We start from the raw sequence: 115343 nt of genomic DNA on the forward strand, positions 1-115343 counted from the left end.
CTTAAGCCCGCTCTCAAGTTCATTTATCCTGAACCTGTGCGTTATCAGCTTAGATGGCATGATGCTGCCACTGCCGATACTCTTAAGGACATAATGCCAGTCATCATCATCGTCACCCGTAAATGATGAATTCCATGTTCCGGTAACATGAAGCTGATTGCGCAGTATCTTCCAATAGGTCTGCTTATCAAAATTCATATCTGAATACGGATTGCCGACAAAACATATACTTCCCCCACAGGCTGCTGAATTAACCGCCCAATTAACTGTCTCATTCTTACCGACACACTCAAAAAAGACGTCAACTCCGCTGCCATCTGTCTTTTCCATCAGCCACTCAGCTGCATCACATCCACTTGAAATTCCTTCCCGTATATCATAAAAATTATCTTCCGGAATATCAAGATTTGCTGTCATAGCCTTCTGTGATGACTTATTCCCGATTACAAATATATTGTCATATCCGCGGCTTTTCAAAAGCATGACAATAAGCATGCCAATAGTTCCAAGTCCGCAGACGGCAATACTTACATCATCAGCTGCTTCCACATTACCGGAAAGCACACGCCTTATTGCATGACATGCAACTGCAGACGGTTCAAGCATTGCTGCGTCCTGATAAGAAACATTATCCGGAAGCTCTATAAGATTAGCTGCCGGAACTGCCGCGTACTCAGCAAAACCGCCATTACATCTTGAGCCAAGATAACTGTAATTGCGGCACATCTCATACATTCCTTTTCTGCATGCCACACACTGCCTGCATGGAATAAGAGGGAATATTCCTACTCTTTTATTAAGCCACGTGCCATCATCTCCCGCAGAATTACAATAATCAGAATTACTGCCATTATCCACAGCAATAACGCGTCCGGCAAATTCATGTCCCGGAATAAGCGGCATACTATGTGCACCGGTCTTATATATACGTGGAATATCCGAACCGCATATTCCCGCTGCCATAACTTTAACAAGCACCTCTCCGTCTCTTAGCCGTGGCATATCCACATCCTCATATCTTATGTCATCTGTATCATGAAGCACCCATGCTTTCATACTAATCTCCGTTCTTACCCGCATTAATTGCTGTTATAAATCTTTCAAGATCTGCATTAGTTGTAATCTTATAGTTGTTCTCATCTCCCGGAATCACTGCTATATTCATTCCGGCAATAACAGCCGGCTCCGTGGAACCATTTATCGAATATATTCTGTCAGGCAGCAGTGCTTTATTGGCTTCATAATATCTGCCTAATCTGAACAGTTCCGGTGCCTGCCCCGCAAAAAGTGTACTTCTGTCAAGCAGTGAATCTACATGCATTCCATCATTACTCATGTATATGGTATCCTTCATTGGCAGAACCGGAAGCACTCCGTCATATTCCGCTGCTTCATTATTATTGCCGCCTGTAAGTCTGCTCACACAGCTTTCTATCAGTTCACCACTCAGGCACGGTCTTGCTGCATCGTGAATAAATACAACATCCGAGTCATCTGCATACTTTCGTATGCTTTCAAGTCCATTGAATATTGAAAGCTGACGTGTCTGTCCCGGTTCTGTGAATCCTCTGAACTTATGACTGTCATCATAATAATCAATGTCTTTTCTTATCCTGTCATGCCACATATCATCTGCAACAATCTGAACAGCATCTATATAACTGCTTTCTGCAATCGTTTCTATGCAGTATGAAATAATTGTACGTCCGCCAGCCTCTATATACTGCTTTGGTATATCTGCACCAAGCCGCAGACCACGTCCGCCCGATAATATAAGTGCAATATTCATAACTGTCCCCTGAATCTTAGATTGCGTATATCTTCTATTATATCTTTGTATGGCCTGTCCTTTCCAAACAGCAGCGTGGTTCCGAGCACAAAACCTTTCATGCCTTTTGGTGCAAACTCCGTAATTCTCTGTGCGCTGCATGCTCCATCCCAGTACATCTCAAAATCCATGTCTTCTTTTAAGGAAAGGAGTTTGTCTATCTTATGCCCTACATACGGCAGATACATCTGACCTGCATTCCCCGGATTGACGGACATAACAAGTACCTTTTTTACAATACGCAGCATCTCAAACACCGTCTCAACTGATGTTCCTGGATTAATTGCTATTCCCGGAATCATTCCTGCATCGATAATTGTCTGCAACGTCGTTGAAGGATGATATTCTGCTTCAGGATGGATGTACACCGTATCTCCCCTGCGCAGATTCTTAAGAAACAGCCCTATGTGTGTATTAGGATGTTCAATCATAAGGTGCACATCCAAAGGCTTGTCCGTTGCCCCCGCTATGTATCTCATATCATTAAGTGACATTGCAAAATTAGGCACATATCGTCCATCCATAATATCTATATGAAATGAGTCTATGCCGCCCATCTCCAGTTCTCTTATTTCTCTTTCCAGATGCCCGTAATCAGCGCACATCATGGATGCTGTTAATTCAAATTGCATATGGTTATCTCGATTCTGTTTATTATAGTGGTATTATAGCATGTGATTTTATGAATATACATAGTAATTACTCTCTTCTTCCTCAAGCTTATCAATAATTGCAAAATATTCAGCTATATCTTTTATTTTATATTTTTCAACTATTATTGTGTTCCCTGTCCTATCATGTATATCACTCATATCCTGCAGGCATGCTATGTATACCGGATTATCAAAATGCCTATACTGAATATAATGCCTTCCGGTTCCATGTGCCGTCTGCCCTGCATCTAATGGCCACCTGTATATGTCACCATACTCCATCTTAAGAAATTCTTCCGGCTTAGAAGGCGCTGCAAAATCATGTCCTTCAAAAGATATTCCTGTTACAGGCAATACAGCATCTGCCCTGCAGAAACCGCTGCACGCACTGACAACAAAAAATGTCTCTATTCCGTATCCTATTCTTCCTGTAGGTACTTCTGATACAAATCCTCCGTCATGCGCTATCCTGTCATTATATTCTATTCTTTCCTTAAAGCTCATCATGCTTTTCCTGCAATATACAGAACACTCATTAACGTATTTTCTAAGATCATCATACGTACAGCTTTCATTATAATAATCCAATGGGAAAATGTCGACAATATACGGATAACTGCTGCCATTACTGCTCTTTACATACGCTGCGAGAAAACTGCCGTTAAGTGTGAATAATATTTCTTTATTTTCATCATACATTTTCCGGACAGTTTCCCTGTAATTATCATTCTGATTCATCTCTAATGAAGATGATACATACAGCATGCCATTTAGATTACAATAATCTATAAGCCTTTTATAATCATCCCGCATCAGCAGTAAATCCATGTCGTCATCCCATGGTACAAATCCTCCATTGCGCACTGCCCCAATAAGGTTGCCCTCGCCCAGCATAAGATGTATACCGATTGATTCAGCCAGATTCTTTACCTTTAATGTTGCATCCAGTAATTCCGTCTGTCTTATTCTAAGTCTTCCTCCAGCAGGCTTAACTCCTCTGACATCTGCCGTGCGCATGAAAAATTCTATTCTTTCCTCTGAACATTTATGTAAATTATCTGCATAAAGATACATAAGCCTGTATATTCCCGCATCAGTCTGAAATTCATCCATAAAATCCTTAGATGTCTTATTCCCCTCCGGTGCAAGATGCTCTCTTAAATATCTGTATACTACGTATTTTTCAATTTCCATACTCTTTAGCTGGTATTCCATCTGGGTACATATCGAATAACCGGCAGCAAGCACAATTATTGCATTATCTGCATAACCATTAAGCCTCGAAGGTGCAATAACCTCTATGTCTCTTATGAAGCTTCCCTGTATATTTACGTTGTTATCTGCAAAAAAGGCAACATTATCACTTCCGAAATAATCCAGTGCCTCCAATCCATATTTGCCCGTACCGAAAAGTATTATTTTTCTCATTAAATCTCCTGTGTGCCAATCAATCTTTCATATAATCCAGCAGCATAATTCCTCCTGAAGTAAACTATTTTTTTCTTTACTCCCTTACTTATAAGCTGCTCTTCTATTTTCTTACATATATCGTTATTAAGGACTGCAATAAATACAATGTCAAATTCATTCTGCATATCAGCAAGCTGTTCTATTGATATTACATGTACAGCAGTACTGGATTTATATTTTTCATAATTACTGTCCGCCACACATACGATTGATTCTTTATATCTGCCGTAAAGCGCCATTCCAAATCCGCCCGCCCCATACAAAGCAATCTTTTTTTTAAAAATTCCTGTATGATCCATTATTTCTTCCGGGCATTTGAGAAGCGTTACAAAACTTATATAATCAATAAGCTGGTTATGCATTATATCCCCAATTGAAGCATTATCAAATGCATCAATAAGGTCTGAATAAAGGCACTTTATACTTTGAATACTCATATTGCCGCTGACCATTGTATTTTCATGCTTAATGTAATGATATGGTGCATAATCCAAGAACTGTATTGACTCGGCTTTTGCTATGTACCGGTAACATGCATCAGCATCTTCTCCGAACCTTACAACATCATTCACCTTAACATCTGCCCGCTTTATCAGCTCCGATTTTATGAATTTACATACAAGATTTGGAAGAATTCCAAATTCAAAAAAATTTTCCATACACAGCATGTATGGAAATACGTCTTTTTGCATCTCCTCATAATCATAATATTTTTCAGGAAATTTATTCTTTTTAATTACGGGCTCATTATCTTCTTCTATAAGATTATAGGCAATAACATCCGGCATTCTAATATCTGTCTTTTTTATAATGTTTGCATATGTTTCCACATCTATATAATCATCTGCATCTAAAAATGTTATATAATCTCCACAAGCTCTCTTAATCCCATACGTACGTGCTGACGCCTGTCCACCATTCTGCTTATGCAAAAGCTTAATTCTTTTATCACATGCTGCATACCTTTTGCATATATCAAGGCTGTTATCGTCTGACCCATCATCAACCACTATTATATCAAGTTTTTCATATGTCTGGTTCAACACACTTTCCAATGCTCTTGCAATGTATTCTTCTGCATTATAGACAGGAATAATTACACTGATTAAAATATCATTCATAATCTGCTTGTCCATATATTCTTTTTAAAATATTATTATATTCCCCTACAGTCTTTTTTCGTTCTTCTTTTCTTTTATCATCAAGCCACCCTCCATTAAAATGGTGTATTGAAAATGTATTTTCCGTAATGACATTTTCACCACTCATATAATCATAAGGATGAAAATATTCTGATGAAAACACCGTCATTTCGTTGATTCTCTGACATGTATTATCTGCAGACATTCCCATTGCAATAAATGGAGCTGTCTCATATACTCCGCACGTATCCGGATTCAGTGAGCCATCTTCATATCTGAACACTGCTTCTTCACGATACTTAAGCAGCTTCTTAATCATTCGATGGTGTGGGATTGCACCGCTGCATCCTCCCATATTAACATTGCCCCATTTTTCTACACCGCAGAACGCGCCCTGCCTTCTTAACGGTTCTAATGGCTTAAGCAATTCTACATCTGTATCAATATAAAATCCGCCATAATTATAAAGTATATCAAGCCTCGCATAGTCCGGCACAAATCCCCACCTGCCTTCTTCATATGCCTGTCTCATATATTCATTCTTATTGACATCATAATTACTCTCATCCCAGCGCTTTATCTCATAATCAGGGCATATCCTGCTCCAGCTGTCAATGCATCTTTTGAGATAATCAGGCATCTTTCTGCCCGAAAACCAGCAGTAATTAATAACTTTTGGAATAAGCTCATCAGTGTAATCTCTTATTACATCTGTTCCGCCCCCAGCTGCCGCCCTGTCTTTAACTCCCTCTGCCATTATAACAGGCACTATCACAGCTTTGATTCCATCAAGTGACTCCATTGCATCAAGTGTGTGAAGCACCGGGCTGTAATTACTGTTCGTAATAAGAATAATTGTATCGTGTCCGATATTATTAAGCACCTCAGGAGCACAGATATTGTATTGGCGCAATCCAACAATAACTTTCTGCTTTTGCTTTCTTGTATCCGCGTCCACATAGAACAACAGGTTTTCATCCAATCCATGTCTCATCAGATAGTCCGGCATTATTGTCCGGCCTATCATGCCGGCTCCGTATATGGCTATTTTGTAATTATTGCCAATTATGTAATCTTTCAAAAGCTCAAACTTAATATCACAAAGATTTAACATTATCATTCTGCTCCAATAATCATATGCTCTTTATATACAAGCAAATACTGATGTGTGCTCAGGTTTTCTCCAAATAACTTTATCCGTGTCCACGTTATATTTTGTACATATATCCTGCTTTATGCTTTTTGCAAGATTTTCTCCCTCCACGCCTATAACTATATAATCATATTTGTAATTAATTATCTTATCTGCAGATTCTATACTATGAAGGCATTCCATGTCTTTTCCCTCAGGCTCCCTGTCCAGCCACGCAACCACCTTACAGTTACATGTTTCTGTAAGGAATCTGTAGAGCGGCACACCTGCTCCACCTGCTCCATACAATATTACATCCTTACATGCAAGTTCAGGATATTCAAACTTCCATGAGCCCATTGACTGCGTATTAATTCCATATAATATACGCAATGTATGGCTTTCAACATCCATTATATATCTGCGAAGCTGACGTAACAGCACATATGTCAGATCACCATATCCTGTAAACGCCTTTTTCAAGCCATTATATAAATGATATGTATTACTAAGAAGTCTCTCATCCCTGCTCCTGCACATTGAATTATTTTTTATTACATAATGGTAAAAAGACTTTCTTAATATATATACACTTGATATCTGCATCATATATGAATATAGAGTCAGGCAGTCCTCACCATAAAAGACTCTTGTATCAATATTTTTATAAATATCTAGCAGTATCGATTTTTTATATATTTTATTTACAAGAGTACAATACACCCCATAATCTGAACATTCATCATTCCATAGCATGCTTGGATAAATCTGTTCCCGTATATTGCAATAAAGTCCTTCTGAATAATTGTCAACATACTCCTCTGTATATCTGTCATCTTCAAATTCACGAAAAATTCCTGATGATACAAGCTGACAGTTATATTTATTATATATATGGATTAACTCCTGATACATATTGCTGTCAATCCAATCATCACTGTCAACAAATCCTATAACATTTCCGCATGAATTCTCTACACCTGACTTGCGTGCAGAAATCAGTCCCATATTCACCTGTGATATCACTTTTACCCTTGAATCTCTTCTTTCATATTCTGCGCATATTACAGGTGTATTATCTGTTGACCCGTCATTAACAATAATAAGTTCAAAATCCGTAAACTTCTGATTAAGTATACTGTCAATACATCTTCTAATCGTATTCTCCGAATTATATGCTGCAACTACTATACTTAATATTACTTTATCTCTATTCATAATCAGTCTCTTTCTGCAAAGTCTTCAAGCTCCGGTGTAGTTCCGCATCTTCCCCATTCAATGTCATTACTTACACAGTGTCCACACAAAGGCACTGTCTCGCTGATTATCTCTAATATTCTTTCTCCATCAAGTTCATTCAAATCATATATTCCAATATCAGGAAGTCTTGTCCCAAATACTTTATTAAAGCGCTCTATATACATCAATGTAGGGCATCTTGCGATTTTACCATTCCATATATTAACGCAGCCATTGGATATACATTTTTTTTCATACTTACTATCTGCTGCTAAAGATAGTGGTTTATTAAACACCATCTTAGAATCAAAAGAACGTATTATATATCTTATGCTATTTTCTTCAAGTTTCCTGATTATCTGGTTAATAATCTTATGTGTTGGCAAATATTCTGAAATACTAACCACGATGTCATTGTCATGTAATGTCTTCAAAATTCCTGCATCAAGCTTAGGAATCAGCAATCCGTTTGTAACTATCTGTATCATTGTATCCGGAAGAAGTCTGCGTGTCTCTGTTATATATGTATTAATATCCGGATTAAGAAATGGCTCTCCACCAAGCAGAAAAAACTTTACAATATGAGAGAATTTACTCTTCAATATCTCAATATCTTTTAGTCTGCCTGCAGTATCCGGTAATACTTTTTCAAAAATAGGCGAAAAATGCGTACATCCTCTGCAATTCAGATTGCAGTAATCCACAACATGTATCTCTGCCTGCGGTAAAATCAAACTTCCCCATCCGCTACAATCCACGCAATAATCATCTAAAAAATTTCCTGTTTCTTTATTTCTTACACCTGTAAACCAATATATATATTCATATCCAATGTTTCTTGCTTTTGACAGTATATCAGTTATTAACTGCGAATTATCAACTGTTATAACTAATTTGTGAGCTGTGCAGCTATCGCAGCTTACAATACCGTATCCTTTGAAAGCTCCGGTTCTATGATTATCTATATAACCATATATACCTTCATCCTTTGAGTGACAAGCTTCAAATACATCTGCTGCCAAAGCGCCCTGACTGCCTGCACCCCAAAAGACATATCCTATATCCATATTTATTTCTACTCCATAATAAAATATTTTTCAACAATACTTTTATAGCCTTAGTATTGCTTATTTATGTCTTTATATAAATACTTTTTCACATTATATTTTTCAAGCTGTTTTATAGCACTATATATTTTATCTGTGCTCAATGCTATTACTATATCAAATTTGCTTTGTATTTCTGATATTTTATCCGGCAGGATAACTTCCACACCATTAATTTTTTTGCCGTATAATAAGGGATTTTGATCTGCATAATACAAAACACTGTCTTTATATAATGCATAAGCTTTTTTCCCTATATTTCCTGCCCCATATATAACAATCTGTTCTGACGGCACACCTTCACATATCGCATTTACCTCTGGCACTGCTTTTATAAGTTTATTTCTTGATACATTGTCCAAACATTCTTCCAGCATAAAATCACAATATATACTGCATAATATATATTTTTCATTATTGCACATATTAATTATATTATCCAAATATTGCTTTCTCATTTTCATAAGCTGCATACTAATCTGCAATTTTCTCTGTTTTGTCAAACTCTGCTCATGTATTCTGTACTTATAGATATTTTTATCTATAAAATCTATTTTTCCATAATTAAAAAATATTCTTAGCCAATAGTCATAATCTTCTACCAAGAACTTATCATTGTCATAATCGCCTATTTTTTTCATCACCTCATACCTATACATGAAACATGCTCCAACGCAATTAGTGTAAAGCATTTTTTCATCACTATAGTCAGTCATTGTATATAAATACACGCCATCAGCATCAATAACATCCATAGCAGTGCACACCATAGGACATTCCTGATTACTGTCCAGATAATCTGCCATAGTCTTAAGTGCCTGCGGTTTGTACATATTATCGTCTGATGTCCATGTAAGATATTCCCCACAGGCCTGTCTGAAACCGAGGTTCAGGGACTCCGGGAGCTTCTGATTCTGTTCATTTGTAATTATCTTTATTCGGTCATCCTCAGACGCATATTCTGATATTATTGATGCTGTTGTATCTTTAGAACAGTCATTAACAATAATCAGCTCCCAATCTGTCAGCGTCTGGCTCAATATACTTTCTATAGATTCTTTTATATACTTTTCTCCGTTGTATGTAGGAAGCACAATTGATACTTTAGGCATTATCAGTCTCCAAACCTTTCGGTTAATATTCTTACTATTCTTTCAGAAGCATGACCGTCTCCATACGGATTAACAGCATTACTCATCTTATCATATTCGGATTTATCATCAAGTAACTTATGCACTGCATTTTTTATTGATTTTTCTTTTGTACCGACTATCTTAAGTGTTCCAGCTTCAACTCCTTCAGGACGCTCTGTGGCATCACGCATGACAAGCACCGGTATTCCTAATGATGGTGCTTCTTCCTGTATTCCTCCGCTGTCTGTCAATATAAGATAGCTGTGCTTCATATAATTATGAAAATCAATAACATCAAGCGGTTCAATAATTCTGATTCGTTCACAGCCGCCTAATACATCATCTGCAATTTTACGGACTTCCGGATTTTTATGCACAGGATATATCACTTTAACATCTTTGTACTCATCAACTATCTTGCGGACCGCACCAAACATCCTCACCATCGGTTCACCGATATTCTCGCGTCTGTGTGCTGTCATAAGAAGCATCCTGCTGCCTGACGCCCACTCAAGGTCTTCATTGCTGTAACTTTCTTTTATCGTCATCCCCAGTGCATCAATTGCCGTATTGCCTGTTACAAATATCTTCTGCTCGTCAACATTTTCTGCCAGAAGATTCTTCTTTGCCAGTTCAGTCGGTGCAAAATAGATTTCAGCAATAAGGTCTATGCTTCTTCGGTTAAACTCCTCTGGAAATGGTGACTGCATATTATATGTTCTCAGTCCTGCCTCAACATGTCCTACAGGTATATGAAGATAAAATGCGCATAGTGCAGCTATATATGAGCTTGTAGTATCTCCATGCACAAGCACAATATCCGGTCTTTCTGTATTATACACACGTGTGAGCTTTTCCATTATTTTCCCAGAAACCAGTGCAAGTGTCTGCCCCTGTGTCATAACATGCAGATTATAATCAGCATTAATATGAAAACTTTCCATAACCTGATTAAGCATCTCTTCATGCTGTCCTGTGAGACACACCTTGCAGCTGATATTCGGTTGTCTTTTCAATTCCCGGATTACCGGACACATCTTAATTGCTTCAGGTCTGGTTCCAAACACTGTCATCACTTTCATTATCGTACGATTCCTATCCAGGCTGAAAACAAGTCAGGACAATTCATATTTTCATAAACAAGTCCATGTTTAACCTCTACATTGTAACAGTATTGCTCCATGACAGACTTTAAATATGACTCATCAGGCCACTGCTCCCAGTCTCCTATTTCTAACGCTCCGTAGCTTGCTTTGTTTTTATCAATCACTATAACATATCCTTCAGGTCTGGTTACACGTGACATTTCCTTTATTGCACTTTCAATGTCAATTGCATGTTCCAATGCTTCACATGTATATGTAACATCAAATGCTGCATCATTATATGGAATAGAAGTTAAAGTTCCTTCACGGCATTCAACATTACTTCCATCAAGCCATTTCATTACATTTTTAGATATATCTGCTCCTGAATATCTGTTAAAAGGCATATCCTGTAAAAGATTTCTGATATATCTTCCCTTGCCACATCCCACATCAAGTATCCTGCTTCCTTTGCCTGCCTTTGCAACAGCATCCCTGACAAATGTATATCTTTCATCATTCTTTGAAATTTTGTCCATAAACTCTGATGCACACCCATTAAATTCCGCAGCATTTTTATAATACAATGCATCCAGAAAATATTTATTTGCCCAGCTTATCTCCTCACCTGGAAAATAATCATTCTGCTCATCGCAGTTATCTTCTGACAGATAGCTGCCAAACCATCCACCTGACGCATTCTGCAGCCGGCATGCATAATTAAAGGCTTTTAATCCGTGTTCCATATCCCCCAGTCTGAACCATACAAGTGCAAACTGGAATAATCCGGTAGAACATACCCAGTCAACATTGTTATATGCCGGTACAGCTCCAGACTTTTTCTGAATCTTCGCAATCCTGTCCATTGCCGCTCTTGCCATGTCACTCTCACCCATATCAATAAGAGCCTCCATTACATATGCATAGAAATGCGACAGCAGGCTGAAATTCATTATCCTGTCATAATAATTATTCTTATAATATTCAAGGATCTGCTTAGCTTTATCAGTATAATCTGTTCTGTTAAAGATTCTTCCGGCATCTGCTATAGGACTCAGGCAATACATATGAATCAGTTCTGAACATGTGCTGCTGTCATCCCCCCAGCATGTCATATCGGGAGTTATCAGTCTCCCCTCTTCTGTCATACAGCTTAGTATCCAATCTATACCCATTACTATCGCTGAATCGATCTTATTTTTATCATTATATATCTCTCTTATAGCTATCAGACCTTTAAGTATCTGTGCCGTATCAAATATATACGGTGATACATTATCAGTATCATACCATGAACCATCCGGCTTCTGGATACTGATAAGCCAGTCTGCATATCCGGTGGCAATGTCTCTGTATCCCCACCTTATGAGTGTCGGTATATAATATCCCGTAACCTCAGGATAACCCTTTCTCTTGCCTGTATTACAGATAATAGCCTGTCCATCTACAGAATTATTCTTAATCCAGCCTATCGCTTTTTTATAAACAGATATGTTATCAAACCGGCCTTCTATTTTCTTTCTTGTCTGCTCTGACTGTATCCTTCCAACCGTTAAAAAATTCTTGAATCCATCTTTTTTCAGCTGCTCTTCTATCTGCGGACAATACCTGTCGGATACTGAAATCACAATTGTATAATGACCACATTGGCTTTTCTTTTCACAATATGGATATACAGCGATTCCCTCAACAGAACTTCCGGCTTTATCCCGGTTATTATCCATAATAAATTCTATATTCTCTTTACCGAGCAGGCTTATTGCAACCGTCGCATAATAGCCCGCTCCAAATAGTATGTATTTCTTCATCTCCATCACCAAATTATAATTTAAATAACCTGTAACAAATCACTTACGTTATCTTTAAAATATGGATAATTACTTTTTCCATAACACCTTAATATTACATTCTTTCTCGATTCAATAAAATCAGACAATTTATAATTTTCTATCACTTCATTCAGCCTGTCTGGATTACTTATTACAGGTGCAGCCATTGATATTTCTGGATAATACCACTCATTTATGTTCTCCCTCACGCTTAAAAAAGCAGCCGGAGTCTGCTGATTCAAATATAAAGATTCTAATGTTGCACCTGATTTTGCGTCTGATAGTATGAAATCAGCCAAAGCAGTTGCTTTTTCGAAATCATAATTTCCATCCAAAACCATATCTGCTATTTCATATGCCATTTTTCTCGCCGGATTACTGAAATCTCTCGATAAAACGTGATGCAGCTTTATTATTATGAAATACTGATTCTTTAGTTTTGCTATCTGTTTTCCGAATTTTATGATTCCGCAATCCTCATCCCATGTTGGAAAATATACAAGTATTTTCTTTTCTGTATTTATACCTAATTCATTTTTCATCTCATCCTGATCCGGAATTTTATAGTAGTAGTGCTTTGGATATCCTCCTATCATTATTTTAGTGTCTGCCTTCAACTGCCCCAGTTTTTCTTTCTGATATTCTCCATGCACTATACAAGCGTCAAATCCTTCAAGTGTTCTTTCAGACAATGAATAATGGTTCTTTATAAATCCTACGCCATAATTCAGATGTACTTTATAAGTATTGTCGGCATATTTGCTTAATACTTTGGCATCCTGTGTAGTCATGGCTATTTGTGCATTACGATTACAAATATTTTTATATCTGTATCCACATCTATTCAATATCTTTACTGCTTCTTTATAATCAAACCATTCTCCACTTGTGTTATACTCACACTTTTCTGCGACAAAAACCGCATTAACACCTCTCTTTCTAAACTCTTCATAATATGGAGCGAAATGATATATTTCAAATGCATCAACCAGATAAAATTCAACATTAATATAATTATCTTCAATATACTCATCCCAATAATCATGCGGATTTTCTCCCACATCATCCGGATATGCGTTATAGTCTCTATATTCATATTCCAGAAACTTTTCCATGTTATTAGGTGTCCAAAATTCTTTATCCTCGAATCTTCTCTTTGTTAACGGAAATATTATATTGCTATTCATCCAATCATCATTAAAATTTTTATCAAAAACTTCAAAATTATCCAGTCCAAAATAGACCTTTGACGATTTAACTGCCGTATAATCCTTCTCGTGTATACAACTGCGAATATACTTATACTTTTGTAATATACTTTTATCTGAAAGTGTGTTTAAATTTTTCTGTATTTCCATTGCGTAAGCCATAAATTGGTCAAATTCCAACTCATCATCATAATAATCGTACGCAAAGAAATCAGCCATCACCCTGTCTAATGCAGATGTTCCTTTAGAGATCTGAATAACATCGTTATATATAAACAATATATATTCTCCTGCATATTTCTTTGTACAATCATCTACCCATTTCTGTATATTTATTTCAGAATCTTCACATATACAAACATGATAATGGGTCTTTGCATATTGAAAAAGCTTTTCGTATTCGTCCCTCAATAAGCCAAAATCAAAATCATCATCCCATGGTATAAATCCATTATATCTGAATGTTCCAAGCAAATTACCTGTTACAAGAAATGGATGAATACCTAGCGTACCGCTTATCTCTTCGATAAATTCATATGCAAATTCAAGCAATAATTTCTGTCTAATCCTCATATAGCCATCCGCAGGTCTAAATAACTTAACATCTGTATGACTGCAAAGATACTCGATTCTTCTATCACTTTGCATGCATTTGCACTTGTAATATTCGGATTTTATGTATCCGACTTTTGAAGCATCAGATAACACATTATTAATATTATATTTTTTACCATAGTTTATGACAGCAAATTTCCACATATCAAATGATAAAAAATTATATATTCCGGCATTACACAGCTGAAGTTCAACCTGATTATAATTTGTCTGGTTCAAAGCACATACAATCAGATAATCCTTATAAATAACTTTCAACTCTGTGAAGCTTATTATTCTTTTCCCGAAGTAATTACTTCCAACTTTCGAATTCGAATTATCACAAAAGCAGTACACGTTCTTCTTTTTAAGTTCTCTAAGTGCTCTTTCACCTATAGTTCCACATCCAAATACAATATATTGCATTTAATTACCTCTTTATATCAAATCATATCCATTTAAGTATCATAATGTTATTGGAAATTGCTTGTCCAATCCGGATCACATGTATGACATAATTTGTAAGGATGTGTACTGCATCTTATGTTTTTAATATCATAGATACTGCCTCTGTCCGCACAAACCTCCGAGTCAAGGCAACATGATTTAAATCTTCCATCCCATGCCATAAGAATAATGTTGCTATTAACATAATAGCAATTTTTAAACCTGTTATTCACTTCAATATCGGAATATTCATGTCTTCTTGCTGAAACATTACCTGCAAACGAATGCGATGTAATGAATCTTATATATTTATTATCACAGGGATTACTTATTCCACAATTCCTAAGCCATCTAAGTGCTTCATCTTTATTATGTTCAAGGACCTGCCCAAATAACTCTATCCTGTTCTCCTTGTGTTCAGTCATCCAATCAACACACTTTATCCAATTTTTTACAGATTTTTCTGAATGAAATGATATATAGAACCGACTTTTTGATGTCTTATTAAGAGTATTCATAATACTATCAATATTAGTATCATCAAGCAACAATCCATTAGTGCTTAATATCACTGGTCTTTTAATTGATGTAACTCTGTCAAGATACTCGAATATTTTAGGATGTAATAATGGCTCTCCCAATCCATGCATCGAAAAATAAGAATCCTGATCTGGTGATATATACTTAAACGCTTCATTAAAAACTGCATCCCCCATATACCCTTTTTCTCTTTTACAAGTTGGAGTAGGGCAGTTTTTGCACCTCAGATTACAATTATTAGTAAGCTCAATTCCACCTAATTCAGGTGCTAATATATTATTTCTTTTATACTCTAAATATTCACATGCATGATTATAAGCCACTATGTCACCATTTCTTTTAAATGTATCTTTTATAAGTTCATATCTTTTTATACGTTCTGACTCAATTGCATTTATATCGACAGAATACTCTGGTAAATTATCCAACTCAATCTTATCAAGGCTACCATCTGCATATCTATATACTTTATCATCATTCTTGCAGACGTCCTTTAAGAAATACAAAGCCGTATCACTCTTAGGCGTCACAATTATCTCGCAATCATTACATTCTATTATCTTCAACAGCTCATCAAGTGTAATTATTTCTACATCATCAATTACTTTCTTTCCCCATTTTCTCCTATCATTATCATAACACACAATACTACTGCTGTAATTGTTCTTTATATATTCTTTTGCTACTTCACCTGCACCAAATACTATTTTCATACAAATTTCTCCCTCTGACGCTATTTCCACAAGCTATGTTTTTTACAAATATTTTAAATAGTCTTCTAAGCTAACCAGTTCATCTTCGTTTTTATATATGTTCTTGTCATTAACAATATATTTTTTTATTATTTCATAGTCCTCATCCGATGTAATAAGTTTATGTGTTATTTCATCCGACGTTAAGAAATTGCATACTAAACTGCAATTATACCTATTAAAATAATAACTTACATTATTATTTTTTTTAAGTTTACCATAGCAATACCAGTAGTATCTGCAGGAATATCCTTTTCTCCTACTGTCATAGATTACATCTTTTATTGTTCCGCTAATACAGTTAAATCTATATATTTTTTCACTGTAAGCCATATCCACTATTATCTCATCTGATATTCTTCCAATAAGTCTTCCATATTGGTTGAACATCTTATAAACTTTTATAATTTCACCACTGCGCGGGTCAATTTTTGCAATTGTATATTCTTTACTACCCATTACATATATGTATCCATCATAATATTCAATTGAGGCATATATATCATGTGTATTTTGTATACTTATTTTCGAGACTTCACCATTATTAGAATCTATAATACATATTGTATTTATAGGCGTAATAATAACCGCATATCTCCCATTTTCCATGTAGCAGTTGTCATTTATAGAAATTCCCAAGTAACTATCATAATCATTATTAACAATTACTTCTTCCACAACTTTTTCAGACTCTAGATCAAATTTTAATATCGGATTACATGCTGCCATTGGCTGCAGATAAACATATCTTCCTTTTCCAAATGTATCAAGGATTTTAAACTCTTTCTCCATAACACTTCTATATGTATTTGATTTAATATCATAGCATACCATTGCACTTGCATTGTATGGAACTAAGTATATTTTCTCTTTCCACTTTACCATTGATGAATACAACGATTTCTCACATGATGCATCATATTCAATGGTATTAAGATAAGATATTGTGCCATCTTCTAAATCCACTTTAAATAATGCATTAATTAATCCATGAAATATATATGCATAATTATCAATTATACAAAAGTCATATCCCCACACCTGTAAAATCTCATTTTCTGTCATCGATTCGCCTCTTAATCTGAATTTCTCAACTCTCTCATTTTTCAGTTCATCATTCTAAATAACATAATACCGTCAATTTATATCACTCAACAATTTTATTATGCAAATTTTCCATCACTTTCTATAGGAATCTGCATTCTTACATAAATATTCGTATACTCCCTGTGGTACTATATTCTTTATCTGCTCCATATTACCTTCTTTTAAATAATCTCTGACCATTGAGGCACTCACTATTTTTCCATCCTGTTGTAACCTTGGAATTTCAGTTACAGAAACTCCGTACATTGGCAACATATTTTTCATTGCTTCATTATATTGTCTGGTTACCATGTCTATAGGTTCTTCCCCCACAAACCGCATTGTAATTCCTAATTCAGGTGCAATATAATTACCAAACAGTCTGAGGTCATTGGATGCATCCAATAGTGCCTGTCTTTTTTCCTGCTTGTGAAAATAGAGCGGCATCGTCATAAATGAAAGTACATACTTACCAGACGGAACAACAGCGACATTTTCCATTTGAGATGTTTCATTCTTCACCAATGTCAACCGATCACGAAATTTAAAATCTGATTTATCTTCTTCTACAATGAATATATATAATAAATCCACCATTTTTCTCGCTGCGTCTATCAGATAAAGATGTCCATTAGTCATTGGATTACAATTCATAACAATAGAACCAATTTTCATCCCATCTTTCGCAATTTTGCTCCGTATCTGCTCTATATATGCATTCAGGGTTTGTTCCGCATCTTTTTCCAGTTTCAGCTGCCCTGCCTGTAGATATTGCGGTTTTTTCTTTGGATTTTTTATCATCTGTGCCAGATAGTCTCTACAAACAGACCTGCTTATTTCTCTATTTCCAACATAATTAGTATGTAACGGCATATCATAAAACCAATCACACTTTCTTTGTGCCAGAATATCATCAATCAATACATCTTTTGTAACATTTTGTTTATTCCAAGAATTCAATCTGTCTATTAAAATGATAATATCATTTTCTGTTACTGTTAAAGATTTTAGAATTTTCTCATATTCTGCAAAAGAATATAATCCGCACGTTCTTCCCTCAACTGCATATTCATCCGACAGCCTTCTAATCTCACCATTCAGGCAATCTCCCAACGATTCGTCCAGAGAAGCTGCCGTAGCACCCTGCACAATACATGGTCCAATCATATATACCTTATTTTTTGCTGTGCCAAAACAGATTTTACTTTCTATATCATATACATATCTAGCATCTTTATTTCTTTCAGTTGCAAGTTTTTTCCATTCTGTTTCATCTATCTTTCTGCCATATACACTTTCTATCTGCTCTTTTACATGTGCTCCGTTCCACTTAGGCATGTCTATACATATACGTTTTTCCCTATACAATTCTTCTATAGTATTATATCCCCCAGCTCTATGAGGAAAATAAGCAGTCAGGCACTTAATCCCTTTTTTCTCAAATTTTTTTCTATATATCTCCGTAAGCTTATTGTGCTTTCTCTGCCCTATCTCCGAAATGAAAATCCATTGATTTCTAACATCACTCGATTCGCTTAATCCTGTCCTGCTTACGCCGTCTGCATAAATTTTAAACACATTACTATTAGGAATGTTCTGGTATTTTTCACACATTTTTGGAAATAATACTCCCCATGCCTCGCCATGTACTTCAACTGGAATTTTTCTAATTTTTAAAATATTGTAAAACCTGAATGCATACTCATTTAAATCCTGCATTCTCACCATTGCTGCCCCTTCAAATACCCCCTCATCAAAAATTTCTTCTTCACTTTTATTATTTTCCAGCTCCTTCATAACAAGCTCAATATCATAGTACGCTGATGTATCATCATCATATGCGAAATACAATATCTGTCCGTCTTTATCCATAAGTGTTATCAATGAATCTTCCGCATTCTTAAACATCTCTTTTAAATTTGCAAACAAATTGTAATCATCCTGCTCGCAAATATATTTTCTTTTTTCAATAATATCATCTACACTTTCACTTGATGTATTCAGTAGCTTTTTATAACTGATTACGCCTTCATATAATCCATCTGAATATACCACCATGAGATCCTTAATATGACCATTCAAAAAAAATGTAAATAGTTTTCCTCTTGTAATATCCGTTTTATCAGCTGAAAAAACATCACAATCGATTAATCTAATCATAACTCTATTCTCCTATATGTAAGTTCAGCATTTTTAAATTACTTATAATATAATCTGTCATTCAAATCATTAAAATATATAATAAAAAATCATGTGCGCAATCACACAGGATTTCAATTTACCTTTGTTAAAATAATTATCGACTTCCATGTCCGCATATCTGATTTTTCATATTCTCCATAAACTCTTTCAGATTTTCTTTTGGTGTTGTTGTCGGTCTTCCAAGATCCTTTCTGGACCCTATTGCGGTCTTTACCTCTATAAATGTAAGCTGGTTTGATTTTGCTGCTTCCATAAGACAGTTTCTTAATTCTTTTTCCGTCTCTGCAGTATACGCCTCTTTGTAACCACATCCCATTGCTATCTGGCAAAGATTCATTGTAGATGCTGCTGTTGGCATTCCGCCTACCGACTCGTGTGCTGAATTGTTAATCACTATATGCACAAAGTTTTGCGGACATACATTCCCTATAACTGCCATGGAACCCATATGCATTATTACTGCGCCATCTCCGTCAATACACCACACTTTTCTTTCAGGTCTGTTAACAGCAATTCCAAGTGCTATTGAGCTGCTGTGCCCCATTGAGCCGACCGTAAGAAAATCTTTTTGGTGTCCCTGACCATTATGCTCCCTTATTTCAAACAGCTCCCTGCTTGCTTTTCCTGTTGTTGAAACTATTACATCTTCGTCTGAAGCTTCCGTAACTAACTTAATGACAGATTCCCTTGTTATTGTGCTGTTGTTATGGTACTCTGTCTTATTCTCATATGAAAGCGCTCCTTTGCTCACGATAAAAGCTACGCTCTTCCCTTTTTCAAGCAGTGTACGGAAAGCGGACATCTGCATGCAAAGTTCATCGTATGATGTATCTTTTTTTAAATGATATGCTGCTATATCCATATCTTCCAGAAGCCTGTCCGTGACTTTTCCCTGATATAAATGCTGCGGTTCATCCTTAATTCCCGGCTCACCTCTCCATCCTACAATAAAAATGCATGGAATAGCATAAACATCGCTGCTAAGAAGGGATGCAACCGGATTTATCGTATTACCGATTCCGCTGTTCTGCATATAGACAACTGCCGCTTTGCCTGTCGCCATGTAATATCCCGCCGCAATTGCCACGGCATTTCCCTCATTAGCTGCTATTATATGCTTTCCTGATGTGCCATATGTATCAATAAGGTAATCACAGACCGGTCTGAGCAGCGAATCCGGGACACCTGTGTAGAACTCTGAACCTATTATGTTTAAAAATTCCTTTACATCCATACTTACTGCTCTCTTATCTTCTTCTTAATCATTGATGACGAAACACCCTTTGTATATTCGGGTTCAACTATCTTACCGCCCCATTCTGCCATTACATCTATTGCCTTTGCCCTTACATCAGCAAGCGGTCCCTCACGCCAGTCTGTTCCGTGTACCATATAATCAGGCTTATACTTACGCAGGTTCGGCTCATAGTCTCTGGTGGACTGTGGCACAACACAGCTCACTCCCTTTACATTCTCAATGACTGTCTTGCGCATCTCATAATCCATATATGGAGGATTCTTATATGATGCAATTGCTTCATCAGTAAAAAGCCCTACCATAACTTCCCCAAGCTCTGATGCCTTCTTTATTATGTTGATATGTCCGGGATGTACTATATCTACTGCCATAGGTACATAAACAAGCTTTGCTTTTTTCTCCATTTTTATCATTCTCCTTTTACCGGTATGAAGCTTATAACCTTCTTTATAGGCATACATGCATCATCAACACACTGCGAGCATCCGTTTTTAAGTATCTCTACAGCGGTCTTTTCCATGGCCGGAAATGCACTTCTTATCAGGTGGTTTGCATGTATGATTACATTTATTCCGTGTTCTGCAAGCTCTCTTTCAGGTATATTGTTATATGTTGTCGGGACAACAACTATCGGTACATCCGGAAATTCCTTTCTGAATCTTTCACAGAATTCATATACTTCATCCGGTGTTTTCTCCTTCGAATGGATCATTATCCCATCGGCTCCCCCTCTGACATAACATCTTGCCCTTTCAACAGCATCATCCACACCTTTTTTCAGTATAAGACTCTCTATTCTTGCTATTATCATGAAGTCACCGGTACGCAGTACTTTTTTTGCTGCCCTTATCTTATCTGCGAAATGCTCCGGTTCATCCTGAGTCTGTTTTACATCTGTTCCAAACAGTGAATTTCTCTTCGTTCCGGTCTTGTCTTCTATTATAACTGCCGATACGCCTATCCTTTCCAGCGTCTGAACAACATATATAAAATGTTCTGTCTGCCCACCTGTATCACCATCAACTATAATCGGCTTTGTCGTCACCTCCATTATCTCATTGATTCTCGCTATACGGTCTGACCAGTCAATAAGTTCTATATCCGGTTTGCCTCTTGATGTTGAATCACACAGACTTGATTCCCACATTGCATCATATTCCACACGGCCATGTTCCGATTCATATGCTGCATTTTCAACAATAAGTCCTGTTATTCCATCATGTGCCTCCATCACACGTATGTATGGCTTTAGTCTCATCAGACGTTTAAGCATGCCACGCCTTATCTCCGGCATTGACAGTCTTCCGGTAAACACATCCTCTACCAGGTTGACGCTGTTTTCAACATTATATGGAAATTCAACAAGCTCTCCTCCATATTCTTTCAACAGTTCTATCAGTTCAGTTCTCACTGACGCTTTTGGACCAGTCTTCCAGTCATCCCCATGTACGATTATATCAGGATGATACTCTTCTAATATCTTTCTATAACTCAGTTCATCCTTTTTTATGACCCGTGTAACAAAACCGAAATCTTCAAAAAGCTTGCATCTGTTTTCAAATGATACCAGCGGTGGTTTTTTGTAACAGGCTATTACATCATCACTCAGTACACCTATTATTAGCTCACCCATTGCGGCTGCTTTCTTCATTAATTCAATATGACCGTAATGAAGAAAATCCGAGCTGAAACTCATGTATACTTTTTTCATCGCTATCTCCTCTTCCGCTCTGTGTTCCTAATCTATGTATCCTGCCTTCTTAAGTCTCTCCCTTACCAGTCTGTCAGAAAATATATCCGGATTATCTGTTGCAAGTTCAGGTGTCAGAGGTTTTGCTTCACTGAATCTGTGGTGTACGCATCCGTCACAGAGTGTTCCTTCAAGTTTGTCATCAATAAATGCCTGACGTATCTTCTTCATTTTTTCGCCATACCATCCGTCCTTAAGTGATACTTTATTAAGATCAGCTACTACAAGCATATTTTCAAAATCTGCATTCTCAACTGACAGGTAGCCTTCGCATGTGACTGATATCGCATCAAAAGGAAGATTACATCTTCTGTATTCCTCATTGTCATATGTACATCTTAGGAGCGTATCTATTTCAGGCATATATCCGCCCTGATTGTATACGTTTTTGAATACTATCTCGTCCGCCAGTCCCTTAAATACATCAAAATACATATCTTTCATGTTTTCTGTATATCTTGTAAGGATTCCGGTTACAAAAATCTTATAATTTCTGCCGGATTCTTTTCTGTATTGATTAAGATACTTCAGGTGCTCTAAAACAGTGTCAAAATCATCTTTACCATGTATAAATGCATACATTTTTCTCTCAGGTGCATTAATTGAAAACTTTATGCTGTCAAGTCCGGCATCAATGACTGCCCGTATTCTCTCCGGAGTAGCAAGTGCCCCGTTGGATGTGAGATAAACATATGTGTAGCCTATCTCCTTTGCCTTTCTTATATAATCAGGGAGCTCAGGTACCAGAAATGGCTCTCCGGTTGCATAGAATCCGACTTCTCTTGTACCCAGGTCATACGCCTGCTTAAGTATGTCAAATACAAACTCCGTGTTAATCTTTCCTATCTTACGCTTCATCTTCTGATGAGCACAGAATATGCATGCATGGTTACATGCATTGGATGTCTCTATAAGGAAATTAGTTGTCGGGAATGGAGGCTCAAGACAATAAAGCTCATCCCTGTTGGCTTTTTTCAAAAGAACTCTTTCCTGTAAATTCATAATTGTTAATCTCCTTTGCAAATAAACTAAATTTATTTGGAATATGTATTATATCGGAACAATATGCGCATTATTATACCCATGACATATAAATTTATTATACTTCATCCCCATTAATCATTCAAGACATCCGCACAGCTCTGTACAATGTAGGCCACACATGCTGTTAATTATCCCCAGTTGGATCTCCCCAATACTCCATATTTTCTTTAGTAATATGGTTACCATAACTAAAAACAGGGTAAATCAAACCGATTTACATCGAATTTGATTTACCCTGTAAATGCTCATTTCAAACAACTTTATAGTTCAAAATCACTTATCTATTAGAACTTACCAGCCTTAGCAGCTTCCTCAATGGAAACAGCTACTGCAACTGTAGCACCAACCATAGGGTTGTTACCCATTCCGATAAGACCCATCATCTCAACGTGAGCCGGAACTGATGATGAACCTGCGAACTGTGCATCTGAGTGCATACGTCCCATTGTATCTGTCATACCGTATGAAGCAGGACCTGCTGCCATGTTATCCGGATGAAGTGTACGGCCTGTACCACCTCCTGAAGCAACTGAGAAGTACTTCTTGCCTGCCTCAAGTCTCTCCTTCTTGTATGTACCTGCAACAGGATGCTGGAATCTTGTAGGGTTTGTTGAGTTACCTGTGATAGAGATATCAACATTCTCCTTCCACATGATTGCAACACCTTCTGTTACGTCATTAGCGCCGTAGCAGTTAACCTTAGCACGAAGTCCGTCTGAGTATGCCTTACGGAATACTTCCTTAACCTCGCCTGTTGAATAATCCATCTCTGTCTCAACATATGTAAATCCGTTGATTCTTGAGATAATCTGTGCAGCATCCTTACCAAGTCCGTTAAGGATAACTCTAAGAGGCTTCTGACGAACCTTGTTAGCCTTCTCAGCGATACCGATAGCGCCCTCTGCTGCTGCAAATGACTCATGTCCTGCAAGGAATGCAAAACACTCTGTCTCTTCCTCAAGAAGCATCTTACCGAGGTTACCATGTCCAAGACCAACCTTACGCTGATCTGCTACAGAACCCGGAATACAGAATGCCTGAAGACCTTCACCGATAGCTGCTGCTGCCTCTGAAGCCTTCTTGCATCCCTTCTTGATTGCGATTGCGGCACCTACTGTGTAAGCCCAGCATGCATTCTCGAAACAGATTGGCTGAATACCCTTAACCATTGCATATACGTCAAGGCCGGCATCCTTAGTAATCTTCTCAGCTTCTTCGATTGAAGCGATGCCATAGCTATTTAATACAGAATTAATCTTGTCAATTCTTCTCTCATATGATTCAAATAATGCCATCTTCTAGTCCTCCTATTATTCCTGTCTTGGATCGATAATCTTAACTGCATCAGCAACACGGCCATACTGACCCTTTGCCTTCTCCCATGCTGTGTTAGGATCGTCACCCTTCTTAATGAAGTCTGTCATCTTTCCAAGGCTAACGAACTGGTAACCGATGATCTCATCATCTGCATCAAGAGCGATACCTGTTACATAACCCTCTGCCATCTCAAGGTAACGTGGTCCCTTCTGAAGAGTACCATACATTGTACCAACCTGTGAACGAAGACCCTTACCAAGATCCTCAAGACCTGCACCAACAGGAAGACCTTCCTCAGAGAATGCACTCTGTGTTCTTCCGTATACAATCTGTAAGAACAGCTCTCTCATAGCTGTATTGATAGCGTCACAAACGAGGTCTGTATTTAAAGCTTCCATTACTGTAAGACCTGGAAGAATCTCTGATGCCATAGCTGCTGAATGTGTCATACCTGAACATCCGATTGTCTCAACGAGAGCTTCCTGAATGATGCCCTCCTTAACATTAAGTGTAAGCTTGCAGGCACCCTGCTGTGGTGCACACCAGCCAACGCCATGTGTAAGACCTGAAATATCCTTTACGTCCTTATTCTTTACCCACTTGCCTTCTGTAGGTACTGGGGCTGCGCCATGATGAACGCCCTGTGCTACTGGACACATGTTTTCAACTTCTTGTGAAATAATCATTAATATGACTCCTTTCGTTGCTTTAATGATAACTTTATCTTGATAATTTTCGCACAAAGTCGTGCGATAGTCAAATAAAAATACAAAAATTTATCATTTTTTTGTAACTATGTCATCCTGCTTCTTGAAAATGCTGTCTGCCGGCACTACTCCGCGCACGCTTGACAGCGGATATACGTTGCTATGTCTTCCTATGACTGTTCCCGGATTAAGAACACTTCCGCAGCCGACCTCAACATTATCACCCAGAAATGCGCCAACCTTCTTGCGTCCTGTCTCAACCGCCCCGTCTGCCGACTTAATAACAACCGGCTTCTTGTCAGACTTTACATTGGAGGTAATTGAACCCGCCCCCATATGTGCCTTGAAGCCAAGAATTGAATCGCCTACATAATTGTAATGCGGAACCTGAACCTTATTAAACAGAATTACATTCTTAAGCTCTGTAGAGTTACCTACAACTGCGCCTTCTCCAACAATGGCATTGCCCCTGATAAATGCGCAGTGTCTTACTTCCGCTTCTTTTCCGATTATACACGGTCCGTTAATAAATGCCGTAGGTGCCACTGATGCACTCTTTGCAATCCATATGTTCTCACCTTTTTTTTCGTACTCATTCTCATCGAGTGAATTACCAAGCTTTATTATATAATCTCCGATGTCCGCAAGTACTTCCCACGGATACGTCTTATTCTCAAATATCCCGGCCGCTATCGTCTGGTCAAGATCGTACAAATCATTAATCGTATACATAACCATCCATCCTGTTCATACTTATTCAACCACTTATTCAACCGTAACTGACTTAGCAAGGTTACGTGGCTTATCAACATCGCAGCCCTTAAGCACTGCCGTATAATAAGCGATAAGCTGCAGTGGAACCGCTGCCACCATTGGCATGAGAACCTCATCAGCCTCAGGAAGTCTTATTATGATATCAGCCACATTATCCTCAACCTCAATATCTTTGCCACAGACAAGAATAACCATCGCTCCTCTTGCCTTAACTTCCTTAATATTGCTTATTGTCTTTTCCACAATGCTCTTCTGTGTCGCAACTGCAATAACAGGCATTCCCTCTGTTATAAGGGAGATTGTACCATGCTTCAGCTCACCGGCCGCATATGACTCAGAATGGATATATGATATCTCCTTAAGCTTGAGTGAGCCTTCCATGCTGAGCGCATAGTCAAGTCCTCTTCCAATATAGAGAAGGCTCTCAGCATTAAGAAGCTTGGATGCTGCGAATTGGCATCTGTCCTTAAGTCCGATGGCTTCTTCAATAACCGCCGGTATATTCTTAAGCTTCTCTGTAAATTCTGCACACTGTGCATCAGTAATATGTCCCGTCTCCCTGCTTAATGCAAATGCAATGAGATACATTACAGCTACCTGGACCATATATGCCTTAGTTGAAGCAACAGATATCTCAGGACCGGCATGTGTATATATTACATGGTCTGCCTCTCTTGCTATTGACGAGCCCTTAACATTGACAACCGCAAGTGTCGCTGCTTTCATCTCCTTAGCAAGCTTAAGTACTGCAAGTGTATCAGCAGTCTCTCCTGACTGTGATATTACAATAACAAGATCCTTATCCGTTATAAGCGGGTCACGGTACCTGAATTCCGACGCAATATCAACAGTCACGGAAACCCTTGCCATCTTCTCTATGACATACTTGCCGACCATACCTGCATGCATTGCAGTTCCACATGCTACAATAAATATCTGTCTGTATGATGAAAGCTTATTAATATCAATTCCGTCAGATGCAAAATCAGGCATTCCATTAACAATTCTTGGTGTAATTGTAGTCCTGACCGCTGTAGGCTGCTCATGAATCTCTTTGAGCATAAAATGCTCATAGCCGCCCTTCTCAGCTGCATCTTCGTCCCAGTCTGCGGTCTGGAGTTCCTTATTAATCTCCATACCATGAATGTCACATATCTTTATTGAATCTTCCTTAACTATCGCAATCTCATTCTGCTCAAGCAGATAATAATTACGTGTATACTGAAGTATTGCCGGCACATCAGATGCAATAAAATTCTCACCCTCGCCCACTCCTGCTATAAGAGGACATTCCTTCCTGACTGCAAATATCGCATCAGGATAATCACGGAACATAATTCCAAGGGCATATGAGCCCTTTATCTCTGCAATAACCCTGGCAATAGTCTCTATAGGATTGCCATTATAATAATAATCAAGAAGCTTAGCAACAGTCTCCGTATCTGTCTCACTTACAAAGCTGTATCCTTCCTTAATAAGGAAATCTTTTATCTGCTTATAATTCTCTATAATTCCGTTATGTACTATAGTTACTCTCTTATTGCCATGTGGATGGGAGTTAATATCTGATGGCTCACCATGTGTTGCCCACCTTGTATGCCCAATTCCCACATGTCCCTGCGGTTTTCCGTCAATCTTCATCTTATCTACAAGATTCTGAAGACGTCCCTTTGACTTTTCTACACGTATTGCATTATTCTCAAAAACGGCAATTCCTGCCGAATCATAACCTCTGTATTCCAGCTTGGTAAGGGCATTGATAAGCACATCCGCACAGTCTCTTCTGCCAACGTATCCAACTATACCGCACATATTATTCCTCCATTCCTGCACATCCACCTGCGCATTCCAGTTTGCGTGTGAGCACAAAAAATACCTTTTATGCACTTTATGTATCATACCACATTATAATACATGTGTCATTTGTAATTTTTTGATACTTCATTAAAATAAGTAACAAGTGCTGCCTGATTATTTAAATTAATAACCCTGTTGGTTCTTCTCGAAACAAAATCCTCAAGCTTGGCCATATACTCATCTGAAGTAATTGTGCCCTCTGCGACGTATGTAAGCCCCTTTTCCCAGCTTGCAGTAAGTTCTGCATTCAGAAGCGGCGGTATTGAAGCATTTACAACTTCATATATTATCTCGCCAAGCTTTGCAGGAGTTATCACCTGCGTCTTATTATTAATACAGATGTAATTATTCTTATCGAGCTTTTTAAGAATCTCTGCCCTCGTTGCACTCGTTCCTATTCCTGAGCCCTTTATCTGTGCTCTAAGTTCTTCATCCTCTATAAGCTGTCCCGCATTCTCCATTGCAAGAATCATTGAACCCGACGTGTATCTCTTCGGAGGCGTTGTCTCCCCCTCCTTGATAGTCAGTGAATTAATCGGCAGTTGTGAGCCTTTGCGTAGTTTCTTCAGTTCCTCAAAAAATGCCGCGTCACATTTTTCATTCTCTGTACTGTCATCACCGGAAGCACCATTGCCGCTCTCAGCTTTCTTCTTTATAAATGAATATGGTGTTACTTTGAGATAGCCCTCATCAACAAGCACTTTGAATGATGCAAAAAAGGATTCATTCTGTGTTGTCGTAACAATACTTATCTTCTGATACTGTGCAGCAGGATAAAAAATACTTAAGAATCTTCTCACAATAACTTCATACACCTTTGATGCCGTCTGGCTTACTGACCCCAACGCCCCAAAGCCCTGTCCTGTAGGTATAATGGCATAATGATCTGTAATCTTTTTATCATCACAATATCTCGTCTTTGCCACACCTGTATACATTTTCTTCTCAAGTATCTCCGATGCAAAATCTCTTGCAAGTGCGTAATTGCGCAATCCGCCTATATTCTTATGAATCTCCTTGCATACTGCTGTTGACAGAACTCTTGCATCAGTTCTCGGATAAGTAACTAGCTTCTTCTCATAAAGCTCCTGAACTATCTGAAGTGTCTGGTCAGGACTTATTTTGAAAAGTTTTGAACAGTCATTCTGCAATTCGGCAAGGTTATACAGAAGCGGTGGATTTTTGGTCTCTTTTTTCTTCTCGACACTGTCTATAACTGATATTATTCCACAGTTATCCACACCTGCATTACCTTCAGCCACTTCTTTTCCACTTATATTCCTGATAAGTTCTGCAGCTTTTTCTCTCTTCTTAAATCCATTCTCCTTATACAGGTCAGGTGTATTATAATACCTGCTCTTTTCAGTAACACGCCACTCAGCAGGAAAGCTCCGTCCGGCTGCGGCATCTTCCCCATTCTGCCCGCCGCATGTGATATCAGCTATAACACGGTAAAACGGTGTCTTCTCAAAGCTTCTTATCTCACGCTCCCTGCGGACAACCATCCCGAGCACACATGTCATAACTCTTCCGACAGATACAACCGTGCGGTCTGTCCTGAGGTAACCGGATATATTTCTTCCATACTTAAGTGTAAGTGCCCTCGAAAAATTAATTCCCATAAGATAATCTTCCTTGGCGCGCAGGAATGCGGAAGCACTCAGATTATCATACTCAGACCAGTCCTTTGCCTGCTTTATTCCTTTGAGCACTTCTTCCTCAGTCTGTGAATCTATCCATACTCTCAGACGCTTTTTATCCTTAACGCCGGCCATCATATCAACAAGCCTGTAGATATATTCTCCTTCACGTCCCGAGTCAGTACATATATATATAGTACTCACGTCCGCCCTGTTAAGAAGTCCCTTAACTGTCTCAAACTGTTTCTGCGCAGACGGTATAACTTCATATCGGTATTTCTCCGGTAAAAACGGAAGTGTGTCAAGGCTCCATCTTTTAAGCTTTTCATCATATTTTTCCGGATAGCTCATGCTTACAAGATGCCCATAGCACCATGTAACAATATACTGTTCCGATTCAAGGAAACCGTCTTTTCTTGAAAACTGTGCATGCAGTGCCTTTGCAAATTCCTGCGCTACGGACGGCTTCTCTGCTATAAATACGGATTTACCCATTATATCCTCCAATTAATTAGTACTCTCATCAAGCGTTGCCTCATATGCCGGGAGAAAATTATCCATAAAATAATCTGCTTCGGGAATATGCATATCGGTAACTGCCTTGCGTGTCTCCTTTTCAGCAGATACAAAATCCATATTTCCGGTTCGCTTTTCTTCTATGCATTTTATCAGGGCTGACAGCTTATCGGCAGCCTTGACATATCTCCATAGCTCTTCCTCTTCCTTCGTCTCCATGAGCACGCTGTCATAAACCGGCCTCATATTATCCGGAAGGTCCTGAAGCAGTTCATTCTTGGCAACCGTCTCCACTTCCCTGTAAGCATCCCTTATAAGTGGATTATAGTACTTAACCGGAGTTGGCATGTCTCCCGTTATAATCTCAGTAACATCATGGTACATGCCAAGAATCGCCATTCTCTGAGCATCCAGACATCCTCCGAACTGCTCATTATTAATGATACCGAGCGCATGTGCAATAAATGCGACCTCAAGACTATGTTCACATATATTCTCACTCTGCGTATTACGCATAAGTCCCCACCTGTTTATATACTTCATTCTAGATAACATTGCATAAAAATGTCTGTCCCTCATAACGCTCTCCATTCCTCCGGGCTGCCATCCCGCACATACAAAAACTCGGTGTCCAAGCTTGGCCTTGCGGCTCAAAAAATGAACACCGAGTGGTTTATTATCTGCGCTAATAATCCCTGTCAATGCCGACCATATTAAAACTTAATCTGCATCTAATATTACCGCAAATATATTCTATTATCAAGATTTTTTTACTTTGCTGTGATGTAGCCCTGTGCCTTAAGAAGCTCTGCAATAAGAACAGCTCCGCCTGCTGCGCCTCTTAATGTATTATGTGAAAGACCTACGAACTTATAGTCAAATACTGAATCCTCACGGAGACGTCCAAGTGAGATTCCCATACCATTCTCATAATTCACATCAAGCTTAACCTGTGGGCGGTTATCATCCTCAAGATACTGGATGAACTGCTTAGGTGCACTCGGAAGGTTAAGTTCCTGAGGAAGTCCCTTAAACTCTCTCCATGCCTTGATTATCTGCTCTTTAGTAGGCTTCTTCTCGAAGTTTACAAATACTGCTGCTGTGTGTCCGTCAAGTACAGGAACTCTGATGCACTGACATGTGATTACAGGCTCGCTTGCCTTAACAATCTGTCCGTCCTCAACCTTGCCCCAGAGTCTTAACGGCTCCTGCTCACTCTTCTCTTCCTCACCGCTGATGAACGGAATGATATTGCCTTCCATCTCAGGCCACTCTTTGAATGTCTTGCCTGCACCTGATATTGCCTGATATGTTGTAGCAACAACAAGCTTAGGTCCGAACTCCTTAAGTGCATGAAGTGCCGGTGTGTAGCTCTGGATTGAGCAGTTAGGCTTAACACAAATAAATCCTCTTGTTGTTCCGAGTCTCTTCTTCTGTGACTCAATTACAGCAAGATGCTCAGGATTAATCTCAGGCACTACCATAGGCACATCAGGTGTCCAGCGGTTAGCACTGTTATTTGATACTACAGGCACCTCTGCCTTGGCATACTTCTCTTCTATAGCACGGATTTCATCCTTAGGCATATTAACCGCACAGAATACAAAATCAACCTGCTCTGCAACCTTCTCCACTTCATTTATATCATATACAATCATATCCTTAACTGACTCAGGCATTGGTGTCTGCATCTTCCAGCGTCCGTCAACAGCATCCTCATAACGCTTTCCTGCTGAACGTCCGCTCGCTGCGATAAGAACAACCTCGAACCAAGGATGATTCTCAAGCAGTGTTATAAATCTCTGTCCTACCATACCTGTACCGCCAAGGATACCTACTCTTAACTTGTCACTCATTACATTTTCTCCTTAACCCTTTTTTCTAAAGACTTTGTTACGCTCTCCTCTTACGTTTTCAGTGTCTTTCTATGGCGCACATTTGTCTTTACCTTATGGAATCTTACCACATGTGATTTTAAAATGCAACCCATTTTGACAACATTTTCATAAAATCATTGCATTTTGACCATTTCCTTCTTAAGGCGCCTGATAATTTTTTTCTCAAGCCTTGATATATATGACTGTGATATTCCAAGATAATCCGCCACTTCTTTCTGTGTCATCTCTCTTTCATCAGGAGATGTAAGTCCATATCTGAGATTAACAATAAGACGTTCCCTGTCGGAGAGTTTTTCCATTGCCTTGCCAAGCATGAGACGCTCTGCCTGATTCTCAATATCTTTATAAATAACATCCTCATCCGTTCCAAGTATATCAGACAGCAGCAGTTCATTGCCATCCCAGTCCACATTAAGCGGCTCATCTATTGATACCTCAGCTTTTGTCTTACTGTTACGCCGCAGATACATCAGTATCTCATTTTCGATACATCTTGACGCATATGTTGCCAGCTTTATGCTTTTATCCGGATTGTACGAATGTATTGCTTTTATGAGACCTATCGTGCCTATTGATATGAGATCCTCTACTCCTATCCCTGTATTGTCAAATCTCTTTGCTATGTACACGACAAGTCTCAGATTATGTTCTATAAGCACAGATCTTGCCTGTTCGGCATATTCTCCCTGCATATCAGCTATTACCATAGCCTCTTCTTCCGGCTCAAGCGGTGGAGGAAGAACATCTGAGCCTCCTATATAGTGCACATCTCCCTGCCGGAAGAACATCAGATTCTTTATTGTGGGCACTACCTTGAACTGAAAACATTTTGGAACCGAAACCTTTATTACCATTGTCCTTTACTCTCCCCTGATTATATTATGCATCACATCACATTCTTCATCTCTGCATTGAGCAGTATCTTATATACCCCATCTTTTGAAAGCGGTGTATTACTTAATCCTATCGGAACATTCTGCAGGACAACACTCTTACCGTCCATTTTTACAGTCAGCGTATCCGCCATAATCACAGGCATGCAGCCGTGTTCCTTTCCAACCGAGCAAAATATCACATAATGTAATCCAAGACCACAATTATTTTTTTGCCGCCCTGACGTCATATAATCTCCTTTGCCGCAGCAGTAATCCGTAATATCCATATTCACGCATCTGTCAGCACAGGATTTATCCATAACATGCACAGGTCTGCCGGTGATATTGTCAACAAGCACATTGCCGGTATCTATTATTCCTTTTACGTTAACAATAAATTTTCCAAAATCAGCTTCTACATCACATATGCTGCCATCATATGCCCTTTGTATAAGATAATGTTTCAGGAGCACTGCCATTACCGACATTGCCGCAAGCAGACATATAAACAGCCCCTCGCTTTCAAGAGCCATTGCTCTCAGCATATGTCCGGCAGCCGTACTATTATATATAAGCCCCATAATCCCGCCAAATACCGATGCCGTTACTATATATGCTGCCGACGTTTTCACTATTTTTCTGCAGTATTCTGCAATTTCCCAGCCGTGCTGTCTCTTTGTACATATGAATGCCATAATTAAGCTTATTATCACATATGTAAATATGTCTCTTATGACCGCATTTGTTATAACCCCGGTCTGTGACACGCATGACCACACAGCCCCGATAAATGCAGCCATGGCTGCCCTCCTGTACCCCGCATTATTTTTCAGGAAGCCATCAGCAATTGTAAGGAGTATAAAATCCATTGCGTAATTAACAATGAATACCATATCAATATATACTACAATCTAACCGCACCTCCCAACACATTCAGGTACACTATGTTGCCTGTCATATGCTGATATTATAACCTGCAGAGACGGAATATTTTGTCATGTCATGTAACACATTACTTTTGCTTTTCGACATCTTAGTGTATAATATTTTCAATAATATAGCAGAAAGAAGGTATTAACCATGAACTATTCAGAGTGTATTGAGAATGCAAGGAAGCGCATTGGCAATTATTGCAAAGCATGTCCTGAATGTAATGGCAGAGCATGCCGTAACCAGATTCCCGGTCCCGGCGCCAAAGGAGCCGGTGATACTGCCATCCGCAATTACGACAAATGGAAAGAGATACGCCTTAACATGGATACCATTGTATCTAACCGTCCCGTTGACACATCAATATCTTTGTTCGGAAAAGAATTCAAGTATCCGTTTTTTGCAGGTCCTGTTGGTGCGGTTAATCTTCATTACGGTGATTCACTTGATGATGTTGCTTACAATGATATTCTTGTTTCTGCATGTGCGGATGCTGGGATTGCAGCATTTACCGGTGACGGTACCAATCCGGGTGTAATGGAGGCTGCAACCGACGCAATAAAGAATGCCAAAGGACGCGGAATACCTACGGTAAAGCCATGGAATATTGATACAATACGCGATAAGATGGAGCTTGTGCGTAATTCCGGTGCATTTGCCGTTGCAATGGATATCGATGCTGCCGGTCTGCCTTTTCTCAAGAATATGACGCCCCCTGCCGGAAGCAAATCTGTTGAGGAACTTAGTGAGATTGTAAAAGCAGCCAACGCACCTTTTATCGTAAAGGGTATTATGACCGTAAAGGGTGCTCTCAAAGCAAAAGAAGCCGGTGCCTCTGCTATTGTTGTATCCAACCACGGAGGAAGAGTGCTTGACCAGTGTCCTGCAACCGCAGAAGTTCTTGAGGAGATTGTAAAGGCTGTTGACGGATCAATGAAGATATTTGTCGACGGCGGCATACGCTCAGGTGCTGACGTCCTCAAAGCAATTGCCCTCGGCGCCGATGCAGTTATAATTGCGCGGCCTTTCGTAACTGCCGTCTATGGTGGGGAACATGAAGGCGTTCTTGCATATATCGACAAGATTGGCAGTGAGTTAAAAGATGCCATGGCAATGTGCGGTGCTGCTTCAATATCTGAGATAACACGTGACTGCATAAGATAACTGCATGATACAAAAATATCCCCGGTATATCATATAGCCGATATACCGGGGATATTTCTGTATTGACACTGTAACAATTAATTATCTGTTCTTTCTAAGGAATGTAGGTATCGTAAGTGAATCCGTGCTTACTGATGAAGTAATAGGTCTTGGATCCTGCATACCTGTCCCTGATGTACGTTCTGCCGGCTGCTGTGCTGATGGCTGTGCATATGTTGTTGCGGCAGGCTTCTTAACTGATGACTTGAGATTAGCCATAACATTATTCACATCTACACCGCTCTTTTCTTCAATGCCGGTAGCAATTACAGTAATGCTGCATGTATCTTCCTCTGAATCATCAAACATTGCACCAAATATAATATTAGCAGACTCACCTGTAAGATTCTGAACATATTCAGCCGCTTCATTAGCTTCGATAAGGCTGATATCGCCCGAAATATTGATAATGACATGCGATGCTCCCTCAATTGTGGTCTCAAGAAGAGGACTTGTAACAGCCTGCTGAACAGCTTCAATTGCCTTATCATCACCTGTTGCCGTACCAATACCGATATGTGCAACACCCTTATTCTCCATTACTGTCTTAATATCTGCAAAATCAAGATTAATAAGTCCAGGTACTGTAATAAGATCAGTAATTCCCTGTACTGCCTGCTGAAGTACTTCATCTGCCTTCTTAAGTGCATCCGGAATTGTTGTCTTCTTGTCTACTATCTGGAGAAGCTTGTCATTAGGTATAACAATAAGCGTATCTACATTAGCCTTAAGCTTGTCTATACCTGACATTGCATTATTCATTCTTGCCTTGCCTTCAAACTTAAACGGCTTTGTTACTACTCCTACAGTAAGTATTCCAAGTTCCTTAGAAATCTTCGCTACAACAGGAGTTGCTCCGGTACCGGTTCCGCCACCCATTCCACAAGTTACAAATACCATATCTGCACCCTGAATGGCCTGTCTCAGCTCTTCAACATTCTCTTCAGCAGCCTTCTCACCAACTTCCGGCTGTGCCCCGGCTCCCAGTCCCTTGGTAAGCTTCTCACCAATCTGAATTGTATTAGGTGCCTTGCACAACTGAAGTGCCTGCTTATCTGTATTAATTCCGATGAACTCAACGCCTGTAATCTGCTCATCAATCATTCTGTTGACAGCATTATTACCTGCTCCACCGACTCCTATTACTATAATCTTAGCGTTCTGATCCTGTTCATTAGTTGTGATTTCTAACAAGGTACAATCCTCCTGACCTGCCTGTGGCTCCTATGATAAGCCTGCGGCTATATATTTATGATATATTTATGCAATTGAAAAAATATTATAGATAATACTGACAAAATTGAAAATACCATCAATCTATATAATATAATTAATTCTGTAAAATATCAACATATTTTTTCGCTTGTTTACGCATTTTTTTGGAAACATTTATCTGAATTTTTTAATCCTTCTCAAAAATTATTGACTTCTTATCTTCGGTAAAATCCTCCATATGAAGTGTGCCCTTTCGGCCGGCAAGCTTTGGCATAATCTGTTTCAGTTCGAACAGCGTGTCCGTAAGGTTGTCGCAGCTGCCAAGCATAACCCTGACACTTCCGATTGTAAGTGTAACATTGCCCTGGCTGTCAAAGTATATCTTGTCCGATGTTATGTCATATTTGTCAAATGCCTGGGTAAGCTCAAGTATTCGTCCGAATATTTCCGAATTGCCGACATCAAGCTTTGAACCAAGCACAATGCTGCTGAACTTAAGACCGCTTATCATTGGTATTCCCGCAAGCACTCTTGTAGAACTTTCAACAACAGTACCATCCTTATCAAAATACATGTTGCAGCCCATATAGCTTACATATCCTATCACCGGTTTCTCATATACCGTAACAACCATCTTTGACGGCCACTGTATCTCTACCTCATACTTCTGAATGAATGGAATCTCTTTATGTTTACGCTGCCCCACAAGAAAATACAGCAATGCATTCGGGTTACTTCCGTTAAAAAGTTTTTCGGTCAGTTCTTCATCAGAATAATGGTCATCGCCTATGTATTCAATGGTATTAACCCTGAATATTACTGCTGCCGCCCCAACAACCGCAGCAGCAGTCACAATTATAATAAGGAGTATTACCAAGATATGCTTTTTTTCATTTTTCCTTTTGAACTTCCTCTTCATAATCTGCCCCATGTTCTATAACGGCCTCCGCACCAATCAGTGCAAGATCCCGTGATATATTCTCATATCCGCGCAGGATATATTCCGCATTGCATATAACCGATTCTGACTCTGCCGCAAGTGCAGCTACCAGAAGCCCTGCTGCTGCTCTTAAGTCCTGAGCCTGCATCGATGCCCCTCTCAGTTTCGGAACGCCTTTTATCTCAGCCAGTCTGTTATCACATATTATTATGTCTGCTCCCATTCTGTTAAGCTGCTTTGCCACCGCGAGCCTGTTTTCAAAAATATTCTCCGCAATATGCGATTCTCCCGATGCCGTACTTAAGACTGCCATAACTATCGGCTGCATGTCGGTAGGGAATCCCGGATACGGAGCAGTAGCAATATAATTCACCGGATGCGGCCGTTCCTTCATTGCAATATGCATTCCGATACGCCTTCCCGATGCGGCTGTCTCCTCATATACATTACAGTCAACACCAATCGCTGTCATAACATCAAGAAAGCCATGTGCCATATGCGGTGTGCAGTTATCTATGATTACATCCCCGCCGCACGCTGCCACTGCTCCCATATATGTCCCAAGAACTATTCTGTCCGGTCTTATCTCATACACAGAATCAAACAGCTCACTTACTCCTGTCACGGTGATTATGTGTGTACCAATCCCCTTTATGTCAGCTCCCATATTGCACAGTGCCAGGCAAAGTTCACACACTTCCGGCTCAACAGCAGCATTTGCAATAACAGTAGTTCCTTCAGCACGTACAGCCGCAAGAATTGCATTCTGCGTTGCTCCTACACTTTTTTTATCAAAATGAATATCAGCAGCCGCAGGCTTTGCCGAAGTAAAGCTTATCCTTCCATCCTCCAGCCGGCAGTCTGCCCCGAGGCTCTGCATGGCTTTTATATGCATATCTATCGGTCTTCTGCCAATTCTGCACCCTCCCGGAAGCGGCATGTCACTCTCGCCAAATCTTCCGAACATTGCCCCCATAAGAAGTATTGATGCTCTTATTCTGCCTGCAAGTTCTTCACTTATCTTCACCGGACCGGCATCTTTTGCATCAATCACAAGCATATTGTTCTGCCAGAATACCCTGCATCCGGCGCTTGTAAGCAGAAGCGCCATACAGTCCACATCCGTTATTCTGGGACAATTTTTTATAATTGTGAATCCGTCATGCAGAAGCGCCGCTGCCATTACCGGCAGTGCTGAATTCTTAGAGCCCTGAACTGATAGCTTTCCTTCAAGCCGGCCTCCCGGACTGACCTTTATACATTTCAAATTCTGACCTCCGTCTGCCTGAGCACATACTATATACTATATTATGCAGACATACGGTCTTTTGTTACTCCGTTGCAGACTGCAGCTTCCTAGACCTCCATGCGTATCCTGCTTGATACATTAAGCACTATTCCCATCTCTGCCATGAGGAACAATACCGAGGTGCCTCCGTAACTTATAAAAGGAAGTGAAATTCCCGTGTTAGGTATAAGATTTGTTACAACCGCAACATTAAGAATTACCTGAATTGCTATATGTGCAAATACACCCACAACCAGAAGGCACCCTGTAAGATCAGGTGAGTTGGTTGCGATATATACAAATCTCCAGAGCATAAGCCCGAATACAATAAGCACGCATAACGCGCCAAAAAGTCCAAGTTCCTCACATATTACTGAGAATATCATATCATTTTGTGCCTCCGGAATAAATCCGAGTTTCTGAAGACTCTTACCAAGACCTTTACCGAACAGTCCTCCGGAGCCTATGGCATAAAGTGCCTGAACAGTCTGGAAGCCGGTGTCATCTGCGAACTTTTCAGGATTTACCCACGCAAGGATTCGCTCGAATCTGAAGTTAGCATTATCTGAAAGCTGCGCATTAATAGCCCATTGGCGTACTGCCACAACTAACGCCCCGATTGCAGTAACACCGATAATATAAATATTGTATTTAGGATACATAACGAATCCGATAACAACAGATATACCAAATATAATTATCGCACTGCTCAGGTTGTTAGTGATTAAAAAAATCATTCCGGCAAGGATTCCTCCAAGTACCACATGCATGAATATAGCCCTGAACTTTCTTGCACTCTTTCCCATTTTCTCAACCACAGCCGTACATGCGAATATCAGTGCAAGCTTGGCATACTCTGCCGGCTGTATTGATATCGGTCCTATTGATATCCATCTTCTTGCACCATACGCCGAATATCCGAGAGGTGTCATTACCAGGACTATCATAACCATGGCAAGTATATAGAAAAACATCGCATGCTTCACCCAGAAATGATAATCAATCTTATATGCCACATACATTCCCGCGATTCCAAGAACTTCCGCAAAAAGCTGCTTTTTAAAGAAATATTCCGAATCATTGAACTTAATCTGTGCACTGTACGAGCTGGTACTGTATATCATTACAAGTCCAAATCCAAGCAGAAATATTATTATGAATAGCAGACTATAATCAAAATATTTAATTCGTTTAAGACGTTTCTTTGGCATAGCTACTCCTAATCTTTATAAATTAATCCTGCTGCTGTACTTTTTCCATTCCCATATACGGCAGCATATTTTCAAAAAGCTCCTTTATTACAGGTGCCGCAACCGTTCCGCCATAATATACGCCTACCGGCTCATCTATTATGCACATCGCTATCACCTGCGGATTATCAGCCGGCGCAAAGCCTACAAACGATGCAATATACTTTCCGTTGCCTCTTGGAAGCTTCTGCGATGTTGCCGTCTTGCCTCCTATGCAGAAGCCATCTATTGCGGCATTTTTACCGCCACCTTCCGATACAACTTTTTCAAGAATCTGTTTCATTATATCACTTGTCTGTCTGTTAATCACATTATCCTTTGTCTCATATTCAAATACTTTGACATTGCTTCCACCGGCGCTTGTCGCCTTCACTCCAAAATGCGGTGTCACAAGCGTTCCTCCGTTAATAATGGCACTTGCTGCTCTCATAAGCTGCATTGGTGTAATCTGGAATGACTGCCCGAATGACATTGTCGCAAGCTCTACCTGACCGACATTTTCCTTTTTGTGCATTATCACAGATGCCTCACCCGGAATATCTATCCCTGTTTTTTCAAGAATCCCAAGTTTTCCCATATATGTATAATAATTATCAACTCCTGTCCGTAATCCCCATTCAATAAATGCAGGATTACATGAGTTCATTACCGTATGTGTAAAATCCTGTGCACCATGGCCTGTTGTCCTTGCACATCTGATTCTTCTGTCTTCAACAATCTTATATCCCGGACAGTAATACTGGCTGTCAAGTGTTACCGCTCCGGTCTCCAGAGCTGCCGTTGCCGTTATCATCTTAAATGTTGAACCCGGCTCATAAGTATCATTTATGCATTTGTTACGCCACATACCGTTAAGAAGATTCCGGTAAGCTTCACCCGTAACAATACTTTCAGGCTCATAGTTAAGCTCGTACGGCTCGTTAAGATTATATTCAGGTGCATTCACCATTGCCATTATCTCACCATTATTGGGATTCATGACAATTATGCTGACTGTCTTTGCCTGCTTTTCAGCAAGTGCCTTATTAGCAAGCTGCTGTGCGTATGTCTGTATATTATAGTCAATGCTTATTGTGAGATCCATTCCGCTCTCCGGCTCATTGCGGTTTTCCTGCATGCCTTCAAGCTCAACGCCTCTGGCATCAGTCAGCGTAAGAATCTTTCCGCTGTTACCGGCAAGCCATGAATCGTACTTTACCTCAAGTCCCACTATCCCCTGATTGTCGCTTCCGGTGAATCCAATCACCTTGGACGCCAGTGTATCATATGGGTAGTATCTCTTATAATCTTCATCGACCTTTACACCGTCATAACCATAATTACGGATTCTGTCACCTGTCTCTTTGTCGACGTTGGTTTTTATTCTTTCTATCGATGTAACCTTCGTGACTCTTTTTCTGACTTCCTCATCTGTAAGATTAAGTTCACTGCAAAGCATCTTTATTACTTCTTCACTGTCTTTTATCTGACTGTGGATTACCGATATCGTACATACTGTTTTGTTAGATGCAAGTACAACACCGTTAATATCGAGTATCTTTCCGCGTGATGCTTTTATGCTCCGCTCCCTCTCATGAAGATCATCCGCTCTCTGCATATAATATTCTGAGCAGAATATCATGACGTACCCGAGCCTGACCATAAGAACCGCAAATATAACAAGTACACACAGCGATGCATACCATATCTTCTTCTTATGCCTTGCTTTGAGTGAAAAAATATTTATGTTCATACCGCAGCACCGGACACATATTATTAATATATCCTATTGCAGTATTACATGTCACATTCCTTAATTCTGCTTTTTAGTAGCAGACTGAGATGGTTTCTGTGCAGACTTTGTTGCTGTCTGGCTTCTGCCATTGCTTACTGCCTGGCTGCTGCTATTGCTTACTGCCTGGCTGCTGCCATTGCTTGCTGCCTGCGTCTGCTTCTGCGAACCGGTGCTCTGCGTTGTGCTTCCTGCCGCCTGAGTCGCCGGCTGTCCGGCTATCGTATCCATTCCGTCAGGCAGGGCTGCTTCACCATTGCTATAGCCTTCTGCCGGGTTATTGGAATTGTCTTCCCCACTCTCAGCCGTTGCGAGGTCTGTATCCTTAAATACGTTCATATAAGGAAGCAGGTCTGTCATAATATCCTTTGTAAGCCACAACACCGGCTGTGAACTTCCGTTATAGCCTTCGACCTTAGGTTCATCTATTATAACATACACAACAAACTGGGGATCCTCGGCCGGTGCATATCCAAGGAACGATATTACATATTTTTGTTCTGAACGCGGCAGTTTCTGTGCCGTACCCGTCTTACCCGCCATTGAATATCCGGCAACCTTGGCATTCTTGGCAAGCCCTGTATCTACAGTTGCTTTGAGATATCTTTTCAAAAGTTCTGATGTTGATGAGGTAACTGTCTGCCTTACAAGCTCCGCATCATACTTTTTGATTATCTCTCCCGCAGCACTTTCGATACGTTTTACTACATGCGGTCTGTAATAATTACCGCCATTAATCAGAGATGAAAATGCTGATGCCATCTGTGTCATATTGGCTGTAAATGTCTGTCCAAATGACATTGTTGCAAGATCTGCATCCCCCATCTGTCCTGCATCCACAACCATACCCGTTGCTTCACCCGGCAGGTCTATTCCGCTCTTCTGCCCAAGTCCGAATCTCTTCTGGTAATCTGAGAACTTGACATTGCCAAGCTTGGCCGCTATCTGCATCATTGCAGGGTTACACGAATACATTACCGCCTGTTCAAGAGTAAGCGTTCCGTGTCCTGCCTTCTCATGGCACTTTATTGTCCATCCGCCAACAGATTCATATCCCTGACAGTAAAAAGTGTCACCATCATTTACAACGCCTTCTTCAAGAGCAGTTGCAACCGTAAACGGTTTAAATGTCGACCCCGGTTCAAACGTCTCTGACACGCAGAAATTCTTCCACAAAGCATACATTGCCTTAAGCGAATCCTCGTTAGACATCGTTGCTATCTCTTCTTCCGTATATATTCCGCTTAAATCCCTCGGATTGTTAAGGTCAAACACGGGATAACTTGCCATGCCGAGAATCTCGCCGTTATTAGGATTCATTACAAGAACAGCCGTGTTCTTGGAACCATATTGCTCATTGAATGACTTTATATGCTTTTCAATAACATTCTGCACTCCGTAATCGAGCGTTGTAATCAGATTATTACCGTCTACGGGCTGTTTGGTCGTCTTTTCGATATTAAGGCTCTCATCTATATAGCCATATGTAACGCCGTCCGTTCCAGACAATTCATTATCATATGTCTTCTCAAGTCCCAGTTCTCCGCCGTTCTCCTGACTCGAGAATCCAAGCACATCACATGCAAATGTTGAAAACGGATACTTACGTATATAGCTGTCCTCAAGCCATACGCCCTTGATATTAGGATAGTTAGCCTTATCGGCAGATCTGTCATTAAAGCTCTTGACCTGATCTGTTGTAAGATTCTTGAGCATCTTTTCATACTGGCTTCCCGGCTTATTCTTAAGGATATTCTCTACATCCTGCCTGTTAATTCCAAAGCATTCATAAAGTGCCGTAAGAGTAGGCTCCTTATACTTTTCATCTGACAGAAGAAGCTTCGGGTCAAGAATTACATTATATACCTTCTCGCTGTACGCAAGCTGTGTGCCGTTTCTGTCCGTTATCTGCCCTCTCTTATACGGAAGCACAGTTGATGTATACTGCTGGTGATCAAGCACCGTTTTGGAATACACGTCTCCGTTTTCATAATTAATCTTAAAAATGCGTCCGGCAAGCACAAGAAAAATACCGCCCGCAATAAGAAAGGCTATTCCAATCTTCTTTCGCACGCGGTATTTCACACCATCCATTTTCTTACGTTGTCTGTTCTGCTGCCTGTTCTGTTTCCTTCTTGCCATAATCAAACTTCCACTTTACTTACCTGTTGATGGGATATTCTTATACTGCTTAACGTATTCACTCTCAGCAGCATCATATTCTACTATCTGGCTTCTCTTAGGATATACCATTCCAAGTTCTTCCGTAGCAACTCTGAGCACTTCATTATAATCAATGCTGCCATCTATCTCCATTTTTGTCTCGTCGTTCTTTGTCGAAAGCTGTGTGAGTTTAATCTCCATACCGGCAACTTCATCAGCAGTATTCTTGACATATGCCTGTGCCTCAAGATATTGTACACATATTGCAAACATAAATGCCGCAACCGCAACCGCTGCAAAAGTATAGAGAAGATTCGTCTTGTGTGCATGCTTTAATGCCTTATAGCCTTCAAGCCTCTCCTGCTGTCTTTTCTCTTCCTGCTCTCTTCTGCGCTTTGCACGCTGCTCATCATAATCTGTCTTTGGCAGCGCTGTGTTAAGCTGCCTTGCTGCTGTTCCGTATACGTAAGTTCCACGTATACGTTCTGAACCCCCTGCCCGTCTTTCCATAATTGCCAATACCTCCTCGACCGGAATAACAGCAATCCTGTCCGGTCAAATTATTTATTAATATTTACGTTCAAATACTCTCAGCTTTGAACTTTTAGCTCTCTTATTCTCTTCAAGCTCCTCTTCGTCAGGAACTATCGGTTTTCTTGTGATAACCTTCCCCTTAGGTTTCTTACCGCATACACACACCGGAAAATCAGGAGGGCATGTACATGGATTTTCATTTTTTCTGAATCTTGTCTTGACTATCCTGTCCTCAAGCGAATGGAAAGTTATAATACACAGCCTTCCGTTGTCGTTAAGCAGATCCGTCATGGCATCAATAGACTCATCCAGCACTTCAAGTTCTCTGTTAAGTTCAATTCTTATTGCCTGAAATGTCTTCTTGGCCGGATGTCCTCCGGTTGCCCTGAACTTCATCGGTATTGCTGCCTTGATAATCTCATCAAGCTCAAATGTTGTCTCAACAGGCTTTATCTGTCTTGCCTGTACTATATGTTTTGCTATATTCTTTGCAAATTTGTCTTCACCGTAATCTCTGATAATACGATAAAGATCCTCTTCTGAATATCCGTTAACAATATCCTTCGCAGTCATCTCCTGTCTCTGATCCATTCTCATATCAAGAGGAGCATCCTGCTTATATGTAAATCCGCGCTCTGCCTCATCAAGCTGGTAAGATGAAACTCCTATATCAAGAAGTATTCCGTCAACTTTGCTCACTCCCAGTTCATCAAGAACCTTAGGCATATTACAGTAGTTATCACGGACGATTGTGACCCTGTCCGCGAACTCACTCAGTCTTTCTTTTGCTGCGCGTATCGCATCTTCATCCTGATCAATTCCAATAAGTCTTCCGCCATCCGTAAGACGCTTTGCTATCTCATATGAATGTCCGCCACCGCCAAGAGTTCCGTCAACATAGATGCCGTTCGGCTTAATATTAAGACTTTCAATTGTTTCATCTAGCAAAACAGATTTGTGCTTAAATTCCATGTCCACCCTTCTTAATTCCGGCTGTCATCATACTACCTATACGTGCTACAGCGACAGTCCCATGCTCTCAAGATTATCAGCAATCCTGCTTATATCAATATCATCAAGATTCATCTTATCATCATATGTTGCTCTGTCCCATATCTCTATATGGCTTGCCATTCCGACAAATACAACATCCTTGGTAAGTCCTGCAAGTTCCCTGAGTGATGCTGGAAGAAGAATTCTGCCCTGCTTGTCCACCTCACAGGAAGCAGCTCCGCCCAGGAAATATCTGCGTAATAATCTTGCGTCTGCATTAGTGTTGGGGAGCTCGTTAATCTTTTCCTCAAACTTCTGCCACTCAGTGTTGTCATATGCAATAAGGCATTCCTTATCAAAGCCCCTCGTAACAACGAATTCGTCGCCAAGAGCTTCACGGAACTTAGCCGGGACAATAAGTCGTCCTTTGGCATCAATTGTATGATTGTATTCGCCCATGAACATAACAACATCACCTCTGGCTGAATAAATTCAGGAATTAATTCAATTATGCAGCAAAGTTATCCACCACTTTCCACCACATTATTAAACTTTAGCTCCACTTTCCACCACTTTATGTCCATAATAAACGAATTTTACACTAAAATCAAGTATTTTTTTATAATTAAAAAAAGGAGAAAAGCCAGCAAAACACTAGCCTTTCTCCTTTTGGTACTATATATCTATTTTTTGTTGTCCGATTCTTCCTCCACAACCTCTTCTATGACACTGAATCCGGCAGTCACATCTTTCTTATGCCTCAATATCCTCCGTGACGGCCTGCTGCCATCTGCAGGCACTTTTGGATCTTCCGGCAGCAATCCATTCCTATCCCAGAACAGTCTGTAGCATACATATACTGCCGCAAATGCCATTGCCGCTACCGATACTATGACAGACACCGGAATAGTTGTTCCCGGAATAAGGAGACTGTCTGTACGAAGAAGTTCAATCCATGTGCGTCCCAGCCCATATCCGAACAGATACGTTGCAAATGCCTGGCCTCTGAACTTCTTATGCTTTATTACAAACAAAATTATTGCAAATAATGCAATATTCCAGATGCTCTCGTAAAGGAATGTCGGATGTACCTGTATGTACGATTCACCATTATATATACGTGCGTTAAGAAGGAGTTCTCTTGTAACTCCGTGTGCCTGTGCCGTAGGAATCTGCATTGCGAATATTGAATCCGTATATCCGCCGAATGCCTCACGGTTAAAAAAGTTTCCCCATCTTCCAACAGCCTGTCCCAGACAAAGTCCCGCACATGCGGTATCTGCCATAATCCAGAAGCTGCATCTTCTGATTCTGCAGAACACAATCAGAGTTATTACTGCTGCTATGATTCCTCCGTATATTGCCAGGCCGCCTTCCCTGATTCCTGTAATAATCTTAACCGGATTATCTGCATAAAGCTCCCAGTTAAATATACAATAGTACAGTCTGGCACCTATTATTGAAAATATAATTGCCAGAATAGTAAAATCAAGATAATCTTCTACATTCTGCTTCGTCCTGTGTGCTATATAATATACAATAAATGCACCGGTGAACATGGCAAGCCCTATACATATTCCATAATAGGCAACACTTATTCCAAACAGATTAAATGTCTGTCCGGGATGGAATTCAAGACCAAGATACGGAAATCTTATTGTTGTATTCATCACAAAGTACTCCTTCCAGTCCTAATTCTTGCATGCAGTTTGCAAATAGTACTTTTTATTATACAACAATTATTCCATACAGCAAATAATATTTTTATCCGCGCTGTATTCTTTGGGTATGGCATCCGTTATAATATTTACTGACTCTATTCCTGCGAATGTAACCGGACTTACGACTCCGAATTTACAGGAATCCGCAAGGACATATCTTTCAACGCTCTGTTTTGCCGCAGTTTTCTTAACCGCAGCCTCATTGACATCAGGCGTTGTAATTCCCGCTTTGTGTGTTATACCGTTAGTTCCAAAGAAGCCTTTTGAAAAGTGGTATGTCTGTATGGTATTTATGGCATCGCTTCCGACAACCGCTTCGGTTGTTCCTTTGAGTTCGCCGCCTACAAGTAATACATGGAATCCATCAGCAGCAAGCCGTCTGGCATGTGTTACAGCATTAGTCACATAGGTTGCATCTTTTTGTGTTATATAATCAAGCATGCATCCTGTTGTCGTTCCCGCATCTATATAAACGAAATCGCCCGGTGTTATAAGCTTAGCCGCATATCTGGCAATGGCTGTTTTTTTATCCCTGTTAACATTAGTCTTCTGTTCCACTGTCGGTTCATGGAATATATAATCTTCACCTGCCGCTATTGCTCCACCAAACACTTTAACAAGTCTGCCTGCGTTGGCAAGCGCCGTAATATCCCTTCTGGCAGTCGTCTCTGACACTCCAAGCTCCTTCGTTATGTCTGCTACAGTTATGCTGCTGTTCTTCTCCAGCATCTGCAGAATCATCTCATACCGCTGTTCAATAAACATTTCCGCTCCATTCTGTTATATATTGCTCAAATCTGTCTCAACAATAATCTTTCTGATTGGAAGTATTCTTGCCGGAGATACAGACAATTCATCCACACCCATTGCAAGGAACTGTCTTGTAAGCGTTGTATCCGCGCCAAGTTCTCCACATATCCCGGCCCAGATTCCTGCCTTATGTGCATTATCAACAACCATCTGTATCATACGCATAATTGCAGGATGATGCACATCACAGAATTCATCAAGCTTTGTATTCTGCCTGTCGACTGCAAGTGTATACTGAGTAAGATCATTAGTGCCGATACTGAAGAAATCAACAAGCGGTGCAAGTTCATCACTTATAATTGCCGCTGCAGGAGTTTCTATCATAATACCCTGTTTTGGTACGGCATATTGGATTCCCTGTGCCTTCAGCTCATCCTCAACCTGTAATGTTATCTCTTTTATGCGCTTAACTTCCCGGACACTTGTTATCATCGGGTACATTACCGCTATATTGCCATAGCTTGCTGCCCTGAACAATGCGCGCAGCTGTGTCCTGAATATCTCCGGTCTTGTAAGACATATTCTTATCGCACGACACCCCATTGCAGGATTATCTTCCTTATCCATATTAAAGTAATCACACTGTTTGTCAGCACCTATATCCAGCGTTCTTATAATAACTTCTCTTCCTGCCATGGTCTGCGCTACGGTTTTGTAAATGTTGAACTGTTCCTCTTCTGTAGGAAAATCACTGCGCTCAAGATATATAAATTCACTTCTGAACAGTCCTATTCCGGCCGCATCATTCTGGATAACCGTTGCCAGATCCTTTATATTGCCGATATTGGCATACAGCCTGATATGTTTTCCGTCCAGAGTAACATTATCCCTGCCTTTAAGCTGCTGCAATAACTTTCTGTACTCATCATCAGCCTTTTTGCGTTCCATCAGCTCTTTGAGTGTTACATCATCCGGCTCAATATATATTCTGCCATCATTGCCGTCAACTACAGCCATTTTTCCATCTAATTCACTGTCAAGCGGCATATCTGTCCCCACAAGTGCCGGTATTCCCATTGTTCTTGCAAGTATGGCAGTGTGTGAATTCATAGAGCCATGTACAGTGACAAACGCAAGTACTTTATCCTTATCCATCTGTACCGTCTCTGACGGTGCAAGGTCGTCAGCAACTATAATGCATGCCTGCTTTGCTGACATATTATCATTGCCGCCGCCTGAAAGTATTGTGAGTACTCTCTCGGATATATCCTTTACATCAGCTGCCCTTGCCTTCATGTACTCATCATCCATTGACGCAAACATCTGTGCAAAATTATCTTCCGTAACTGCCACTGCATACTCAGAATTAACATTCTGCGTTCTGATTATATTCTCAACTGATTCATTATAATCATCATCTTGCAGCATCATCTGATGAATCTCAAATATTGCCGCATTGGATTCACCAACTTCCTTAAGAGCCTTCTCATACAGTGCTCCGAGCTGTTCAATGGCTTCATTCCTCGCCATATTGTACCTTGCCACTTCTGCTTCGGCATCTTCTATTCTTTCACGTTTTATCTTCTGCTCGTCCTTCTTGTACAGTCTTATCGTACCAGCTGCCACCCCGCCAAAAACGCTTTTTCCGCAAAATATCTTCATAGATACACCCCCTTGAAGCTGTACTGTGAGTCTGTTTACATGTTTTCTTTCATAAAACTTTCAATTGCAGCACATGCCGCATCCTCGTCTTCGCCCTCACATCTGACAGTTACTTCATTGCCATTCTTTACGGCAAGTCCCATAATTGTAAATATCTTCTTGCAGTCTCCTTCTTTGCCATCCTTAATCATCTTTATACTGCTTGTAAATACTTTGGCTGCCTTAACGAGTTCTCCTGCCGGTCTTGCATGTATTCCCTGCGGGTCTGTTATTGTGTAATTAAATTCTTTCATAAATGTCCTCCATTTCCTTAACTGTTAATCATTTACTACATTTTTCTTAAGAGTTCCAAGCAGCACTGTAGATACTGCCGTTCCTACAATAATTGCAATTATATACATCACAGGATGTCCCATTACAGGTGCCACAAAGATTCCTCCGTGAGGTGCCATAAGTGTACATCCAAAAGCCATTGACATTGCACCGGCAATTCCCGAACCAATAACACATGCCGGTATTACATGCAGTGGGTCAGATGCCGCATAAGGTATTGCGCCTTCTGTGATAAATGCAAGTCCCATAATAAAGTTGGTCGGTCCTGCTTCTCTTTCCTGTTTTGTGAATTTGTTTTTAAACAGCAATGTCGCAAGCGCTATTGCACACGGAGGTGTCATACCTCCAATCATAACTGCTGCCATTATATCATAGTTGCCTGCAACTATTGATGCCGTTCCGAATACATATGCTGCTTTATTGAACGGACCGCCCATATCAACAGCCATCATTCCCGCAAGTATGAAACCAAGTATTATCCTGCTTGAGCTGCCCATGCTTGTTAGTGCACTGTTAAGCCCGGTGTTAATTCCACCCATGACCGGTTCTACCACAAATGTCATCAGTATTCCGATTGCCAGGATACCGGCTACCGGATATATCAATACCGGTGTAATCTTTTCTATTGCATCCGGAAGTTTTCTACATACCTTCTTAAGCCCAAGAATTATATATCCTGCAGCGAATCCGGCAGCAAGTGCTCCAAGGAATCCGGACTTTCCATTAGCTGCCATCATTCCTCCAACGAAGCCTACAGCAAGTGCCGGTCTGTCACCTATAGCCATGGCAATATAACCTGCGAGCACAGGAAGCATGAATCCGAACGCTGTCCCGCCAATACCCTTGAAGAATGCCGCAGCCGCAGTGATTGTACCAAAATTAGCTCTCTGGTCTGCCGGAAGTGCCTCAATATTAACATTCATTCCATCTATGAGAAATGCTATTGCAATCAGGATACCGCCACCTACAACAAATGGGAGCATATGTGATACACCATTCATAAGCTGTGTGTATATCTGATGTGCAACTCCTCCGCTCTTTTCTCCGGTCTTTGTACTCTTACCAGCTGCTGTCATTGTATCTTTTGTATCTGCACAGTACACAGATGCATCTCCCGCACACGCACGCTCAATAAGCTCATCTGCTTTACTTATTCCGTCAGATACCTGACATATTATAACTTTCTTTCCATCAAATCTTGCCATTGGAACATCTGCATCTGCCGCAACTATTATGCAGTCTGCATCGTTGATTTCCTGTTCTGTAAGTACGTTCTTGGCACCACCTGAACCTCTTGTCTCTATCTTAATTGCACAGCCCTTTGCCTTTGCTGCTTTTTCAAGTCCCTCAGCTGCCATATATGTATGTGCAATTCCGGTAGGACATGATGTTACCGCAAGAATCTTTGGTATCCGTACATCCGATGCCGCATTAAGAGTATTACCCTCAGTGAGTCTCTCGTCAATTCCGTTCTTTTCTTCATCAGCTTTATCTACAAGCTTTATAAATTCCTCAACCGATTCTGCACCTCTCAGTGATGCTGTGAATTCTTCATCCATAAGAAGCACTGACAGCTTACTCAGCACATCAAGGTGTACATTATCCTTTGTGTCAGGCGCTGCAATAAGGAACATAAGCGTTACCGGCTCATCATCAAGCGATTCAAAATCAACCCCGCCCGGTATAACCATTGCTGCAAGTCCCGGTCTGTCAACTGCGGCACATTTGCCATGTGGAATTGCTATCCCCTCACCAATTCCTGTTGTACTTTCTTTCTCCCTTGCAAACACCTGTCTGCGATAAGCTTCTTTGTCATTAAGCTTTCCGCTCCTGTCCATAAGGTCAATCGCCATATTAAGTGCTTCTTCCTTTCCTGACGGTGAAGCATCAAGCTTTATGCTGTTTTTATCAAGAAGATCGATAATTTTCATATATACCCTCCAATCCTGCGTCATTATGACACATTACACATTATCTCATGCTTTCTGCAGCCTGTTCACTGCCTCGTTGTAAACCTTCCCAATTTCTTCCTTAGTTGCAAGATATTCCGAGAATGCACTTGCACTTCCTGCTGCAAGTCCCATATAAAATGCATGTCTGTAGTCATTCTTTTCAAGCCATCCTGCCATAAATCCTGCAACCATCGAATCACCTGCACCAACACCGTTAACAAGCTTTCCTTTCGGTGCCTCACTTTCATATACCTGTCCGTCCCCAGCGACAAGCACTGCACCCTCACCTGCCATCGACACAAGTACATTTACAGCTCCCTTCTTTTGAAGTGCTCTGGCGTATGGTACAACCTCTGCCCTTGAAGACAATTCGACTCCGAATATCTCACCAAGCTCATGATTATTGGGCTTAATAAGGAATGGTCTGTACTCAAGCACATTCATCAGCAGCTCTCTCGTTGCATCTACAACAACCGTTATTCCTCTGCCTTTAAGCATCGCCATTATTCTGCTGTAGATATCATCCGGGATACACTCAGGTATACTGCCTGACAAGAAAAGTACATCACCGTTTTCCAGTCTGTCCAGCTTATCCATAAGCTTATCAAGACTCTTACCGTCTATATCCGGTCCGCGCCCGTTGATCTCCGTTCCGTCTACCGACTTCAGTTTCACATTAATTCTTGATACGCCACTGTCAATAGTGATAAATTCCGACTGCACACCAAGCTTCTCAAGTTCAGACACAATTTCTCTTCCGGTAAATCCGGCAACAAATCCGAGCGCCCTGCTCTTAATTCCAAGATTCATGAGAACTGTTGATACATTGATTCCCTTGCCTCCCGGAAGGATAAGCTCAGATGATGTCCGATTCGTAAGTCCCAGTTTAAAATCATTCACAGAAACAATGTAATCCAGCGAAGGGTTAAATGTAACTGTATAAATCATTATCCCACCTCCATTCTGTTCCTATCTTTCCAGCTTTTTCCATATGCTGTACTTTAGCGGCTGTACTTTAGCTGTTCCGTTATCTTTAATCTAATTATAATTCAAATTCAATCAAAATCAATTATCAACGCTCACAAACTTTCATTTTTATTTTGTATATTTTGCACAAAAAAAGTGGAGATTATCTCTCCACTTTAATTATTTCCAACAAAATACATTTTATTCAGAATATTCTTATAATCAGACTGTTATTACAATCAGAATACTATTGTATAACCCCGTTCAAATACTTCTCCCGGCGCAATCCTGTTTCCCCATTTACGTTCCTCAAGAGTTCCTGAATAATCAGCCCTGTCAGCTCTTCCGTACCATGGTTCGATACATATAAACGGCACATTTTTGCCGACGGGTGACCACAGACCGAATACGGGTGCGTCAAACTTTACAGTAACAAATCTTTCACCGTCACATTCAAGATAAACCTCATGGCACTGGTTATTCTCAATAATATATGCATCTCTGTCAAAGAATCCTTCTGTAACCATCACACCATCTTCTGTATCAAGCTTATATTCCTTATCCTCAAGAAGTCCTTCAGCATTCAGAAGCCTGTAAGATATACCTTCAGCCTTCATATCCGGATTCACAGCTTCCACTCCATATCTGTCCATAGCAAAGCCTATTCTGCATCCCGTAAGGCTCTCATGCCCGTCAAGCACAAACGCCGGATGTGCTCCTATACTGAAATACATTGCTTCATCCTGCGTATCTGACACTCTCCATGATGCAGCTATGCTGCTGCCGTCAAGTCTGTATGTACATTCAAGCTTAAAAAAGAAGGGATACGCTTCAAGTGTAGATGCATCCGCCTTAAGGCACATAGTCAGCTTATCATCTTCTATCTTAACCGGTTCAAACTCCATATCTCTGGCAAAGCCATGCTGCGTCATACGATATTGCCTGCCATTATATGTAACACTGTTGTCCCTGTACTTACCGACTAACGGGAACAATACCGGTGCATGGCGCTTCCATGCCGCCGGGTCTGCCTGCCAGATATGCTCTCTGTTATCCGCAGCAGTTATTGCAGATACAATCTCACATCCCTTGCTGTCTACAGTTACCTTAAGATATTCATTCTGAATCGTGTACCTCATCCTAATGTACCTCCATTTTTCATTCCAACTCCCGAAAGTATAAGCATTCCTGCAGCATTTATAAGAAGAACAGTTATTGCGGCAGCCATTCCTGCCCCATCTGCTATTATGCCCACTATCTGAGGCGTAATAATGCCACCGAGTGCAGCAATCGCCAGAAGCATTGACATTGCAGTGTCAGACCCCTTTAACACACTTCCTGCACATGAAACTCCTGTAGGATATATTCCCGCAAAGAAAAATCCAAGCCCCGCTATCGCAAATGTTATCACATACAGATTATGCGTAGCTATAAGCAGAAGGAAGAACACAGCAGTTGCTATGCAATATGCAAATATAAGCCTGTTTTTATCAATAACCGCTGAAAGCTTAGCCGTTGTAAGTCTTCCAAGCATTACCATAATCCATGTGACAGATACGAGATTTGTTGCATATGTACTGCTCATAATTCCCATACTTTTAAAATATGTGACAAACCATCCGTTAACGCAGTTTTCAAGTCCAATATACAAAAACAGCAGAAATCCCATTATATAAAATACAGGATTTTTGTAATAAACGGTATTCCCTGCATCCATTCCTGTACCTGTTTCTGTATCTGCTGCCGATGTTCCTTCCTCTCCGGCATAACCACCCGGTGTCATCTTAATCCACGCATAGCCTGCCGTTGCAAGTAAAGAAGCCGCTATTATTGTATAAGCCGCTGTTCTCCATCCAAGCCCCGCTTCCATATACAAAGATGTCAGCAACGGTGAGAGAAGCGCACCTGCCGCAAATGTCATATGCAGCAGATTAAGTGCCGCAGGCTTACCATCAGAATTATCATTTACAACTGCATTATTAATTATGCTCACGGAGCCTCTTCCTATGCCAAGCAGTACAAACGCCGGATACATCACCGCAACCGGAGGAAGCAGTGTGATTATAATCCATGAAAGAGGTACAAGCGACGACAGCATGACTATTGTCTTCTTTCTCCCCATCAGCCTTGATATTACCGGATTAACGAAACTTGCGAGAAGATTGCCTATCGCAAATGCCGACAGCAATCCTCCCGCAACACTGTAATTAATACCTGCTTCTTCTATAATGTAAGGAAGTGTGGTTCCGACAAGCAGAACCATTGCACCACTCACAAAAAATGCGAAGTAGCATGGAAATAATAATCTGAATCTATCCGGTATTCTTATATTAAACATTGAATCTGAACAGAATTACGTCTCCGTCCTTAACGACATAGTCCTTGCCCTCAAGTCTTACAAGACCCTTTTCCTTAGCTCCCGCATATGTCTTGCAGTCAAGCAGATCCTGATAATTAACTACCTCAGCGCGTATGAAGCCTCTTTCAAAATCACTGTGTATCTTACCTGCTGCCTGAGGGGCCTTTGTACCGTTAACAATAGTCCATGCCCTTGTCTCAGTCTCACCTGCCGTAAGATAACTTATAAGTCCGAGAAGTCTGTAGCTTGCAGCTATAAGCTTGTCAAGACCTGACTCTGAAAGTCCGAGGTCTTCAAGGAACATCTTCTTCTCATCATCATCAAGCTCTGATATCTCCTGCTCAATCTGCGCACAGATAACGAATACCTCGCAGTTCTCCTTGGCAGCATAATCCCTTACTGACTGAACAAACTTATTACCGGCTCCGTCATCAGCAAGGTCATCCTCTTTAACATTAGCCGCAAAAATTACAGGCTTGGCTGTGAGCAGATTATATGACTTAAGCATTGCCTGCTCATCCTCATCGTCTGTCTCAAAGCTTTTTGCAAGCTTGCCTTCCTCAAGATGTGCCTTGACGCGCTTTATAAGATCACATTCCTTGGCAATATCCTTATTATTGAATGCAGCCTTTGACTGCTTGGCAAGTCTTCTTTCAAGAATCTCTATATCTGAGAATATAAGCTCAAGGTTAATAGTCTCTATATCTCTGATTGGATCTATAGAGCCGTCAACATGAACGATATTACTGTCCTCAAAACATCTTACGACATGAACGATCGCATCAACCTCGCGGATATTGGCAAGGAACTGGTTGCCGAGTCCCTCTCCCTTTGATGCTCCCTTAACAAGTCCTGCAATATCTACGAACTCTATAACTGCCGGCGTTATCTTGGCTGAATTATAAAGAGCTGCCAGCTTGTTAAGTCTGTCATCCGGAACTGCAACAACTCCTACATTAGGGTCAATTGTACAGAACGGATAATTGGCTGACTCAGCCCCTGCCTTTGTAAGTGAATTAAACAGTGTACTCTTTCCGACATTCGGAAGTCCTACGATACCTAGTTTCATATTTCTATATTCCTCCTTGGATAAATCACAGTTTTACTGTCTTTGTGTTCTTTAGCTTCTGTTAACCTGCTATTCATAGCTTTTTTAAACACTTCACACAATCTATTATGCTATCATAGTTAGAATTTTTTTTCAATAAATTCAATACTTTTTGATATCTTTACGCTGCAGCATTGGTATTAATCTGGTCAATCACCTTTCTGATTCCCATCCAGACTGTCATGTCCGTAAATATCTCCGCTACGCTTCCCTTGTCAGTAAATGGCGATTCCTGAAATACAGACAAATCCTTCATCATCCCGTTGTGTACAATATACTCTACTATCTGATTCACAAAGTAAATCTGTCTGCTGTCCAGATTTGTGTCATGATACTGATTATCTATAATTCTTGTTTCAAAACCATTGGTAAGAAAAACCACCGGTCTTCTATTGTATTGTGCCTCTAGTAAGTCAGCATAGAGTTTTGCCTGTTGTCTGCCCTTTGCAACATCGGTGCATGTCCTCTTAGCTTCTATTACAGCAAGCGGTCTATGACTATCATCATAAAGAACATAATCAGCAAATCCCACTTATTAAAAATGCCTATGGAGTTCTTGACCGATTGTCAAACATGCACTCCTAATCATTCATAAAATATTTACATTGCGTATAATAATCCTCTATTTCCTGATTCATTAAAGAAACCAGCTTTTCTGTCTTTTGATTTTCACGATATTCTTTTAATCCGTCAATGTACTTTTCTCCATTTACATCCAAAATGATAAATGGTTTTAAATCCGGATTTATAAGGCATTCTCTAAAGAGAATCATCCTTCCGGTTCTGCCGTTTCCATCCTGAAATGGATGAATTGTCTCATACCTCGCATGAAACTCTGCTAACACGTCTAAGTTCTTTTCCTGTTGTTCATACCAATCCAACAGCTTCCCCATTTCTTCTGAAACCTGATTAGGAAGCACTGTCTTATACATTCCAATCATGTTCGGTCTTTCTTTGTAAGCACCGATTGCATATCCATTTGCCCGATCTTCAAATACTCCTGACTTAAGTTCATGATGAAAACGTTTGATGAGATTTTCTGTCAATGGTTCATCCAAAGTATCTATCATACAGTTGAACATCAAGAAATGACCATTCATTTCCTCAACATCCTTTGCCCTGTAGTAATTGTCATTTTGAGGCAGTGTACCGTTATCAAATAAAGATGCCGTCTGTTCCGGTGTCAATGTGCTCCCTTCAATTTTATTGGAGTTGTATGCCATTGCTCTCTGTGTGTATGCATATACACCGGATCTATCAAAACGCTGCCTTTCTATACGGAAACGTTCTGTCAGCCATTTTTTATAGTCGTTCATACCTATTCTCCCCTTCTACCCAAAATATTCCTGCATAAGCGAATCAAATAATAATTGAGCCGGACCCAAAGCCTTTTTCACGACAACTCGGGCTATCTAAAACAATCTTTTTCAATCGTTCATCAGAAGTATAGATGCCTTCGATTTAGTTAAATTATAAATTCCCACTTCATCAAAATCAAGTTCAACTTCGTCATTTGCAGTAAAATGACGAAGTTAAACAATTCCACACCTCCACTTATTTCCCCTCCTCTCCAAATATTCCTCTTGAGTATTTAACAATTTTAGAGTAGAATAGTTTAAAATGTAAAATTTTATGGAGGTACGTATGAAACATTTGTTAAATCCTCTCGATTTATCAGTGGAAGAAACGGACAGGCTGTTGAATCTTGCAGACAGCATCGCCGCTGACCCCGCCAGGTACAGTCACTGCTGTACAGGTAAAAAATTAGCAACTCTTTTTTATGAACCAAGTACAAGGACCCGGTTAAGCTTTGAAGCAGCTATGATTAATCTCGGCGGGTCTGTTCTTGGTTTTTCTTCTGCCAATTCAAGCTCAGCTTCAAAAGGCGAAAGTGTATCTGATACAATCCGCGTTATATCATGCTACGCAGATATCTGTGCAATGCGTCATCCAAAGGAAGGTGCACCAATGGTAGCCGCCGGCAAATCCCGTATTCCTGTAATTAACGCAGGCGACGGAGGCCACCAGCATCCGACGCAGACTCTCACAGACCTTATGACAATCCGCTCACTCCGCGGAAGTCTCGGCAATCTCACAATCGGGCTTTGCGGTGACCTTAAGTTTGGACGTACTGTACATTCACTCATCAACTCACTTATAAGATATGATAATGTAAAGTTTGTCCTCATATCACCAAAAGAACTCCGCGTACCTGACTATATCCGTGATGACGTTCTTGAGGCTAATCATGTTGAATATAAAGAAGTTGAAAAGCTTGAGGACGTTATGCCTGAGCTTGACATACTCTATATGACAAGAGTCCAGCGCGAGCGTTTCTTCAACGAAGACGAATATCTGCGAATGAAGAATTTCTACATACTTGATGCTGAGAAAATGCAGCTTGCCAAGCCTGATATGTACGTTCTCCACCCACTTCCAAGAGTTAACGAGATATCAGTAGAAGTAGATGATGACCCAAGAGCTGCATATTTCAAGCAGGTTCAGAACGGCGTATATGTGCGTATGGCACTTATACTAACGCTTCTTGGAATTGATACTTCTAATTTATAAATTAAAATCAGCCGGTCAGCACATATTTTATTACATGTATCACACACACCTGTACCGGCAGAACGGAGATTATTACTATGTTAAATGTAGGACAGTTAAATGAAGGTTTTGTTCTCGACCATATAGAAGCAGGAAAGAGCATGCAGATATATGACAATCTCGGTCTCGGAAAGCTTGACTGCCAGGTTGCCATAATCAAGAATGCACGCAGCAATAAGATGGGCAAGAAGGACATTATTAAGATTGAAGGCGGACTTGACCTTGTAGATCTCGATGTCCTCGGTTTTATCGACCACAACATCACTGTTAACATTATCAAGGACGGAGAAATCGTAGAGAAAAAGCGTCTTTCGCTCCCAAAACGTATTACTAATGTTATCAGATGTAAGAACCCACGCTGTATTACATCCATTGAGCAGGAACTGGATCACGTATTCACACTTACCGATGAGGATAATCAGGTGTACAGATGCCTATACTGCGAGGAAAAGTATATAAAGCAGTAATGCATTTGAACCGGTAATTGCCTGCAGAAATCACAATACAACAATAAAAATGCCCGTACAGGTTACATACATCATGAATTCTTCATGTGATGTCCCGTACGGGCATTATTTTGATTATACATTGGATAGATTGAGCAGGGCTGTAAGCCGGGTTATGTCAAATGCGTTACCGCACGTGATAATCATCTATCTAGTCCTGCTGTTACCAGCAGGCTCAAGCGACCTACCCAAAGGCACGACGGGCAGCCGTATCGCCTTTGTCTGGTCTTGCTTCGGATGGGGTTTACATGGCTTCTCATGTTACCATGAGAACGGTAGTCTCTTACACTGCCTTTCCACCCTTACCGGAACTTGCAGCAAGCTGCCAGCTCCGGCGGTATATCTCTGTTGCACTGGCCTTGGAGTCACCTCCACCGGACGTTATCCGGCATCCTGCCCTGTGAAGCCCGGACTTTCCTCACCTGCATAAGCAGCCGCGATTATCCACCCTACTCAACCAACTATGAATTCTATCAAATGACACCGATTATGTCAATGTATGAACATAGCGTCACCGAAAGAAAAGAATCTGTACTTTTCCTCAACCGCCGTCTTATACGCTGCAAGGATATGCTCTCTTCCCGCTAATGCGGATACAAGCATCAAAAGCGTCGACTCCGGCAGATGGAAATTAGTTATAAGCGCATCAAGCACCTTGAACTTATATCCCGGATAGATGAATATCTCCGTCCATCCGCTGCATGCCTTAACCCTGCCGTCATCATCTGACGCTGACTCAATAGTTCTGCAGCTTGTTGTTCCTACGCATATAACACGCCCGCCATCAGCCTTTGCATTATTAATCTTATCCGCAGCTTCCTGCGTTACTACATAATATTCAGAGTGCATGTGGTGCTCCTGAATATTCTCAACCTTGACAGGTCTGAATGTTCCAAGTCCGACATGAAGTGTTACGCGTGCTATATCAACACCTTTTTCCTGAATCCTTTCCAGCAGCTCCTTCGTAAAGTGAAGTCCTGCAGTAGGCGCTGCCGCTGAGCCTTCATGCTTTGCATATACAGTCTGGTATCTGTTCTTATCCTGAAGTTTGTGTGTTATGTAAGGAGGCAGCGGCATCTGTCCAAGTTCGTCAAGAATCTCTTCAAAAATACCTTCATAAGTAAACTGAATCAGTCTGTTGCCTTCTTCAACAATATCTATAACCTCAGCCACAAGCCTGCCGTCACCAAAGCTTATCTTTGTCCCTATCTTAGCCTTCTTACCGGGCTTTACAAGCACTTCCCAGACATCCTTCATGTCTTCCTTGCGCTTTAACAGAAGAACCTCTATGGTTGCACCTGTTCCGACTCTCTCTCCTATAAGCCTTGCCGGAATTACCTTGGTATCATTGATAACAAGGCAGTCTCCCGGATTAAGATAATCAATTATATCCTTAAATATCTTATGCTCAATCTCACCTGTATTCTTATCAAGCAGCATCAGTCTTGACGCTGAACGGTCAGATAACGGATCCTGCGCAATAAGCTCCTGTGGCAGATCATAGTAAAAATCATGTAATTCCATCATAAAACCTTCCTCATTTCTGAACAACTCACTATATATATTGTCAGAACACCCGGAAGCTGAATTATCAGCTTCTGAGCTCTATTCCAAGTGCTCCGAGGTCCTTAAGTATATTTTCCATAATAGGATTGATATCCTTGTCCTCAAGTGTTCTGTCCTTTGCCCTGAAACTTATAGAATAAGCAACCGATTTGAATCCTGACTTAATCTGTGAGCCTTCATAGATATCAAAGAGCTTATAGCTCTCAACAAGCTTTCCGCCTCTCTTCTCTATGATATCCTCAACAGTTCCAACAAGCACTGACTTATCCATAACCATTGAAATATCTCTTGTAACTGCAGGGAACTTTGCAATTCCTTCGTACTTTCTGTCAAATGTTGCCTTCTCTACTATGTGCGGCATATCAATTACTGCAATATAAGCCTTCTCCCCTATTGAATAAATGTCAAGTACATCAGGATGAACCTCTCCGAGATATCCGATTACTTCTCCGTCATAGACTATGTCAGCCTGTCTTCCCGGATGAAGGAATGTTTTGCCTGCGTCAGGATTATATTCAGGCTTATTTCTCATTCCTACCTTTTCAAGGAATTCCTCAACAACTCCCTTCATACTGAAGAAATCACCGTCTCCATAGAAGCCGAGTGTAAACTGCATTCTCTCATCAGGAAGCTCTGTAAGAGGAAGTGACTTTGGAAGATAAATATTGCCCAGCTCATAGAGCTTAACATTCTTATTTCTTCTGTTATAGTTAGTGGACAGTGATGTAAGCATTCCGTTAAGTGAAGTTGTTCTCATAATGCTGAAATCTTCACCAAGAGGATTAGATATAACTATTGCCTTGCGAAGCGGTGAATCCTCCGGAAGAAGAAGCTTATCAAATACCTTAGGGCTTTCAAATGAATACGTCATACCCTGTGAGAAACCACAGAACTCTGCAATATCTCTTGCAACGCCCTCAATTCTCATCTTAAATGAAAGCTTACCTGTTGTAGCCTCACCTGATGGAAGTGTTGTAGGAATGTTGGCATATCCGTAGAATCTTGCAACTTCCTCCGCTATATCGGCACCACACTCAAGATCCTGTCTGAATGTAGGTATTATAAGTTCGTTAGTCTCTTCGTTATATACGAGTTCAATCTTCTTAAGATATCCAAGCATCTCTTCTGCTGAAATATCTATTCCGAGCAGCTTGTTAATCTTGTCAGGCTCGAACTTGATTCTCTTCTCCACATTCTTCTGAGGATATACATCGATCATTCCGCCGACAACTTCGCCTGCTCCGAGTTCTTCAATAAGCTGGCATGCCCTGTCAATAGCTTCTGATGCAAGATTAGGATCAAGTCCTTTCTCGAACTTGCCTGATGCTTCTGTTCTCATACCAATCTTCTTGGCTGAAAGACGGATATTAGTTCCGTCAAAGCATGCTGCTTCAAAAAGCATTGTCTTAACATCATCTGTTATCTTAGAATTCTCGCCGCCCATGATACCTGCAACACCTACTGACTTCTCAGCATCACATATCATAAGTATTGAAGGATCAAGCTTTCTTGTCTGTCCGTCAAGTGTTACAAACTCTTCGCCCTCTTCTGCACGGCGTACTATTATCTTACCGCCTGCAAGCGTATCATAATCATATGCATGCATAGGCTGTCCGTACTCTTCCATTACGTAATTAGTAATATCTACGATATTATTGATAGGTCTGATTCCACTTGCAGCAAGTCTTCTCTGCATCCATTCAGGTGATGGCGCAAGCTTGATATTCCTTACAAGTCTTGCTGTGTATCTTGGGCAGAGATCTGTTGCCTGAACATCAACCTTCACATAGTCATTAACATCCTCGCTGTTGCCGACTTTCTTGACAGGAGGCATAACAAAATCCTTATTGAATGTTGCCGCCGCCTCTCTTGCTACGCCAAGAATGCTGTAACAGTCTACTCTGTTGTTAGTAATCTCATATTCAAATACAGTATCGCGCAGTCCAAGTGCCTCTATTGCGTCAGAACCGACAACTGCATCCTCAGGCATTACATAAAGGCCATTCTCAGGTGCATCCGGATAAAAGTCTCTTGATGAACCAAGCTCCTCTATAGAGCACATCATACCGTTAGATTCAACACCACGGAGTTTGCCCTTCTTAATCTTAATTCCGCCTTCCGTCTTAGAACCGTCATGTCCTCCGGCAACACGTCCGCCATCGAGCACTACAGGTACCTTCATTCCGGTAACTACATTGGGCGCACCTGTAACTATCTGTATTGTCTCTTTGCCTATGTTAACCTGGCATATAACAAGCTTATCTGCATCAGGATGCTTTTCTACTGATATAATCTGTCCTACAACTATCTTATCAAGGTCTGCATCAAGTGCTTTATATCCTTCTACCTTTGTACCGCTTAATGTCATGGCGTCCATATATTCCTGATCCGTACACTCAAGTCCCGGTACATATGCTTTAATCCAATTTAAAGATGTATTCATGATTTTAATTCTCCATTCTATGCATATATGTTTCCAAATTACTCTTTTCAGAATATCCTGACCAATAATTAGTGTCAGCTTTTACTTAGAACTGCTTAAGGAATCTTGCATCATTCTCATAGAGAAGTCTCATGTCGTCAATCTCATATTTGAGAAGTGCGATTCGCTCAAGTCCTACACCAAATGCAAATCCTGAATACTCTTCAGGGTCTATTCCGCTCATCTTAAGAACCTTAGGATGAACCATCCCGCACCCGAGAATCTCAATCCAGCCTTCGCCCTTACAGAAACGGCATCCCTTGCCTCCGCACTTGAAGCATGTTACATCCATCTCAGCACTTGGCTCTGTGAACGGGAAGTGATGAGGTCTGAACTTAACCTTTGTATCCTCACCGAACAGCTCTCTGGCAAATTCCTGCAATGTACCCTTAAGATCTGCAAATGTAATATTTTTATCTATTACCATACCCTCAATCTGATGGAATGAAGGTGAATGTGTTGCATCCACTTCATCTGCACGGAATACTCTTCCCGGTGCAATCATTCTGATAGGAAGATGGCCTCTCTCCATCTGGCGTACCTGAACAGGTGATGTCTGTGTACGGAGAAGAATCTTGTCATTAATATAAAATGTATCCTGCTCATCCTTAGCTGGATGGTTAGCAGGAATATTCAATGCCTCAAAGTTATAGTAGTCATACTCGACCTCCGGTCCTTCAACCACTTCATATCCCATTCCAACAAATATCTTCTCTACTTCTTCAAGTGCTATTGTATTAGGATGACGATGACCTACATTGTTTTTTCTGGCCGGAAGTGTTACATCAATAACCTCTGCCTTCATCTGAAGTTCTCTTTTCTTCTTTGCGAGGTCTGTTCTTGCATTCTCAAGCATCTCCTCGATTGCCTGTCTTGTCTCGTTAACTATCTGACCTACCTGTGGTCTTTCTTCAGGAGCCACATCCTTCATGCCCTTAAGCACTTCAGTAAGTTCACCTTTCTTACCAAGAAGACCTACTTTAATCTCATTAAGTCTTTCGAGCGAGTCAGTCTCATCAATCTGAGTTCTCGCATTTTCCATGATTTTCTTCAAACGTTCCTTCATCATTGAAATCCCATTCCTTTCATTATGTACTGATAAATGTTCTGCGTGGACGTTTAATATATATTTTGACAAATAAAAAACGCCCCCAAAACAAGGGACGAATTAACCGCGGTACCACCCATATTCCCGGAATATCCGGACTCTCTTCCGACTTAACGCGTCTACACGTCGCAGCCTACTTCGCGGTCACAGCCACTCTTCAGCAACGCAGCTCCAGTGTGAAATTCAATGCCATTCTTTAACTCAAAAGGACTCTCAGCCAGTGATCCTCTCTCTCTGACAGTATGATTGCCATCTGTGACCGCCTTGTACGGTCTGCACCTTCACAGCTTTTGTTAAAGCTTCCGATGGGACTCGAACCCACGACCTATTGATTACGAATCAATCGCTCTACCAACTGAGCCACGAAAGCATCAAAACATAGATTATTATACATACTCTGTTTAAAAATGTAAACCTTTTTTTATTATTTTGCATAATATATTTATATGAAAATAACTTATTATTGCGGAGGGCTGTGTATGGAATATGCATTAAATATTGACCATATATCGTATTCATACCACACATTAAATGGTGAGACCCCTGCTGTCACAGACGTAAGCATCACTATTGAAAAAGGGGAATTTATTGCGATAGTCGGTCCGTCAGGATGTGGCAAATCCACCCTTCTCTCGCTTATTGCGGGTCTTATACATCCCGATTCGGGAGCAATCACACTTGGCAGCAATAGCAACATCGGTTACATGTTCCAGAAAGACAACCTTTTTGAATGGCGTACAGTATACGGTAACGCACGCCTCGGACTTGATATACAGCACTGTGCTACCCCTAAAAAGCTTGAATACGTTGACACTCTTTTGAAGGCATATGGTCTTGACAGCTTTAAGGATGTCCGTCCTTCACAGTTGTCCGGCGGAATGCGCCAGCGTGCAGCACTGATACGCACACTGGCCCTCGAACCCGACCTTCTGCTTCTTGACGAGCCTTTTTCCGCACTTGATTACCAGACACGCCTTGAAGTATGTGACGATATAGGAACAATTCTTAAAAATGAAGGTAAAACAGCCATTCTTGTTACGCACGACCTCTCCGAAGCAATATCAATGGGAGACCGCGTTGTTGTTCTGACAAAACGTCCATGTACAATCCGCGATATCATTACCATTGACCTCGGAATAGATAACAGAACGCCTATGACATCCCGCAATGCACCTGCATTCAAGGATTATTTCAACATTATATGGAAGGAGCTGACAGGCAATGAATAAAAATAATCACAGGGACATTTCTCCCTCACAGCAATCTTATATACGCCACTGCCTGATGCATCATTACATGATTGTATTTTCACGCATTGCCTTATTCGTTCTGTTTATTATAATGTGGGAAACCGGCGCACGCACCGGCAGCATTGATGCATTTATATTCAGTTCGCCCTCACGCATTGCTGCCACCCTTATTTCAATGTGCCGTTCCGGGGACATTTTTATTCATACAGGAATTACACTTGCAGAAACGCTTCTAAGCTTTATCCTTGTTCTCACAGCCGGAATTCTTCTTGCCATTCTTCTGTGGGCATCGGATACTGTATCAGGAATACTCGAACCATACCTTGTAATACTGAACAGCCTGCCAAAGTCTGCACTTGCTCCTGTTCTCATTGTATGGCTTGGCAACAACCCAAAGACAATTATAGTGACTGCCGTTTCAATCGCTGTATTCGGTACAATAATTAACCTTTACACAAGCTTTTCGCAGATAGATTCTGAAAAGATAAAGCTTATCAAGATGCTTGGCGGCAACAGGCTCGATGTGCTTTTCCGCCTTATCCTGCCAAGTTCTCTCCCTATAATAATCAGTAATGCCAAGGTTAATATCGGTCTGTGCCTTGTCGGCGTAATAATCGGGGAATTTCTTGCAGCACGCAGGGGGCTTGGTTTTCTCATAATATATGGCAGCCAGACGTTCAAGATGAACTGGGTGCTTATGTCCATTGTAATACTCTGCATAATTGCAGGCGTACTATATCTTATTCTTAACAGGCTTGAAAAATGCGTAAATAAGTATATGGCATCCTGAACATATACTTTATTATATATGATGCCGGAGCAAAACCCCCCCCCGGATTTGATGCTCATATCAGGGCGGGGTATGAGTCGTTATTTAAGTCCATCATATCCCGTTTACCTGAAGACCTCCACTCCATACTTCTTTCCATCTGTCTTCACGGTTATTGCGCCACTTTCATCAGTCCTTATAATACCCGCTCCTGATACACGCAGCCTGTCGATTGTCTCCTTGTGCGGATGTCTGTATCTGTTATCAATTCCACAAGAAATCATTGCCACATCCGGTTTTACACGTTCAAGGAATTCATCTGTTGTCGACCCTGACGAACCATGATGGGCCACTTTCAGGATGTTAAAGCCTGCAGGCTTTTTGGTGGAAGACATTGAAGCCGCTTCATTGAGAACTTCAGTCAGATTCTCTTCACCTTTTCCCTGCACATCCCCGGTAAAGAGCATTGCAAATCTGTCATATGTCATTTGCATTATGAGCGATCCCTCATTTTTATCACTGTACATATCCACATAATCCGGTGCGATGCACTCCAATGCAAACTGCCCATTCATCGCTTCTATTTTCATGCCACAGTATGCATTTATTATGTTAGTACCATTATCTTTTGCTGCGCGCACGATTGTCCAATATGTATCATCATCAGGCAGTTCCGGAATAATTATGCTGCGTACGCGGATTCCGGTTATATTCTGGTTCTGCACAAGATAAAGTATGCCATTATAATGGTCTTCATCCAGATGGCTTATTACCGCATAGTCAACAGACCGGATTCCTCCCGCTTTAAGCGACGGAACCAGCGTATATTCGCCAAGTTTCTTCTTATCCGTACTTCCTGCATCCATAAGTATATTCATGCCATCCGGGACTCTTATGTATATTCCGTCCCCCTGCCCCACATACATCATGCGCACCGTAAGATATCTCACCGGATTAAAAAACATAAGCAGTGCCATTAACGGAACGATCACGCACACCGCATAGCTGAACATACCTCCGTCTTTGATGTTTTTTGCATTATGCCTGATATATGTGTGCAGGGCTGTTAATGCCACAAGCAGCATATAATAGACGATGATTTTGGACAATCCCGGCCTTCCGGGGATTATATGCGACCACTCTGCCGCAACCGATATCCCGCACATCTTTCTGAATAAAAGAAGCGTATAATGTACCACACCCATTACAAATCTGCCGGCATATATATTAACAATTCCGGCTATTCCGGCAATTATACCTCCTGCCATTACAAATTCCATTAGCGGTATGACTGCAAGATTAAGAAATATTGATAAAAGTGGAAATTCCCCAAATGACAACAGTAACACCGGAACCGTCACCAGGCTGACACTTATGCTTGCAGACAATGACTGCATAAGCAGTTTTATCACGGCTTTATATTTACCTTTATATCCGTCTGCATATCCATTCAGTGATGCAGCCTTGTCAACAAGCCATTCCCCGGTCTCATATATAACCGGATTCACTTTAATCAGTGCAGCTATTGCGCCAAAAGAAAGAAGATACCAACTATTAGTAATCATCAGCGGCATATCCAGCAGAATCAATATTGATGCAAGCGACGCAGAACATGCCATATCATATTTTCTTCCCAGCACCTGCGCACCACAGCTTACAGCAAACATTACAAATGCCCTTACAGCCGATACTGCATTGCCGGTCATAATTCCATAGCCGGCAATTATTATGCAGCTTATTACCGATGCACCGCCAAACCTTAAGCCTGCCCGGCGCAGGATCCTGTAAAGCGTCATCCCTATAATTGATATGTGAACACCCGTCTGAGGTTTTTTCCTGTCCAATATAGATGGCATAACTTCTTATTATAAAGGGATAGTCAGCATATAACGCTAAGGGGGATAGCCCACTAGGGGATATACCCCCTTTGAACACCCCAGATTTGCCTATTCTTGAGATTTGTATAATCACGCAAAACCATTTTTGCGGTTCTCTGTTATACGCATCGTATAACACCACTATATTTGTAACAAAAAATAGCGTGACTGTCAAACCGTAGCCACACTATTTTTTGTGTTCCGTCTTACTGCTGATTCTGTTTTTCAGTAAAGAATGCCCCATAATTAAACATCTTCATGCTCTGGTATCTGCCCATGTCCAGCAGATTGTTTATTATGATTTCCACGTCCCTGTCCTCGCCGGACTGCTCATGCAGTCTCTGGCATATCCTTCCATAGGCTGCAAGCATTTCACTGTAGAGTTTTTCACAGTATCTGCCTTCTTCAAATTCATTCTCTACCACACTGCTTTCCTCACAATCAAATTTATCCAGATCATAATGTCCGTTCATCAGATCATAGATCATTGTTTTGAATTCCTCATCCTGTACTCTCATATACATCCTCATCACTTTCCGTGGTCACCGGAATGCATAGAAAAAGGGAAGCCAGTCTTGTCAGATACAATCAAACTGCTTCCCCTTACTTCTTCAGCGTCCTTACGAAGTTCATCAGTATTCTGCGTTCATCCGCATTTAAGTCATCCCATATCTCCAATAATTCACCTTGCTCATCCGTCAGGTCAGGCCGCATACCATCTCCGGCAAAGAACTGTGCGATTGAAATTCCGAATGCATCACAGATCCTTTCCAGGGTCGGTACTGTAGGTATGCTCTTCTTATTCATTATATTTGCCAACGCTGTCTGCGACATATCCGTGAGCTGTGCAAGTCTGTATTTGGAGACTTTATGCTTACTGCATAATTCTTTTACCCTCTTTGGTATGTACTCCTCTGTACGCAAGTAAATTACACCTCTCTTCTATCTGTACGATATACATATTGTAACCGTTAAGCAGAAGAATTATTAGAACCATATCTCTTTCGTAATTTACTCTAGTGCAATGGAGTATCTGGGTAAAAAAATATGAACGGCAGGTTTATGCAGTTCAGTTTTGTATCATGACAGAACCTTGATTTTCCTTGTTTCCATCATTCTTATATCGTCTTGTTTCAGTTATAAGCATACCATCTGCATCAGTATCCTTCAATAAAAATCGTTCGACATATTTCGCACTTTCCCATCCCCCTGTTTTTCTTTTACTCCATTACGCTTCATTAAATTACACAACTTTTTTGCACTCATTGATGGATAATTTACCTTGCGTAAGAAAAAGAAAACAGGAGGTACAATCTATGAATCAGACGCAGACATCTGTCAACCACAGGCAGATAGGATACCGTATCAAGGAAGTAAGGGAACTGAATCATATTTCACAGGCACAGCTTGCAGAAATGACCGACCTTTCCGTCTCCTACATAAGCCACATTGAAAATGCAAAAAGGAAAGCAAGCCTGGAATCCATCATCCGTATCGTGAATGCCCTCGGCATTACCGTGGATGAACTGCTTGCCGGAGTGCAGATGAACAATCCGGCTGCATACCAGACAGACATCGATATGCTCATGGAGGGCTGCTCGGAAAATGAGAAAAGATTCATCTATGAACTTATAAAGGCAAGCCTTGAAACCATGCACAAAAACGGCTGGGAGCTTGCTTCCAGTGACAGGCACAGATAAAGGCACACTATTTTCACACAAATAAATTTTCTTTGAAATAGACTATAGGGATATGGCTGTCCGTATAGTCTATTTTATTTCAGCATGAAAATTTTATAATAAAATCCAGCACAGAAATAAAGGTGGTAAGTCATGAACGAAAACGAGCAGAAAGCCGGCTCAGTTGCCGACCAGAAAAGTAAGATAAGGGAACGTTATAAAGGTATCGACCCGGATGAACTTGACGTGATCCCTGCCCTTCCGCAGGAAGATATATTTGCAGTGGAAAATGAACAGCGTGTTGCCGTATATGCAAGGGTGTCAACGGATGATCCGAGACAGACATCCTCATATGAACTGCAGAAGAACCATTACCATGATGTCATCAGTAAGAGTCCCAACTGGAAACTGGTGCAGATCTATGCGGATGAAGGCATCTCCGGCACCTCACTCCAGCACCGTGACCAGTTCAAGCTGATGATCGAAGACTGCAAAAAAGGTCAGATAGATCTCATCGTGACCAAGAGCGTATCACGTTTTGCCAGGAATGTGGTGGACTGCATCGGCTATGTCAGGGAGCTTCTCTCACTCCCCCATCCTGTCGGTGTTTTCTTTGAAACGGAAAGACTCAACACCTTTGATCCCAAAAGTGAGATGGTGCTTTCCTTCATGGCCACACTTGCACAGGAAGAAAGCCATACCAAGAGCGAGATCATGAATGCATCCATTGAGATGCGTTTCCGCAGGGGGATCTTCCTTACACCGATACTCCTCGGATATGACCATGATGAAGACGGAAACCTCATCATTAATGAAGGGGAAGCAAAGATCGTAAAACTCATATTTATGATGTACTTAAACGGATGCACCTGTCAGGAGATTGCCGATACCCTGACGGAACTCGGCTGTGAGACCAAAAAAGGGAACACCGTATGGTCTCCCGGTTCCATCCTTCAGATACTGCAGAACGAAAGGCACTGCGGTGATGTCCTTGCACATAAGACCTATACTCCGAATTACCTTAACCACAAATCAAAGAAGAATATGCAGAACCGTCCACAGTACCGGAAGCGCGACCATCACGAAGCCATCATATCAAGGGATGACTTTATTGCGGTCCAGAGACTGATCAGCAATGCCAAATATGGGAACAAAGGGATTCTTCCGCAGCTGAAGGTCATTCCGGGAGGTGTCCTGAAAGGGTTTGTATCCATCAACCCCAGATGGGCGGGATTTAAGGAAACGGATTACATGAATGCATCTTCCAGTGTTTATGACGGCACGGAACAGTCCGGCCCGTCTTCCGGTCATGTGGAAGTAAAATCCGGTGAATTTGACCTGCGTGGATATGAGATCGCACGCTCACAGTTTTTTGACAGCACGGACCGTATAACCGTTACCTTCAGCCAGGGAGATATCCGCTTTTCCGCTCCTGCCGTCCGCAAACTTGACAGCACGCTTGTGGAACTGCTCATACATCCAAAGAAACTGGTCTTTGCCGTAAGGAATGCGGGGAAAGACTGCCGGAATGCCATGCAGTGGTCTAAAAAGAAAGACGGCAAAAACTCTCCACGTGAGATCAGCGGGACTGCATTTCTTCCCACGCTCTATTCCCTCCTCGGCTGGAACGATGACTGCCGTTACCGCATCACGGGGGTAAAGCGTGGCAGCGGGAATGATGCCGTACTGCTCTTCAACCTTTCCGAACCGGAGATATTCATCCCCAATGACATGGTCGGTGCACCGGATGCGGATCCGGCCGTAAAACCCTTTACGGACAACCAGCAGAGAAATGTCCGAGCCTATCCGCCTGACTGGGCAGACACATTCGGGAGCAATTATTACAGCCACGCACAGGCAGAGGAACTTGCCGGATTCACCGGACGTAAAGACCCGGATACCTCCCATGCCCCGGTAACATACAACGACACTGATATACAGGTCACCAGTAAAAATGACATCGAAAAGAATATCAAACAGATCATGTCAGATATGAAGGAGAACACAGATGAACATACAGACAAACGATGAAAAGAATACCATTCCCGTGACCGAGGATGATGCTTTCAGCTATGACGGGTATCAGGTCGTCCGCGGCGAGTTCTTCGCCCATACCTACGAACCGTCCTTTACTTTTAATTCCAGCAAGGTATCCGTAAACACCGCATGCATAAAAAAGCTGCCGGATACGGATTTCGTGCAGATACTCGTAAACCCGGATGAAAAGAAACTGGCGGTGCGTCCATGCCAGGAGGATGAGAAGGATTCCTTCCGGTGGTGCTCCGCAACGGCAAAACGCTCTCCAAGGCAGATCACCTGCCGTATCTTTTTTGCCAAGGTTGTGTCGCTTATGGGATGGAATTCATCCTACCGCTATAAACTGCTTGGGAAGCTGATACGGTCAGACAATGAACTGCTCTTTGTCTTTGACCTCACCACGCCTGAGATCTTCGTGCGTGAGGAGAAGGAAGACGGAAAGATAAAAGCGTCCCGCACGCCAAGCTATCCGGAAGAATGGCAGAACCAGTTCGGTGTGCCTGTCGAGGAACACCAGAGCAGTTTACAGGTCAACATGTTTGACGGTTATGCAGTGTTCGGCATCTCCGAAAACAACACCGCTGAACCGGAAGAAGAAAAAACAGAACATCCAGAAAAGGAGGAACAGCATTATGAACAGAGAAACCTCTTTGAAGCCGGTCCTATGCATTGACTTAAAGAAGAACAGGATACGCATACACAAGCTCACGCTCCATATGCTCGGTGACCCGGAGTATATCCAGCTGCTTGTAAACCCACAGGACAGCATGATCGCCATACGGAAAAGTGTGCGTAAGGATTACCTTGCCCACCGTGTACGCTACACTAAAGCCGACAGCCGTTACTGTTACGAATTATACAGTACGGAACTTTTACAGGCATTACGGCATACGGGCATATATCTGGAGGACAACCGCAGCTACCGTATCTACGGTGCACTGAATCCAAAAGAATGTCTTGCCAGCTTTTCCATGAATGAATGCGTGCTTGTAGATGATATGACCCGAACGGAGGAATCAGTATGAAAAACAGACCAGTCCCGGAACTTCAGACGGATCCGGAATTTGATGAGCTGATACAGCCAAGGGAAGAAAAGTACCTGGAAGAACTCGAAGAAAACATCTTTGACCACGGATGCCTGGAGCCTGTATGTGTATGGAACGGTATCATACTTGAGGGTCGTCTGCGTTATAAGATCTGTACGAAATGGGATATCCATTTCAACATCCGGCGCACCATGTTTGAAAGCCGTGATAAGGCAATCTCTTTTATCTGCCATGAACAGCTCAAACGTACAGACCTTACCGGGGAATACAAAAAATACCTGATAGGCAGACTATTCCGTGCGGACATGAATACCGCCAGTGATGAATTCATGAAAAAACACCCTGGCACGGAACTGAATGCAGACGGACAGGTGTCACAGAAATATGTCCGTAAGACGGATATTGCCACCATCATAGGCAATGAATTTAATTTTGGTTTTTCCACCGTGACAAAATATGATATTTATGCCCGTGCGGTCGATGACCTGAAACGGAAAAGCCCGGAGATCGCAGAAAAGATATTAAACGGGAAACTCCGTGTATCCCATGAAAATATCATAGAACTCTCCCGTCTTCCCATTGAGGATATCAACGGACTGAAAAGGCTCTTGGACAGCGGATCTATAGACCGCATCGGATACTCCCAGCTCCGGCACGAACTCCGGTGGCAGAGGCTTCCCACCGGAAAACCGGACTCAAGAAGGATAAAACGGGAAAAGGAAAGTGCCGAAGCCGGAATAAAGCAGATGCCCGCCACTGACCCGGATGCGGAACTCGAGAGTCTTAAATTTACGATACCTTAATGGTCAAAGACCATATCAAGGACCATGGAGCTTACAGATTTTCCTTCCACCTCAGTTAATGCAAGGCGTGAAGTGAAGATGCAGCTGTTAAACCTAACAAGAAAAATAACCAGACTGCTTTCGCAGCTTGAGGAGGATGATCCAGATGACAGAAGAACAGACAGCCGGACAAACGCCACAGGCCATTGACCTGATGCAGTTCGTCCCAAAAGTACACTTTGAACAGATCCCTATCAGGAATCTCGTATCCAACCAGGAATACCAGCGCAACCTCTCACAGCACCATGTCCAGCGTGCTGCCGCCAACTTTGATCTGTACCAGATAAATCCCGTAAAGGTCAGCCGGAGGAACGGCATCAACTATGTATTCAACGGGCAGCACACCATTGAGATCGTTGCCCTCGTTTCAGGATCCAGGGAGACACCCGTGTGGTGCATGGTATACGATGACCTCGGATATGAACATGAAGCGGATATCTTTGCAAACCAGATGAAATATGTAAAGCCCCTGCTGCCTTATGAGATATTCATGGCAAACATAGAGGCCGGCAATGACAAACAGCTCATCATCCGTGACCTGGTGGAATCCTATGACCTTACCATCGCATCCACCACGACACCGGGCGGTATCTGCGCTGTCGCAACCCTGGAAAACATCCACGACAAATACGGCTACCATATGCTCGACCATGTCATCCGTCTCATTGCAGCCACATGGGAAGGGGCATCCCAGTCCTTCAGTGCAAACATGATGAACGGACTGGCACGTTTCCTAAACGCTTACGGTGATGCCATAAAAGATGATGTATTTAAGGAAAAGCTCGGAAGGATATCCATCAAGGAACTCGCCCGCACTGCAAAGGACAGGCGTTCCGGCTCACTCGGATTTGCGGAAGCCATACTGATATACTACAACAAAAAAAGCCGTAATCCGCTTACCTGGGATAAACTTTATACCCATAAACTTCCGCATAAAAAGGACATGGAAGAAGAACCGTCCGACATTCCTGAACCCGGGGATGCGGACGGTGAAAGCAGCCAGATGGAACTGTTCGGACTTCATGACAGCGGGGTTTCCGGGTGAGCTACACGGAAACCTTTACCCTGCTGCCTTCCAGAAAGAAGAACTCATATTTTTTCGCACCGAGCACCGTCACTTCACAGAGGACAAGCTGTGCGATCTCCGGGACGAATCTGGTAAGCGGTTCATTTCCCACAGCTTCCATCATCTGCCCCGCCCTGATCTTTTCAAGCGGTGTCCCCTCCGACTTCATCTGCTGCCATCTTTCCATATGCTTATCCCTGTCCGTGACCAGTCTGTTGAATGCTTTTACAAATCCCTTTTCCAGGTCTGCATTATCAACGTAGGCATTCGTGCATGCCACTTTCCCGTCTTTTCTGTGGTTCTTGCACTGCCACTGTACGATTCCCCTTGATCTCCATGAATGTCTCGTGAACAGGCTTTTGCATTCCCCGCAGAACACCTTCTCACAGAACGGCATGCAGTCCGCACCGTAACTGTACCTGTCCGTGCCGTGCGCTTCCATGAACTTTTCCCTGCGGTCGAATTCTTCCTGTACCGCATTCCATGTCTGCTTATCTATGATCCCCTTATGGCTGTCCTTTACATAGACCTGTGCGATCTCACCGTTGTTTCTGACCTGTCTCTTGGTAAGGAAGTCTGCAGTATAGGTCTTCTGCAGAAGTGCATCACCCATGTGTTTTTCCTGTTTTAGGATTCCTGTGACCGTGCTTGGATACCATTTTGTCTGCCCCAGACATCCCGGAACTTTCTCTTCCGTCAGTTCCTTTGCGATCTGTGCCGGATTGATTCCGATAAGGAAGTCCCTGTATATCCTTCTCACTGTCTTTGCCTGTTCCTTATTGATGACAAGCTTCCCGTTCTCATCCTTATCGTATCCGAGGAACTTGAATGTGTTGAGATGCATCTCACCGTTCTTGAATTTCGTGCGGATGCCCCATTTACAGTTTTCTGAAATGTTTCTTGATTCATCCTGTGCAAGGGAACTTAAGATGGTGAACAGAAGCTCTCCCGTGGAATCCAGCGTGTTGATGTTTTCCTTCTCAAATATGATGCCGATCCCCAAGTTCTTTAATTTTCTGGAATATGCCAGGCAGTCCTGCGTGTTCCTTGCAAAACGGCTGATGGATTTTGTTATGACAAGGTCTATCTTACCGCCCTCGCAGTCTGCAATCATCTTTTTGAACTGTTCCCTTCTCTTTGTATTTGTACCCGAGATTCCCTCATCTGCATAAATGCCGGCCATTTCATAATTCTCATGCTCATTGATATATTTTGTATAATACTCGACCTGTGCTTCAAAGCTGTGGAGCTGGTCTTCCTGGTCCGTTGACACACGGCAGTAGGCTGCCACCCTTATCTTCTTTTCCTGTACCACCTTATGCCCTGTCCGCACCTTTTGGCTTCTTGCTGGTATAACTGTAACGCTTCTTGCCATTCTTCTCATCCTTTCTCTGAATATAAATATCTTTTTTGATCTCTCCCCATCCCTTTATGATGATATCCGGAACCCTTGTCCCGTCACAGAAGTCTTTCCCCTTCCGCTTTCTCCCATTGCATACCCATATGACCTTATGGTTTTTGGTGTTTACATGCCTCACGAGTCTGCTTCCGCATAATCCGCAGAAGATCTTCTCCCTGTACGGATACTCTGTTTCCGTATTTTCAGGAATCGGCTCCGGCTCTTTCTTCTTATGCCTTCTTTTCCATGATGCTTCTTTCAGATAGGTGAATTCCTTTTTCCCCTTATCTGTCTGTTTTTCCCCTATATACATATTTTCATCGAAATGCCATGCCCCGCGCAGGACTCCGTCCGGAATGTTTATTCCTTCACAGAAAGACTTCCCATACCGCTTTGTACCACTGCATCCCCAGTTCAGCCTGTTGCCGTTACTGTAGATTCCTTTGTAAAGCGGGTGTCCGCATCTGGCACAATAGATTCTGTTCATGTATGGATAATTTTCTTCCGTGAATTCTTCGATTACCGAACCTTCCGCAAGATAATCCCTTTTTGCTTCCAATGCGTCCTGTGCCTTCTGCCAGAGTTTTGGGGAAACAATGGCTTCATGGTCATCCTCGATGTACCACGCATCCACTTCTCCCCTGTTCCTGACCAGTTTTCTTTCTTCATTCACAAAATGCTTATGCATGATGTAATCGCCCTTGTAGATCTCATTTTCAATAAGACGGAACACCGTGCTGTCGATCCATTCTGCACCGCCTACGGTCTTTACCCCGTTTTCATTCAGATACCGTTTGATTGATGCAGGAGTATATCCGTCTGCTGCCATCTCATAGATCTTTCTTACCCATGCTGCTTCCTCTTCATCTGCAATATAAACACCCCGCTCATCCTTCTTAAATCCGAAAGATCGTTCAAGGTACTGCACGGGGATCCCTGCCTCGTATTTTCTCTGGTACACCATCTTTGCACCAACGCTTCCGCTCTCGCTTTCTGCCTGTGCAAATGCAGCAAGGATCGTAAGCATAAGCTCGCCTTCCCCTGACAGGGTATTGATATTCTGAAGTTCAAAAAAAACACCAACATTCAGTTCTTTCAGCTTTCGTGTAGCTTCCAGAACGATTGAGGTGTTTCTTGCGAACCGTGATACGGATTTTGTTAATATAAGGTCTATTTTTCCCTTACGGGCATCTGCTAACATCTTCTGCAGACCGGGACGTTTTTCCTTGAATCCTGATATGGCAAAGTCACTGTAAACCCCGGCATACTCGTAATCAGGATTACTGGTAATGACTTCTTCATAATGCCTGATCTGGTTTTCCAGTGAATTTTCCTGTTCATCCGCATCCGTTGAGACACGGCAGTAGGCGCATACCTTAAGTTTACGCTTCTGTCTGCTGTTTCCTTCCATTATCTGAATCTCCAAGCTCTGCCACTCCTTTCTCTTTGGGTAGTCTATATATCACTCTGAAATCCAATAATAGCAAGTACAATCTGCGATACCTTTCACCTTTCTTTCCTTGGCATAAAAGGAAAAAAATACGGCTGACAGCCATTACTGACCATCAGCCATATCCTTATTTCAGGAGTTCATTTACCCTTTTCTGTACTGCGGAATAATCATATCCGGCAGAAGTGATCCTCTTCTTTCTATCAGCACCATTTCCCCACTTGCCCCGGATGACTTCACGGGCAACCGCATCAATTGATTTCTGATTGGATGTACCTTTTGCAAGCTGGTTGACTTTTGCCTGTACGGCAGCATAGTCATATCCGGCAGCTTTCAGACGGTTCTTGCGTTCTTCTCCATTGCCCCATTTTCCTGCCAGGACTTCTTTTGCAACCTCTTCCACACTCTTCTCAGGTGTGGACGGTACGGGTGTTACTGTTGCTGCATCGTACTTTGGAGCGGCATATCCCCGGATATATCCCCATCCGACAGGGATCACACGCCTTGCCACTGCTTCTCCCTTATTTCCTTCAATGACTGTGATATTACTGCCGGACACGGATTCAACGTATCCGATATGGTCTGCATTTCCGTCATTCGGCTGTGTGGATTTATCCCAGTTATATGCGATCACATACCCAGGCTTTGGTGTGATCGTGCCGTCCTCGATCCAGATTCCTTTCTGCTTAAAAATCTCAATGTGCTTTTCCACACCGCACTCCCTGCCGATAAGTTCTTCACACCCTGCCTTAACTGCTGCGGCAGATACACAGGTGTCACACCACTCATCACTGTACTTCACGGCATATCCTCTCGGCAGTGGTTTTACATTGTTATACATGTCAATGATCTCTTTGAATCTTCCGTTGGATTCATTAAATCCGAGCCATCCCCGCATCACGTTTAATACGCTCTCTGCTGTCTTTCCCATCGTTTTCTTTTCTCCTTCATCATATTTTGTCAGACCGTACTGGCGGATAAGTTTCATGCAGTTTTCCACGTAGGAAGACGATGTTGCATAACCGTCAGCACGGATAGTCTCAAGGTACTTCTCAGGATCCATGATCCCTTTCAGGTTCCGGTAACGGGGCAGCTGGATAAACTCGAAATAACCTTTGATTCCCTCTTCCATCGAATCGTATACACGGAAATTGTCACTGATCGTTGTGAGTGTTCCCGGTGTATACTCTTCCTGTGTTTTCATGTTCACGGACTTTCCAGTCCATCTACTGCCACACTTCAATCCGAAATAATTGTGATACCGGGACGAGAGTTTACTCCCGCCCCAGCCGGATTCCAGGACTGCCTGTGCGATCACGGGGGAATGTACCAGAATACCGTATACTGCTGCATACTTCTGCACATACCCTGCAACACTGGAAATAAATTCATTCTTCGTCATCTTCTCCCTCACTTTCCGAACGGTCATGTAACTGTTCCAAAACCTCTTTGATCTTCTCCGGCACCGGAAGTCCCAGATGGGATGCATTCTCCAGCAGGCTCACACCCTCGTTTGAAATGTAAAAGAAGATCACTGCGGTTCTCAGCACGCTGCCTGTCCCAACCACATGGATATCCAGGATGTTTGCAATACCCACCAGTAAAAAGATCAGTACCTTACGGCAGATTCCCCTAAAACCGACTGCACTTGACAGTTTCCGGTCATTTACTGCACACATGACACCCGTAATGTAGTCAATGACCGCAAATGCGATCAGGGCATAGAGCAGACCGTCACAGCCCCCTAAAAAATAACCGAGCCATCCGCCTACTGCTGCAAACATGAACTGTACTGCATTCCAAAATTCCTTCATTGTCTTGTCCTCCTTCTAAATTTTTGTATGAAAAAAGCAGCCGCCCGTAATGGGAAGCTGCCTAATTCCGAAATTGTTATTCTTTTGTTTCCGTCAGAGTATAGGTGATCTTCATCGTCTTATCTGCGGTCTTGATAACGGGTGATGCCAGATTATTGATGGTTGCAAGATACGGTGTGTATAAAAACAATTCTTTATAATTGCAGTATCTGCTGTGATTGTATACCCACTCCCTGAGCATGTAGGTCTTATATCTTGCCATCTGGTGTATTCCCCATGCACAATAACTCTGGTATCCGATGCTTCCTATCTTCTGTGCCGGATGCCCGTCTTCAAAATACCATCCGTTGATCACGATATCATCATCCACAATATAGCTAAATTCATTACTGCTGTTGTAGTTATAATCCGTGACCCTTTCAAGATTGGCAACATTTGTGGTATCCAGACGGTACAGCTTGTTGTTGTCGCTTGATACACACATCAGCCATTTCCCGCTCATGCCGATACTGTAAAAATCACTCACACCGGACGGCACTTCTATCTTTTGTGTCGAGCACCTTCCCTTTTCGATCTTATCCATATAGAACTCATAGCTGACATAATCGAACTGTTCCGTGTCACGATATGTGCGTGAATATTTCTGGTTGGTCTTTCTCGCAATCCCGTACCAACATCCATCCGCACTATGAAAGAAATGGCTTCTTATATTTGTATTATCCTCATTTGGAATGTCATAATCCCCCTTTGATGGAGAACCTGTCCTGTGTATCCAGTAGGGATAATGCCCAAGGTCTATCTCCGTTACCTCAGATGCATCAAAGGCTTCCTGTGATATCAGATTTTCCACGAGACCTGCATGAAGATACTCCTCCGGCACTTTCTTCAGCAGTGCCTTTTCAGAGTTATTTCTCGTTATCATCTCCATACGGTATCCTTCCATGATATAAGTCCTTTTATTTTGCCTGTAGCTTTCTTCACTATATGAATCGTTCTGTGAAGAAAATGTCCCAAGCCGTACCAGATAATTATTTCCATTCTCCTGTCCTATCCCCGCTATCCTGTTCGTGAGTGCTATTGCTGATATCGTTCCGTTTGCCTGTGATGTAGCAAAATCCCAGACGAACTTATACCCTCCATCGATTCCCTTGCTCTCCGTTAAGTTCCTGCTGCCCCTTCTGACATCCGTTGTATTATTTGCGTCACTGGATGCATAACCGATAAGGGGATTTGAAAACGGGGCATACAGATTATCGACCCTTTCTTCCAAAGGCTCCTGATAAAGCAGGATACCGCCCGTAAGTTTATTCACGATTGGCAGCATCCATTTTTCACCACTCTGCCCGTCAAATGATAGGTTATCATAAAGCATGCCTAAAATATTGGAATTAAGGATGGCATTGACTGCATCCGTGACAAGGTTGGTATTCTCATACACTTCTTTTTTACCTGTATTAACGTCCGTAAGTTCTATTACACTTTTTCCTTTTAACATTGCTATTCCTCCGTATTCAAAAAGTCTGTGATCACATTTGTGATAAAACCATCCGCTCCGCTCAGGACAAACCGGTATTTTATCGTTCCCGTGGTTGCTTTCTCTGCCCAGGCATCAGAACTGACTGCTTCAATGGCTGCCTTGGACATCCCGGAGGATTCCTCCGTAAATTTCACCCATTTATTATTCACATAGCCAAGCCACGTTTTCCCCCTGTCGAATGATACGGCAAACAGGCATTTTTCATCACAGTCACACGTCACCTTTTCTATTCCGAGAATGCTTGCATCCGACATATCAATATCTTCGGAATAAATGACCTGTGGTTTCGGTACACCCTTATAACTGATCTTCATATCCGGGAATCGGTTATGGGAATCATGCCAGTAAAGGACGGACGGATTTTTCAGCCCAAGAAGTACATTTCCATCCGGCAGATCCGGAATACCATACGTCTCAAACAATTCTGCCGTCAGTTCTGTCTCCTCAAGAGGTGTAAGTGCATCATCTATGATGGTATAAAGCCTTCCCCCTCCATCCTTAAACAGATACCTTCGGTTATACGGATCTAAAAAGACCGGGGGATCATCCGACAGTTCATACTCATTTCCGGCATCGTCCTGATGAAGGAAAGTTACCGTTTTCCCTTTTGCGATCTGGAACGGTATATTTTTTGATTTTGTGTAAAGACCACACTCTCCAATGCTTGAGGCAGAAACCGGGACTTCAACAAAATAAAGGATAATATCCCCGGTATCAAAAAACAGTGCATCCCATATAAGTCTGGTTGATGCATTATTATTTCCATGGGCACTATAGCCTTCCCATCTGATACGCAGGAATTTATAATGTTCAAACAGAGTGCCCTCTTCTCTTTTCAGCGTATACAGATCGGCATCCCTCCGGCTTATCTTAAGCTGCTCGGAATTCTGGCCGATGCCTATCCACGAATTACCGCTGACATAAAAACTGGCAGCCGTTGTTTCCCTGAACCTGAACCAGTCCACACCTGTTACCGTATCTGTACTATCATCATTCAAACGGTTATCTCTAAGAACCGTCATATTTTCTGTTGTTTCAAAAATATCTTCCAACATGACATAATCAGCCATTACGCACCTCCAGTATCTCTATTTCATCGAACTTATCAAAGCCGGGGTCAAAGACCGCCACCATTCCCTTATCCAGTTCTTCCACAGTGCCTGTCAGTTTTTCTTTATAATCCGTCACAAGGACCAGATTACCCGCTGCAAGCTTTGTGTAATGATTTGTTCCAAGCCTGTCTGCTTTGACCTTATGCTTATTTACAAACGGTGCTGTTTCAAACGGCAGTATTCTGATCTCCGTCAGTTCCTGAAAAGGTTCTGTATTGACCGTAAGGCTGACTGCCCTTCCCATGTCCATAACGATAGAATCACCGCCAGACAGGGAATATTCCTTTCGGAGCTGGAACTGCTTATCGTCCTCCACATAAGTTCTCCGGTATTCCATTTTATCTTTATCTGCTGTTTCGACCACATCCCTGACGATCGGTACAAAGAAAGAAATGTTATCATAAAACTCCGGCACCATAAGACCCGTCATCCTGATAGAATCAACAGGCTGTGTAATACCCGTTTTTTTCGGTGTAATAAATGCAGCCACCGCCTTGTCATGGATCCTATTTGTAGGAAGTCCGGAAAGTTCAACCATCTTGATCTCTTCATCAACCGTGATCCTTCCATCCCATCTTTCCTGTGCACCAAGCCCCTGGCCGGATATAGTTGCCATTGCATTCTGCGGTTCGATCGTTGCTGTTCCGTCCGTAAGTTCTATCAGTACTTCAAAGGTGTGAAGTTCGTTTGCCTTCATTTCTATGATCGGATAATACAGGTTCAGCAGATGCTTTCCGCTGAACCAGGTCTCTGATGGATGGAACTGCTCCACTTCCTTCCCATCAAGGACATAATAGGCTTTCAGAATGGTCTTTCCATCATCCGTCCAGTTGACAGGGATCGAAATGACTTTGCTTTCTTCCCCAATCTCTATTGTTGTTTCTGCATCAGCCCTTCTGTTTACTGCATTGGATCTTACATCCAGTATGACTTCTGCATGAAATTCCGCATTCGTCTCATCCCCGGATGCAAACTCTATATTGATGATGGAAGTCTTTTCAGATCCCGCATTTATCTTCAGGGCATTGACATAAGTGTATATGCTGAGTTTGTTCTCAGTCATGGAACTCTGAAGACCAGCAATATTCTTATCATTCTTGCTCTTTGCTCCCGCAAGTCTCGGATTTTTTCCAACACACTTTATTTTCTGCTTACCGTTTATCTTTGTTTCAATGGATGTGATGGCAGACCTTTTTGTTTCGTCAGCATGACCGCCCGTAAACTTGATGACATCACCAAGGTCAAGAGCCGGGTCACCGATGGTATCCGAATCAAACGGCACATAATTTACCACTGTGACCGCTGACAAAATATTATTTATGATCCGCTTGCGCTTCTCTTCCAGACCAAACTGCAGTAACGGGTTTACCCCCAGGTTCATTGTCAGGCCGTCATCCGGCTTTACCGAATAATATTCTGCAATATCCGTCTTTTTGTTTGTGGAACTGACAGCCGTATACCTTGTCACAAAATCTGAAAATGTGCTCGAAAACCTGTGTCTGCTGTCCACTGTCTTGTTATCGGTAATTTCGTATGGGATGAGCCTTAACTTTCCTTCACGGTCTATCGTGGAAAAGCATCCGAGTGCCTGTGCCAGATAATATAGGAAATCCCTCCATGTCTCGATATCATTCTCCTGGTAGATACCGAGCAGTTCTGTTCCATTTGTAAGTGCTTCTATCTCTTCTTTTGTCTGTGCCAGTTCTACATGACACGCTTTGGAAAGTAAGGATAGAAAATCATAAGGGAATGCACTGGACAGGCCCTTATCGAAATTTTTATCCAGATTCAGCATTGCATCATATGCCTTTAGCTCCAGGGTCTTTATCTTCCTGTTCGCTTCGGCAATATAGAAGATCCCCATCGGGACTTCCTCATATGTTTCATCCCCTGCCTTCAGATGGAATGAGAGCGTTATAGACGCATCTTCCAGACTGTATCTGTCAATATCTGAAAAGAGGGATATTCCGAGTTCTGCTGCATACACGGATCCGAGTTCAATCTCTGACGAACCGGAACACTGTCTGCTGATATAACCGGAACCTTTCACAATGTCTTTATTTCCAAATGTATATTTTTTGCCCGCCTTAGTCGTGATCGCCCCCGTCCAAAAGAATGAACGTGATGACTCACTAATGGCTTTCTGATATTCTTTTGAAACCGGGTACATATAACCACTCCTCTAATACTCATTTAATGTGAAGGACACCGTCCACAATCCTTTGTAACTTGTATCCTTTTCAAGTTTTGCCTTAAATCCTGTAATATACATTTCCGTGTTTTTCAATTCCAGTTCTTCCGTATCAAAATACTTCACGGCAATTTTAGGTTTCTTACTGTATGCCGTCAGTATCTTTAACCACCTGGGTGAAACGGAAAAAGAAACTGCAATGGAGATAACTCCTGTCCTTACCACATCCCTCTGTGTTGTTCCTGCTTCCGTCTCCCCAGATGAATCCGCCTCTACATCAGAAATGTCAAGGTCGTAGGAATCCGGCAGGGGAAGATCCTGTTCATCAAATTTTAAATACTGTATAAATGCCATGTTTATCTTCCCCCGCTTCTAAGATTTGCCCTCTGCTGTGCCGTTACGATCACCTCATCGAGCATTGTCCCTCCAAGGTATACAGGGATCACGATATCCCCGGGATCGCCCTTCATATCTTTAACTGCAGATGTGATGGCTGACAGCATACTGGAAATTCCGCTGTCCGGCTGTCCGGAAATCTGCACTCCCGCAGCTGACTCCATTCCGCTTACATTCGGACTGATTATCATATCCTGCGATACCCCTTCGATTGCCTTTGCCACCATGCTTTTACTCTTTTCGATTCCCTTTGCAAGTCCTCCCATAAAATCCGGCATCCATGATTCATAATCCGTAAGTGGTCCTTCATCCGGTACGGAGAAATGAAGGAACGACCTGATCTTATTTGCCACGGAACTTACGGCATCACCGACTGCACCGATGCAGCTCCTGATTCCGTTTACGATTCCCATGATAAGATCCTTACCCCAGGTAAATGCCTGTGAAGCAAGTCCCGTGATATGGCCCTTCACATTGGAAAAACCTGTCTTTACTGCATTCAGGACATTTCCCATCGCACCTTTCACCGCATTTACGATTCCATTGAATACGGATGTGACAGCACCCTTGATTGCACCAAGCACCGTTGAAATAGTCGACTTGATGGTATTCCATATGGTGGAGATCGTGCTCTTGATCGTATTCATTATGGTGGTAATGGAGTTCTTGACCGCAGTAAAATTCCCTGTGATCAGTCCCTTGATCCCGCTTACCACGGCACTGATGATGGTTTTGATGGCATTCCATACCGTGCTAAAGATCGTTTTTATCGCATTCAGCACAGTTGTAATGACCGTTTTTATCGTATTCCATACTGTTGTTATCACAGTCTGAATGACCGTCAGTACTGTCTGGATGATGGTCTTATAGATATTGAAGTACGTTGTCACCAGTGTTTTTATTACATTGAAAACTGTAGTAAATACACCCTTGATAGCTTCCCAGATGGTCGTGATGACCGTCTTTATCACATTGAAAACCGTCTCAATGATTGTCTTATACAGATTGAAATAAGTCGTTACCAGGGTCTTTATCACTTCAAACACGGTCGAGAAGATAGTCTTGATGGCTTCCCACACCTGTGAGAAGAATTCCTTGATTGCATTCCATACCGTGATTGCAACCTGTTTTACGTTTTCCCAAAGATCGATCCAGAACTGTCGGAATCCGTCACAGTTATTCCAGAGATAAATAAAAGCAGCCACAAGAGCTGCAATGGCTGCGATAATAAGTACGATTGGATTTGCAAGCATCGTTGTATTCAGTGCTGCAAATGCTCCCTTCACCGTATTGATGACTCCGGTGATCTTCGGTACAACCGTCATGATCGTACCGACTGCGGATATGACCTTTCCGATCACAATAAGCACAGGACCGAGTGCTGCTGCAAGAAGGGCTATCGTAACGACCGTCTTCTGCGTGCCTTCGCTCAGTCCATTCAACCAGTCCACAAATTTCTGCACCCATCCCACAATCTGTTTGATGGCCGGCATCAGAAGTTCTCCAAAAGATATCGCCAGACCTTCCAATGCGGATTTTAAAATAGTGATCTGTCCCTGTAAGTTATCAAGCTGTGTATCTGCCATCTGCTGTGCAGCACCACCGCTTTCCGTGATGGATTTCTGTAAGCTGTCCCATGTGCTTCCTGTATTGGCAAGCAGTGCATTTACGGAAGACAGGTCCGTCTTGTTAAAGATCGTGCCGATGATGTTTGACTTCTCCGCTGATGTCATTCCGTCCATGCTCTTATTCAGGTCACCAAGGATATCGTTCATTGACCGCATGTTTCCTTCGGAATCATATACGGAAATGCCCAGTGCTTCCATCTGGGCGGCTGCTTTATCCGTAGGATTCTGCAGTGACAGGATAATATTACGGAGATGCGTACCGCCTTCTGCCCCCTTGATACCATTATTGGCAAGGATACCAAGTGCGGTATTGAGTTCTGCCGTACCGCCCTTGATGGATTTGGCTGTCGCACCAATGGTAAGGATTCCCTCGCCCAGCTGTGCAACCGATGTGTTCGTGGTGGATGCAGTCTTAGCCATCTGGTCTACCATCGTTTCTGCCTCATCCACGCCCATACCAAGGGCGGACATTGCATCCGTTACCATGTCGGAAGCATCCGCAAGGGCAATATCCCCGGCGGCTGCCAGGTTAAGTACGGTCGGCAGTGTATTGCACATCTGCTCCGTGTCATATCCGGCAAGAGCCAGATAATTTAATGCCTCGGCACACTCGGATGCTGAGAAGGCTGTTTCTGCCCCCATCTTCTTTGCCAGCTTGGAAAGGGTATCCATTGTATTTACGGACTGCCCATTTACCTTAGACATGGAATCTTTTGTGATTCCCATAGTAGCCTGTACCTGTGACATGGAAGATTCAAAGTTTGCTGCCGTTGTTACGGATGCCGTACCCAGTGCAGTCACCCCAGCTGTTACCGGGAGGAGTTTCTGTCCGGCAGAGGAAATATTGTCCCCGACTGTCTTTAACTTCTCACCTGTTGCTGCAATCTTCTGCACTACCGTTGCGGACTGGTTCGCCTGTGTTTCCAGATTCTTTAAGTCCTGCTCTGTTTCTACGATCTCCCTCTGAAGGGCATCGTACTGCTCCTTTGAAATCTCACCATTAGCAAGAGCCGTATTTGCCTGTTCAGCTGCGGTCTTTAAGGTAGCCAGTTTCTCTTTTGTTTCGCTGACCGCTTCTGCAAGAAGTTTATGCTTCTGTGCCAGAAGTTCCGTATTTCCCGGATCCAGTTTCAGCAGCTTATTCACATCCTTAAGCTGTGACTGGGTGGACTTGATCTGTCCGTTCACGCCTTTCAGGGCGTTCTGCAGTTTTGTTGTATCACCACCAATTTCAACGGTAATACCCTGAATACGGCTTGCCATGCCTCTCACCTCCTCCTAAAAATGGGTACAAAAAAAGGAGCATCTCTGCTCCGTAACAAAAGAAAAACACCTGCCATTTCTGACAGATGTTCTATGTAATATTATTTATATTATTATTCGATTTCTTCTATTTATATTTGATAGCGTAGTAGACATTAATGCATTTTTCATTAATTCATCATCATTTCTTCCTGCCCCTGCCACCAACTCTTCTGGTGACAATCTACCGTCAATCATGGCATATACCAAATCCACATAGTGTAAAAATTCATCGTATCCAACCGGATCCACTTCGTTCGGATGAATTATGTCATATTCTATATCTATATGTGTATCCTTATATATTTTATTTAAAATTTTATGATAATCATTTTCGATATCAAAATATATAATCGGAACATCATATCTATCCGCAAGTATAGCTGGCAAGACATATTTTATACCATCTTTTGATGCTTTAACTTGCAGACCAGCAATTCTTGCGGAAGTTGCAGAATAATTATCCCCGTCTTTCATAACAGCCAATTCATTATAATCATTAACCCACACTATATCTCTCTGGGTATCTGATGGATTATAGATTTTAGGATAATTCATTTTTGTATAATTTAATCCTGTACCAAGCGCCCAAAATTTATCTGCGGTTTTCATTTTTGCCTGCTTTTTACGTGCTATAGAAAAATATTTCCTGTTTACACCAGCATCATGATTACAATTCCTAACAATAATAGCTTCTGCTATTCTCCCCAACAATTGCATTGCTGTTCTATTAATATCACTTTGTAGAATAACTCCAAGAATTAATTTTCCATTCTCATTGTATCGTATCACATTTAAGTTATCTACCAATAAATCATATAAATCCCTGCCATACAAAACTTTTTGTATTTCAATATTTTTTGTTCCATACATAAATTCATTATATGGTTGTGAACAAATTATTTTCCCGTCTCCATCCTTGACTTCGATGTTTACACTATATTCATTCATCAGCAATTCCTCTTTAAATCAAATGTCTTGTTATATGTTATATAGCCAATATTTAATTTAAATTACGTCATCAAATATGGTCCTTTTCTCCAAATAAGTATAGCAGAAAAGAACCATACTCTCAATCATCAGAAACGGTCGAAGTCTTCCTGTGTTGCAAGTTCGGCATACTTATAGTCATCATTCCGGCTCTCACTGTACATATCGTTGATGAGTCCTATTGACAGCATTTCAAGGTCTGCCATTGACAGACCTAATTGTACACATCGGAGCAGAAACAGTGGTGTTGTCATTTCACGCTCTGTTGGACGAAGTTTTTTTTAGCTTCCACATCTGTTTTTACATTCAGCCCCCACAGTTCAATTAGTTGTGGCAGAACCTGATAAATTGAAAATGTATTGAAATTATCAAGCCACTCCTCCGGTGTATCCGGGATGGACGGTTCTGCATGCTTTGCCATAATAAAAGCAATGTTCTCAAACATCTCAAGGGAAAACATATCGAGGTTTGATGATTCCTCTTTTCCGTCACCGATGCTCTTTTCAAGTAATGCCAGGTCTTTATAAATATCCCTCTGGAATTTTAATCTGTAGATTCTTGGAATGGCTGCACTCGCCTTGAATGCAACCATCTGTCCGTCAATTTCTATATCCTTTCTGATACCCATGTCTTAGTCCTCCTTATGATACACTCTTGGTTGATTTTGCTGACTGCTGCTCTGCCGTGGAAGCTGCCGGAAGATACACGCTCTTATACCAGTTATTGTAAACAGTCTCAGTTGTGGAATCTCCCGTTTTTGCCTTGACATATCCGTCTGCCATAGGTCTTGCCTTGATGGTCAGTGTTTCCGTCTGCACTTCCTTATCTTCCTCATTCGTCTTTGACTCAATGGTCGGACGGGATGCGGAACAGTTATAAAGCACATGGCGGATCTTGCGGATATCCCCGTCAAACTCAAACAGGAGTGCAAAACTGCCTGTCTCGGAATTTGCATTCTCCACAAGCACCTTATTGGCATCCTGCTCCTCTTTTAAGATATCCGTGCGGAAGGATTCAGGGATCATTGCAAGTTCAAGGTCACCATCGTATCCCTGGTTGTTATTGATCACGTAATATTCAATGCCGTCCGCATAAAATGACTCCGGCTCTCCGGTTGGATCCATGCTGATGGATACCGCACCGGGCATCGGCACGGGTGTCCCGAAGCTGACCGTGCCTTCCTCTGCAACCGTAATCGGTGCGTAATGCACGTTGCAGATATTAAATTTGACTTTATTCTTTTTATTCGCCATCTTCTATACCTCCATCTGATAAAGCACCTCATACAGATTTTCTGATTCGATCCATACTTCGCTTTTTTCATAAAAAATGCCATGCCCGTCAAGCACGGCTTCTGTTTGCTGTTCCAGTTCTATATTTTTTATATCCGTGTATATCTCTATATTCAGACGGTCTGTCTTAAAATAAACTTTCCCGTCTGCAGAGAAATTGTTGCTTCCGGGATACAGGAATACCGCAAAAGGCAGATCAGGGGATTCCCCTTCCGCAAAATGATGATAGGCATATGGAAGTCCGATTTCTTCCATCAATGCCATGACTTCTTCATGCGTCACGAACGCAACCCCCTCTCTATCTTCTGCACCAGCTCCCTGTTTCCCTTTTCTTCAGCCGGGGCAATATGCTCCCTTCCAGCTACCCTGCCCCCGCCGCGTTTTGCATGACCGTGTTCCAGGAGATGGGCTATCTGGTATCTGTCCTTAGAATGAACCGTCATGGTAAGGGAGTGGCTGCTCTCCGCTGTTTTTTTGACCGCCCAGCTTTTCTTATACCTTCCTGTCCGCTTTGGGGCATTTGCCTGTATATCCTTTTTCACGGTCTTTGATACATCCTTTACCGCATCCTTGACGGTATCCGTAGCAAGATCTGCATATTCCTTCAGACCATCCATGATCGTATCTGCCAGCCCGTCAACGGTCGTTCTTCTCTCTGCCATCTCCTCACCTCTTTGCCAGGGCAGCCCTGATCTTCACTGTCTTATTCTTATACTGCACGTTGTCAACAAATGTAATATTATAAATATTCCCACGGAACAGGATGCGGAAATGCTCCGCATCAAGAGCTGATATCTCACTGCAGTAACGGATAACAAAATCAAGTTCCGTTTCCGCATTGACCTGTTTTGCTTCCCAGTACTCCTTACCGGAAAGATTATTCACATAGGAATAACATTTATAATGGTCACTCCATACAAGGGTATGGTTTCCTGTCCCATCCTTCTTCGTGCTGCTTTTCTGTATCATGATCCGTTCACGCATGAGTTCTATCATCAGAATATCTCCCTCCTGATTCCAAAAAACAGATACTTCAATGTTTCCGTCATTGTCTTATGATCTGCTTCTTCCCGATGCTCATACAGGTAGGCAATAACATACAGTTCTGCAGTACGGACAACAGATTCATACTCTTTGAGTTCTTCCGGGGGTTGTCTTGTCACATCTAAGATCAAGCGGTCGGATGTTTCCATCAGACGGAGGATGAGTTCATCCTCGTCTGACGAATCGACCCTGAGATACCCTTTGGCTTCCTCAAGCGTTACGAACATCCTGCCACCCCTACTTTCCGGCAGCCTTGATATCAAGTGTCTTGACTGCCTCGGAAAGGATCAGCTTGCCGTCCACACGCTCGGAAGCAAGGAATCCGACCTGTCCTGTTGTAGCATAAAGCTCATTCAGTCTCTTGAAACTTCTGCCCTGGCGGTCTGCGATCCAGTAGTAACTGTAATCACCGAATGCCATGACACGGTTTCCGGCTGCAAGCTCCGGCACATAGATGGATGTGCGGTAAGGACGGTTTAAAATCTTATCAGGTTCTCCTTCCCTTACGGACGGCTGCCAGATATAATTTCCGTTTCCGTCCTTCAGCTTTCTGATTGCCTTTACGGTCGAATCATTCAAAAGCCATACCGCCTTGTTACGGTATGGGGCACGGAGGGAATAATAAAGATCCATGACATCATCAAACGTAATGGATGTTCCGGTGGATGTCACGCCTGTCTCAGCACCGCCTGTGGCATTGAAGATTCCGGTAGGCTTGCCCTTGCCGTCACCGATAAAGAATGCCTCTTCTTCCTTCGTACCGATTCTTCTTCCGAACTCCCTTGAGATGTACTGCTCGATATTGAACACACTGTCATTTAAGAGTTCATCAGACACCTTGATCATGGTTGCCAGCTTAAAGGCACTGATGGTTGTCTGTCCGAAGCTGTCATCAGATTCTGGGAACTGACCGCCCTCATCGATCCATGCCGCCTCACCCTTGGATGTAACGATTGGGATCTTGCGGTCACCGCTCGATGTCTTGATGACGGTTGCAAGGTTACGGAAGAACACCTCCTCTTCCAGTGCTTCCACCAGTTTCTTCTCGTACTCATCCGGTACAAGATAACCGCCCTCGGAATCCGTGCCGATGGTAAGGGCATTCTGTACTTCATAGGACAGCACCTTGTTTCTCATGCCGTTCCAGAACGCTTTTCTGTACTCATCGGTTGCCCTTCCGGTCTTTGTGTCACCGCCAGTCTTTGCATCCGGCTTGTTGGTGATCGGTGTGCTTGTTGCCTTGGAAAGTTCTGCATCGATGGCAGCCTGTCTTTCCAGTCTCTCGATCTCCTTTCCGAGATTTACGACATCATTTTCCATCTTGTCGTAGGTTGCTGCATCCTCAGCGGACACAAAGCCTTCCTGTGTTCTCTTGGCATCAAGGAATGCTTTTGCTGCCTCCCATGCCTTTGCTCTTTTTTCTCTTAATTCTAAAATCTTACTCATCTTGAAATCCTCCTTAATGTGTTAAAAGACTCAGTCTTTTTTCTAACTGGCTGACTGGTATCATGGCATCCACACGGGATACCCTGGAAAGGAACGATTCATTCATCGCCTTGGTGGAATACATCATGGAATCCTGCTGGAACGGGAACTTCTTTTTCTTGTCCTTATCCTCGTCTTCCTTTTCTTTTCCTTCCTCTCCATCACTGCCTTCCTCCGGTTCTTTTTCCGGCTTTTCAGGCTTTTTCTTCTCTTCATCCGTCTCACCGGAAGAAAAGAGTATCTTATCCGCAAATCCAAGCTCCACTGCCTTCTTCGCATTGAACCAGGTCTCATCGTCCATCATGTGGGAGAGCCTTGCACGGGTAAGCCCCGTCTTGAATTCATAGGCATTTAAGATTGATTCCTTGACCTCATTCAACATGGCGATTGCTTTCTGCATATCCCTTGTCTCGCCCATTGCCATGGTCGCAGGATTATGGATCATCATCATTGCAACAGGGGATACACAGACCGTGTCTCCTGCCATTGCGATCACGGATGCTGCCGAAGCTGCAATGCCGTCTATCTTGACTGTCACGCTTCCCTTATAATCACGGAGCATGTTGTAGATCTGTGCTGCCGCGAACACATCCCCGCCCGGTGAATTGATCCACACCGTGATATTTCCGTTTCCGGCATTCAGTTCATCCTTGAAAAGCTGCGGTGTCACTTCATCCCCGTACCATGTTTCATCCGAGATCATGCCATTTAAAAAGAGCGTCCTTTCCATGTCAGGCACGCTCTCATCTTCATTCTTTATCCAGTTCCAAAACTTCCGCTTCATCGTTTACCTCTCTTTCCGCTGTTTTCCTGTGCTGGAGCGTCCTGCTGCCCCGTATCCGTCTTTGCAAAAGCTCCCGCATCCGCAAGTTTGGTCATTGCACCGTTTATAAGATACAGGTTTCCCCCTTCCTCATCTGGGATCGGGTTCATGTTTTCCATCTCACGGATGTCATTGGCAGAAAACCATCCGTTCTGCCTTCCGACTGCATAGCCGTTCATCCTCGACTGGTAATCCCCACGGAGCAGACCGTCCACATTCAGCTTGATAAAATACTTTCCTTTCTCTCCCGGCAGAAGGAGCGATCTCTGTAAGGACTGCTCCCATCTGATCACCCACGGATCAAGTGTGTATTTTACGAACTCCAAGGACTGCTGCTCGATATTGGAAAAGCTCGACTTATCAAGGTCACCGACCATATGTGGCGGTATCCTGTAAAGCCTTGCGATCTCATTGACCTGGAATTTCCTTGTTTCAAGGAATTGTGCCTCTTCCGGCGGGATGCCAATCTGCTGGTACTTCATGCCTTCCTCAAGCACTGCGATCTTGTGTGCGTTACTCACGCCCCTGTACACGGAGTTCCAGGACTCCCTCACCTTTGACGGGTCTTTCAGGACACCCGGATGCTCCAGGACACCGCCCGGATTCGCCCCGTTTGCAAAGAAACTCGCCCCGTATTCCTCACAGGCAAGCGTCATGCCGACAGCGTTCTTTGCCATCGCAATCGGGGAATATCCGATCAGTCCGTCAAACCCAAGTCCGGGGATATGAAGCACATCCTCGGCTTTCAGCCTGATATTGCCGTATTCCTTGAACATTGGGTTTTCATCGCTGTTTCTGGAATACACATAATAGATGTTTCCTTTGTCATCCCTCTGCACATCCATCTTGTCTGGGAGAAGCGGATACAGTCCGAGTACCCTTCCTGCCCCGTCCCTTATGATCTGGGCATAAGCATTTCCCCATATTAAAAGATGGCTCATCAGTGTTTCCCTGAACACAAATGAAGTCATCTCCGGGTTCGGCTCATCATGGAGCAGATAATATAATGGATGGTCATGCACCAGTTTCTTGCCTCCGTCATCCTGATACTCATATACATGAAGCGGTAAGGATGCGACTGCCTCCGCAAGGATTCTGACACAGGCATATACTGCCGTGGTCTGCATTGCAGTTCTTTCATTGACAGGCTTTCCGCTCGTTGTCCTTCCGAACAAAAACGAATATCCTGCGTCTGCTGCCTTGTCCACAGGCTTATCCCTCGCCTGTCCGAATCCGAATAAACTCTTAATTCCCATGTGACACCTCCTAAAAATGGGTACAAAAAAAGCACCTCCGAAGAAGTGCCGTTCCTGATCATCTCTGATAATTGTTTAGTCGTGGGAACTCTTTCCCATTCCTGTAGTAATAATATTTTCTCAGTGCATTCTGCATTGGATTTTTCTTTGGGTTCTCAAGCGGTTTCAGTTTCATCAGCGAATCATACATGAGGTCATCATCCGCTACCACTGTTTCCAGATCAAGTCCGAGGATCTCCTCTGCTTTCAGTGCAAGGGACTTCCTTGTCTGCGCCCCGTGCTCACCGCTAAGTTTGGGGTCTTTTTCCATACTGTTCATAAAAAATTCTTCCTGCATACAAAATGCCTCCCTGTGCTTTTCCTATATCTTAGCACAGAAACATGCAGCCGGATTATGATTTTACAGAATCATACACGGCTGCATCAGAATACAAGAATGCCCCTGTCATCATACACGCTTCCGTCACTGCCTTCGTTCCTGATTGCACGGTCAAGTGCCATAACGGTTGCAACAGCCCCGTCAATCTTTTCCGTGGATTTTTCCTTATCCATTTTGATGTTTCCCGCCGGATCCTGACGGACAAACACATTATCCATCATCCAACGCAGCACCTTATGTCCTCCATGTGCGATCCGTTCCTCCAATGTCAGTTTCATCAATTCTTTTGTCGGTGGACTCATATCCTTATATCCCTGTCCGAACGGGACAACGGTAAATCCCATGCCTTCAAGGTTCTGCACCATCTGGACTGCTCCCCATCGGTCAAATGCGATCTCCTTGATATGGAACTTCGTGCCAAGTTCATCTATAAACTGCTCGATAAATCCATAATGAATGACATTTCCTTCCGTGGTCTTTAAGCACCCTTCGGCAGTCCAGACATCATAGGGGACATGATCCCTTCGGACACGCAGTCTCATGTTATCCTCCGGTATCCAGAAATACGGAAGGATCACATATTTCTCCGTATCATTCCTTGGCGGGAACACAAGCACGAATGCCGTGATATCCGTGGAACTGGAAAGGTCGAGTCCGCCATAGCATTCCCTTCCGAGAAGCTCCTCCTCTTTCACGGCAAAGGAACAGGCATCCCACTTATCCATCTGCATCCACCTGGTGCTCTGTTTCACCCACTGGTTCAGACGGAGCTGCCGGAATACGTTCTCCTCTGCTGCATTCTCTTTTGCACTGATATATGCATTCTGCACTTTTTCAATGTCAATCGTGTATCCGAGTGACGGATTTGCCTTATACCACACATCCTCACTCGACCAGTCATCCTCATCGGATGCCCCGTAGATCACAGGATAAAATGTCGGGTCTATCTTTCTTCCCTCTATGATGTCCAGAGCCTTCTGGTGCTGTTCAAAACACACGGAATTCCGGTCTGTCCCGGCTGTCGTGATCAGGAAGAACAACGGCTGTGTCCTGGCATCACCGGAACCCTTGGTCATGACATCGAACAGTTCCCTGTTCGGCTGTGCGTGCAGCTCATCAAAGATGACCGCATGGACGTTCAGTCCATGCTTTGTGTATGCCTCTGCCGACAGCACCTGGTAGAAGCTGTTGGTTGGTTTATATACAAGCCTTTTTACGGACATGACGGGCTTGATCCTTTTCTTCAGTGCCGGACACTGGTCCACCATATCCACCGCAACATCAAATACGATGGAAGCCTGCTGCCTGTCGGAAGCACAGCCGTAAACCTCTGCTCCCCATTCACCGTCACCGCATGTCATATACAGTGCAATGGCAGCCGCCAGCTCCGATTTTCCGTTTTTCTTTGGTATCTCACAGTAACAGGTATTGTACTGCCTGTATCCGTTTTCCTTTACCGTCCCATAAAGGGTACGGATGATCTCGTCCTGCCACGGGAGAAGTTCAAACGGAACTCCCCGCCACCTTCCTTTGGTGTGTTTCAGGCAGTTTATGAAATTGACCGCATGGTCTGCTTTTGCCTTGTCAAACATTATTTTGCACCGCCTTTCACAAGCAGAAGCTCCATTTCATCGTTCTGCTTATCCTCACCACTGTCAGTGGAGATACGGCTTCTTGCGGACGGGGTCAGTCCGAACTGCTCACAGAACTTATTCATGATCTTCAGATAGGTCTGTGCAATTGACACCTGCGGTACCTGCTGCCAGTATCCGCTCGGGGTCTTTACGATGGTCCCGTGCTGTGTAATGAACTCCTCTGCCTCTTTCCATCTCGCATATGCCTGACAGTATCCTGCGAATGCTGCCATATCGATCTCGGTAAGGATTCCCAGATGCTCCAGCTGTTTTGCCATCCGCTTCCATTCCTTCTTTGCCTCATCCTCAAGCCATGCCGGACAGCGCGGGGCCTTTTTCTCAGGCTTTGGTTCGCCCGTATTAAGGCTTCTCTTGCCCGGATTGCCCTCAAGCACCTTTACTGCCGTAGGCTTTGGTTTTCTTCCTCTCTGTGCCACTGTCCTCACCTCCCCGTAAATGGCATAATAAAAAGACCTCCGAAGAGGCCTTCCGATTTGTGTGTTTATTCTTAAAGTGTCATTCTGATTGCCGGAATTCTTGCTTTCTTTCCTGTTTTCCAATCCGAGTATGTTGCATTTACCTCTGTAAGCCCTGCCATCCTGATGCCTTCCTTTTCAAATGCTGCGAGGGTTTCGATCAGGCTTGAAAATGTACTGCTTATCGTAAATTCGCTGATGCCGTTTTCCTTTAAAGCCTTTACAATTTCCGGAATGTCGTAATCCCAGATGACTCCGTTGAAATCAATGTTATCGTTTCCTGTTTCCTGGCAGTCTCTGTATGCTGCAAACAATGTGCTGTTGATTCCGTAATCCTTAAGGCTTCCTCCCTCGTTCATGGCTTTTTCAAAAATCTCAATTTTCTTCATGGTCTTGTACCTCCGCTTTTTTCTTTGTTTTCCCTTTCGGTAGGTACATATTCGCTCTAAACGCTGATTATATCCAGTCATTTCAGTGCCATAATGTACACAAAGATAACGGCACTACACTGTGTAAATGTACACAGGCAGGGAACGGATTCCCTGCCCTTTCTGTTATTTTACTTTTGTAAGTGCCCATGCCATTGCATGTCCTGCATCCTCAAACCCTTCTTTTCTTCCGATCCTTGAAATCCTGCATTCGCATCTTCCAAGACCTGTCTCTTCCGGTGTTTCAACCAGTTCATAAACTTCTGCAATGCTACCCTTAAAGCAGTGTTCCCAGACTGCAACCGTATAGTCACCGTAGTCAAGGACTGCTGAATTCATGCATCCGTAAAGCTCCATTCCTAATTTTTCTGCTGTTGTGATCTTTGTTTCCATCGTATCTTCCTCCGTTTTCTCTGTTTTCCCTTTCGGTAGGTACATATTCGCTCTGAACCGTACATATATCCAGTCATTTAAGCATTATAATGTACACAAAGATCTGTGGAAGAAATTGTGGATTTTACCGCTGCGACCTGTGGATGGCTTCAAGGATCTGTTCCTGTTCCTCTGCCCCAACACCAATACTCTCAAGCGCCTCACGTGTCCCACAGTCTGGGCAGATAAGCGTTCTGCCGTCTGCCCTTGAAAGAGCGGGTGTCCTTCCGTAGGAAGCCCCGCAGCGGGGGCATATCCGTATGTGCAGTGTTTCACTCTTCATGTCCTGCTACCTCCACTGCTTTTATCTGTGCCTCGGAAAGGTAATGCTCGTCAAAGCCAAAGCTGATGTACCCCTGAAGGCATGTGCTGACATACGAAAGGGAAGGTACTCCTATCTTCCGTTCTTCATGCATGATGTACACAAAGCACTTCCTTCTGCGTATCTTCCCCGTGCGGATGCCCCTGATATCAAGTTCCATTTCTTTTTTGTAATAAAACACCGGATATCCTTCGTAGCGGTCAAGTGCCGTCTCATCCGATTCCGTGACTTCCCATACCGCCACTGGAACCTCACCGCCTTCCTTTGGTTCAATGGTAAGATAGGCTCCTGTACGGCTTCCTTTAAAGAGAAGCTCATAATCGTTTATGACTGCAGTTCCGATCACCCTTGCGTGAGGGCATCGTATCCGCATCTGTCTGATGTTCAGGTTGCTGCCATAAGCAATGTAATATCTTTTCATAATGTTTCCATCCTTTCTGAAGGGAACACCCTTCTACCACCTTAAGACCGCTCATGGCGGTCAGTGCTCCAAGGTGGCAGGAGGCTGTTCTCTTCAAGCAGCCCTTCCGCTTCTGAAAGCAGTATCTCCTGCAAGTCTCTTTGTAAGGATTTCCCTTGCAGTTTTAAATTCGTCCCCAATGAATCCGAGTCTCAAAAGCCATGTCCGCATTGCGTATTTCGGATTTTCCGTCTGCTGCGGTTTCGGGCTTGCCGTCCTTACTTCCTTTGCCATCTGGCTTAAGGCAAGGCAAAGCTGGATGTAGCTCTTCAGCTGTCCCGCATGCAGTCCGTTCAGCTTTCCGTCAGCCGGGGCATCAAATTGGAAAAGTCTGAACTCGACCGTTCCCTTTGTGAATGTTGCATGGTAGTTTAACATATGATATCGGCTGTCATTGTAATGATGGTCTCTTCCGTAGCTTGCGCCGTTTGCCGTGTACCAGATGTCTGCAAGGGCTGCCATCGTTTTCGGTTTCTTTTTATTGAGTTCCTTAAGGAATCTTGGGTCTACCGTTTTGCAGTAGCGGTTCATCCGCCAGCTGTTGAGGTTTAAGGCATCCGCTAAAAGATTCTCGTGTCCCGCCATGATGTTTGCAAGGTTTCGTAAAGTCTGCGGTGTGTGTCCCTTTGCTCCGATGTGGATGTGGACTCCGCATCCCCTTGTTGCATCACTCTTGGCTTCCGCATGTCTGAGCTTTCTTATCAGTTCCTGAAGAAGTTCAATGTCTTCGTAGTGAAGGATCGGTGTGACCAGCTCGCATTTTTTATCATCTGGTCCCGCAATGCTGACGTCCTTCTGGAATTTCCATTCCCTTCCGCTCGCATCCCATGCTGACCATGTATAATATCCGTTTCTGGAAGCCGTATTTTCAAATCTTCCTGTTCCGAAGAATGCTGCTGCAAGTTCTGCTGCCTTATCCCTTCGGATGTTATTCATCTCAACCTCGACCCCGATGGTCTGTTTCTTCATTTCCTCGATCTGCTTTGTAATCCTTTCGTTCATGGCTTGTACCTCCGTTTGTTTTCTTCCCTTTCGGTAGGTACATATTCGCTCTAAAACACACATATATCCAGTTATATATGAGCCATAAACTGCACAAACATCGGCCGGAAAAACTGTGTATATTATGACTGTATTTTACGCCATTCATCTACTCCGTAGATCATCGCAAGAGAGCCGTGTCCGTCCCATACCGTGTGGAGCTGTCCTGCATCATCCACAAACTCCACCGTTCCGATGGTCCCTGACGGGATCTTTCGGTAGGGATCATCAAGGCGGATAAGCTCCACCCTGGTTCCCGAAGGATATTCCTTCCTCAGTCTCTCAAGTGTCTGTCTGCTTACTCCGAACATACCGTTGCCCCCCTTTCTGCCTTGCGGTTGGCTTTCCACTTTTCCGCATCTTCCGGAGTCCGGAATGCCGTATGGCCTTTCAGCCCCTTAAGGAAGAAGGATCTTGTTTCCTTTCCTTCGCTCCCGCCAAATCCGATGGATACCAGCCATGCCCTCATGTAATATTTTTCATTCTCTTCAATGGTCTGTTTCGGATTCACACGTTTCTGTTCCGATGCTTTCTTTACAATTGCCGATGCAAGTCTGCAGTATTCCATCATGTTATCGGTATGCGGAAATCCCGTGAACTCAATGATCCCGTCTGCAAAGGTGACACCGCTGCATCCGCCCTGTTCCGTAATGAACCCTGCTGCCGTCTCCGTATCTTCGAAAGTTCTTTCGGCCAGGGCATTTATAAGGCTGTCTGCTATGGAAATGCACTCCCTGCCGACTGCCCTGTTGATAAGGTACTGTTTGGAATGCATCATATTTATCAGGTTGATGATGCTCTGTGGTGTCATGCTGCCGATTGGTATTTTGATCTCCGCTTCTGGTTCTTCCGTCTGTGTTTCCTGTGTCTCTTCTGCCACATCATTCTGGAAAAGCACTCTTCTCACCTCGTCTTCCATGCTGTCATCTTCAAGTATGACCTTTGCATCCCTGTCCACCGTGATGCTTCCGATGCGGTATGCAAAGGATGGCGGTCCAAGGTATTCTGACCTCTGTCCGAAATGTCCGGATAAGGCTTTTACTAATTCTTTCCTGTTCTCAGCGTTTGTAATAATTTCCATTCTATTGATCTCCTTTCCTTTTGGTAGTACCATATATCACTCTGAATGCCCGTATAGTCAAGCAGATAATGGTACTTTCCAAAAGAAAATGTAATGTCAGCTCCTGGACTCTGGAAGCGACATTGCAACCGCATAAGCGACCGTTGCGGTGACTGCATTTCCGGCCTGTTTATAAAGCTGTGCATCGGAGTTGACGGCAGAGGCACGGTCAAAAAGCTCATCAGAAAATCCCTGTAAACGGAAGCACTCCCTCGGAGTCAGCCGTCTGATGCGGCCGCCCCTCATGAGCGTTCCCATCTGCCCGGAACAGTCCAATGTCTGGGAGCATCCTTTTCCGACCCTTCCCCTTCTTGTCTCACTGTCCGGGTAGGCAAGGTTGATACCGTCCCCTTCCCGTGCCACTTCATATCCTGCCTTTGTAGCATTTTTTACTTTGACGGAATCCACCTTTTCACAGACATACACACCGTGCCTGTCCTGAGAGGTCAGGGTGAACATCGGCTCTCCGTCCTCTTTCATCCTTCTTCCGTTCTGCCGTTTCTCCATCCGCTCCGGTGTAAGCACCGGGTGGACTTCCAACACGGCTGAGTTCATGGCGGTATGGTTGGTCATCCCGGCTGTGTACCTCGCTGTCAGGCATCTTGCCGTATCCGTGATCTTCGGATCATGGTTGCTCTGGTCGATGAAGTAAAGACCCGTCTTGGCCCCGACACCGCCCGCATTCCCCACAAGGGTTGCGGAAATGCCGTCCGTCCCATAAACACGGTAGCCCTGCATACCTCCTATAAGCTGGTTAAGAGCTGCTGCGTTTTCTCCGGTGAGAGGTAATATTTCTCGTCTACCTCTGCTTCTAAGATTTGCGATAATGAACACACGCTCACGGTTCTGCGGGACTCCGAAGTTTTTGGAGTTAAGCACCTGCCACCGACAGTCATACCCTGCTTCGTCCATTTCAGACAGAACTGAGGCAAAATCGAATCCTGCATTGATCGATAACAGGTTCTTAACGTTCTCAACAAGTAGGTATGAGGGTTTAGCACTTTCCTCTTTGCCTTTGAGGAGGTCAATAATGTTGTAATATATTCCACTTCTTTTTCCGACCAGTCCCCGCTGTTTTCCGGCAACGGAGATGTCCTGGCATGGGAATCCGAAGCACCAGATGTCTGCATAAGGGACATCTTCGGGTTTGAGTTTTGTGACATCATGAGCTTTCCACTCTCCTTCCGTATCATACATTGCCTCATATGAGGCTCTTGCAAATTTATCATATTCACAGTACCCGATGCATTTATGACCGGCAGTTTCAAGACCGAGCCTGAAGCCGCCGATGCCGGAACATAGATCAAGGAAGGTCATCTGTTTCATTATACTGCCCTCCCCTGCATAATTGCTGATATGAAATTTTCATATCGTCACGGATGACAAATACATCCGCATCCGAACCGCACTGTTCAATGTAGCGGTTTACGATCACATCCACAAACTTCTCATCCAGTTCGATGCCGTAGCAGATACGGTGTGTCTGCTCACAGGCGATCAGCGTAGAGCCGGAACCAAGGAACGGATCAAGCACGATGCAGTTGCTCATGCAGGAGTTCTGGATTGGATATGCCATAAGCGCCACAGGCTTCATGGTCGGATGGTCCTTGCTTGCCTTCGGACGGTCATATTCCCAGATGGTGGTCTGCTTCCTGTCGGAATACCACTGGTGCTTCCCGCCTTTCTTCCATCCGAACAGACACGGCTCGTGCTGCCACTGGTACGGGCTTCTTCCAAGAACCAGTGCGTTCTTCTTCCAGATGCAGCACCCGGAAAGGTAAAATCCGGCATCCTTGAATGCCTTTCTGAAATTCAGCCCCTCTGTATCCGCATGGAATACATAAATGGAAGCATCCTGTTCCATTGACTGCTCCATATTTACAAATGCAGCAAACAGGAACTTATAGAAATCCTCATCCGGCATGTTGTCGTTTTTGATCTTACCGGCCGTCTCCTCAACATTTACATTGTATGGCGGATCCGTCAGGACAAGATTTGCCTTCTGTCCATCCATCAGCTTATCGTAAGTCTCCGGCAGAATGGAATCACCGCAGATGACACGGTGCTTCCCAAGCAGCCATACATCTCCTGTCTTTGCCACGGTCGGTTTTGCAAGCTCCGCTTCCACATCAAAATCATCCTCCGTGATCTTCTTATCATGCACGGAATTAAAAAGCTGTTCGATCTCCGGCGGTTCAAAACCCGTAATGCCGACATCGAAATCCGAATCCTCAAGGTCTTTGATAAGGTCAGCCAGGAGTTCCTTGTTCCATTCGCCCGTAATTTTATTAAGGGCAACATTGAGTGCCTTTTCCTTGGTCTTGTCAATATCGACCACGATACACTCCACTTCCGTGTACCCGAGGTCTGCAAGGACCGTGGCTCTCTGGTGTCCTCCGATAATGGTCATGTCTGAGTTGATAATGATCGGCTCGACATAACCAAACTCTTTAATGGAGTTCTTGATTTTTTCATATTCCTTATCACCCGGTTTTAACTTCTTCCTCGGATTATAGGAAGCCGGGATAAGGTCTGCTATTTTATAACTCTGAAACTGCATCTTCCATATCCTCCTCTGCTAAAAATCTGTGCCGGAAATAACATTCACGGCCGCAGTATTTTCTGTTCTTGTTTCCATAGGAAATGAAAGGCTTCCCGCACTGCTCACATACAAGCGTGTAGGAAGCCTTCTCGCTTTTCTTCACTGCTTCCGGGTGTGCCTTCCACCATTCCCTTCTGCATTTTTCACAGCAGAACCTTCTCGGTCTGCCTGTCTTCGGCTGCGTGATCGGATTACCGCAGAAGTGGCACACCTCTTTACCGTCCACCATGAGTTTCATATTTTTTGAAACCACCGTGGCGTATCCGGCAAGGTTATGTCTCTTGCAGTAATTCCTTACGATGTCACGGGACAGTCCGATTGCCATTCCTATGGCTTTATATCCCATCCCCTTCATCCGCATCTCATTGATCTGCTTTGCCTGTGCGTCCGTCATCCTTTCCACTCTCCTTCCGGCACACAAAAAAAGACCGGAAAAACAATGTTTTTACACTGTTTTCCAGTCTTAAATAATGCTTTTTTCCTGATTTTCCGGCAAAAGGAAATACCCCTTTTTGCCGTGTTTTAAGTACATTCTGCGAAAATTACCATACCCTTTTTATATCCCCCCTGTTTAATTCTGCGAAAATTCACGCAAAGGGGGCCATCGGTCTTCAGCGGCTCAGCCTGTAGAGATTCAGATACCCCCACGGTCTTCCGTCAGAACCGATACTCTGGATTGTTATCTTCGTTCCATGTCTTTTTATCATGACAGGACTTGCAAAGGCTCTGCCAGTTCTTCTCGTCCCAGAACAGGACGGGATCACCACGATGCGGTCTGATATGATCGACCACGGTTGCTGTCACTGCATGGCCTTCCTTTAAACACTGAACACACAAAGGATGTGCCTTCAGGTATCTTGCCCTTGCCTTCTGCCACTGCCTGTTATAACCACGCTTGCTGCTGCTCGCCCTGTCACCACGGTGCAGTGCTTCATGCTCCTCGCAGTACAGTCCGTCTGTCAGCTTCGGACATCCGGGATGTCTGCACGGCTTCTTTGGTTTCATCGGCATCCGCCATTCCTCCCTTCTATGTACACGGGCGGTGTGAAAGGATTGGAAAGACACCGCCTTATGGCAACATAAAAAGGAGCGTTTCCGCTCCCTTTCTTTTTTGCCATCTTAATCATAGCAGATGTAAATTAAAAAGTCAGTACACCCTTAGTACACCTTTAGTGCACCTCTAGTACACCATCCAATCATCATGTTTCTCGCTTTCCACAAAGTATTTATAACCATGATCCTTAAGAATTTTTTTAATTGCTTTTTCTAAACGTTCTTGGTCATTTGATGCCGTATACTTGATGCACTCTAAACTGATACCATTCTGCTCGCAATATTGTCTTTTTCTCTCATCATACTTTATCTGCCGATTAAATCTATCTGATGCAATACTGTTATCCTCTGCCACATAAGTTCCAAATTCATCATAATAACCCTTTTTATAATGATGTGGTCCCTGTAGTTCTATAGCCAAATCAATGATTGGATTTCCATCTTTATCAGCAGATTTAGATAATACAAAATCAAACCGAAGCCCTCTGCCCGAATCACCTACTAAGCCATCAAAAGATTTTTCCCTGATATAAGTAATTCCTAACTGATCCAATATATCCATTGTTTTTGCTTCAAAAGATGATACCTCGTGACAACTGCAGCATTTACCCAAATAATAACCTCTGTCCTCATCATAAAGGATTTTTATGTTAGATGAAAGTATATCCTCTTCTTTTCCACAGATTTGACAAACACATGCATATTTCTTTGCAATTGTTATTATAGGTTTTCCATACCCCGATTTATCCAACGATAAATGCTGTGGATCTATACACTCTTTTATAAAATAGCTGTCCCAATACTGATTCGAAAAATCTCTTTTATACGAAGAATCATAGTGAACTACTGCCTCAAAATCATCATATCTGTGCTTTTCTTCATATTGTTCCTGCTCTTTTCTCCTTCGCTCTTGTTCAGCTTCATCTCGTTCCTTATCATATCGGAATGATAACCGACAGCTCTTTTTTTCTGTTTCCATTATCTGCCTTGAAAAGATACTGCATTCCTGTTCATATTTTTTATTATATGGTTGTTTAGCTGCAATACTCTTTTCTATGTCATCATATTCATCCAGTATTTTTTGTAGATATGACACCATCGGTGTCAGTGACTTCTTTCTGTACCACTGTGCCCACGAATTTGCAAAACTAATGGCATCTTCGTTTTCCAGATTCTTTATAAATCTATGTTTTGGTGCAGTCATATCCGCCACCATAGCAGCTATTTTTTCTCTGCCATATTTTTTTACAAGTTTTTCTTTATCATCATACGAATATTTTCTGTCCAATTCGGGTCTTTGTTTTGGAAACGCTAACCCATTCGGAACTAAATAATCATTGCCGTAATTTCTTTCGTAATGATACTTCTCCTTACAACTGTCACAGAAAATCTCAACTGCCGTATCATTCTCTTTTTCCTGTCCCCAGTCATTTGACAAATATATTCTGTAAAATTGCAAATAGCCTTTTCCACAAGCACATTTTGCACTATATGGTTTTCTGTAATCTTCTTCATATGACATAGAACATCACTTCCTTCCCAAGTCCACAAACATATAAAAACATATTAAGATTTTACCATAACCCAAACAAAAAAGACAGCCGTCTGACTGCCTTAATTGTACTCTGCATATGCACCTATCTGTATCTGAAGTGCCACGGTGATCTGTTCCATGACCACGTCATCCAGCACTTCCCCGATTCTTTCTCCGAGCCTTGTTTTATCAAGGGTTTCCACCTGTTCCGCCAGTGCCATGCTCGGTTTATTCAGACCGCTGCTTTTCTTCAGCGGGATCTGCACATGGGTCGGAAGATACTTCTTTTTCCACACCCTTGCCGAAAGCGGAATGACCGTAACCACAGGTGAATGCTTATTTGCCTTATTATTGCTTACTACCAATGCCGGACGCACACCGCCCTGTTCGCTTCCGGCCTTCTCTCCGAAATCCACATAATAAATATCTCCACGCTTACACATAAAAACCTCCTATCCGAGGACAAAGGCTTCCACCTGTCTGTCCCTCAGTTCATACTGTTTATCCAGTTCCTTCAATGCTGCTTTCCTGTATTTCCCGATCATCGTATGGCTCACATGGTATCTTTCCATCATGATGTCCCATGTCATGTCCTCATCCAGAAGATCCGTGATAATGCTTCTATGTCTTTCATCCAGTCCGTTCACTGCATGCTCGAAAAAATCCAGTTCTTCTTTCAGGAACATATATCTGTGGAAAAGGAAATCGTACCACTCGTCATTTTCCCGTTCCATTGCCGCCTTATACTTGATTGCTATGTTTGCCGTTTTATCGGAAAGAGTGCTCGTCTGCACCCTTTCCCCGTCCTGATGGGAATAAAGCATGGAATCGATCATGTCCTGTTCGCTCACTCCCTGAAACTGACGGAGCTGGAACTCAGTCACGGTCAGTTCCTTTTTCATGTTCTTATATTCCTTCATCATTACTTCTGCCGTCATCCGTCATACCTCCAATCCTTGCCTTTACTGCTTCTATCATTGCATTCTGTGTAGTATCCTTTTTTTCAATTGCCCGGAGGATATCTTCATCGACCGTTCCTTCTGTCACCAGATGCTCTATGATGACCGTGTGTTTCTGTCCCTGTCTGTAAAGTCTGGCATTTAACTGCTGATACAGTTCAAGGGACCATGTAAGCGAGAACCACACGATGGTCGAACCGCCTTCCTGAAGATTCAGTCCGTGTCCTGCCGATGCCGGATGGATCAGTGCCACCGGGATTTTCCCTTCATTCCAGTCCTCGATGTCCTTCTTGGTATTGATATCCCTTGCCGGAAACCGTTTTAATATCCTCTCCCTGTCATGCTTGAACCAGTATGCAACCAGAAGCGGTTTCCCGTTTGCCGATTCAATCAGGTCTTCCAGTGCATCCAGTTTTCTGTCATGGATATTACGGACATTGCCGGATTCATCATAGACCGCACCGTTTGCCATCTGCTGGAGCTTGTTGCTTAAGGCTGCTGCATTTACCGCATCGATGTCCTGTCCTTCCCCGTATTCGAGGATCATTTCATCTGCCATCCTGTCATAAAGCCCCTGTTCGGATTCCGACATGGAAACGGACACCCGGTTGCTCACGCATTCCGGCATATCAAGATAATCCACGGCTTTCATGGAAATGCTGATATCGGAAATCAGTTCATATATTTTTTCTTCTGCCCCTTCCCTCGGTTTATAGGAAAAAATGATCTCACGATTCCGCTTATCCGGCAGAAAGAACCTGTCACGGTAGCCGCCGATATATCTTCCAAGCCTCTGCCCCATATCAAGGATTCCGATCTCTGCCCATAAGTCCATGAGGTTTCCCGGTGTTCCCGTAAGCCCGACCACACGTTTTGCCATCGGCCTTACTTTTTTCAGGTCTTTGAACCTCTGTGCCTTCGGGGACTTGAAGCTCGACAGTTCATCAATGATGACCATGTCAAAATCAAAAAATATGTTTTTTGTCATCCAAGAAACATTGTCCCTTCCGATGATCGTCACATCGGCTCCTGACAGAAGTGCTTCCTTTCTCTGCTCTGCAGTTCCCATTGCCACGGCAAATGTCATGCCGTAAAGATGCTCCCACTTTTTTATCTCTGCCGGCCATGTGGTCTCTGCCACACGCTTCGGTGCTATCACCAAGATCCGTCTTACTTCAAAATAGTCAAACAGCAGAAGCCACAGTGCCGTAAGCGTGATGACCGTTTTGCCAAGTCCCATATCAAGGATAAGGCAGCTCACGGGATGTTCGATTATAAAATCTGTTGCATACTGCTGATAATCATGTGCTTTGTATTTCATCAAGGATACCTCCGATCTGTTCGATATTATCAACTACATAAACGGGAAAGCCTAACCTCTCAAGCATCCTCTTTCTCTTTAGCTGAAGCGGCCTCGGCTTCTTCCCCGGTGCTTTCAGTTCCACGAATGCCATTTTCCCGTCCGGCATCAGGACGATGCGGTCAGGCACTCCATTCATACCGGGTGATACGAACTTCAGTGCCATGCCTTTCCGCTTTTTTGCTTCTTCTCTCAAATGTCTCTCTACTGTACTTTCTAGCAAAACCAGATACCTCCTTTGCCGATTGCGGTTGCCATATGCCTTTAACTCCTATACGCGCATATATACATGAATTGCTCTTTTTATCTTTATTTTTAATTCTCAACTGGATTTAATGGGAAACTGGGAAACTAAGAACCGCAACCCCTTATTTTCCAAGGTGTCAGCACGGTTTCCGACTACCGTTGCCCATCTGCATCTGGGAAACCCCGGAAACCGCCTAACGGGTTTCCTCTGGTTTCTCATCCATCCGCACAAAAGTCTTCTGCACTCCGTAAAGGGGGACTTTGGTCTTGCCCGTGGTATTGGAATCATACTTCTTCCATCCCCCGATCTTGTTTAAGATGCCTTCAATCTCATAGGAATCCGCCTTCTTTAAGTTCTGGCGCTCTTTGCCGAAGCACTCCACCCAGATCTCCATGATGCACACACGCTCACGCATGACCGTTCCTTTTACACCGACCGTCTCGAACTCTCCTCCGCCAAGGAATGCCCTTCTCTGGTAAATATCCATTGATGCCCAGTTATCCGGCAGCAGTCTGTCAAGGTAGTCCTGCACGATGCCCTCACGGTCATCCGACTCCATTGCCTCCTGCTGCATCTTGTACGCTTCCTCTGCCTCCGCACCTTTTAAGAACAGCTCCTCGCCTTCGTTATACAGATGGATTGCTTCTGCCCAGATCTGGTCGACACAGTCAAGCTCCCACGGGTGGTGTTTTCCTGTCCCCGGCACATGCACGGGCCAGAATCTTCTGTTTCCTGTCACGTCACGCAGGAATCCGCCCTCGGAGTTGGTGCTTCCCACGATGATGCACTTTCTCGGATGGGACTCTACATTGACTCCGTATGCCTGACGGAACTTATCATCCTGACGGGTGACAAAGGACTTTACTACCTCGACTTCCGTCTTGCGGATGCCGTTCATCTCACTGATCTCAAGTATCCAGTTTCCGAGCAGCTTCTCGGCAGCAGTCTTATCCCTCATATCCGAAATGGATAAGGAGTCCGAGAACCACTGCTTTCCAAGGATGGCAAAGAAGGTGGATTTTCCCATTCCCTGCGGACCGTTCAGCACGAGGATGGAGTCGAACTTTACTCCCGGCTTATAGATACGTGCTACCGCAGCCACCAGTGTCTTGCGGATGACCGCCCTTGTGTACGGTGAATCTTTCGCACCGAAATAGTCGATGAGCAGTGTATTGATACGCTCCTGTCCGTCCCAGTGAAGCGTTGCGAAATAATCCTTGATCGGATGGTAGAGCCTGTCGGATGACACTACGGCAAGCAGTGCATCCTTAAACTTGGTCGGTGACCAGATCCCGTACACCCTCTCGAAATACACTTTTGCATTTGCAAGGTCAGAGTCATTCCATCCGGGCTTTACCTGTTTCCACGGAAGCGGACCGATGACATCAATGGTATCCTTGAACTCGTTGTATACGATGTTCTTGAAATTCTCATCATTGCGGATGATCAGTGCAATGTTCTGCAGTGTATCCTTGATATTTCCCCTGCGGTCAAGTGCCAGCTTGTTCTGCCAGTCCTCATCCGTCTCTGCGGAAAATTCCTGTACCGCCAGCTCCTGTCTTTCCCTGGCAAGCGTGTTCTTCACTTCTTCATCTGCAGAAGCAAAATCCTGCATGGCTTTGAAAGACGGGAGTTTTCCAGGCTCTGTCCCTTCGGCTGCCCTTGCATCCTTGTCTCCGAATTTATGAAGCCTTACCACATCAAACGCATTCATCAGCTTTCCGCAGCATGGGTCCGTTGCATGGTGGCTGTATACGAACAGGTCATCATAGACCACGACTCCGGCAGCAGAGTCCGCCGGGATATAGTCATATCTTCCGGGGATCGCCCTTGAATGCCTGTACACATCCGGGATGAATTTGTCGATTGCCTGTGTCACCGTGTATGTGCGGTTGAAGGCCCCGATCAGCCCGTCCTTGGAAAGCGGGTCAGCCTGTTTTTTGATATCCCTCTGCACAATAGATGACTGACGGTTGCTCACCGGCCATGCTGATACATCATGCCAGTCCTTATAACGGGACAGCACTTCATCGGGATCGACTTCGTTCCCTTCGATCTCCTGAAACATATACTCTCCGTCACTAGAAGTGCTAGGCCAGTACATGAGTCTTGATGGTTCATAGGTGGAATCATCAAACAGTTCGATTCCGATATCCGATGCAAGCATACGGCTGACCGCCCCGTACTCATCAGGTGTCACATCCCTTGTCAGGAATATGATGATACGCAGTCTCGGCTTCTCCGGCGTATGCTTATGTGTGGAATACACCACCATCTTCATGTCAAAGAACATTTCCAGTTCATCAATGATGCCCTGTGTTCCGTAATCCATATCAAGCGTGATGGCGGATCTGGAGATTACACAGTCCTTCTTCCTTCGTCCGCCCTTCAGCTTTCCAAGGACGAATCCTCCGACATCCTTGATATTGTCCTGCTGCCCTTTCGGCATCTTCCTGTACTGCTCCATTGTTTCCGCAGTATATTTTGTCTTGGACAGACGGCTGACAAAATCTTCATATGTCATATCCGTACAGTTAAACTTTTTGTCCATTCTTGAGTTTCCAATTGATACAAACATGTTTCTGCCTCCTAATCTTTCTTGTAAAACGGACTTTCAAATCCGGCAGCCTTAAGCGGAAGCCCCTCACACCAGTCAGGGCATACCGCCATGATTCCATTTACTTCTTCCACCGAGGATGTCCCCTCCGGCACTTCAAGCACCACTTCATCATGAATGTGGCACACAATATCAAATCCCTTCTTTTCCAGACAGAGCATCGCCTCTGCCAGTACATCCCTTGCGGTTGCCTGAACGATATTCTCACAGAATTTCGCACCGTAAGATTCGATTCTCGTCCACTTGCGGTTCGTGCCGATTCCTTCATAGCTGACGCTCTCCGAACCGAATCGGTTCACGGTCATCCTCGGTCTTACATAGGACAGCACCCTTCCTGACGGCAGTGCGATCTTTAACATCCCAGACTGGTAATATACCGTCACCCTTCCGACCGTGGTCATCTTCCGCTCCTTCACGGCTGCCTTTACCGCACCATCAATTTCATACCAGTAATTCACGATGTGCGGATTTGCTGTCCGCCACGACTGTACCAGCCCCTTCAGTTCCTCTTCTTCCACAAAATTTAATGCTCCCATGCTGACGAGCGCACCTTCCGCACCGCCATACTGACAGGCAAGCGATGCCACCTTTCCCCTTGCACGGTACGGGCTTCCTTTTGTGATCTCTTCGATCGGGATATGGAACATCTTGGATGCCGTCTGCTCATAGATCTTTCCTGCACCACGGAACTCCTCCATGACCCATCCTTCTCCGGCAAGGTATCCCATGACCCTCGCCTCGATTGCCGAAAAATCGCTGACGATGAATCTGCATCCTGGCTTTGCAACAAATGCGGTACGGATCAGTTCCGACAGCACATCCGGTGTGGAATCATACAAAAGCTCCACCAGGTCATATCTGCCTTCTTTTACGATGGAACGTGCCAGTTCCAGATCTTCCATATGGTTCTGCGGAAGGTTGTGGATCTGTACGAGTCTGCCGGCCCATCGTCCTGTACGGTTGGCCCCGTAAAACTGTAATAATCCATGCACCCTTCCATCCGGGCAGACAGAGCGTTCCATTGCCTCATATTTCTTTACCGAGGTTTTTGACATGGAAAGCCTGAGCTTCATCATCTCGGATATTTCCCCTTCCGTTTTCTCCACCAGTTCTTCTACTGCAGCCTTGGCAAGGGAATCCACCTCGATGCCTTTTTCATTCAGCCATTCCTTAAGCTGTGATACACTGTTCGGGTTTTCCAGTCCTGATATCTCATATGCCCTCTTGGATGCTGCTTCCTTATATAAAAGGTCACACGTCACTGCATGGCTGATTAGTTCACGGTCAACCATGATTCCACGGTCATTGATTCTCTGGTCCATGCAGTAAAGCTCCTGTTCCCTGTCTGGTATCGGGAATTTCGCCAGCTTGTTTCTGATCTGTTTTTCTACATCCACGTCACGGATGCAGTATGTCTTGAACAGCTCCCACTTCTCAGGAGCATCGGACGGAAGGTTTCTTGTCCTTCCCCCGTTTGCCTTGGTAGGCTTGCACGGCATACAGAAATATCGGATGAGGTCTTTGCCTTCTGACATTTTCTTCTTATCAAGATTCAGTGCTTCGCCCACGCCTTCCAGTGACAGCGGAAGCGACAGCATGGATGCCTGAACTGCCGTGCATCTCCATCCTTCCGGCTTTAAGGAAAGCCCGAAGAAGCGGTTGATACAGTTACGCTCAAAGGCAGCATTGAAAGCTGTTTTTACCACGGAATCATCCATAAGGCATTCCATGATCTCATCCGGCATCGTCTGCCCGGATGCAAGGTCAATGATCCTTGTCGGTTCGTCATTCAGACTGTAAGCAAATAAAAGGATCTCGAACTGCTCCGATGCTGCATATCTATGTACCCCGCAGTCCGGGAGCGATACATCTGAGTAAGTTTCAATATCAATTGCAAGTGTGTCCATAAGCCTGTCCCTCCACTCTTTTCTTTATTCTGTTGATCCCCGTTCTTGCTGCTGCCATATTGCCGGACTTCATCTGTCCCTTGATGGTGCGGTATGTGTTATACGGGATATACTTTTTTATGCTGTTAAGCTCCTTCATCAGTTCTTCCATAAAATAACATCTCCTTTATGTACACGGACGGTGGAAACCACCGCCCGGTTTAAAACTGCCGTTGTGCTCCTATGAGAGGAAATCATCCTCTGCATCTACTGCCTCGAACTCATCCTTGGCATTAGCTCTGGAACCGAGAGGCTCTCCATCCCTTAACTTCTGTACATTTCCAAGTCCTGCCGCGATACCCTTATTTCCGTTGCTGTTGTAAGCATAGAAAGTAATGGATACCCTTCCGTAGCAGCCGGAATATACCTCGCTCTGGTCAAGGATCGGCTGCACCTGTCTGTCCACGATCTGAGGGGCCTGTTTGCTGTTGGCATTCAGGAACATGCTATCCGCATACGCCTCGTCTTCAGGTCTGTCGATGTCACCGTCTCTGAGCGGAGTCTTCAGGTTCGCCGGGATCTTACCGCCCCACTTGCCTTTTCCCTCATCCTTGGCGATCTCAATTGCCTTCTTGATCTTGGCGATGGTTTCCTTATCCTCTTTGTCGATGATACAGGATACGGAATACTTCGGTTCGCTTCCGTTGATGGAATCCGGCTCCCACAGGTGCGCATAGCTAAGTCTGCAAGGTACGATTACTTTTGTTAAATTTGCTGTTGTCATAATTTAGTCCTCCTTAAAATCCGCTTCTGCGGTTGCTGTTTTAACTGCTTCTCTTTTATCTGAATCCGGCACCAGTGTGACCTTGCCGTCAGGCTTGTACACCAGTGAACCAAGGATCTCATTAAATTTCTTTTTGCCCATCAGCCTTTCCATCTCGGTAATGCCGATCAGGCTCTTTTTATAGATGTCCGTGTATCCGGCTTTCTGTGCTGCCTCGGCCACTTCATCTTCATCCGTATATTTACGGTTGCTTCTTCCCAGAACGAGTTTGTATCCGGGCCATTCCTTATGGTTGACCACCGCTTCATTCTGTGCGTAGGTGTAAACTTCTTCTGCCCATTTCTTCAGGGCATCTGCCTTGGAAAGAACCTCTGCAATTTCCTCATCTGACATAAGGGCCGGCTCGGCAAATTCCATCTGGGCAAGTTTCAGATATTCCTCTGCCCTTGCACGGCATGTAAATCTTGCCTTGCAGAATCGGCAGTGGTCTCCGGCTTTAAACTCTCCCTCTCCGGCAAGAGCCTTTGCTGCTCCCGGTTCAAGAACGTCTTTTCCCCATACAAGCAGCTCTTCTGCCGATATCTCCCAAGTGGAAAAATGTTCGATCCTCGGCTGGACGATGGTAAGCTCAACCGTGTCGATCTCATATAAGAAACCGAGCATGTCCAGAACTCCCAGTCCATAGATCATAAGCTGGACATTCTGTTCTGCATCGACCACCACGCCCTTGCCGAGCTTCAGATCGATAATGTGTATCTTATGGGAATCGACCACCACCATATCTGCAGTACCGAAGCAGTCCCTGATTCTGTGTGCAAGACTGACCTTCAGCTCCACTCCGATGAACGGGTCATCACAGTCCTTTCTTGCCTGTTCGATCTGGCCGATGTTATATTCCACGTAATCATCCACGGCTTCGAGCAGTTCATCCGAATAATAATCAGATACAGGTCTTTTAGTCCTTTTCTTCAGATACTTATTGATGAGGTACTCCGCCATCGCATGCCCGGCACTCCCTTCTGCTGCGAAGGGAGATTCTTCGTCCGGGAACTGCTCCTCCAACAGTAACGATGGAGGGCATTCCAGACGTCTTTTACCGGACGATGGGGAGAACCTTGCATGTCCGCCCATTAGAGCACCTGCGCTTTCTCATACAGTTCCGGCAGTTTCTCATCAGGAACATCTGACAGCTTCTGGAATCCGAACTGCTCGATCAGGTTCTTTACCTCCGA

109 protein-coding genes, 1 tRNA gene, 1 other RNA gene and 2 pseudogenes (2 of these 113 running past the window's edge) are annotated in these 115343 nt (G+C 43.0%); 11 read left to right on the forward strand and 102 right to left on the reverse strand.

The annotated features are described in order from the left end of the window. The 28 genes from NQ488_09010 to NQ488_09145 all read right to left on the reverse strand — a co-directional run. Positions 1 to 1056, reverse strand: partial view of a galactitol-1-phosphate 5-dehydrogenase gene (locus NQ488_09010; GenBank protein ID UWN94723.1) — the 5' portion only. Its footprint begins 54 nt before the window's first position; only the first 1056 of its 1110 coding nucleotides appear in the window; the start codon lies at positions 1054 to 1056; its stop codon lies off the left edge, out of view. A 1-nt stretch (position 1057) separates the two neighbouring features. After that, complete coding sequence (locus tag NQ488_09015; protein ID UWN94724.1) at positions 1058 to 1789, reverse strand: 2-C-methyl-D-erythritol 4-phosphate cytidylyltransferase; 732 nt, start codon at positions 1787 to 1789, stop codon at positions 1058 to 1060. Beyond that, positions 1786 to 2460 carry a ribulose-phosphate 3-epimerase gene (locus tag NQ488_09020; GenBank protein ID UWN94725.1) on the reverse strand — a complete coding sequence of 225 codons (675 nt, stop codon included), beginning with the start codon at positions 2458 to 2460 and terminating at the stop codon, positions 1786 to 1788. Before NQ488_09020 ends, NQ488_09015 begins: the two co-directional genes overlap by 4 nt. 48 nt (positions 2461 to 2508) lie before the next feature. Next, positions 2509 to 3909: a LicD family protein gene (locus NQ488_09025; GenBank protein ID UWN94726.1), complete on the reverse strand. Its 1401-nt coding sequence runs from the start codon at positions 3907 to 3909 to the stop codon at positions 2509 to 2511. Continuing rightward, positions 3909 to 5072, reverse strand: coding sequence for a glycosyltransferase (locus NQ488_09030; GenBank protein ID UWN94727.1), 1164 nt, complete (start codon positions 5070 to 5072; stop codon positions 3909 to 3911). Before NQ488_09030 ends, NQ488_09025 begins: the two co-directional genes overlap by 1 nt. Beyond that, entirely contained in the window at positions 5065 to 6207 is a 1143-nt protein-coding gene (locus NQ488_09035) for a hypothetical protein (protein UWN94728.1), read from the reverse strand. The genes NQ488_09030 and NQ488_09035 overlap by 8 nt, the downstream gene beginning before the upstream one ends. A 30-nt stretch (positions 6208 to 6237) precedes the next feature. Beyond that, positions 6238 to 7443, reverse strand: coding sequence for a glycosyltransferase (locus NQ488_09040; protein ID UWN94729.1), 1206 nt, complete (start codon positions 7441 to 7443; stop codon positions 6238 to 6240). 2 nt (positions 7444 to 7445) lie between these two features. Next, complete coding sequence (locus NQ488_09045) at positions 7446 to 8531, reverse strand: radical SAM protein (protein UWN94730.1); 1086 nt, start codon at positions 8529 to 8531, stop codon at positions 7446 to 7448. A 50-nt stretch (positions 8532 to 8581) separates the two neighbouring features. After that, entirely contained in the window at positions 8582 to 9682 is a 1101-nt protein-coding gene (locus NQ488_09050) for a glycosyltransferase family 2 protein (GenBank protein ID UWN94731.1), read from the reverse strand. A gap of 2 nt (positions 9683 to 9684) precedes the next feature. Beyond that, on the reverse strand, positions 9685 to 10788 hold the full coding sequence (gene wecB, locus NQ488_09055) for a UDP-N-acetylglucosamine 2-epimerase (non-hydrolyzing) (protein UWN97136.1): 1104 nt from the start codon (positions 10786 to 10788) through the stop codon (positions 9685 to 9687). Next, complete coding sequence (locus tag NQ488_09060) at positions 10785 to 12596, reverse strand: methyltransferase domain-containing protein (GenBank protein UWN94732.1); 1812 nt, start codon at positions 12594 to 12596, stop codon at positions 10785 to 10787. The genes wecB and NQ488_09060 overlap by 4 nt, the downstream gene beginning before the upstream one ends. Positions 12597 to 12616: 20 nt before the next feature. Beyond that, the gene (locus NQ488_09065) at positions 12617 to 14845 is read right to left on the reverse strand and encodes a LicD family protein (GenBank protein ID UWN94733.1); all 2229 of its coding nucleotides are present in this window, start codon (positions 14843 to 14845) and stop codon (positions 12617 to 12619) included. Positions 14846 to 14892: 47 nt separating this feature from the next. Continuing rightward, positions 14893 to 16119, reverse strand: coding sequence for a radical SAM protein (locus tag NQ488_09070; GenBank protein UWN94734.1), 1227 nt, complete (start codon positions 16117 to 16119; stop codon positions 14893 to 14895). 42 nt (positions 16120 to 16161) lie between these two features. Further along, the gene (locus NQ488_09075; protein UWN94735.1) at positions 16162 to 17223 is read right to left on the reverse strand and encodes a hypothetical protein; all 1062 of its coding nucleotides are present in this window, start codon (positions 17221 to 17223) and stop codon (positions 16162 to 16164) included. Between the two features lie 114 nt (positions 17224 to 17337). Next, positions 17338 to 19404, reverse strand: a complete 2067-nt coding sequence (locus NQ488_09080; protein UWN94736.1) for a hypothetical protein — start codon at positions 19402 to 19404, stop codon at positions 17338 to 17340. A gap of 136 nt (positions 19405 to 19540) precedes the next feature. Continuing rightward, positions 19541 to 20680 carry a phosphonopyruvate decarboxylase gene (gene aepY, locus NQ488_09085; GenBank protein UWN94737.1) on the reverse strand — a complete coding sequence of 380 codons (1140 nt, stop codon included), beginning with the start codon at positions 20678 to 20680 and terminating at the stop codon, positions 19541 to 19543. A gap of 2 nt (positions 20681 to 20682) precedes the next feature. Next, a complete protein-coding gene (locus NQ488_09090; GenBank protein ID UWN94738.1) occupies positions 20683 to 21108 on the reverse strand; it encodes an adenylyltransferase/cytidyltransferase family protein in 426 nt (141 codons plus the stop codon). A 5-nt stretch (positions 21109 to 21113) separates the two neighbouring features. Next, positions 21114 to 22415 (reverse strand): phosphoenolpyruvate mutase, encoded by a 1302-nt coding sequence (gene aepX, locus NQ488_09095; GenBank protein ID UWN94739.1) that lies wholly within the window; start codon positions 22413 to 22415, stop codon positions 21114 to 21116. A 27-nt stretch (positions 22416 to 22442) separates the two neighbouring features. Further along, positions 22443 to 23456: a radical SAM/SPASM domain-containing protein gene (locus tag NQ488_09100; GenBank protein UWN94740.1), complete on the reverse strand. Its 1014-nt coding sequence runs from the start codon at positions 23454 to 23456 to the stop codon at positions 22443 to 22445. Between the two features lie 326 nt (positions 23457 to 23782). Then, positions 23783 to 24793, reverse strand: a complete 1011-nt coding sequence (locus tag NQ488_09105; GenBank protein ID UWN94741.1) for a GGGtGRT protein — start codon at positions 24791 to 24793, stop codon at positions 23783 to 23785. Between the two features lie 15 nt (positions 24794 to 24808). Beyond that, positions 24809 to 25501, reverse strand: coding sequence for a hypothetical protein (locus NQ488_09110; GenBank protein ID UWN94742.1), 693 nt, complete (start codon positions 25499 to 25501; stop codon positions 24809 to 24811). 93 nt (positions 25502 to 25594) lie between these two features. Then, a complete protein-coding gene (locus NQ488_09115; GenBank protein ID UWN94743.1) occupies positions 25595 to 26260 on the reverse strand; it encodes a UDP-N-acetylglucosamine pyrophosphorylase in 666 nt (221 codons plus the stop codon). A gap of 27 nt (positions 26261 to 26287) precedes the next feature. Then, positions 26288 to 28108 (reverse strand): glutamine--fructose-6-phosphate transaminase (isomerizing), encoded by a 1821-nt coding sequence (gene glmS, locus NQ488_09120; GenBank protein UWN94744.1) that lies wholly within the window; start codon positions 28106 to 28108, stop codon positions 26288 to 26290. A 107-nt stretch (positions 28109 to 28215) separates the two neighbouring features. Next, positions 28216 to 30288 (reverse strand): DNA topoisomerase III, encoded by a 2073-nt coding sequence (locus tag NQ488_09125; protein ID UWN94745.1) that lies wholly within the window; start codon positions 30286 to 30288, stop codon positions 28216 to 28218. 12 nt (positions 30289 to 30300) lie between these two features. Next, the gene (yfbR, locus tag NQ488_09130) at positions 30301 to 30888 is read right to left on the reverse strand and encodes a 5'-deoxynucleotidase (GenBank protein UWN94746.1); all 588 of its coding nucleotides are present in this window, start codon (positions 30886 to 30888) and stop codon (positions 30301 to 30303) included. A gap of 191 nt (positions 30889 to 31079) precedes the next feature. Then, positions 31080 to 32165, reverse strand: a complete 1086-nt coding sequence (gene asd / locus NQ488_09135) for an aspartate-semialdehyde dehydrogenase (protein ID UWN94747.1) — start codon at positions 32163 to 32165, stop codon at positions 31080 to 31082. A 155-nt stretch (positions 32166 to 32320) separates the two neighbouring features. After that, positions 32321 to 33061, reverse strand: coding sequence for an RNA polymerase sporulation sigma factor SigE (gene sigE, locus NQ488_09140; GenBank protein ID UWN94748.1), 741 nt, complete (start codon positions 33059 to 33061; stop codon positions 32321 to 32323). Positions 33062 to 33093: 32 nt separating this feature from the next. Beyond that, entirely contained in the window at positions 33094 to 33951 is an 858-nt protein-coding gene (locus NQ488_09145) for a sigma-E processing peptidase SpoIIGA (protein ID UWN94749.1), read from the reverse strand. Between the two features lie 211 nt (positions 33952 to 34162). Between NQ488_09145 and NQ488_09150 the strand changes: the two genes are divergently transcribed. Continuing rightward, positions 34163 to 35176, forward strand: coding sequence for an alpha-hydroxy-acid oxidizing protein (locus tag NQ488_09150; protein ID UWN94750.1), 1014 nt, complete (start codon positions 34163 to 34165; stop codon positions 35174 to 35176). Positions 35177 to 35257: 81 nt separating this feature from the next. Here NQ488_09150 and ftsZ read toward each other — a convergent pair whose 3' ends face one another. The 21 genes and pseudogenes from ftsZ to NQ488_09255 form a co-directional block, all read right to left on the reverse strand. Beyond that, on the reverse strand, positions 35258 to 36409 hold the full coding sequence (ftsZ, locus tag NQ488_09155; GenBank protein ID UWN94751.1) for a cell division protein FtsZ: 1152 nt from the start codon (positions 36407 to 36409) through the stop codon (positions 35258 to 35260). Between the two features lie 208 nt (positions 36410 to 36617). Then, positions 36618 to 37361, reverse strand: coding sequence for a cell division protein FtsQ (locus tag NQ488_09160; protein ID UWN94752.1), 744 nt, complete (start codon positions 37359 to 37361; stop codon positions 36618 to 36620). Further along, complete coding sequence (gene murA / locus NQ488_09165; protein ID UWN94753.1) at positions 37321 to 38637, reverse strand: UDP-N-acetylglucosamine 1-carboxyvinyltransferase; 1317 nt, start codon at positions 38635 to 38637, stop codon at positions 37321 to 37323. Before murA ends, NQ488_09160 begins: the two co-directional genes overlap by 41 nt. An 89-nt stretch (positions 38638 to 38726) precedes the next feature. Next, positions 38727 to 39869, reverse strand: coding sequence for a putative lipid II flippase FtsW (locus tag NQ488_09170; GenBank protein UWN94754.1), 1143 nt, complete (start codon positions 39867 to 39869; stop codon positions 38727 to 38729). Between the two features lie 22 nt (positions 39870 to 39891). After that, positions 39892 to 41640 (reverse strand): penicillin-binding transpeptidase domain-containing protein, encoded by a 1749-nt coding sequence (locus tag NQ488_09175; protein ID UWN94755.1) that lies wholly within the window; start codon positions 41638 to 41640, stop codon positions 39892 to 39894. Between the two features lie 60 nt (positions 41641 to 41700). Then, positions 41701 to 43821 (reverse strand): penicillin-binding transpeptidase domain-containing protein, encoded by a 2121-nt coding sequence (locus NQ488_09180; protein ID UWN94756.1) that lies wholly within the window; start codon positions 43819 to 43821, stop codon positions 41701 to 41703. 15 nt (positions 43822 to 43836) lie between these two features. Further along, positions 43837 to 44352, reverse strand: a complete 516-nt coding sequence (locus tag NQ488_09185) for a hypothetical protein (protein UWN94757.1) — start codon at positions 44350 to 44352, stop codon at positions 43837 to 43839. Between the two features lie 57 nt (positions 44353 to 44409). Continuing rightward, on the reverse strand, positions 44410 to 45348 hold the full coding sequence (rsmH, locus tag NQ488_09190; protein UWN94758.1) for a 16S rRNA (cytosine(1402)-N(4))-methyltransferase RsmH: 939 nt from the start codon (positions 45346 to 45348) through the stop codon (positions 44410 to 44412). 45 nt (positions 45349 to 45393) lie between these two features. After that, positions 45394 to 45834, reverse strand: a complete 441-nt coding sequence (gene mraZ / locus NQ488_09195; protein ID UWN94759.1) for a division/cell wall cluster transcriptional repressor MraZ — start codon at positions 45832 to 45834, stop codon at positions 45394 to 45396. 218 nt (positions 45835 to 46052) lie between these two features. Then, a complete protein-coding gene (gene lgt, locus NQ488_09200; GenBank protein UWN94760.1) occupies positions 46053 to 47039 on the reverse strand; it encodes a prolipoprotein diacylglyceryl transferase in 987 nt (328 codons plus the stop codon). A gap of 69 nt (positions 47040 to 47108) precedes the next feature. After that, positions 47109 to 47855, reverse strand: a complete 747-nt coding sequence (locus NQ488_09205) for a DeoR/GlpR family DNA-binding transcription regulator (GenBank protein ID UWN94761.1) — start codon at positions 47853 to 47855, stop codon at positions 47109 to 47111. A gap of 15 nt (positions 47856 to 47870) precedes the next feature. Next, complete coding sequence (gene ptsP, locus NQ488_09210; GenBank protein UWN94762.1) at positions 47871 to 49502, reverse strand: phosphoenolpyruvate--protein phosphotransferase; 1632 nt, start codon at positions 49500 to 49502, stop codon at positions 47871 to 47873. Positions 49503 to 49537: 35 nt separating this feature from the next. Continuing rightward, on the reverse strand, positions 49538 to 49795 hold the full coding sequence (locus NQ488_09215; GenBank protein ID UWN94763.1) for an HPr family phosphocarrier protein: 258 nt from the start codon (positions 49793 to 49795) through the stop codon (positions 49538 to 49540). Between the two features lie 24 nt (positions 49796 to 49819). Beyond that, on the reverse strand, positions 49820 to 51766 hold the full coding sequence (locus NQ488_09220; GenBank protein ID UWN94764.1) for a fructose-specific PTS transporter subunit EIIC: 1947 nt from the start codon (positions 51764 to 51766) through the stop codon (positions 49820 to 49822). Positions 51767 to 51811: 45 nt separating this feature from the next. After that, on the reverse strand, positions 51812 to 52735 hold the full coding sequence (gene pfkB, locus NQ488_09225; protein UWN94765.1) for a 1-phosphofructokinase: 924 nt from the start codon (positions 52733 to 52735) through the stop codon (positions 51812 to 51814). Positions 52736 to 52992: 257 nt separating this feature from the next. Next, positions 52993 to 53892: an aldose 1-epimerase family protein gene (locus NQ488_09230; GenBank protein UWN94766.1), complete on the reverse strand. Its 900-nt coding sequence runs from the start codon at positions 53890 to 53892 to the stop codon at positions 52993 to 52995. Then, on the reverse strand, positions 53889 to 55091 hold the full coding sequence (locus tag NQ488_09235) for an MFS transporter (protein UWN94767.1): 1203 nt from the start codon (positions 55089 to 55091) through the stop codon (positions 53889 to 53891). Before NQ488_09235 ends, NQ488_09230 begins: the two co-directional genes overlap by 4 nt. Continuing rightward, entirely contained in the window at positions 55084 to 56181 is a 1098-nt protein-coding gene (ychF, locus tag NQ488_09240; GenBank protein UWN94768.1) for a redox-regulated ATPase YchF, read from the reverse strand. Before ychF ends, NQ488_09235 begins: the two co-directional genes overlap by 8 nt. A 160-nt stretch (positions 56182 to 56341) precedes the next feature. After that, positions 56342 to 56548 (reverse strand): annotated as a pseudogene (locus tag NQ488_09245) (hypothetical protein). A 63-nt stretch (positions 56549 to 56611) separates the two neighbouring features. Further along, positions 56612 to 56752, reverse strand: a pseudogene (locus tag NQ488_09250) (hypothetical protein). A 49-nt stretch (positions 56753 to 56801) separates the two neighbouring features. Further along, on the reverse strand, positions 56802 to 57536 hold the full coding sequence (locus tag NQ488_09255; protein ID UWN94769.1) for a Fic family protein: 735 nt from the start codon (positions 57534 to 57536) through the stop codon (positions 56802 to 56804). 328 nt (positions 57537 to 57864) lie between these two features. On the opposite strand from NQ488_09255, the gene pyrB reads away from it, so the two are divergent. Beyond that, complete coding sequence (gene pyrB / locus NQ488_09260) at positions 57865 to 58791, forward strand: aspartate carbamoyltransferase (GenBank protein UWN94770.1); 927 nt, start codon at positions 57865 to 57867, stop codon at positions 58789 to 58791. Positions 58792 to 58868: 77 nt separating this feature from the next. Next, positions 58869 to 59297, forward strand: coding sequence for an aspartate carbamoyltransferase regulatory subunit (locus NQ488_09265; GenBank protein UWN94771.1), 429 nt, complete (start codon positions 58869 to 58871; stop codon positions 59295 to 59297). A gap of 127 nt (positions 59298 to 59424) precedes the next feature. Here the strand turns inward: NQ488_09265 and rnpB are convergent. The 5 genes from rnpB to NQ488_09290 form a co-directional block, all read right to left on the reverse strand. After that, an RNA gene (gene rnpB / locus NQ488_09270) (RNase P RNA component class A) lies at positions 59425 to 59792 on the reverse strand. A 36-nt stretch (positions 59793 to 59828) separates the two neighbouring features. Beyond that, positions 59829 to 60860: a tRNA preQ1(34) S-adenosylmethionine ribosyltransferase-isomerase QueA gene (queA, locus tag NQ488_09275; protein UWN97137.1), complete on the reverse strand. Its 1032-nt coding sequence runs from the start codon at positions 60858 to 60860 to the stop codon at positions 59829 to 59831. Positions 60861 to 60927: 67 nt separating this feature from the next. Then, on the reverse strand, positions 60928 to 63345 hold the full coding sequence (gene pheT / locus NQ488_09280) for a phenylalanine--tRNA ligase subunit beta (GenBank protein ID UWN94772.1): 2418 nt from the start codon (positions 63343 to 63345) through the stop codon (positions 60928 to 60930). Between the two features lie 85 nt (positions 63346 to 63430). After that, a complete protein-coding gene (gene pheS, locus NQ488_09285; protein ID UWN97138.1) occupies positions 63431 to 64450 on the reverse strand; it encodes a phenylalanine--tRNA ligase subunit alpha in 1020 nt (339 codons plus the stop codon). A 339-nt stretch (positions 64451 to 64789) separates the two neighbouring features. Continuing rightward, positions 64790 to 64862, reverse strand: a tRNA-Thr gene (locus tag NQ488_09290). 109 nt (positions 64863 to 64971) lie between these two features. Between NQ488_09290 and NQ488_09295 the strand changes: the two genes are divergently transcribed. Then, positions 64972 to 65721, forward strand: coding sequence for an ABC transporter ATP-binding protein (locus NQ488_09295; GenBank protein UWN94773.1), 750 nt, complete (start codon positions 64972 to 64974; stop codon positions 65719 to 65721). Positions 65722 to 65776: 55 nt separating this feature from the next. Continuing rightward, the gene (locus NQ488_09300; GenBank protein ID UWN97139.1) at positions 65777 to 66532 is read left to right on the forward strand and encodes an ABC transporter permease; all 756 of its coding nucleotides are present in this window, start codon (positions 65777 to 65779) and stop codon (positions 66530 to 66532) included. A gap of 104 nt (positions 66533 to 66636) precedes the next feature. Here NQ488_09300 and NQ488_09305 read toward each other — a convergent pair whose 3' ends face one another. From NQ488_09305 to NQ488_09315, 3 genes are all read right to left on the reverse strand, one after another. Further along, entirely contained in the window at positions 66637 to 68367 is a 1731-nt protein-coding gene (locus NQ488_09305) for a DNA internalization-related competence protein ComEC/Rec2 (GenBank protein UWN94774.1), read from the reverse strand. Positions 68368 to 68594: 227 nt separating this feature from the next. Continuing rightward, positions 68595 to 68906: a hypothetical protein gene (locus NQ488_09310; GenBank protein ID UWN94775.1), complete on the reverse strand. Its 312-nt coding sequence runs from the start codon at positions 68904 to 68906 to the stop codon at positions 68595 to 68597. A gap of 85 nt (positions 68907 to 68991) precedes the next feature. Further along, positions 68992 to 69312, reverse strand: a complete 321-nt coding sequence (locus NQ488_09315; protein ID UWN94776.1) for a helix-turn-helix domain-containing protein — start codon at positions 69310 to 69312, stop codon at positions 68992 to 68994. A gap of 392 nt (positions 69313 to 69704) precedes the next feature. On the opposite strand from NQ488_09315, the gene NQ488_09320 reads away from it, so the two are divergent. From NQ488_09320 to NQ488_09345, 6 genes are all read left to right on the forward strand, one after another. Continuing rightward, the gene (locus tag NQ488_09320; protein ID UWN94777.1) at positions 69705 to 70088 is read left to right on the forward strand and encodes a helix-turn-helix domain-containing protein; all 384 of its coding nucleotides are present in this window, start codon (positions 69705 to 69707) and stop codon (positions 70086 to 70088) included. Between the two features lie 132 nt (positions 70089 to 70220). Beyond that, positions 70221 to 72098 carry a recombinase family protein gene (locus NQ488_09325; protein UWN94778.1) on the forward strand — a complete coding sequence of 626 codons (1878 nt, stop codon included), beginning with the start codon at positions 70221 to 70223 and terminating at the stop codon, positions 72096 to 72098. Then, the gene (locus NQ488_09330; protein ID UWN94779.1) at positions 72076 to 72777 is read left to right on the forward strand and encodes an integrase; all 702 of its coding nucleotides are present in this window, start codon (positions 72076 to 72078) and stop codon (positions 72775 to 72777) included. The genes NQ488_09325 and NQ488_09330 overlap by 23 nt, the downstream gene beginning before the upstream one ends. Beyond that, positions 72737 to 73129: a hypothetical protein gene (locus NQ488_09335; GenBank protein UWN94780.1), complete on the forward strand. Its 393-nt coding sequence runs from the start codon at positions 72737 to 72739 to the stop codon at positions 73127 to 73129. The genes NQ488_09330 and NQ488_09335 overlap by 41 nt, the downstream gene beginning before the upstream one ends. Further along, positions 73126 to 73953 (forward strand): hypothetical protein, encoded by an 828-nt coding sequence (locus tag NQ488_09340; protein ID UWN94781.1) that lies wholly within the window; start codon positions 73126 to 73128, stop codon positions 73951 to 73953. The genes NQ488_09335 and NQ488_09340 overlap by 4 nt, the downstream gene beginning before the upstream one ends. Before the next feature lie 145 nt (positions 73954 to 74098). Then, the gene (locus tag NQ488_09345; GenBank protein ID UWN94782.1) at positions 74099 to 75037 is read left to right on the forward strand and encodes a hypothetical protein; all 939 of its coding nucleotides are present in this window, start codon (positions 74099 to 74101) and stop codon (positions 75035 to 75037) included. Between the two features lies 1 nt (position 75038). Here the strand turns inward: NQ488_09345 and NQ488_09350 are convergent, their stop codons facing one another. The 45 genes from NQ488_09350 to NQ488_09570 form a co-directional block, all read right to left on the reverse strand. Beyond that, complete coding sequence (locus NQ488_09350; protein ID UWN94783.1) at positions 75039 to 76433, reverse strand: recombinase family protein; 1395 nt, start codon at positions 76431 to 76433, stop codon at positions 75039 to 75041. Continuing rightward, the gene (locus NQ488_09355; GenBank protein UWN94784.1) at positions 76375 to 77868 is read right to left on the reverse strand and encodes a recombinase family protein; all 1494 of its coding nucleotides are present in this window, start codon (positions 77866 to 77868) and stop codon (positions 76375 to 76377) included. The genes NQ488_09350 and NQ488_09355 overlap by 59 nt, the downstream gene beginning before the upstream one ends. A 166-nt stretch (positions 77869 to 78034) precedes the next feature. Then, the gene (locus tag NQ488_09360; protein UWN94785.1) at positions 78035 to 79309 is read right to left on the reverse strand and encodes a glucosaminidase domain-containing protein; all 1275 of its coding nucleotides are present in this window, start codon (positions 79307 to 79309) and stop codon (positions 78035 to 78037) included. Beyond that, the gene (locus NQ488_09365) at positions 79296 to 79721 is read right to left on the reverse strand and encodes a phage holin family protein (GenBank protein UWN94786.1); all 426 of its coding nucleotides are present in this window, start codon (positions 79719 to 79721) and stop codon (positions 79296 to 79298) included. The genes NQ488_09360 and NQ488_09365 overlap by 14 nt, the downstream gene beginning before the upstream one ends. 76 nt (positions 79722 to 79797) lie before the next feature. Further along, the gene (locus tag NQ488_09370) at positions 79798 to 81216 is read right to left on the reverse strand and encodes a hypothetical protein (GenBank protein ID UWN94787.1); all 1419 of its coding nucleotides are present in this window, start codon (positions 81214 to 81216) and stop codon (positions 79798 to 79800) included. A 2-nt stretch (positions 81217 to 81218) separates the two neighbouring features. After that, on the reverse strand, positions 81219 to 82328 hold the full coding sequence (locus NQ488_09375; GenBank protein ID UWN94788.1) for a hypothetical protein: 1110 nt from the start codon (positions 82326 to 82328) through the stop codon (positions 81219 to 81221). Then, positions 82321 to 84540 carry a hypothetical protein gene (locus NQ488_09380; GenBank protein ID UWN94789.1) on the reverse strand — a complete coding sequence of 740 codons (2220 nt, stop codon included), beginning with the start codon at positions 84538 to 84540 and terminating at the stop codon, positions 82321 to 82323. The genes NQ488_09375 and NQ488_09380 overlap by 8 nt, the downstream gene beginning before the upstream one ends. 12 nt (positions 84541 to 84552) lie before the next feature. Further along, positions 84553 to 84915, reverse strand: a complete 363-nt coding sequence (locus NQ488_09385) for a hypothetical protein (GenBank protein ID UWN94790.1) — start codon at positions 84913 to 84915, stop codon at positions 84553 to 84555. Positions 84916 to 84917: 2 nt separating this feature from the next. Next, positions 84918 to 87848, reverse strand: a complete 2931-nt coding sequence (locus NQ488_09390; GenBank protein ID UWN94791.1) for a phage tail tape measure protein — start codon at positions 87846 to 87848, stop codon at positions 84918 to 84920. A gap of 105 nt (positions 87849 to 87953) precedes the next feature. Beyond that, positions 87954 to 88838: a hypothetical protein gene (locus NQ488_09395; GenBank protein UWN94792.1), complete on the reverse strand. Its 885-nt coding sequence runs from the start codon at positions 88836 to 88838 to the stop codon at positions 87954 to 87956. 128 nt (positions 88839 to 88966) lie between these two features. Further along, the gene (locus NQ488_09400; protein UWN94793.1) at positions 88967 to 89131 is read right to left on the reverse strand and encodes a hypothetical protein; all 165 of its coding nucleotides are present in this window, start codon (positions 89129 to 89131) and stop codon (positions 88967 to 88969) included. Further along, entirely contained in the window at positions 89128 to 89505 is a 378-nt protein-coding gene (locus NQ488_09405; GenBank protein ID UWN94794.1) for a hypothetical protein, read from the reverse strand. Before NQ488_09405 ends, NQ488_09400 begins: the two co-directional genes overlap by 4 nt. A gap of 13 nt (positions 89506 to 89518) precedes the next feature. Beyond that, complete coding sequence (locus NQ488_09410; GenBank protein UWN94795.1) at positions 89519 to 90130, reverse strand: phage tail protein; 612 nt, start codon at positions 90128 to 90130, stop codon at positions 89519 to 89521. A 3-nt stretch (positions 90131 to 90133) separates the two neighbouring features. Continuing rightward, a complete protein-coding gene (locus NQ488_09415) occupies positions 90134 to 90451 on the reverse strand; it encodes a hypothetical protein (protein ID UWN94796.1) in 318 nt (105 codons plus the stop codon). Further along, entirely contained in the window at positions 90448 to 90831 is a 384-nt protein-coding gene (locus NQ488_09420) for an HK97 gp10 family phage protein (protein ID UWN94797.1), read from the reverse strand. The genes NQ488_09415 and NQ488_09420 overlap by 4 nt, the downstream gene beginning before the upstream one ends. Positions 90832 to 90835: 4 nt before the next feature. After that, positions 90836 to 91165, reverse strand: a complete 330-nt coding sequence (locus tag NQ488_09425) for a phage head closure protein (protein ID UWN94798.1) — start codon at positions 91163 to 91165, stop codon at positions 90836 to 90838. After that, positions 91165 to 91440, reverse strand: coding sequence for a head-tail connector protein (locus NQ488_09430; GenBank protein ID UWN94799.1), 276 nt, complete (start codon positions 91438 to 91440; stop codon positions 91165 to 91167). Before NQ488_09430 ends, NQ488_09425 begins: the two co-directional genes overlap by 1 nt. Positions 91441 to 91450: 10 nt before the next feature. Next, positions 91451 to 92659 carry a phage major capsid protein gene (locus tag NQ488_09435; GenBank protein UWN94800.1) on the reverse strand — a complete coding sequence of 403 codons (1209 nt, stop codon included), beginning with the start codon at positions 92657 to 92659 and terminating at the stop codon, positions 91451 to 91453. 13 nt (positions 92660 to 92672) lie between these two features. After that, complete coding sequence (locus NQ488_09440) at positions 92673 to 93482, reverse strand: Clp protease ClpP (protein UWN94801.1); 810 nt, start codon at positions 93480 to 93482, stop codon at positions 92673 to 92675. Beyond that, positions 93479 to 94777, reverse strand: a complete 1299-nt coding sequence (locus NQ488_09445; GenBank protein UWN94802.1) for a phage portal protein — start codon at positions 94775 to 94777, stop codon at positions 93479 to 93481. Before NQ488_09445 ends, NQ488_09440 begins: the two co-directional genes overlap by 4 nt. Before the next feature lie 58 nt (positions 94778 to 94835). After that, the gene (locus tag NQ488_09450; GenBank protein ID UWN94803.1) at positions 94836 to 95114 is read right to left on the reverse strand and encodes a hypothetical protein; all 279 of its coding nucleotides are present in this window, start codon (positions 95112 to 95114) and stop codon (positions 94836 to 94838) included. An 86-nt stretch (positions 95115 to 95200) separates the two neighbouring features. After that, positions 95201 to 96748 (reverse strand): terminase large subunit, encoded by a 1548-nt coding sequence (locus tag NQ488_09455; GenBank protein UWN94804.1) that lies wholly within the window; start codon positions 96746 to 96748, stop codon positions 95201 to 95203. Continuing rightward, positions 96748 to 97227 (reverse strand): phage terminase small subunit P27 family, encoded by a 480-nt coding sequence (locus NQ488_09460; GenBank protein UWN94805.1) that lies wholly within the window; start codon positions 97225 to 97227, stop codon positions 96748 to 96750. Before NQ488_09460 ends, NQ488_09455 begins: the two co-directional genes overlap by 1 nt. A gap of 71 nt (positions 97228 to 97298) precedes the next feature. Further along, positions 97299 to 97655 (reverse strand): hypothetical protein, encoded by a 357-nt coding sequence (locus NQ488_09465; protein UWN94806.1) that lies wholly within the window; start codon positions 97653 to 97655, stop codon positions 97299 to 97301. A gap of 165 nt (positions 97656 to 97820) precedes the next feature. After that, positions 97821 to 98087 carry a hypothetical protein gene (locus NQ488_09470; protein ID UWN94807.1) on the reverse strand — a complete coding sequence of 89 codons (267 nt, stop codon included), beginning with the start codon at positions 98085 to 98087 and terminating at the stop codon, positions 97821 to 97823. A gap of 124 nt (positions 98088 to 98211) precedes the next feature. Beyond that, positions 98212 to 98409, reverse strand: a complete 198-nt coding sequence (locus tag NQ488_09475; protein UWN94808.1) for a hypothetical protein — start codon at positions 98407 to 98409, stop codon at positions 98212 to 98214. Next, positions 98399 to 98869: a gamma-glutamylcyclotransferase gene (locus NQ488_09480; protein ID UWN94809.1), complete on the reverse strand. Its 471-nt coding sequence runs from the start codon at positions 98867 to 98869 to the stop codon at positions 98399 to 98401. The genes NQ488_09475 and NQ488_09480 overlap by 11 nt, the downstream gene beginning before the upstream one ends. 93 nt (positions 98870 to 98962) lie before the next feature. After that, entirely contained in the window at positions 98963 to 99910 is a 948-nt protein-coding gene (locus NQ488_09485) for an amidoligase family protein (GenBank protein UWN94810.1), read from the reverse strand. A 122-nt stretch (positions 99911 to 100032) separates the two neighbouring features. After that, positions 100033 to 100260 carry a DUF4314 domain-containing protein gene (locus NQ488_09490; GenBank protein ID UWN94811.1) on the reverse strand — a complete coding sequence of 76 codons (228 nt, stop codon included), beginning with the start codon at positions 100258 to 100260 and terminating at the stop codon, positions 100033 to 100035. After that, on the reverse strand, positions 100248 to 101030 hold the full coding sequence (locus NQ488_09495; protein ID UWN94812.1) for a hypothetical protein: 783 nt from the start codon (positions 101028 to 101030) through the stop codon (positions 100248 to 100250). Before NQ488_09495 ends, NQ488_09490 begins: the two co-directional genes overlap by 13 nt. A gap of 96 nt (positions 101031 to 101126) precedes the next feature. Beyond that, complete coding sequence (dcm, locus tag NQ488_09500) at positions 101127 to 102395, reverse strand: DNA (cytosine-5-)-methyltransferase (protein UWN94813.1); 1269 nt, start codon at positions 102393 to 102395, stop codon at positions 101127 to 101129. Beyond that, positions 102373 to 103629, reverse strand: coding sequence for a site-specific DNA-methyltransferase (locus NQ488_09505; protein UWN94814.1), 1257 nt, complete (start codon positions 103627 to 103629; stop codon positions 102373 to 102375). Before NQ488_09505 ends, dcm begins: the two co-directional genes overlap by 23 nt. Continuing rightward, complete coding sequence (locus NQ488_09510; protein ID UWN94815.1) at positions 103610 to 104065, reverse strand: RNA polymerase subunit sigma-70; 456 nt, start codon at positions 104063 to 104065, stop codon at positions 103610 to 103612. Before NQ488_09510 ends, NQ488_09505 begins: the two co-directional genes overlap by 20 nt. A gap of 263 nt (positions 104066 to 104328) precedes the next feature. Further along, on the reverse strand, positions 104329 to 104682 hold the full coding sequence (locus NQ488_09515) for an HNH endonuclease (protein UWN94816.1): 354 nt from the start codon (positions 104680 to 104682) through the stop codon (positions 104329 to 104331). Positions 104683 to 104851: 169 nt separating this feature from the next. After that, complete coding sequence (locus NQ488_09520; protein ID UWN94817.1) at positions 104852 to 106246, reverse strand: hypothetical protein; 1395 nt, start codon at positions 106244 to 106246, stop codon at positions 104852 to 104854. 92 nt (positions 106247 to 106338) lie between these two features. After that, positions 106339 to 106701: a type II toxin-antitoxin system PemK/MazF family toxin gene (locus NQ488_09525; GenBank protein ID UWN94818.1), complete on the reverse strand. Its 363-nt coding sequence runs from the start codon at positions 106699 to 106701 to the stop codon at positions 106339 to 106341. Positions 106702 to 106710: 9 nt separating this feature from the next. Continuing rightward, the gene (locus NQ488_09530) at positions 106711 to 107196 is read right to left on the reverse strand and encodes a hypothetical protein (GenBank protein ID UWN94819.1); all 486 of its coding nucleotides are present in this window, start codon (positions 107194 to 107196) and stop codon (positions 106711 to 106713) included. Further along, on the reverse strand, positions 107165 to 108538 hold the full coding sequence (locus NQ488_09535; GenBank protein ID UWN94820.1) for a DEAD/DEAH box helicase: 1374 nt from the start codon (positions 108536 to 108538) through the stop codon (positions 107165 to 107167). Before NQ488_09535 ends, NQ488_09530 begins: the two co-directional genes overlap by 32 nt. Then, positions 108519 to 108800 carry a VRR-NUC domain-containing protein gene (locus tag NQ488_09540; GenBank protein ID UWN94821.1) on the reverse strand — a complete coding sequence of 94 codons (282 nt, stop codon included), beginning with the start codon at positions 108798 to 108800 and terminating at the stop codon, positions 108519 to 108521. Before NQ488_09540 ends, NQ488_09535 begins: the two co-directional genes overlap by 20 nt. A gap of 217 nt (positions 108801 to 109017) precedes the next feature. Beyond that, on the reverse strand, positions 109018 to 111402 hold the full coding sequence (locus NQ488_09545; GenBank protein ID UWN94822.1) for a virulence-associated E family protein: 2385 nt from the start codon (positions 111400 to 111402) through the stop codon (positions 109018 to 109020). A gap of 11 nt (positions 111403 to 111413) precedes the next feature. Then, positions 111414 to 113348, reverse strand: a complete 1935-nt coding sequence (locus NQ488_09550; GenBank protein ID UWN94823.1) for a DNA polymerase — start codon at positions 113346 to 113348, stop codon at positions 111414 to 111416. Then, on the reverse strand, positions 113329 to 113499 hold the full coding sequence (locus tag NQ488_09555; protein UWN94824.1) for a hypothetical protein: 171 nt from the start codon (positions 113497 to 113499) through the stop codon (positions 113329 to 113331). The genes NQ488_09550 and NQ488_09555 overlap by 20 nt, the downstream gene beginning before the upstream one ends. A gap of 69 nt (positions 113500 to 113568) precedes the next feature. Next, the gene (locus tag NQ488_09560) at positions 113569 to 114111 is read right to left on the reverse strand and encodes a DUF2815 family protein (GenBank protein UWN94825.1); all 543 of its coding nucleotides are present in this window, start codon (positions 114109 to 114111) and stop codon (positions 113569 to 113571) included. Between the two features lie 3 nt (positions 114112 to 114114). Continuing rightward, positions 114115 to 115242 carry a DUF2800 domain-containing protein gene (locus tag NQ488_09565; protein ID UWN94826.1) on the reverse strand — a complete coding sequence of 376 codons (1128 nt, stop codon included), beginning with the start codon at positions 115240 to 115242 and terminating at the stop codon, positions 114115 to 114117. After that, positions 115242 to 115343: the 3' portion of a hypothetical protein gene (locus tag NQ488_09570; GenBank protein ID UWN94827.1), read on the reverse strand. Its footprint extends 240 nt past the window's final position; 102 of the gene's 342 nt are visible here — the last part of the coding sequence; its start codon lies beyond the right edge, outside the window; it ends in the stop codon at positions 115242 to 115244. The genes NQ488_09565 and NQ488_09570 overlap by 1 nt, the downstream gene beginning before the upstream one ends.

This window comes from [Bacteroides] pectinophilus (assembly GCA_025146925.1).
GTDB lineage: Bacteria > Bacillota > Clostridia > Lachnospirales > Lachnospiraceae > Bacteroides_F > Bacteroides_F pectinophilus.

Coding starts and splice junctions, on each gene's coding strand:
- NQ488_09265 (UWN94771.1), top strand. CDS start 58,869: ATGTTAAATGTAGGACAGTTAAATGAAGGTTTTGTTCTCGACCATATA.
- NQ488_09545 (UWN94822.1), bottom strand. CDS start 111,402: ATGTTTGTATCAATTGGAAACTCAAGAATGGACAAAAAGTTTAACTGT.
- mraZ (UWN94759.1), bottom strand. CDS start 45,834: ATGTTCATGGGCGAATACAATCATACAATTGATGCCAAAGGACGACTT.
- ptsP (UWN94762.1), bottom strand. CDS start 49,502: ATGAAGATATTTTGCGGAAAAAGCGTTTTTGGCGGGGTGGCAGCTGGT.
- NQ488_09510 (UWN94815.1), bottom strand. CDS start 104,065: ATGACGGACGCACAGGCAAAGCAGATCAATGAGATGCGGATGAAGGGG.
- NQ488_09360 (UWN94785.1), bottom strand. CDS start 79,309: ATGACGAAGAATGAATTTATTTCCAGTGTTGCAGGGTATGTGCAGAAG.
- NQ488_09230 (UWN94766.1), bottom strand. CDS start 53,892: ATGAGGTACACGATTCAGAATGAATATCTTAAGGTAACTGTAGACAGC.
- NQ488_09080 (UWN94736.1), bottom strand. CDS start 19,404: ATGATTAGATTAATCGATTGTGATGTTTTTTCAGCTGATAAAACGGAT.
- NQ488_09150 (UWN94750.1), top strand. CDS start 34,163: ATGAACTATTCAGAGTGTATTGAGAATGCAAGGAAGCGCATTGGCAAT.
- NQ488_09330 (UWN94779.1), top strand. CDS start 72,076: ATGAACATACAGACAAACGATGAAAAGAATACCATTCCCGTGACCGAG.
- NQ488_09560 (UWN94825.1), bottom strand. CDS start 114,111: ATGACAACAGCAAATTTAACAAAAGTAATCGTACCTTGCAGACTTAGC.
- NQ488_09420 (UWN94797.1), bottom strand. CDS start 90,831: ATGGCAGAGAGAAGAACGACCGTTGACGGGCTGGCAGATACGATCATG.
- NQ488_09105 (UWN94741.1), bottom strand. CDS start 24,793: ATGGCATTATTTGAATCATATGAGAGAAGAATTGACAAGATTAATTCT.
- NQ488_09320 (UWN94777.1), top strand. CDS start 69,705: ATGAATCAGACGCAGACATCTGTCAACCACAGGCAGATAGGATACCGT.
- NQ488_09375 (UWN94788.1), bottom strand. CDS start 82,328: ATGGCTGATTATGTCATGTTGGAAGATATTTTTGAAACAACAGAAAAT.
- pyrB (UWN94770.1), top strand. CDS start 57,865: ATGAAACATTTGTTAAATCCTCTCGATTTATCAGTGGAAGAAACGGAC.
- NQ488_09475 (UWN94808.1), bottom strand. CDS start 98,409: ATGAAGAGTGAAACACTGCACATACGGATATGCCCCCGCTGCGGGGCT.
- NQ488_09345 (UWN94782.1), top strand. CDS start 74,099: ATGACAGAAGAACAGACAGCCGGACAAACGCCACAGGCCATTGACCTG.
- NQ488_09470 (UWN94807.1), bottom strand. CDS start 98,087: ATGGAAACAAAGATCACAACAGCAGAAAAATTAGGAATGGAGCTTTAC.
- NQ488_09550 (UWN94823.1), bottom strand. CDS start 113,348: ATGGACACACTTGCAATTGATATTGAAACTTACTCAGATGTATCGCTC.
- NQ488_09480 (UWN94809.1), bottom strand. CDS start 98,869: ATGAAAAGATATTACATTGCTTATGGCAGCAACCTGAACATCAGACAG.
- pheS (UWN97138.1), bottom strand. CDS start 64,450: ATGAAGGAACGTTTGAAGAAAATCATGGAAAATGCGAGAACTCAGATT.
- NQ488_09065 (UWN94733.1), bottom strand. CDS start 14,845: ATGCAATATATTGTATTTGGATGTGGAACTATAGGTGAAAGAGCACTT.
- NQ488_09370 (UWN94787.1), bottom strand. CDS start 81,216: ATGTTAAAAGGAAAAAGTGTAATAGAACTTACGGACGTTAATACAGGT.
- NQ488_09425 (UWN94798.1), bottom strand. CDS start 91,165: ATGATAGAACTCATGCGTGAACGGATCATGATACAGAAAAGCAGCACG.
- NQ488_09215 (UWN94763.1), bottom strand. CDS start 49,795: ATGAAAGAATTTAATTACACAATAACAGACCCGCAGGGAATACATGCA.
- NQ488_09390 (UWN94791.1), bottom strand. CDS start 87,848: ATGGCAAGCCGTATTCAGGGTATTACCGTTGAAATTGGTGGTGATACA.
- NQ488_09075 (UWN94735.1), bottom strand. CDS start 17,223: ATGACAGAAAATGAGATTTTACAGGTGTGGGGATATGACTTTTGTATA.
- NQ488_09405 (UWN94794.1), bottom strand. CDS start 89,505: ATGGGTATCAGAAAGGATATAGAAATTGACGGACAGATGGTTGCATTC.
- NQ488_09535 (UWN94820.1), bottom strand. CDS start 108,538: ATGAAATACAAAGCACATGATTATCAGCAGTATGCAACAGATTTTATA.
- NQ488_09445 (UWN94802.1), bottom strand. CDS start 94,777: ATGGGAATTAAGAGTTTATTCGGATTCGGACAGGCGAGGGATAAGCCT.
- yfbR (UWN94746.1), bottom strand. CDS start 30,888: ATGAGGGACAGACATTTTTATGCAATGTTATCTAGAATGAAGTATATA.
- NQ488_09125 (UWN94745.1), bottom strand. CDS start 30,288: ATGGGTAAATCCGTATTTATAGCAGAGAAGCCGTCCGTAGCGCAGGAA.
- NQ488_09350 (UWN94783.1), bottom strand. CDS start 76,433: ATGGCAAGAAGCGTTACAGTTATACCAGCAAGAAGCCAAAAGGTGCGG.
- NQ488_09435 (UWN94800.1), bottom strand. CDS start 92,659: ATGAGTAAGATTTTAGAATTAAGAGAAAAAAGAGCAAAGGCATGGGAG.
- NQ488_09430 (UWN94799.1), bottom strand. CDS start 91,440: ATGTTCGTAACGCTTGAGGAAGCCAAAGGGTATCTCAGGGTCGATTCG.
- NQ488_09485 (UWN94810.1), bottom strand. CDS start 99,910: ATGAACGAAAGGATTACAAAGCAGATCGAGGAAATGAAGAAACAGACC.
- NQ488_09450 (UWN94803.1), bottom strand. CDS start 95,114: ATGCAGGAAGAATTTTTTATGAACAGTATGGAAAAAGACCCCAAACTT.
- NQ488_09505 (UWN94814.1), bottom strand. CDS start 103,629: ATGCAGTTTCAGAGTTATAAAATAGCAGACCTTATCCCGGCTTCCTAT.
- NQ488_09015 (UWN94724.1), bottom strand. CDS start 1,789: ATGAATATTGCACTTATATTATCGGGCGGACGTGGTCTGCGGCTTGGT.
- NQ488_09305 (UWN94774.1), bottom strand. CDS start 68,367: ATGCCATCTATATTGGACAGGAAAAAACCTCAGACGGGTGTTCACATA.
- NQ488_09495 (UWN94812.1), bottom strand. CDS start 101,030: ATGGAAATTATTACAAACGCTGAGAACAGGAAAGAATTAGTAAAAGCC.
- NQ488_09440 (UWN94801.1), bottom strand. CDS start 93,482: ATGAAGCGGAAGTTTTGGAACTGGATAAAGAATGAAGATGAGAGCGTG.
- NQ488_09115 (UWN94743.1), bottom strand. CDS start 26,260: ATGGTTATGTATACGATTAATGATTTGTACGATCTTGACCAGACGATA.
- NQ488_09145 (UWN94749.1), bottom strand. CDS start 33,951: ATGGATTTTATACTCCTTACAATTGCTGATGGCTTCCTGAAAAATAAT.
- rsmH (UWN94758.1), bottom strand. CDS start 45,348: ATGGAATTTAAGCACAAATCTGTTTTGCTAGATGAAACAATTGAAAGT.
- queA (UWN97137.1), bottom strand. CDS start 60,860: ATGGAATTACATGATTTTTACTATGATCTGCCACAGGAGCTTATTGCG.
- NQ488_09295 (UWN94773.1), top strand. CDS start 64,972: ATGGAATATGCATTAAATATTGACCATATATCGTATTCATACCACACA.
- aepY (UWN94737.1), bottom strand. CDS start 20,680: ATGGATGTAAAGGAATTTTTAAACATAATAGGTTCAGAGTTCTACACA.
- NQ488_09300 (UWN97139.1), top strand. CDS start 65,777: ATGCATCATTACATGATTGTATTTTCACGCATTGCCTTATTCGTTCTG.
- NQ488_09100 (UWN94740.1), bottom strand. CDS start 23,456: ATGAATTTACAGGAAAGAGTTCTTTTGAAAAAAGCCAACAGGGATGAG.
- NQ488_09465 (UWN94806.1), bottom strand. CDS start 97,655: ATGAAGAAAATTGAGATTTTTGAAAAAGCCATGAACGAGGGAGGAAGC.
- NQ488_09410 (UWN94795.1), bottom strand. CDS start 90,130: ATGGCGAATAAAAAGAATAAAGTCAAATTTAATATCTGCAACGTGCAT.
- NQ488_09310 (UWN94775.1), bottom strand. CDS start 68,906: ATGAGAGTACAGGATGAGGAATTCAAAACAATGATCTATGATCTGATG.
- NQ488_09110 (UWN94742.1), bottom strand. CDS start 25,501: ATGATTATTTCACAAGAAGTTGAAAACATGTGTCCAGTAGCACAGGGC.
- NQ488_09380 (UWN94789.1), bottom strand. CDS start 84,540: ATGTACCCGGTTTCAAAAGAATATCAGAAAGCCATTAGTGAGTCATCA.
- NQ488_09255 (UWN94769.1), bottom strand. CDS start 57,536: ATGAACGACTATAAAAAATGGCTGACAGAACGTTTCCGTATAGAAAGG.
- NQ488_09180 (UWN94756.1), bottom strand. CDS start 43,821: ATGGCAAGAAGGAAACAGAACAGGCAGCAGAACAGACAACGTAAGAAA.
- NQ488_09325 (UWN94778.1), top strand. CDS start 70,221: ATGAACGAAAACGAGCAGAAAGCCGGCTCAGTTGCCGACCAGAAAAGT.
- NQ488_09455 (UWN94804.1), bottom strand. CDS start 96,748: ATGTTTGACAAGGCAAAAGCAGACCATGCGGTCAATTTCATAAACTGC.
- NQ488_09045 (UWN94730.1), bottom strand. CDS start 8,531: ATGGATATAGGATATGTCTTTTGGGGTGCAGGCAGTCAGGGCGCTTTG.
- lgt (UWN94760.1), bottom strand. CDS start 47,039: ATGAATACAACAATAAGATTTCCGTATCTTGGTCTTGAATTCCATCCC.
- NQ488_09220 (UWN94764.1), bottom strand. CDS start 51,766: ATGAAAATTATCGATCTTCTTGATAAAAACAGCATAAAGCTTGATGCT.
- NQ488_09530 (UWN94819.1), bottom strand. CDS start 107,196: ATGACGGCAGAAGTAATGATGAAGGAATATAAGAACATGAAAAAGGAA.
- NQ488_09520 (UWN94817.1), bottom strand. CDS start 106,246: ATGTCATATGAAGAAGATTACAGAAAACCATATAGTGCAAAATGTGCT.
- NQ488_09160 (UWN94752.1), bottom strand. CDS start 37,361: ATGGGGCAGATTATGAAGAGGAAGTTCAAAAGGAAAAATGAAAAAAAG.
- NQ488_09025 (UWN94726.1), bottom strand. CDS start 3,909: ATGAGAAAAATAATACTTTTCGGTACGGGCAAATATGGATTGGAGGCA.
- NQ488_09365 (UWN94786.1), bottom strand. CDS start 79,721: ATGAAGGAATTTTGGAATGCAGTACAGTTCATGTTTGCAGCAGTAGGC.
- NQ488_09175 (UWN94755.1), bottom strand. CDS start 41,640: ATGAACATAAATATTTTTTCACTCAAAGCAAGGCATAAGAAGAAGATA.
- NQ488_09205 (UWN94761.1), bottom strand. CDS start 47,855: ATGTTTATTGAACAGCGGTATGAGATGATTCTGCAGATGCTGGAGAAG.
- pfkB (UWN94765.1), bottom strand. CDS start 52,735: ATGATTTATACAGTTACATTTAACCCTTCGCTGGATTACATTGTTTCT.
- NQ488_09490 (UWN94811.1), bottom strand. CDS start 100,260: ATGTTCGGAGTAAGCAGACAGACACTTGAGAGACTGAGGAAGGAATAT.
- NQ488_09050 (UWN94731.1), bottom strand. CDS start 9,682: ATGCCTAAAGTATCAATTGTGCTTCCTACATACAACGGAGAAAAGTAT.
- NQ488_09385 (UWN94790.1), bottom strand. CDS start 84,915: ATGGCATTTATACAGTATTTAAAATTTGATGAACAGGATCTTCCCCTG.
- NQ488_09395 (UWN94792.1), bottom strand. CDS start 88,838: ATGAATGAATATAGTGTAAACATCGAAGTCAAGGATGGAGACGGGAAA.
- NQ488_09355 (UWN94784.1), bottom strand. CDS start 77,868: ATGGAAGGAAACAGCAGACAGAAGCGTAAACTTAAGGTATGCGCCTAC.
- NQ488_09515 (UWN94816.1), bottom strand. CDS start 104,682: ATGCCGATGAAACCAAAGAAGCCGTGCAGACATCCCGGATGTCCGAAG.
- NQ488_09185 (UWN94757.1), bottom strand. CDS start 44,352: ATGGAAAGACGGGCAGGGGGTTCAGAACGTATACGTGGAACTTACGTA.
- aepX (UWN94739.1), bottom strand. CDS start 22,415: ATGAAAAAAGTATACATGAGTTTCAGCTCGGATTTTCTTCATTACGGT.
- NQ488_09040 (UWN94729.1), bottom strand. CDS start 7,443: ATGAATAGAGATAAAGTAATATTAAGTATAGTAGTTGCAGCATATAAT.
- NQ488_09400 (UWN94793.1), bottom strand. CDS start 89,131: ATGACAACACCACTGTTTCTGCTCCGATGTGTACAATTAGGTCTGTCA.
- NQ488_09060 (UWN94732.1), bottom strand. CDS start 12,596: ATGAAGAAATACATACTATTTGGAGCGGGCTATTATGCGACGGTTGCA.
- asd (UWN94747.1), bottom strand. CDS start 32,165: ATGAGTGACAAGTTAAGAGTAGGTATCCTTGGCGGTACAGGTATGGTA.
- NQ488_09035 (UWN94728.1), bottom strand. CDS start 6,207: ATGTTAAATCTTTGTGATATTAAGTTTGAGCTTTTGAAAGATTACATA.
- ychF (UWN94768.1), bottom strand. CDS start 56,181: ATGAAACTAGGTATCGTAGGACTTCCGAATGTCGGAAAGAGTACACTG.
- sigE (UWN94748.1), bottom strand. CDS start 33,061: ATGGTAATAAAGGTTTCGGTTCCAAAATGTTTTCAGTTCAAGGTAGTG.
- NQ488_09340 (UWN94781.1), top strand. CDS start 73,126: ATGAAAAACAGACCAGTCCCGGAACTTCAGACGGATCCGGAATTTGAT.
- glmS (UWN94744.1), bottom strand. CDS start 28,108: ATGTGCGGTATAGTTGGATACGTTGGCAGAAGAGACTGTGCGGATGTG.
- NQ488_09030 (UWN94727.1), bottom strand. CDS start 5,072: ATGAATGATATTTTAATCAGTGTAATTATTCCTGTCTATAATGCAGAA.
- NQ488_09020 (UWN94725.1), bottom strand. CDS start 2,460: ATGCAATTTGAATTAACAGCATCCATGATGTGCGCTGATTACGGGCAT.
- NQ488_09070 (UWN94734.1), bottom strand. CDS start 16,119: ATGAAAATAGTATTTGGTGCAGGTGAAGTAGCAAAAGAATATATAAAG.
- NQ488_09090 (UWN94738.1), bottom strand. CDS start 21,108: ATGGAGAAAAAAGCAAAGCTTGTTTATGTACCTATGGCAGTAGATATA.
- dcm (UWN94813.1), bottom strand. CDS start 102,395: ATGAAACAGATGACCTTCCTTGATCTATGTTCCGGCATCGGCGGCTTC.
- pheT (UWN94772.1), bottom strand. CDS start 63,345: ATGAATACATCTTTAAATTGGATTAAAGCATATGTACCGGGACTTGAG.
- NQ488_09170 (UWN94754.1), bottom strand. CDS start 39,869: ATGCCAAAGAAACGTCTTAAACGAATTAAATATTTTGATTATAGTCTG.
- NQ488_09335 (UWN94780.1), top strand. CDS start 72,737: ATGAACAGAGAAACCTCTTTGAAGCCGGTCCTATGCATTGACTTAAAG.
- NQ488_09235 (UWN94767.1), bottom strand. CDS start 55,091: ATGTTTAATATAAGAATACCGGATAGATTCAGATTATTATTTCCATGC.
- NQ488_09555 (UWN94824.1), bottom strand. CDS start 113,499: ATGGAAGAACTGATGAAGGAGCTTAACAGCATAAAAAAGTATATCCCG.
- NQ488_09525 (UWN94818.1), bottom strand. CDS start 106,701: ATGTGTAAGCGTGGAGATATTTATTATGTGGATTTCGGAGAGAAGGCC.
- NQ488_09565 (UWN94826.1), bottom strand. CDS start 115,242: ATGGGCGGACATGCAAGGTTCTCCCCATCGTCCGGTAAAAGACGTCTG.